This window comes from Priestia sp. 53B2 (assembly GCF_056099005.1).
Window position 1 is genome coordinate 801708 of the sequence record NZ_JBLZXA010000008.1, and the last position, 115343, is coordinate 917050.

The following is a 115343-nucleotide window of genomic DNA, read 5'->3' on the forward strand; positions in this document are numbered from 1 at the left end:
GATCATACAATTAAAAAGCTGAGATCCCAAGCGGCAAACTCCTTAACGATTGTTAATTTAAGTTTAGGAAGCTTTGCTATTTTATTTGTCATGAAAAATGAATTGAACTTAAGTTTATTACTAATTTTTTTAGCAGCGTTAGCAGACCGATTCGACGGCATGGTAGCCAGAAAGCTGCAAATTGAATCTGAACTTGGAAAACAACTGGACTCCATGTGCGATATTATATCATTTGGCATCGCTCCAGCTCTACTACTTTATCAAAGTATTTTGTCTCACTTTGGTGCTGCAGGTTCAATTGTTACCATCTGTTACATTGCTTGCGGAGCACTTCGTCTTGCCCGCTTTAACATCACAGAAAATACTGGGTATTTTACAGGGCTCCCTATTACCGCAGCAGGTTGTTTATTAACTCTTAGCTACTTGGGCGTCCCTTATTTGCCTTCACACTTTTATATGTTTTTAATTATCGTACTCGCTTGCTTGATGATTAGTACTTTCAAGCTAAAAAAAGTATAGAGCTCCATTTACTTTTGCAGAGGAATATTATCGTCTTGCTTCTTTCCTTAATTATAGAATAAATCATCTTCTTTAAGAAACAAAGCGAAAATTCCTTAAGAATTCTTAAGAATGAATGGTTCTATTCGGTAGGATATGTCACCTAAAAAAACTCATGCACATGCATGAGTTTTTTTTAACACCAGCAGCTAAAAAACCAATAGAAGCTTCCGAAAATTAATAACAGGACAAACAGAACAATCAACAATCCAAGTCCCCAGCCGAAGCCTCCTCCACATGGGTAAGCTGGATAATTAGGATAACAGCAGCCTCCGTAACCGTACATACTTTCCCTCCTTACACTATGAACTACTACTAGCGTATGTACATACTTTTTCCCTGTATAGGCTGGTAACTATCTATAAAGAAAAATCTGTGGACTTTTTCAAACTCTCTTGTCCCCGGGGGGAATTTTAAACGTACAGGCAAAGACATCCTTCTTTTTACATATAGTGTAATGTTAGTCTCTCACAGGTTGATATCCCCTTATGGAGGTGAAGAGATGTCTGCATTATTTACCGCACTAGGCTATTTCTTTAAAGAATTGGTTTTCCTTGTTTCCTACGTAAAAAACAATGCCTTTCCTCAACCCTTGTCTGCTGCTGAAGAAAAGAGATATTTATCTTTAATGGAACAAGGAGATCAAGAAGCGCGAAACCTTCTTATCGAACACAATCTCCGGCTCGTTGCGCATATTGTTAAAAAGTTTGAAAACACGGGAGAGGATGCGGAAGATTTAATTTCAATTGGGACAATCGGTTTAATTAAAGCAATCGAAAGTTATTCGCAAGGAAAAGGAACAAAATTAGCTACTTATGCCGCACGATGTATTGAAAATGAAATATTGATGCACTTGCGAGCGCTCAAAAAAACAAAAAAAGATGTGTCTCTACATGATCCAATTGGCCAGGATAAAGAAGGAAATGAAATCAGTTTGATTGATGTATTAAAATCAGAATCAGACGATGTAATTGATATGATTCAACTAAATATGGAATTAGAAAAAATAAAAGAATACATCGATATTCTCGATGATCGAGAAAAGGAAGTAATTGTTGGTCGCTTCGGTTTGGATCTGCAGGATGAAAAAACCCAGCGAGAAATTGCAAAAGAATTAAATATTTCAAGAAGTTATGTTTCGCGAATTGAAAAGCGAGCGCTGATGAAAATGTTTCACGAATTTTACAGAGCCGAAAAAGAGAAAAAAAAGAGCGGAAAGAAGGAGAATTAATCCTTCTTTCCGCTCTTTTTTTAAAATAATTTCCAAATAATAATCCGTAGCAAACACATCATTACTCCCTCTACTAATCATTTAGGTGGAATCTTTCTCCACAAGCAGCCATACAACGATATATCCTTTTTGATTAATCATCATTCATCCACTCCTTTCCACTGTTCAAATTAGAAATGACGATAAAACTCATACTTGCGGTCTTTTATTTCTTCTTCTAATTGTCTTACATACTGTTCATGCTTAATTTCTGCCTCTGAGTATTGACGAGACTTTATGGTAATAGTTAAAAAGAAAATGTTCAGTGTCATTACAATCACCTCCTTATACACAAAAAAGCCACAGTAATGCATAAGCATCCTGTGGCTGAAAAATAATAAAAACCACAGGGCTACTATTCGCACCTGTGGTGAATTAACGTGTTTTAATGATCAAAGTAAGAAAGTTACTTGATACAGGAACACGGCCGAATAGTATACGTATATAGACGATTTTTGAACATAGTTGAAACTGGATGACCCATAACTGATAAACGTCTTAACATATGACTCGACCTCCTTTTAATAAAGTATTTTCCTTACAATGGTAATTATATCCACAGACTCATAAAAAGTAAACTGTTTTTTTGAAAAATAGGGAATTTTTTTATTTTTTCAACCCTCATAAAAAAAAGACGATGTATGATCGCCTTTTTATATCTATTATTCTTTTTCTTTCATTAGTTCTTTTTTCAGTTTTTTAGTTTGATAACTAAAATAAAAGGCAAGGGCGGCAAAAAGAATAACGATGGCTTCCATTATTCCAAGCTGCATATCACTTTTTTCACCTTGGCCAATCATAACACCAATGTACAAGAATGTACTTACGGCTAGAAGGACGTAAATAAAGCGGCTGTAATCTTCAATTTTTGCTTTGATGTGTTGAGCTTTCATACAATCACCTTCTCAGTAGAATGTTATAACTCTACTCTATCACAGATCTATAGGTCTATAAAAATCCTATTTTTACCACCTTTATTTCAATGCCTCTTCTAAGTCTTCGATTAAATCTTCTACATCTTCAAGGCCTACAGAAATACGAATTAATCCATCTGTAATTCCTAGCTCTTTACGTCGGTCGCTCGGTATAGAAGCATGAGTCATTTTGGCAGGAATTGAAATGAGGCTTTCAATGGCTCCTAAACTTTCTGCTAATGTAAAATACTTCACTTTGCTCAGTACTTGTTCCGCTTTCTCTTCGCTTCCCACATCAAAAGAAACCATTCCTCCAAAACCTCTTGCTTGCTTTTTAGCAATAAGGTGGTTTGGGTGGGTTTTTAATCCTGGGTAATATACTTTTGTAACAGCAGGATGAGCAAGTAAAAATTCTACTATTTTCCCAGTGTTGAATTCATGTTCTTCCATTCGTATTCCTAATGTTTTAATCCCCCTCATCAAAAGCCAAGAATCTTGGGGTCCTAAAATGCCTCCAGTCGCATTTTGAATAAAATGAAGGTCTTCTGCCAATTTAGGCGAATTCACAACAGCTAGCCCTGCTACAACGTCACTGTGGCCGCCTAGATACTTAGTTGCACTGTGCAGAACGATATCCGCACCTTTTCCGATAGGGTTTTGCCAATACGGGGTACTGAATGTGTTATCAACGATGGTAAGTAAATGATGCTGTTTAGCTACTGAAGAAGCCTGCTGCAAGTCAGTAATTTTTAGGAGAGGATTCGTGGGAGTCTCGATATAAATAGCTTTTGTGTTGGGGCGAATTTCTTTCTTAATATTTTCGATGTCGCTTGTATCAATAAAAGTAGCTTCAATGCCAATACGGCTCAGCACTTTTGTAATCACTCGGTACGTTCCTCCGTATACGTCATCTGTAATTAGCACATGATCTCCGCTGTTAAACAGCATGAATACAGCAGTAGTAGCTGCCATACCAGATCCAAACGCAAACCCAGCATATCCTCCTTCAATTTCTTTGATAAGTTCTTCTAAGGCGTGTCGTGTAGGGTTACCGGTTCTCGAATATTCGTATCCCGTATGTTTTCCAGCTCCCTCTTGTTTATAAGTGCTCACTTGATAAATAGGAACAGAGACAGCACCCGTCTGTTCATCGCCAACAATTCCACCATGAATTAATTGTGTTTTACGTTTCATCTTATCTTCCTCCACTGTAAATATTTTTACTTAAGTACCGTTCGCTGCTATCGGGAAAAATGGTGACAATATGAGCGCCTTTTTCTGCAGTTTTTGCTTCGAGCAGGGCTGCTTCGAAGGCTGCTCCTGAAGAGCTGCCTACTAGTAACCCTTCTTTTAAAGCCAGCTCTTTCACTCTTTGAAAAGCATAAACATCTTCAACAGTATGAATAGCACTAAAATAAGACCGCTCCATATAATCAGGGACGAACTCCATTCCAATTCCTTCAGTTAAGTGAGGGCCGGATTTCCCTCCGTTTAAAATCGAACCTTCTGGCTCAACAATGACTGTTTTTAGAGAAGGATTTTTTTCTTTCAAAAATTTTGCTGTACCCATAAATGTTCCACCTGTACCTGCTCCAGCTACAAACACGTCGATTTTTCCATCAAGCTGTTCATATATTTCTGGCCCTAAGGTTTTGTAATAAGTCATAGGATTGGCCGGATTAGCAAACTGCTGAGGACAATAAGAACCAGGTATTTCACGCAGCAGCTCTTGAGCCTTGTTTATAGCACCTTTCATACCAGCTTCAGTAGGTGTTTGAACCACAGTTGCCCCCAAAGCCTTCATAAGCTGCTGTTTTTCAATACTGAATTTTTCTGGAACACATAGTATGACGTTTATTTCGTGCTGAAGAGCAGCTAAAGCCAGCCCAATCCCCGTATTTCCAGCAGTAGGCTCAACCACCGTTCCGCCTCGCTTCAGTCTTCCAGAGCTAAGAGCTTCTTGCAGCAGTTCTTTTCCTAAACGATCTTTTACACTTCCTCCTGGATTAACATATTCCAGTTTAGCAAATATCCTGATTTCTCTAGGTAAATCAAATTGTGTAATCTCAATCATAGGTGTGTTTCCAATCAATTCATGAATGTTTTTGGCTACCTTCATAATCTTGAACACCTCGCTATCAAATAATATAACTTAACCTATAAATAAAGTAGGAATTAAAACAAAAATATAGTCTACACCCCATGTTATGACAAACGATGCAGAGTGTAGACGAAAACAAACTCTATATTTTACGAACAGCTTATTTTAATTTTGTAATAAAATTCAATACTAATTTCGTTGAATTAACAGCTGCTTTTTCTAAAAATTGCTCAAAAGAAACATTTGATTCTTTGCCGGCGATGTCAGAAAGAGCACGAAGAATAACAAACGGTACGCCAAATTGATAGCATACTTGAGCAACAGCCGCCGCTTCCATTTCAGCTGCATACAGGTCTGGAAACTTAGAGCGAACAAACTCTACGCGCACAGGATCGTTCATGAACGAATCTCCTGTAGCAATTAGTCCTTTTACAATTTTCATATCCGTTACTTCAAGAGCGCTTTCTTCAGCAAGACGAACTAGTTTTTCATCTGCTTTAAAAGCTGCAGGCAAGTTTGGCACTTGACCGTATTCATAGTTGAATACCGTTACATCTACATCATGATGACGAACTTCTGTTGAAATAACCGCATCCCCTACGTTTAACTCTGGATGGAAGCCGCCTGCTGATCCTGTGTTAATAACGTAATCAGGTTTGAACTTCTCTAGTAAGATGGCCGTAGATAACGCAGCATTTACTTTTCCAATACCTGATTTTAATAATACAACCTCCACACCGCTGATTGTTCCTGTCGAGTATTCACATCCTGCGATTACTGTTTCTTGACGATTTTCAATTTTATCGCGTAAAATCGTCACTTCTTCTTCCATTGCTCCAATGATTGCTACTTTCATTTTAAAACCTCTTTCTACTATTGTTTCGTTGCCTCCAATACCCACACAAAGTGATTAAATTGTGTAAAGGTTATGTGAAAACCATTGCTTTCAAAGATTTGCTTTAAGACGGGAATCGTTGTATAGTATTCCCTCTCTAGATCTTCTGCTAGTTGCGTATACCCTTTTTGTTTTGCCTGAACAATGGTATCAGCAAATGAATCCGCTGTTTCAAACATTGTATCAGCAAACACTATTTTACCACCGGTTTGAAGTAACTTTCCATAGTTTATCACAGCTTCTTCTTTTTCTTTATCTGTTAAATGATGAAAAGCATACGTACTAACTAAGCTCTCTGCTGGAAACAATGATGTATCAAATTGTAAGAAGTCTCCTGGTGTGACTAAAACATCTGCCCCTAATTTCTGGTGTGCCAATTGTCTCATTGGTACTGAAGGTTCAATTCCTACTACAGTCAGTTCTTTTTCTAACAGTTTTTTTGTTAAGTTTCCAGTCCCTGTTCCAAATTCTATCACATGCCCTATTGAACGGTCTGCTACATACTCTAAGATTTTATTATAATTGCGAAACACTTCCCTATACTGTTCATCTTTCCCGCTTACCGATGCATCATATTCATTCGCCCACTTTTCAAAGATATCTAAAAACTCTAGACCCATAAAAACGCCTCCTTATAACTAATAATTCTTATGGATATAGTATGTTTTTAGCTATCGTTTGTTCTTCATTTACAAATATTTTAAGCTTTTAACTTTCTATTTGCTATACTATAGTAATGAGGTAAGGAGGTCGTAAGATGAATTTTGAATTTGAAATGATTGAAGATAAAATAGAATTTTTTGAAGCGCCTGACGTTAAAATGCTTGAAAAACAAATTGCGGAAAAAATAGACCAAAATAAAGCGATTTTGCTTGAGGTGCATAGCGTATCTCACCAAATGTCTGTGGATTATGAACAAGGTAAAAAGCTTTACTCTGCAGTTGTTCATTTCAAATTAAAAAAGCAGCGCTAGCGCGCTGCTTTTCTTATTGAAGCTTATCCACTACTGCGGGCTTCCAGCCTTCTCCATCTACCCATTCAATCTGAACGCGGTACTTTGTTGATGAGTTGCCTTTAGGACTAACCGTAGCTACGGCTTTACCTACGCCACCGTTATTCCCCAAACGCCATACTGTCATATTGCTTGGGCTAATGCCTGACCCTTCGCCTACAGCTTTTAGCATTTCGTTCCAATCCGTTGATCCTTTTTTATATGTTGCTGCAGGTGCATCTTGTGACGTACCTACTGAATCCCATGAAGGATCTACCTTGCGTTCTGCCACGCCAGGCTCTGGATTTTTCTCTACTTCAGCCTGTGAATCTGAGTCGTTTGATTCTTCATCTGTTGCTTGATCATCTTCAGAGCTTTGGTCATCTTCAGAACTTTGATCGTCCGTTGCTTGATCATCTGTCGCTTGATCATCTTTCGAAGAATCATCGTCTTTTTTAGCCGTCTTGTCCGTTTTTTGGTCATTTGTTTGCGGATTGTTTTGAGTTGTTTCCGCTTGGTTATCCGATTTATCCTTGTTTCCAAGAATCATCGTACCACCGACAAATACAATTAAAACTGCTACGACAGCAATTAACAGATTATATAATCGGTTTACTTTTTTTTCTTTGTTTTCGTGTCTTGAAGAACGATTGTTATTCATTGCTACAATTTCCTCCAACTTTTATAATGCTTTATTCTAACATGTGTTTTCTTATACATGAAGCATCAAAATTTATTTGAAGTATATTTGTAATATTTTTTACAAATTCTTCTTGTTCTAACGTGTATTTAAGTCATACATCCCTTTAACAATATCATAAAATACACTGTTTGTGGGAGATATCGCACTTTTTGTATTTAAATCCACTACTACCATTGCATATTTTGGATCATCTGCAGGAAAGTAACCCGCAAACCATTTATTGACGATATCGTCTTTCACATTGATTTCAGCAGTTCCTGACTTTCCTGCCACTTCATAAGGAAGCGTTTGAAATCTTCTTCCTGTTCCTTTTTCGCTCTGTACGACACCTTTTAAAAGCTGCTGCATAGAAGCAGCTGTGGCTTTATTAATGGTATCTCCTTTTAGCTCATGCTCTTTAAACGTATACAATGACGTGTTGTTTTTATACTCTAGCGCATCTACAGCTTTTACCTGTTTCTTTTCTCCTCCGCGTGCAATTGTCGCCATCATATTTGCTACTGCAAGCGGAGTCACTTTTACATCAAGCTGTCCAATTGCCGTTTGAGCTACAGCATTTGGTACTTTTTTTTCTCTTTCATTTGTCCAAACTCTTCCCGATTTTTCTCCTAAAAACTGCTTAAAATGTTCAAAGTGAAACACATCACCCGTCCATCCTACAGGCTGAATAAGCCCTAACTTATCGGCATATTGTTCAAGGATATTCGGATTAGATATTAGCATTTCTTTTGCTAGCTGTGCAAACGTTGCATTACAACTTTGCGCGAAGCTTTCTTCAAACGTCAGCTGCCCTTTTTGATGATCTTCTTCTACATTATTGCCATAAATACTTTTATCGCAGTTATAGGTAAAAGAAGGCTGAATTTTATTTTGTTCAAGCGCTGCAGCTGCTGTTACGGTTTTAAATATAGATCCAGGAGTTTGTGGCGTCAGCAAACGATTTTCTACGCTGTCTGAACCATTTTGCTTTTTAAATGGATCTTTCTTATTAATCGAAGGCCTGCTGGCCATCGCAATTACTTTATTGTTTTTTATATCAATTAAGACGGCTCCTCCGTCTTTTAACTTATAATGATTTAATGTATTCTCCACTAGCTCCTGAGCAGACAAATCAAGCGTCGTACGCACACTGACTGGATAATAAGGGTTAGCTGTGCCCGTGTATTTTACATCGATGCCAAACATAGGCCCACCTAGGCGATCAACATGATAAAGGAGCTTAGACTCCTGTTCAGGCAGCAAAAACTCGTCAAAAGCCCTCTGCATCCCTGAGATACCTACAGGCGTAGTTGATTTAATTGCTCCATTTTTCAATTTGTCACTATACTTCTCTTCAATTATTTGTTTGCTTTGTGCCTCTAGTCCGATTAAATGTTCAGCAAGAGGAACTGGACGCTCATCTTTTAGAGGAATTCCAAATACGCCAGGTACCTTTAATGCATTTATTTTTTCGACTTGTGCATGGGATAATTCTTTTGTAATAACAACCGGTGTTTTAGCATTCGCTAGTCTTTTCGTTAGTTCCTTTGGTTGCATTCCCACGATTTCACTTACTTGCTGAACAGGCCACTTCATTTTTTCTAAAAATGGAAACAGGACTAAGCGATTATGCGTGATAGATGTTAAAGACTGTCCATTTTTATCTTCAAATTTCCCTCGCCCGTCATCTACCACCATTTCCTGCGTACGCTGTTTTACGCTTCCTTCAATTAAGTTAATCTTTTTGTCAGTAAAAGATTCTGTGCTGACAAGCTGGAGTTGAACAAGCCGTGCTCCCAGTCCACTAATTAATAATAAAATAAAAATAAGAGTAATATAAATTCGCTTGTGAATTATTTTCATGACTACACCTCACTCTTTACAAGTGTCGACGTTGCCATTACTTTTAAAACCATTATCTTAAGAAATATTCATTCTTTTTTTCATTTCACAAAAAAACTTGCTGATTCAGCAAGTTTTTATTATTAATTTTCTGTTAAAAATTGTTGAGTTGTTCTTAGCTTTCCTATTTTCGGAAAGATGTAAGAAAGAGTTGCTTCATGCTCTTCTTTTGTAAATGTCGCCATGGCATCCGTGATAAAAATTTGGTTATACCCATACTGAAATGCTTCACGAGCTGTGCTTTCCACACCAATATTTGTTGCAATTCCGCAAAGGACAATTGTATCAATTCCTCTTCGGCGAAGCTGAAGGTCTAAATCTGTCCCAAAAAAGGCTCCCCACTGACGTTTTGTCACAATGTAATCATTCTCTTGAACATTAAGTCTTGGATCGAATTCCGCCCAGTCTGCAGGTCTTTCTTGAGGAGCAGATGGCTTTTGATCCGTTTCTGGCATCAACGCATCTTTTCCATCTTGAAAATCTACCTGTACAAAGCTAATAAATCCATTTTGTTCGCGGAAACGATTCACAAGCTGAACAGATTTCTCCACAATTTCGTCTCCTCCAATTGGAACAATCCCTTTTTGTAAATCAATTAAAACAAGCGCTGTTTTAGCAAAATCGATATCTTTCATTTTCATCTTTCCTTTCTTACATATCTTTTCTATTCTCTCCGCTTTTTAAAATCATATAAAAAAAGCTGACGCGTGTCAGCTTTTTTACTTACGAGCATTCAGTAGAACGCTTCCAACCATATGTTTTACTTAACAGATACAATTTTCACTGACATATCTCCACCAGGAGTTTGAACAGTTACTTGATCTCCAATTTGTTTGCCCATTAGACTTTTAGCAATTGGCGAATCATTTGAAATTTTCCCTTCAAACGGATCTGCTTCTGCACTACCTACAATTGTATACGTTTCTTCGTCACCATCTGGCAACTCTACAAATGTTACAGATTTACCTAATGATACAATAGAAGAGTTTTCTACATCTTCTTCAATAATTTTCGCATTGCGAATCATATTTTCAAGCGTTGTAATACGGCCTTCTACGAAAGCCTGCTCGTCTTTTGCAGAATCGTACTCAGAGTTCTCCGATAAATCTCCAAAACTGCGGGCGATTTTGATACGCTCTACAACTTCTTTACGTTTTACTGTTTTTAAATATTCTAGCTCTTGCTCTAGCTTTAGCTTTCCTTCTTCTGTCATTGGAAATACTTTTTCTTGTGCCATAATCCCTTCACTCCTTCTTGAACTCAAAATCTCTAGTGTATACAGTCCATTTCTGTATGTACAAAAAATTTTCCACTCTGTGGAAAAATCAGTTAATAGAGAAATGACAGCTTCAAAATAGAAGCTGCTCGTTTCTCTATTCTTTATAATGTTTGTGTTTAGTTAGCAGAATATGTCTGCATTGTCTTCAAAAAAATTCCTGCATCTATGCTATGTTATTATAAAATGGCATTTTGTTCAAGAATTGTTTGAATTTTAGTGACCATCAAGTCAATCGCTACGTGGTTTTGACCGCCTTCAGGAATGATAATATCTGCATAACGTTTTGTTGGTTCAACAAACTGATTATGCATCGGGCGAACGACAGATACGTATTGATCAACAACTGACTCAAGCGTACGCTCTCGTTCTTTAATATCACGAAGCATACGACGAATGATACGAAGATCCGCATCTGTATCTACGTATAGCTTGATATCCATTAAATTACGCAAGCGCTGATCTTCTAGTACAAGAATACCTTCTAAAATAATAACATCTTTTGGTTCTTCTCTAATTACCTTTTCAGAGCGCGTATGAATTGCGTAATCATATACCGGTTTGTCAATGCTCTCATAATTTAATAAGTTTTGCAAGTGTTCAATCAGCAAATCATTATCAAATGCTAAAGGATGATCGTAGTTTGTTTGCAAACGCTGTTCAAACGGTACATCGCTTTGATCTTTATAATAATAGTCTTGCTCAAGAAGCATAATAGAATGCCCTTTAAAATACTCATAAATAGCTTTGGTTACAGTTGTTTTACCAGAACCGGATCCACCAGCGATACCGATTACAACGGGCTTTTTCCCCATTTTATATTTAAATCCCCTTTCGCATCATATTATATGAAAATAGAGGTTGGTCCACTTTAAATTTCACAATTTGCAGCGGATGACGCGCAGCATCTAGTTCATTGCCATCTTCGTCCCAAATTTTATCTATTTTTTGCGTAAAGTTTTTAATTTCCGGGCCGAAAAATTCCACTTCTTCTCCCGGTTTAAAATAGTTACGCTGTTGCAATGTCACGATGCTTGTTTCTTCATCATAATTCAATACTAAACCAGCAAAATCAAATTTTGTTTTCTTGCCGTGTACGCCAAACATTTGCTCATCCACTCCAGGAACCCCTTCAAAAAAGGCAGGAGCCGTATCGCGGTTTGCACATTTGTCTAGCTCATCAAGCCATTCTTTTTGAATCACAAAATTCTCAGGATCTGCACAGTATGCGTCAATCACCTTGCGATATACGCTCACCACTGTTGCGATATAGTGAATCGACTTCATACGTCCTTCAATTTTTAAGCTATCAATACCCAGCTCAATCATTTGAGGGATAGATTGAATTAAATTTAAGTCTTTTGGACTCATTGCAAACGGATCGTCTTGCTCATCAAATAAAGCCGTTTCCGTTTTACCGTCTTCTACTTTAAATAAATCATAGTCCCAACGGCATGATTGACAGCAGCCTCCGCGGTTTGAATCACGTGCTGTCATATGGTTACTTAGCACGCAGCGGCCTGAATAAGCAATACACATCGCTCCGTGAATAAAAGCTTCAATTTCAATATCCACTTTTTCTTTCATTTCGCGCATTTCTTCAGCACCCGTTTCACGAGCAAGTACAACACGTTCTAATCCTTCTTCTTTCCAGAACTGAACGGCTTTCCAGTTTGAAAGTGATTGCTGCGTACTTAAATGTACTTCAAGCTTAGGTGCAACGCGTCGACAGGTTTCGATAATTAACGGATCAGCTACGATGATTCCAGAAACACCAGCGCGCTCTAATCCCATTAAATAATCTTCAAGTCCGTCCATATTTTCATTATGAGCAAAAATGTTTGTTGTAACATAAATACGTGCGCCGTATTTGTTTGCAAACTGAACACCTTCTGCCATTTCTTCAAATGTAAAGTTATCTGCATTTGAACGAAGGCCAAACTCTTTTCCTCCGATAAATACAGCATCTGCTCCATAGTGTACGGCAACTTTTAATTTTTCAAGGTTACCGGCTGGAGCTAACAACTCAGGCTTTTTAGTAATAACTCGTTTACCTTCTACTACAGTATCGATTTGAATAGCCATCGTTTGTACCTCCTTTGTTTATCTTTCTTTGCATGCTTTTTAATATACCGTTTCTTTAAAGAAAAACCCTGTGTCTAACGGACGGTTAATTGGCTGCAAGCTTTCAATTTCTTCTAACAAATCGTCTTTAACGTTTTCGTATTCTTCACGGTCATCTACACATAAATCAATCGCTTGACGATATTTTTTTGTTACTTCTAAAATATATTGCGGTGACTTTAATACGCCGTCAATTTTGAATACATCTACTTCAGCGTCAATCATTTCGGAAAGCTCATCGATAATGCACATATCATTTGGACTCATAATGTGCGTTCCATTTTCATCTTCGAAAATTGGATACTTATTGTTTCGCTCATTATCAAGTAAAAACATATTTTTTTCTACTTTACGATTTTCAATTTCCATGACTTTTCCTTGATACTCAAAGTAGTTGCCAAGAAGTGAACGTTTTGATTGGAACATACACGTCATGCCATGCACCTGAACTTCAATTTCTACTTCGGCTTTTTCTTTGATATCAATGATGCTATCCATGCTTAGCTCACGAGCAAGAACTGCGCGCTTAGCTCCTTTACGCCCCCAGTAGTTACATGAATACCAGTTTGTTCCCGTTGTTTCAGTACTCCAGTGCATCTTCATTTCTGGAGCGGTTTCACGCACTGCCATCAATACAGCAGGATCTCCAAATACAATCGCATCCACGCTTGCTTCTTTTAAGAATAAAATATATTCATTTAGTTCGGCGATTTTATCATTGTGAAATAATCCATTCATCGCTACGTAGACTTTTGCATTATGCTGATGAGCAATATTTACAGCTTCTACGATATCTTCACGTTTGAATTCACCTGCTAAACGCAAACCGTAGCGCTGTTCACCAACCATAACAGCTGTTGCTCCAGCTTGTAGTAATGATTCGATTTCCGAAACTGCAGTTGGTGTCACTAATAGTTCTGGTTTTTTCATTCTTGGTCACCTCTTTTAATACTAATCGCGATTCCGTCTCCAATAGGGAGAATAGTTGTATAATAATCGGGATGATTCATCAGCCACGTATTGTATGCCTGAATTTTTTTAATTAAGCTGCGGCGTCGACGTGTTTCTACTTCGGCCAAATCGGTCGCTACGTGACCTTTAAATAGTACGTTATCCGAAATAATCATTCCTTTAGAAGATAGCATCGGCTCATAATGTTCAAAAAAACGCTGATACTGACCTTTAGCTGCATCAATAAAAACTGCATCATAAGGACCATGACGTTCAATCTCATCTCTAAGCTCTAGTGCATCTCCAAACAACGACACAATTTTATCTTGTTTTCCCGCCCGTTCAATAAATTCTTGCGCTTTTTGGTAACGCTCTTCATTTCGTTCTACCGTAACCACTCGTGCCTCTGGAAGCGCATGGGTCATTCGAATAGACGAATATGCAATCGCTGTTCCAATTTCTAATATATGTTTTGGCTGATGAAGACGAAGAATTTGCAATAGCGTTTCAACACCAATCAATTCCATAATCGGAACGTGATGTTCTTTTGCATAAGCTTCCATTTCTTCAATAAGCTCCTGGCGCTTAGGAATAAGCTTTTCCACATACTGCTCTACGTTTTGTAAAAGCAAAACACTTCCTCCGTTCTCAGAAGTACATTTTACATTATGTTTTCATAACGTTTCATTACTGCAAAATAGTAAGACAACTAGTCTATTATAAGTTTTTTTCGTTTTTACGTAAACCCGATATATTTTAACATAAAAGATGGGGAATGCGAAGTATCGCGATTCCCCAATTTTAAATTTCCATTTATTTTTCGGTATTTTGCTTTTCTTTACCTGTAATATGCTTCGCTTTTTCTTTGTTATGTTCTTCTAACGTTTTGGTAAAAATAACTTTTCCTTCAGGTGTGGCCAAGAAGTATAAATAATCTGTATTGGCTGGATGTAACGCAGCTTTGATTGACATTAAACCAGAGCTGGCAATTGGTCCTGGAGGCAACCCTTTTACTTTATACGTATTGTAAGGAGAGTCCACTTCTAAATGCTTATAGAACACGCGGTCTTTATGCTCTCCTAAGGCATATAAGACGGTTGGATCCGTTTGAAGAGGCATGTTTTTTTCAAGGCGATTATAAAAGACGCTGGCAATTTTTTCTCGGTCGACTTTCGCAGTCGCTTCCTCTTCAATGAGAGAAGACATTGTTAACAATTTATGTGCACTGAATTTTTTCTTCTTCATTTGCCCACTGTACTGACCTAATACATTATTTGTTTTCCCTACCATTTTATCCAATATTTCATCTAACGACACATTTTTATCATAAAAATCATACGTAACGGGATATAAATAACCTTCTAGCGGATGTTTAATATCTTTTTGCATCACTTCATCCGTTACTAAATCTGGATATTTTTCTTTCATTTTATTGACGAATGCCTTATCGTCTAGCTTTTTCATGACTTCGTCTTTTGTAAACTTTGTATTTTTAGCAATGATATCAGCAATTTCGACAAGCTGGCGTCCTTCTGGAATGGTGACACGAATATCAGGTTGTTTTGAAACCTCGCCTTTTTCCATTTTTTCAACCATTTCCCCTAAGCTCATGGAAGGAGAAAATAAATACGTTCCAGCTTGAAATCCAGACACATGGGTTAATTTTACGTAATAGCGAAATGCACTTTTACTTTTAATTAAATTTTCTTTTTTCAATACCGTACCAATCGATTGGACGGAAGAACCTTGTGGAATGGTCACATTTACTTTTTTATTGCTGTTTCGATCCACGGGCGTTAAGCGGGATTGAGCATAGAAAAATGCACCGCCAACTAGTAAAAGAAGTACGATAATTGTAATAAAAATAACTCGTTTTTTTCTTGAACGATTAGGTGGTAAAAATGTTTGTTGCGACAAGCAGCTTCCTGGTTAAATCTACTTCTGTAAAAGAAGATACAACCAGTTTCACCTCTTTTCTTCTTGATTTTTTATAAGTATGAACAGAGAGGAGACATGAGATTGCGATTCATTCATATCGCCTATAGGTGTGAGATGGTATCGCTTCCTTAAACTCTCGCCTCTTCTAAAATTTTTCCATGATTTATGTTATTGTCTGCCCAAAGTCTAGTTTCATCCGTTCAAACAATGAATTCTTTTATTAAAATGCACTCTCACACGCAGGAATTATTATACTACAATTTATCTTATTTTTCGTCATTATCATACAATCTGCCCTAAGAATGCAAGGAAAAACCTTTTTATATCTAAAAAGAACAGCCGCTATGTAAAAAAAAGCTGATAACGATTGTCATCAGCTTTTTCACTATAATTATTCGCCTTCTTCGTCAAGGAATGTATTAACCATTTCCTCAACCATGTCCCACTCTTCTTCTGTTTCAATCGGTTGAAGCTCACCGTCTTGACCATCTTCACTTGGTGTGAAAGCAGATGCATGAATTTCAATTTCCTCTTCATCATCTTGGTCTGCTCCGATTGGATAGTAAATTACATATGATTTGTTATATTGATCAGAATCAAATGTGAATAAAATTTCGCATAGCTGCTCATTTCCATTCTCATCGACGATTGTAATTTTATTTTCTTCTACGCTCATGTTTGCACCTCATTTTATATTGTAAGCTCTTAGCTTAACTTTTTCTTCAGCGAAAAGCAAGCCGTTCAGTTATTTCACTTCCCTTTTACGTACAAAAGAATATGCAAAAGGGAAATTCATAACTTTTCAGCTGAGGCAAAGCCTGCTGCTTTTCTTACTGCTTGCTGTCTAAGTATCCTTGAAGAATCATAACAGCTGCCATTTTATCGATTACTTTTTTGCGTTTCTTGCGGCTTACATCGGCAGACAGCAGTACTCGCTCTGCTGCCATCGTCGACAAGCGCTCGTCCCACATCATCGTTTCAATGTTAAGTTTTTCTTTGACGTTGTCAGCAAACTCAATGCACGCTTCGCCTCGAGGGCCAATCGTACCATTCATATTTTTAGGAAGACCCACTACGATTTTCTCTACGGAATATTCGTCAATTAGCTGCTGTAAACGAGGATATGATTGCTCCATCTGCTCATCTGCAATTTTAATTGTTTCAATTCCTTGCGCTGTCCATCCCATTTCATCACTAACTGCCACACCAATTGTTTTGGTTCCTACATCTAATCCTAATACGCGCATTTATAAATCCTTTCGATGCTGTTGTAAATAAGATTTAACAAGTTCTTCAATGAGCTCGTCTCGCTCTAACTGGCGAATTGTGTTTCTCGCATCGTTATGACGAGGAATGTAAGCAGGGTCTCCTGATAACAAATACCCAACGATTTGGTTGATCGGGTTGTAGCCTTTTTCTTGCAGTGCGTCATAAACCGTAAACAATACTTCATGTACGTTTGTTTCAGCTGGCTCATCTTGAAAATTAAATTGCATGGTTTTATCAAATGAACTCACGGTCCCACCTCACTCTCTTAATTTGTGAACACATTGTGCACTATGCTAAGTCTTATTTATATTGTACACCAAGAAAGGGGAGAATTAAACGGATTTAACCCATTCTTCTACAGTGCCAAGTGCTTTTTCAATTTGGCTAGCGTCTCTTCCTCCAGCTTGCGCCATGTCAGGGCGTCCGCCTCCGCCTCCGCCGCAAATCGTCGCTACTTCTTTAACAAGTTTGCCAGCATGATGGCCTTTAGCAATTAAATCTTTTGTTACACCTGCAATAATATTTACCTTTTCACCTTGTGGAGAAGCTAATACGATCACAGCAGATTCTAATTTTTGTTTTAAATCGTCAACCATTGCGCGAAGGTTATTCATATCCGTTGCATTCACTTTCGCTGCTAGTACATTCACACCATTAATGTTTTGCACTCGGTCAACGAGATTGCCAGCTTCAATATTGCCAAGCTTTGTAGATAGTGAATCATTTTCACGCTGAAGATTACGAATTTCTTCTAGTAATCCTTCAACGCGCCCTACTAAATCACGCGGGTTGGATTTTACTTTTGCCGCAGCTTCTTTTAGTAAGCCTACTTGATCGTTCATTAACTGATAGGCAGCTTTTCCAGTTACAGCTTCAATGCGTCGAGTACCTGCACCGATTCCCGATTCTGATACAATTTTAAATAAACCGATAACAGACGTATTTGGCACGTGACATCCACCACATAATTCTAAGCTGTAGTCGCCTACTTGTACTACGCGCACGATATCTCCGTATTTCTCACCAAATAGCGCCATTGCACCCATTGCTTTTGCTTCGTCAATTGCTTTGTTTTCAATTTGTACAGAGATGCTGTCCCAAATCTTTTCATTAACGATTTCTTCAATTTTCTCAAGCTCTTCTTGTGTCACTTGACCGAAGTGAGAGAAGTCAAAGCGCAAGCGATCCGCTGTTACTAAAGAACCTGCTTGATTAACGTGCGTTCCTAACGTGTCCTTTAATGCTTGATGCAATAAATGCGTTGCCGTATGGTTTTTCACAATCGCACTGCGGTTTTCTTCATCAAGCGTCGCCGTATATGTTTCACCTTTTACAAGCTCACCGTTTGTTACAGCTACCGTTTGGACATTTTGGCCGTTTGGCGCTTTTTGAACGTCTTTTACTTCCGCTGTTCCTGCAGCACTTTGGATCGTACCTTGGTCCGCAATTTGACCGCCGCTTTCTGCATAGAATGGCGTGTGGCTTAAGATGACTTGCGCTTCTGTTCCAGCTTCAGCGCGGTCAACAAGCTCACCGTCTACAATAATTGCTTCAACAACTGTTTCTACTTCATTTTTATCATAGCCAACAAACTCACTTGCAACCGTTACTTCACCAAGTACGCCGCCTTGAACTTGCATAGAACTAGAATCTTGACGAGCAGCACGCGCACGCTCACGCTGTGCTTCCATTTCACGTTCAAAGCCTGCATGATCAATTTTCATGTTCTCATCTTCTGCATATTCTTCCGTTAATTCAACAGGGAATCCATACGTGTCATATAAACGGAAAACATCTTCGCCTTGTACCGTATCACTGTTTTGCGATTTTTCTTTTTTAATAACGGTTGCCAAAATAGCTAGTCCGTCATTTAACGTTTCGTGAAAACGCTCTTCTTCATTTTTTACTACGCGCTGGATAAAATCCGTTTTTCCCTTTACTTCCGGATAGAAATCAACCATGATTTCACCTACTACCGGCACTAGCTCGTACATGAACGGACGATTAATGTTTAACTTTTTAGCATAGCGAACTGCTCGGCGTAACAAACGGCGCAGCACATACCCACGGCCTTCATTTGAAGGAAGCGCGCCATCACCTACAGCAAATGTTACCGTACGAATATGGTCAGCAATGACTTTAAATGCCGTATCTTGCTCATCATTTGTACGATATTTAGCGCCTGAAATGTTTTCTGTTGCTTCAATAATTGGCATAAACAAATCTGTATCAAAGTTTGTTTGCACGTCTTGGATAACAGAAACCATACGCTCTAAGCCCATTCCCGTATCGATGTTTTTCTTTGGAAGCGGCGTGTACGTGCCATCAGGATTGTGATTAAATTGAGAAAATACAAGGTTCCAAATTTCTAAATAACGCTCATTTTCTCCACCTGGATATAATTCCGGATCAGTTAGGTCATTTCCATATGCTTCTCCGCGATCATAAAAGATCTCTGTATTTGGACCACTCGGACCTTCTCCGATATCCCAGAAATTACCTTCTAAACGAATGATGCGTTCTTTAGGCACGCCCATTTTTTCATTCCAAATCTTAAATGCTTCTTCATCTTCAGGGTGAACTGTTACAGATAGCTTATCTGCGTCGAATCCAATCCATTTATCGCTCGTTAAGAATTCCCATGCCCATTGGATGGCTTCTTCTTTGAAATAATCACCGATAGAGAAATTACCAAGCATTTCAAAAAACGTATGATGGCGAGCCGTTTTACCTACGTTTTCGATATCGTTTGTACGAATGGATTTTTGTGCGTTACAAATACGCGGATTTTGAGGAATAACACGACCATCAAAATATTTTTTTAATGTAGCTACTCCACTGTTAATCCATAATAAAGATGGATCTTCATGCGGAACTAAAGATGCGCTTGGTTCTACATCATGGCCTTTTTCTTTAAAGAAATCTAAATACATTTGACGAACTTGTGCTGACGTCAGTTTTTTCATGATTGGTCCTCCTTTAATACTCTTCTTATTTATAGACAAAAAAATGATGACATAAAAGCATCTATTTTCTCTGTGTACAAAAGCAATTGCTAGTTATTTGCACACAAAAAAACTCTCATCCCTGTAGCAGGGACGAGAGTTGAACTCGCGGTACCACCCTGATTATAAATGCCAAAAGCATTTATCACCTTCATAGCGTTAACGTTGCTGACACGGCAGGTTTTAGCCTGCACTCTGGACTAGCGTTCAGCTGCTCTTTGTTTAGCGCTTCTTTCAGCCAAGGAAGCCCTTCTCTAAAAACCAGTGTGCAACGTACTCGATCCATCATTGTGTTTAAAATATGTAGCGTTTTCTTATGGCGATATTATGACAAATTAACCGCTCTTTGTCAATGTTTGAGCGTATAAGAGCGGATATGCAAAATAGATATTTTAATGACTGCTAAAATTGGCACAGCCAAAATGAGACCCAATACTCCTCCAAATTCTCCTCCTAAAAGGAGCGCAAGCATGATAAACAAAGGATGAATATGAAGACTCTTTCCTACGATAAGCGGAGACAGCACATTTCCCTCTAGAAACTGCAGCACAAAGATTATAATGACAATGGTAATAACCAACTTTATCGAGATTGTGGCTGCAATAATAGCCGCTGGAACCGCACCAATAATCGGGCCAAAATAAGGAATGATATTCGTTACGCCAATAATGAAGCCTAAAAGAAGTGCATAAGGTACATGAAAGAACCACAGGGCTGCTGTGGCAATCACACCAATAATGAGACAAACAAAAAATTGCCCTCTAATGTAATTGCCGAGCGATTCATTCACATCCGATAAAAAACGTTCGCCTGGTTTGTGCCACTTTTTAGGTGTGACATAAGCTGTTGCTTTCTTAATAGAGGAAAAATCCTTCAGCATATAAAAAACAATAAATGGAATAATGATTAAAATCAAAAAAGAGGTAATCAATGACTTTAATCCTTCTGCCACTTTTGTAAGCCACACGTTGAGCGTAGCCTCTACATCATCAATGCTGCCTTCAATTTTCTCATGTACACCGTTTGGAAGTGAAGTTGTACGATCATGAATCGATTCTACCCAATGTCTATATGTATTCGTAAAATGAGGCAGCTGTTCGTTTAAATCTTTTACTTGTTCCACAAAAATAGGGTACGACTTATAGGCTCCAAACCCAATTCCTCCAAAAAAGATGATGTAGATCAGTAAAATAGCTAGAGGACGAGGCACGCCTTTATCATGCGTTTTTTCAATAAGCGGATGAAGTAAATATGTAATGAATGCTGCAATAAAAAAAGGCAGCAGTGCTTTTAAAAACATGTAAATAACAGGAAGCCATAAAAACTGGACTTTAAAAAAGACTAATATGCACAGCAGCGCTAATAACAGCAGTCCGAATCTATAGAACCATTTAAATGAACTATCTTTCAACGTAAACTCCTCCTCTCTTCTATTTTTTGATAAAGAAAGGAGTTTATACATACAGTTGTCTCTTCTGCCTGCAAAAAAGCACTATTGCAGCTAAGTGCAATAGTGCTTTTTTTATTAGTAAATAGCTTTCATCATACGTTTACGCATTTTTTTCATATTTCTTTTTGTAAACATCTCTCGATCATCTGCCATTTTAAATGCATAAGCTCCAAGACCGAAAGCGACTACTGACGGAATGATTCTGCCCATTGCTCTTCCTCCCGGTAAAAAAGAATTAGAAATTGATTGTGCGCTCGTCGTCTGAGAACAAATCATCAAGCGAGCTCAATGTTCCATCTTCTTCTACTTGGTGAGTATTAATTTGTCCTTTTGAAATAGTCATTTCAATAAAACAATTCCAGCAGTAATACTGATTTACACCAATTTTGCCAACGTCAATACTTTTACAGTTTGGACATTTAAACAAAGTCGACACCTCTTTATACGTTCTACTTATATAAACGCATTATGTCCACTTCTTTCCATGTCCATACTTTATTTTCTGACAATTAGCAAAGAAGGATGGCAACAAAGGAGTTTATTTAACTCTTTGTTAGCATGCGAAAGGTTACATGAAATCATACGGCGTAACGTTTTCCATCCCAATATTTGCATCTTTCATAAATGGAATTTCGGGATCTTCTATGTCGTTATCCAAGCTTTCTCGAAGCAAGGGCTGTAAATTCGTTTGTCGGACGCTGTCTTCATTTCGGCTGACTCCAAGCTGAAACGCTTCGTCTTCGCCGCATAAAATTAAAAACTGTTTGCTTCGCGTAACGGCGGTATAAAGTAAATTGCGTCGCAGCATCCGGTAATAGCTTTTAACAATTGGAAGCACAACAATGGGAAATTCACTTCCCTGTGATTTATGAATGGAACAGCAGTATGCATGAGTTATTTGATTAAAGTCTTGCTTTGTGTAAGTTACTTCATTTCCTTCGTATGAAATAACCAGCATATCCTGTTTTTCCGTATTTTCTTTGGCAAAGAAAACCGAGACGATTTCTCCCATATCTCCGTTAAATACGTTGCTATCCGGCTGATTTACAAGCTGCAGCACTTTATCTCCGACTCGGTACGTAATATCTCCGTGCTTAAGCTCTCTTCTTTGCTCAGAAGCCGGGTTGAATAATTCCTGAAGAACTTCATTCAGCTTATCAATACCTGCAGGACCTTTATACATAGGAGCTAGAACTTGAATATCTTTAGCCGTATAGCCTTTTTTTAACGCATTCCCGCAAACTTGTTGCACGACGTTCGTGATGTGCTGTCCTTGACAACGAATAAAAGAACGATCTCCTTGCTGCCTTGATAAGTCTTCCGGAAGCTTTCCTTTTTTTATTTCATGAGCCAAATCAATAATTGAAGATCCTTCCGCTTGCCGGTATACATCTGTCAGACGGACGGTAGGAACTACTTCTGAACTCAGTAAATCTTTTAACACCTGTCCCGGACCTACTGAAGGAAGCTGGTCTTCGTCTCCAACTAAAATAACCTGTAAATTAGCAGGAAGAGATTTAAACAGCTGATGAGCAAGCCACAAATCTACCATTGATACTTCATCCACAATCAGTAATTTTCCGTCAATTGGATTTTCTTCATTATGATCAAATCCTTCTTGTCCGTTCCATTTTAATAATCTGTGAATTGTAACTGCCGGAAGTCCCGTCGCTTCACTCATTCGTTTAGCAGCGCGTCCAGTAGGTGCCACAAGTAAAACAGGAAAAGCTTCATCTTTTTTATAATCCCCTGGATTTAACGAACATCCGTGAAGTTCTGCATAGAGTTCGACTATTCCTTTAATAACCGTTGTTTTCCCCGTACCTGGTCCACCTGTTAAAAGAAGCATCGGAGACATTAAAGCGGTTTGTATGCCCTTGCGCTGAGAAGGTGCATATTGCACGTCTAATCGCTCTTCTAGTTTACCCAGAGCCAATAAGAATTCTGATTCTGGAAACTGCTCTTCGTACTGCATTTGAGCCATAATTTTTTGAATAGCTTTAACCAGCCCTTTTTCAGCATAGAAAAGGGGAGGAAAATAAATTTTTTCGTCTTGAATGATAAGCTTTTTGTCTGCTTTTAATGCGTCCACTTCTCTTGTAAGATCCATTTCAGACAGATTCTCATGCCTGCTTTTTCGAAGAAGCTCTGCTGTTTTTCTATACAGCTGATCTGCCGTGACGTATACATGCCCCATTTGATTGCATTCTTGCTCAATGACGTATAAAATACCTGCACGCAAACGATCAGGATGATTGGTTGCCATACCAAGCCTCTTTCCAAGTTCATCGGCCCTGCTAAAGCCAATACCTTGAATATCTTCTACGAGCTGATAAGGATTATTTTGAACAATTTCAAGCGCTTCTTGTTTGTACGCTTGGAAAATCTTCATCGAAAGCTGCGGTCCAAACCCGAGGTCTGTCAGCTTTACCATTACTTCTTCTAACCCTTGATGTTCACGAAGCTGCGTGACTAAAGCTTCTGCCTTGTCGGCTGAAAGCCTCGGAACCTCTTTTAGCACAGACTCATTTTGCAAAATACGAAAAATAGCGCGTTCTCCTAGGGCGTCCACAATGTTTTCAGCAGTTTTTTTACCGATTCCGTGAAATAAATCGCTAGACAGGTACTGAACAACCCCTTGCCTTGATTGCGGAAGTTCTTTTTTAAACTGTTCAACATGAAACTGCAGACCAAACTTTGGATGCTCTTTGAAGTCTCCGTAAAACGTGTATACTTCATCTTCATTCAGCTTAGGAAAATAGCCTGTAACGACCGTTTCTTTATCTTCAATCTCTAAATTTGTTTTTTTGATCCGTATCCGCGTAACGTTATATAAGTTTTCTTCGTTATGAAAGACCGTTACAATCGACGTGCCGCTTATATAATGACGTTCTGGCTGTGAAGGGTTCACTTGTTCTTCGTTCATGTTATCCTTCCTTTACCCGCTTTCTTAATGTTCTAATGTAGACAGAACTTGTTTGGCATTTGCTGCCATTACGTGATCTGGCTGCACGTTTAAAGCTTCATCTAACATCTCAATCGCCTTGTCTTTGTCATCTTTCATGGCATACGCTACGCCTAAATTATAAAAAGCATCGGCGTGTTCTGGCTCTTGATTGACTACCTTAAGAAATTCAGCAATCGCTTCATCTACCATTTCGAGTTGTGCTAAACAAAGACCGTACTGAAATTTTGCTTCTACATCATGCTCGTTTAGTTCTACCGCCCGCTGAAGATAAGGCATCGCAAAACGAATTTCTTCCATATGAAACAGCGTTAAACCAAGCATAAAGTACGCATCGGATGAATCTAAGCCTTTTTTGATTGCTAAATCAAAGTAGTGCTTTGCCTGCTCAAGCTGCTCTGCATTAAAATAAATATTTCCTGCTCCGTAATACGCTGTTGCCGTTTCTTCATCTAATTCAATCGCACGTTCATAAAATTTCAAAGCACGATCCATCTCACTAACAGCCGCTAACAAATTGCCAAAATTCACATACACAATTGGATCTTTTGGATTATCTTCAATTGCTTCTGAAAATGTTTTAGCAGCCTCTTCAAATTTCCCTTCCTGCATATACTGAATTCCTAGCTGATTTTTATCTGTCATTTTTTCGTTCACTCCACTGTTTTAGTTATGATTTAAAAGATTTTCACATCATGAAAATCTAGAATATGTAAGTTATTAGTTTACCCAATAAGTAAAGTATATCATAGAAAAACCTCAGCTATATACGGCCGAGGTTTTTCGTTCTTGCTTATATGAATTATACGTACCAGATTTGCTCTTCTTCTTGAAATACTTTGTCAATTGTTGCTCCGCCAAGACATTCATCATCTTTGTAAAACACAACTGCTTGACCTGGCGTAATTGCGCGAACAGGTTCAGCAAAAATAACTTTAATTGTATCATCATCGACTTTTTCAACGGTTACTGCTGAATCGGTTTGACGATAGCGGAATTTTGCTGTGCACGTCATTGGTGACGACCAGTCACGGTCGCTTACCCAGCTGACATTGGTTGCTGTAAGAGATGTAGAATAAAGAAGATCATTGTGAAAGCCTTGATCGACGTACAAAACATTTTTTTCTAAATCTTTTCCGACTACAAACCAAGGTTCACCGCTGCCTCCAATACCTAAACCATGGCGTTGGCCAATCGTGTAGTACATAAGACCGTCGTGCTTGCCTTTCACTTCGCCGTCAAGCGTTTGCATTACACCTGGCTGAGCAGGAAGATACTGACTTAAAAATTCTTTGAAGTTGCGTTCACCAATAAAACAAATACCTGTGCTGTCTTTTTTCGTTGCTGTAGCAAGGCCTGCTTCTTTCGCAATTTCACGCACTTTTGATTTCTCAATTTCACCAATCGGGAACATTACTTTGGAAAGCTGATCTTGTCCTAATTGATTTAAGAAATACGTTTGATCTTTATTTCCATCTACGCCTCGAAGCATTTTATACTCCCCGTCGCGGTACGCAACGCGTGCATAATGTCCTGTCGCTAGATAATCTGCTCCTAGCGTCACTGCATGCTCCAAAAAGGCTTTGAATTTAATTTCTTTATTACACATTACATCAGGATTCGGCGTACGACCTGCTTTATATTCATCTAAAAAGTAGGTAAATACTTTATCCCAATATTGTTTTTCAAAGTTGACTGCATAGTAAGGAATACCAATTTGATTACATACGCGAATAACATCGTTATAATCTTCAGTCGCAGTACAAACGCCGTTTTCATCCGTATCGTCCCAGTTTTTCATAAAGATTCCGATCACATCGTATCCTTGTTGTTTTAATAAAAGAGCTGCTACAGATGAATCAACGCCTCCGCTCATTCCGACTACTACACGTGTATCTTTAGGTGATTTTGTCAACTTCGCCACCTCCGTTTTCTTCATTTTAATTAAATTGTTCGCTAAAAAGCGAAAGAAACGACACAAACCATCAGTGAGGGATGAAGACCCTACTGATGGCTGCTATTTACATCGTTAGTCGCTTAACGATGTTTGCTGTTTGACGTGCGGTTTTTTCAATTTGCTCAGCTGAGTTTCCTAAGCCAAAGCTAAATCGAATAGAAGTTGTTAAACGTTCAGACCTTTTTCCAAACATAGCAACAAGCACATGAGAAGGATCGATTGCTCCCGCTGTGCAAGCTGAACCGCTCGATGCCGCAATTCCTGCTAAGTCTAAATTTACGAGCATCGATTCAACATTTGTTTTTGGAAATGATAAATTTAACACATGTGGCAGAGAATTTTCAAGATGTCCGTTAATTTCAAATGAAATACCTTCTTCTTTCAACACAGCTACCATTATTTCTTTGTATCTTCTATATTCATCTGCACGTGTTTGCAGCGTTTGTTGCGAAATTTTCACAGCTTCTTCAAACCCGACAATACTTGTCATGTTCTCAGTTCCAGCTCGTCGTTTGCGCTCTTGTTCTCCTCCAAATAGCAAAGGAGACAGTGAAACGTGAGCAGCTGCATATAAAAAGCCCATCCCTTTTGGTCCGTTAATTTTATGAGCCGAAACGGATAAAAGATCGACACCTAATTGTTGCACATTTAACGGAATTAATCCATAAGCTTGCACTGCATCCGTGTGGAAATATGCTCCATGCTCTTTTAATAGAACTCCAATTTCTCCAATTGGCTGAATAGCACCTACTTCATTATTTCCAAACATCACCGACACAAGAATTGTTTGATCGGTTAGGGCTGATTTTATTTCATCCACAGATACTTGTCCGTACTCATTAACTGGTAAGTAAGTCACTTCAAAGCCCTGTGTTTCTAAATATTCACACGTATGAAGCACAGCGTGGTGTTCAATTTGCGTGGTAATAATATGATTTCCTTTATGGCGGTTTGCAAGAGCTACTCCGATCAGTGCCATATTATCTGCTTCTGTCCCACCACTTGTAAAAATCAGTTCATTTTCGTGTGCTCCAATACTTGCTGCAATCGTTTGGCGAGCTTCGTCTAAATAGCGTCGACTTTCCCGCCCGTAGTGATGAATACTAGACGGATTCCCAAAGTACTCATGCATAAAAGTCGTCATTTTCTCAACGACTGCTGGATGTATTGGAGACGTTGCTGCATGATCAATATAAATACGTTCCAAAATAAACGCCTCCTAGCTCATTATTAAATATAAAACATATAAGACGCTTGATCATCATCAGAATGATTTGCTAAATCTTCAAGCGTTGTACTATCTAGCACTTCTTTAACCGCATCTCGAATACGAATCCACAGCTCGCGTTTTGCAGGCTCTTCATCTTCAATTCCTTCTACAGGACTAATAGGACCTTCTAAAACAGAAATAATATCGCCAGAAGTAATGTTAGCAGGTTCATGTGCTAAGATGTAACCTCCATAAGCTCCGCGCACGCTTTTTACAAGCCCAGCGTTACGCAGCGGTGAAATAAGCTGCTCTAAATAATGTTCAGATAAGTCATGCGTTTGAGCAATAGTTTTAAGCGAGATAGGCCCTTCGCCAAAGCGCTTCGCAAGCTCAATCATAATCGTTAAACCGTAGCGTCCTTTTGTTGAAATTTTCATACGATACACTCCTTCAATACACTTTTTTTATTTATGAAAAAAATAAGACCCTCACGTTGTCACTGAATGCTGTGATGAGTCGTTTTTTACTAAGCTATATGAACTTCTCTATACGCGTTTCTTGCAAATGTAACTGTTGATATTATAACATACTATGCCTATAAGATAAATTTCCACCACCTATTCACCTCTTGTGATACAGTGAAAGAAAAGAAAGGAGAAAAACATGGCTACAAAACCTCTCGCATTTCGAATGCGTCCGACTCATTTAGATGACGTTATCGGGCAGCAGCATTTAGTTGGCAAAGATAAAATGATTTATCGAATGGTAAAAGCAAATCACTTAAGCTCGATGATTTTATATGGGCCTCCAGGCGTTGGAAAAACAACAATTGCCACAGCTATTGCAAAAACAACCAACACGGCGTTTCGTCAGTTAAATGCCGTTGTAAACAATAAAAAAGATATGGAAATTGTCGCCGAAGAAGCCAAAATGTCAGGCAAAGTAATTCTGCTGTTAGATGAAGTTCATCGCCTTGACAAAGCCAAGCAAGACTTTTTGCTTCCTTATTTAGAAAACGGCATGATCATTCTAATCGGAGCGACAACAAGCAATCCTTATCACGCGATTAATCCTGCTATTCGAAGCAGATGCCAAATCTTCGAATTAAAATCTCTTACGCCAGATGATATCAAAATGGCGCTAACAAGAGCACTCAACGACTCATCCAACGGATTTGGGGATAGAAAAATTATCGTTGAAGATGACGCCATGAACCACTTTGCTAACAGCTGCAACGGTGACGTGCGCTCGGCTTTGAATGCTCTGGAACTGGCTGTTTTATCAACAGGTGAAAGCGACGGTAAAATCGTTATTACCTTACAAACGGCAGAAGAATGTCTGCAGCAAAAATATTTTTCACATGATAAAAATGGTGACGCTCACTATGATGTATTATCGGCTTTTCAAAAATCGATTCGCGGCAGCGACGTAAATGCCGCTCTTCATTATTTGGGACGGCTAATTGAAGCAGGAGACTTGATCAGCATCAATCGTCGCCTTTTAGTCATTGCCTATGAAGACATTGGACTAGCTGATCCGGATGCCGGCATGAGAACTCTCGCAGCTATTCAAGCAACTGAGCGATTAGGGCTCCCAGAAGCACGTATCCCACTTGCAAACGCCGTTATTGAGCTTTGCCTATCACCGAAGTCCAACGCTGCTTACAAAGCATTAGATGAAGCGATAAGTGATATTAAAAAAGGGCTGTCCGGCGACGTTCCCCCTCATTTGAAGGATGCTCATTACAAAGGAGCAGAGAACCTTGGCCGAGGCGTTGAATATCAATACCCGCATGACTTTGATAACGGATGGGTCCTTCAACAGTATTTACCGGATCGCATCAAAAACAAACAATATTTTCATCCTAAACAAAATGGACAAGAAAAATACTTTTCAAAAGTTTTCAATCGTTTAGAGATATTAAAAAAAGAAAATGGCTGAAACTGATGCTCAGTTTCAAAGCCATTTTCTTTTTTGTCTTTATCTATTAAGCTGCACTTTTAACCTCTTTTTGCTTTTTCGTTTTTGTTGAACCTTTGAAATAGCTGTCTAAAAGTTTAGCGACTAAACGAGCGATAATGTTAAACAACAGAACCATAATGATCAGAATAGCAGCTGACTTTGTTGCAATCAATCTTGCATCAGGTACGATTCCTTCAGAGTTTAATTTCCAAATGTGGACGGCAAGCGTCTCTGCTGGTCGAAAAATATTAAACGGATTTACAGGACTCGTTAAGTCAGCATTTGAATTTAACATCGGCGTCGTTAAGCCAGCCGTATAAATCAACGCAGCTGCCTCTCCAAAGATTCGTCCCGCTGTTAAAATAACACCTGTGATAATTTGTTGAATCGCTGATGGAATGACGACTTTAACAATTGTCTGCCATTTAGTCGCACCTAAACCTAAACTCGCTTCTTTTACACTCGCAGGAACAGATGCAATCGCACTTTCACATACGCGCGTTAAACCCGGTAAATTCAAAATTGTAATCACAAGTGCTCCGCCGATAAGCGTATAGCCCCAGCCGGAAAATGTGACGAAAATTAATAATCCAAATAACCCAACTACAATGGACGGCAATGACGCCATTGTCTCAATACATAAGCGAACGAAATTTAAGAAACGACCTTGCTTCGCGTACTCCGCTAAATAAATTCCGGCTCCTAAACCAAGAGGAATAGAAATGATCAGCGTTAAAACAAGCATGTAGAACGAGTTAAACAGCTGCGGTCCGATACCGCCTCCTGCCATCGTATTGCTTGGCTTTCCAAATAAAAAGTTCGGATCCCAAAATCCCCAGCCCTTGGCGATTATTTCAACAACTAAATACACTAATAGCGCAACTACTAGAGCGGCAATGACATAAAAAACACCTGTCCATATATTATTTACTGTGCGTGCATTTTTGTTTCTCATTGATGAGCACCTCGTTTCCCAATTGCTCGGATAATTAAAATGAACACGAAAGAAATAAGCAGTAAAATCATGGCTAACGTCCACAGTGCGTTATTCCATGCCGTTCCGTTTAACGTATTAGACATATCCATTGTTAAAATACCCGTTAATGTTGCCGTTGGGCTATATAAGCTTTCAGGAAGCTTAACCGTATTTCCGATAACCATTTGAACAGCTAGCGCTTCTCCAAAGGCGCGGGCAAGCCCTAACACAATACCTGTTAAAATACCTGTTTTAGCAGATGGAATAATGACTCGGCTAATTGCCTGCCATCTCGTTGAACCTAATCCATAAGAAGCTTCTAAATATTCAGGTGCTACGCTTCGAATGGCATCGTCAGCAATACTTGCAATTGTCGGAAGAATCATGACGCTTAAGACAATAATTCCGGCAATCAAACTAAAGCCCACTCCACCGAAATTATCGCGAAGAAGCGGCAATAAAATGGTAACCCCTAAAAGACCGTATACCACTGAAGGAACGCCGACTAACAGTTCTAACACTGGTCTTAAAACCGTTGAACCAAATTTAGGCGAAATATAGTTGTTAAAAATGGCAATAGCAATTCCAATTGGAGCGCTTATAATAACGGCTCCGATTGATACAAGCATGGAACCCAGAATAAACACAAGTGCACCGTATTCTTTATTGTTTGGACTCCATTTTGTTGAAGTCAACATTTCACCGATTGATATATTACTTTGTAAAAATGACTGTATGCCTTTTTCACAAATAAATACGATAATAGCTAACGTAACAAGTACAATTAAAATACCGCAAAATGTAGAAAGCGTACGGCCAATGTATTCGCTTTTTACATAATTAATGGATTTTTTCCCCTTCATCGCTCTGTCTCCTTACATATTCAGTATATATTCGCTTTTCTTTTTATTCGCTATATACTTTATTAACATTCAAATAGAATAAGACTGACTGTGTTAGTCAGCCCTATTCTTTTTAAAAACACTCTTATTTTTTGAACTCAGTCATTGGGATATATCCCATATCTTCTACTTGCTTAGCAAAGTCTTTACCAGCTACGTAGTCAATATACTCTTTTGCACCATCTTTTGGCTCACCGTTTGTAATCATGTACTCATAAGACCAAAACGGATATTTTTTAGAAACAATGTTTTCTGTTGTTGGCTCTACACCATCAATATTAAGCATTTTTAAACTTTCTTTTTTATCGCCAATTAAATACGACATAGCAAGGTAACTTACTGCTCCTGGCGTTGAGTTCACTGATTGCTCAACCGCTCCGTTTGAATCTTGAGCTGTACCAACGCTGTCATTTACTTTTGCGTCACCCATTAATGTTTTCTCGAATGTAGCACGTGTACCAGATGATGCTGGACGGTTGATTACGTTAATTTTTTCGTCGTTTCCGCCAACTTCTTTCCAGTTTTTAATTTCACCAGAGAAAATCTTTTGAATTTGCTCTTTTGTTAACGATTCTACTTTTACATCTTTATTTACAACAAGTGCGAACCCAATGCCCGCTACTTTCGTATCTACAAGTTTATCTGCTTTTGATTTATCTTCGATTTTATCGGCTGCTGGAACGTCAGAGTTTCCAATGTCAACTGCTCCTGATGCTACTTGGTTAACACCAGTTCCACTACCTCCACCTTGTACCGTTACTGAAAGGTTTGGATATTTTTCAGTAATTCCATTCGCTGCTTCTTCTGCAAGTGGTTGTAAAGCTGTAGATCCCGCCGCTGTTAACGTACCTGACACTTCTTCTTTGCTGCCCGAACCACTGTCGTTGCTTGCTCCGTCTTTACCACATGCTGCTAGTGCTCCTACCATTAAAAAAGCTGCTAATGTTACTTTAAAACCCTTTGTTTTCATTACATTACCCTCCAATAAATATATGTGTAATTAGTACTAGTCCTTTGTACTCGAACAACAGGTACAAGACACATTATACGAGTAGATTGTTGTCTTTATATGAAGTGAATTTTAAGTTACTGTAAACTTACTTATTTGGGGTTTATTTTTTCTTATTTCTATCAAAACCCTTGATATATAAGACTTTCTGAATATTGCTGTAGAAGATACAAAAGAAAGAAAGCGAAAACGTAAATTTTATGTAAATAAAGCGTTAAATAAATTTACATAAATCTCTTTTTTTAATACAGTGTAAATTCACCATCAAGCCATATTTTTCAATTTATTAGTACTTTTTATACATATCAAACAGAAGATTCCATCCAAAGCATAAATAGAACAGATATTTCCATAAAAAAAAGAAGGCTGCGATAGCCTTCTTTTTATTCATCACCTACGCGGCGAATCTTAATATCACTTAATAATTCATTAATAACATGACCGCCCATAATTAATCCTGCTACAGATGGAACAAAAGCATTAGAAGATGGGGGCATTTTCGCTTTGCGAATTTGCGCTTGATCGTTTCCTACTTCTTTGCGAACTTCTTCGCGAATAACGATTGGACGTTCATCAGAAAAAACGACGTTAATTCCTTTGCGAATTCCTTCTTTGCGCAGACGAGTACGAACTACTTTTGCAATTGGATCTGTATGTGTCTTTGAAATGTCTGCAATTTTGAAACGTGTTGGATCCATTTTATTCGCAGCACCCATACTTGAAATAATTGGAATATCACGTTTTAAACATTCTTTCATTAAATGAATTTTATACGAAATCGTATCGGATGCATCCACTACGAAGTCCGGTTTGTAACTAAAGAACTCTTCATATGTTTCTTCCGTATAAAACATTTGAAGAGAAACGACGTCACAGTCTGGGTTAATATCTAAAATACGCTTTTTCATTAATTCTGTCTTGGGCTGACCTACCGTAGAAAGCAGCGCATGAATTTGACGATTTACGTTTGTAATATCAACATCGTCTTTATCTACAAGAATTAAACGCCCTACTCCTGACCTAGCCAAAGCCTCAGCAGAAAATGACCCTACTCCTCCTATCCCTAAAATAGCAACTGTGCTGCCTTTTAAAGTAGCTAGCCCTTCTTTTCCTATCGCCAGTTCATTACGCGAAAACTGATGCAACATGTTAAAACACTCCTCTATTAAATACACCAACGTGTATGAATAATTCAAATAAACAACGAAATTGACTATACCATATTTTTAGCAAAACGAACATGAGCATTCGTTATTTATCCATAAAAAAACTCTATGCAAATAATTACATAGAGGATTTCTTATATGTATGCTAGTCCCGATCGTGCCGTCTCGAGTGCCTTCGTTTTGAACCCGCTCTCGGCAGGTGGGTGCTCTGCTTTAACCATTGTAAGTCCTCGAGATGAGGCATGTACGCTCGTTAAAAACTCCGAGCTCCCAAGCAAAAAATTGTTCGGTCAAAACTGGATTAAGGACGAACACATCAGGACTATTTAGTTCTTGAAAGTATCTTATCACAGAAAAAATCACTTTGCAATTAATAAGTAAAACAAAAAAAATCGAGCCTGTCACGTTCCAGTGACAGGCTCGATTTAACGGACGGTTCAATCGATTACGCTTCTGTTTTTTGCTTTTTCACCTGCAAATGCAGCTCGTCTAATTGCGCTTCACTTACTTCACCAGGTGCGTTTGTTAATAGACAGCTTGCACTTGCTGTTTTAGGGAAGGCAATTGTATCACGCAAGTTTGTGCGTCCTGCTAGAAGCATAACCAAACGGTCAAGACCTAACGCAATTCCGCCGTGAGGAGGAGTACCGTATTCAAATGCTTCAAGTAAGAAACCGAACTGCTCATATGCTTCTTCTAATGTAAATCCAAGCGTTTTAAACATTTTTTCTTGAATATCACGCTCGTAAATACGTAAAGATCCTCCGCCAAGTTCGTAACCATTCAATACTAAGTCATATGCTTGTGCACGGACTTGTCCAGGATCGCTTTCTAACATTGGTAAATCTTCACGAACTGGCATTGTGAATGGATGATGAGCCGCGTAGTAACGGTTGTCTTCTTCGTCATGCTCAAGAAGAGGCCAATCTGTTACCCATAGGAAGTTAAATTTCGTTTCATCAATAATTCCTTGTTCTTTTGCAAGCTTTAGACGAAGAGCGCCAAGTGCATCTGCTACAACTGACTTTTTATCAGCTACAAATAAAAGTAAATCTCCTTCTTCCGTTTGAAGAGCTTCAGCAAATTGCTTTTGCTCATCTTCATTGAAGAATTTTGCAATCGGTCCTTTTAAGCCGTCAGCTTCAACTTTCAGCCATGCTAACCCTTTAGCACCGTAAATTTTCACGAACTCTGTTAGAGCATCGATATCTTTACGTGAATAGCTAGAAGCGGCACCTTTTACGTTAATTGCTTTTACTTCTCCGCCGTTTTCAACTGCTGCGCTAAATACTTTGAACCCGCAGTCTTTCACAAGCTCTGATAAGTTGACTAGCTCCATTTCAAAACGTGTATCCGGCTTATCTGAACCGTAGCGACTCATCGCTTCATCATATGACATGCGCGGGAAAGGCGTCGTTACATCTAAATCTTTTACGCGCTTCATTACTTTAGACATCATTTCTTCCGTCATTGTCATGATGTCCTCTTGAGATAAAAATGATGTTTCAATATCGATTTGAGTAAATTCAGGCTGACGATCTGCACGCAAGTCTTCATCACGGAAGCAGCGAGCAATTTGATAATAACGCTCAACTCCGCTTACCATTAGCAGCTGCTTAAAGATTTGCGGTGATTGAGGAAGAGCATAAAACTCCCCTTCGTGCACGCGGCTTGGCACAAGATAATCACGCGCGCCTTCTGGCGTACTTTTCGTTAGAATAGGTGTTTCAACATCTAAAAAGTCATTTTGATCTAAGAAGTCACGAATTGTTTTTGTAATGTCATTGCGCATTTTAAGCGTGTTAAACATCTCAGAACGTCGAAGGTCTAAATAACGATATTTTAATCGAACATCTTCTGATACTTCCGTTTGATCCGCAATAGCAAAAGGAGGTGTTTTGGCTTTGTTTAATACCGTAATCTGTTCAGCGTGAACTTCAATTTTACCTGTTTTTAAGTTCGGGTTAACGGTTCCCTTTTCACGAGCCACAACAGTTCCTTGCACTTCCAGTACGAATTCATTACGTACATCTTCAGCAATTTTTAGCGCTTCAGCAGATTTTTCAGGATTAAATACAACCTGTACAACTCCGCCGCGGTCGCGTAAATCAATAAAGATTAATCCCCCTAAATCACGGCGTTTTTGAACCCATCCTTTTAATAGAACTGTTTCGCCAGTTGCTTGTTCTGTTACATCTCCACAGTAGTATGAACGTTTTGTCATCATGGTTCCCCCTTATACTTGTTTTTGCAAATAGCTGACCAATTGATCAATTGATACTTCTTGCTGTTCGCCAGATTCCATATTCTTTACGTTTACAACTTGTTTTGCTAGCTCATCTTCACCTAGAACAACAACAAATTTTGCTTGTACACGATCAGCTGCTTTGAACTGAGCTTTCATTTTTTTATCTTGATAATCTTTATCGGCTACAAAGCCTGCGCGTCGAAGCGTATTTACAATTGAAACGGATTTTTCTTTTGCTTCATCGCCCATGGTTACTACATAGCAATCTACGCCTGTTTCTACCGGAAGCTCAATTCCTTCTGCTTCCAATGCAGATAATAAGCGTTCGATACTTAAAGCAAATCCAATACCCGGTGTTTCAGGTCCGCCGATTTCTTGAATCAGCCCATTATAACGGCCTCCGCCACAAAGAGTTGTAATGGCGCCAAATCCTTCTGCTTCACTCATTAGTTCAAATGCTGTGTGATTATAATAATCTAACCCGCGTACTAGGGTCGGATCTACAACATAGTCAATGTCTAAATCGGTTAAGTACTGCTGTACTTTTTCAAAATATTCTTTTGAATAGTCGTTTAAATAATCAAGAATAGACGGCGCTGTAGCCATCAGCTCATGGTCCCGATCTTTTTTACAGTCTAAAATACGAAGAGGATTTTTCTCCAATCTGCTTTGGCAGTCGCTGCAAAACTCTCCAATGCGAGGTGCAAAGTGGTCAATAAGCGCTTGACGGTGAGCTTGACGACTTTCTGTATCTCCTAAACTGTTAACAACCAACTTTAATTTTTTCAATCCAAGCGATTGGTAAAAGCTCATTAACAGGGCAAGAACTTCAGCATCAATAGCTGGATCATTTACCCCTAATGCTTCTACACCAAACTGAACGAATTGACGGAAACGTCCCGCTTGAGGTCGTTCATAGCGAAACATAGGGCCAATATAAAACAGCTTGGTTGGCTGCGTTGGATTTCCAAACATCTTATTTGAAACAAATGATCGTCCAACTGCAGCTGTTCCTTCTGGACGAAGCGTTAAGCTGCGGTCACCTCGATCTTTAAATGTGTACATTTCTTTTTGCACGATATCTGTTGTTTCTCCCACTCCGCGCAAAAATAATTCAGTGTGTTCAAACATTGGTGTACGAATTTCTTGATAGTTGAACGCACGGCAGATTTCTCTTGCTCGCTGTTCAACAAACTGCCAATATTCTACTTTGCCCGGTAAAATATCTTGTGTGCCTCTAGGTATTTGAACTGACATAACGTGATATGCCTCCTATATTTAAAATTTACAATACAAAAAAACTCTCGCCTCTACTATTTTTCCATAGTAGGGACGAGAGTTGATCTCACGTGGTACCACCCTAATTGAAACATATGACATGTTTCCACTCTTTTCGTTAACGCACGAACACGTTCATCTCCTACTAAGTTTTCCTTTTCAGAGTGAAGCCTCCTGAGTGTTCTTTCATAAAGTCATCATGTAGAAATGCTTTCAGCCTAAGACATTTCCTCTCTAGCCATGTGTCATCTTTACTACTTTTCTCGATCTTTGGCTTATCAATATAAAAATGTTATACATTCATTTTAATTTAGCAATTGCTTTCTATATTACGAATGAAATGAGCAGTTGTCAAGCACCTTTCATGTTAAGAGCGGTCTAATTGTTTTCTTAGTTTCTGAATATCTCGAAGCGTTAAACCAAATTCAGAAGCCAATTCAAGGGATGAAGCTTCACTTTCTCTGTCAATAAAATCATGAAAATGAATGCCAAATACCGGATTTACCTGCTGAAATGATTGTTCACCTTTTTCACTAAACTTCATCGTTTCTTCCTCCCTGCCTATACTTACTTATCCTTTTATTAGCATTGCCCAAAAAAGATGTTTTTACATAAGAGAAAGGATTTTTTTTATTTTCATCGAATACTCTATTTTGTTATAAAAAGGAGGTCTATCTATTCGCCATCTAAACATGAAGTCTGTATCTGTTTTGGCTGCAAGTATCCTTTTGTTACTGTGCTCTTCCTCATTTGAGCGCCCAAACGTACCGCTGCATCAACCCGTTATTGTGACAGCTGACTCTCTTCATGTACGGAGCGGTCCAGGACGTTCATTTTCAATTACAAATAAATTGACGAAGAATACAAGACTATCCGTTTCAGAGCGTCAAGGAGATTGGTATTATGTAGAAAGCTCCGATATTCAAGGCTGGGTGTTTAAAAAATTCACGAAAACCGTAGCGCTCCACAGCGTTCAGCCTAGCATGCAGGTAGCGCAGCGCCAGCCTGTTTATACGCTGATTAAAAGCTTGCGGCACCTAAAGGGCAAAACAATTATTATTGATGCAGGCCATGGAGGAAAAGACAAAGGAGCCATCGGCACACAGGGCACATATGAAAAAGACCTCACTCTCCGAACAGCACTTATTTTACAAAACAAACTTCAAAAAGAAGGCGCACACGTCATTTTAACCCGCACCCATGATGAGTACCTTCTACTTTCACAGCGCACGCTGCAATCGACTAAAGCAGATGCTTTTATAAGCATTCACTACAACAGTACGAACAGCTCACAGCTAACTGGCCTTATGACGTATTATTACCATCAGCATCAGGACAGTCCACTCACACATTCTATTCATCAGTCCCTTATTAATCATGCAAAATTGAAAGACAAAGGAGAACGTTTTGGAAACTATTATGTTCTTCGGGAAAATACACGTCCGAGTACATTAATTGAACTGGGCTTTTTAAGCAACGAACGGGAAGAAACGTATATTAATTCCATCAGTTATCAGCAAATGATTACGTCCGCTATCGCTGAAGGATTAGATCACTACTTTCAAGGCAAAGAAAAAACGCAGGCTCATCTGTGAGCCTGCGTTTTTTCTTTGCTTTCTACAATAAGCGTGACCGGTCCGTCATTTGTAAATGATACGTCCATCATTTCGCCAAATGCGCCGGTTTCTACTCGAATATTTTTTTCTGATAATACTTTATTAAAATAGTTGTAAAGCGTTACAGCATGATCTGGTCTAGCAGCTCCCATAAAGTTTGGTCTTCTGCCTTTTCGGCAATCTCCGTACAGCGTAAATTGAGATACCGATAAAATTTCTCCTTCTACATCTAGAAGCGACAAATTCATTTTGCCAGACTCATCATCAAACACTCGCAAATTCACAATTTTATCCGCTACATACTCTGCATCAGCTTCAGTATCGTCATGGGTAATACCCACTAAAAGCATATACCCGTGCTTAATCTCACCGACCGTTTCACCTGCAACAGTTACTTTTGCATTCTTTGCTCTTTGTACGACTACTCTCATGTATAACGACCTTTCTTAATGCATAATTCGGCGAACTGAATAAATGTCTCGAAGCTGTTTAATACGCTCAACCACTTTATGAAGATGACTGATGTTATGAATAGAAATTGACATATGAATCGTAGCCATTTTGTTTCGGTCCGATTTTCCTGAAACGGCTGAAATATTCGTTTTAGTCTCGTTTACAACCTGCAGAACTTCATTTAGTAAGCCTCTGCGGTCATAACCTGAAATTTCAATTTCCACGTTAAACTCTTTGCCTTCTTTAATATGTGTTTCCCACTCTACAGGAATAAGGCGGCTTTCAGCATCATCTGTGTGAACGTTTAAACAATCTGCTCTATGAACAGATACTCCCCGTCCCTTTGTAATAAAACCAACAATCTCATCTCCGGGAACTGGATTACAGCACTTAGACAAGCGAATCAGCATGTTCTCTACACCCGGTACGATAACCCCGGAATCTTTTCGTTTATGCTGGCGAACACGCTTGGCCGCAGTGTCTCGTGCAATATCATCAATTTGGATCTCTTGTTCTTGATCGCGCTGCTTTCTCCACTTCTCGGTTAAACGATTAGCTACTTGAGCCGCAGTTAATCCGTTATATCCAATAGCTGCATACATATCATCTTCGTTTGAAAAATTAAACTTCTCCGCTACTCGTTTGATATTATCAGCTGTTAATACTTCTTTTAAGTCAAACTCCATTTGACGAATTTCTTTTTCAACCAGCTCTTTGCCTTTTTCAATATTTTCATCGCGGCTTTGCTTTTTAAAGAATTGGCGAATTTTATTTTTAGCTTGAGACGTTTGAGCAAGCTTTAACCAGTCCTTGCTTGGACCATACGAATGCTTAGACGTCAAGATTTCGATAATGTCTCCGGTTTTTAAACGGTAATCAAGCGTGACCATCTTGCCGTTGACTTTTGCCCCAATGGTTTTGTTTCCGATTTCAGAGTGAATGCGATAAGAAAAATCAATTGGAACAGAACCGGAAGGAAGCTCAATGACGTCGCCTTTTGGCGTAAAGATGTAAACCATGTCAGAAAACAAATCAACTTTAAGAGATTCCATAAACTCTTCTGCATCGTTTGCATCATTTTGAAATTCTAAAATTTCTCTAAACCACGTCAACTTTTCTTCAAATGAAGCATGCTCAGCTGTTTTTCCCTCTTTGTAAGCCCAGTGAGCAGCAATTCCATACTCAGCAATTTGGTGCATGTCAAACGTTCGAATTTGAACTTCTAACGGATCACCTTTTGGCCCGATAACCGTCGTATGAAGAGACTGGTACATATTTTGTTTTGGCATTGCAATATAATCTTTGAAACGTCCTGGCATTGGCTTCCAGCACGTGTGAATAATTCCTAACACCGCATAGCAGTCTTTAATGCTATTTACAATAATGCGCACAGCTAGTAAATCGTAAATTTCATTAAACTGCTTGTTTTGCAGTGCCATTTTACGATAGATGGAATAAATATGTTTTGGACGTCCTGAAATTTCAACTTTAATCGACACTTCATCTACTTGCTCTCGAACTTCATCAATAACTTCAGCCAAATACTGCTCGCGTTCCGCACGCTTTTTCTTCATCAAATTTACAATGCGATAATATTGCTGAGGATTTAAGTAACGTAAAGCTGTATCTTCAAGCTCCCACTTAATTTTTGAAATACCAAGACGATGAGCAAGAGGAGCAAAAATTTCAAGCGTTTCATTTGAAATGCGTCGCTGTTTTTCCTGCGGTAAATGCTTTAGCGTACGCATGTTATGAAGACGATCCGCAAGTTTGATCAGTATGACTCGAATATCTTGAGCCATTGCTACAAACATCTTGCGGTGATTTTCAGCCTGCTGCTCTTCTTTAGACTTATATTTAATTTTTCCCAGTTTCGTTACGCCGTCTACTAACATTGCTACTTCTTCATTAAAAGCTTTTTCTAAATCTTTTAGTGTTATCTCTGTATCTTCAACCACATCATGTAGAAATCCAGCTGCAATTGTTGCTGGATCCATATCTAGATCAACTAAAATTCCTGCGACTTGAATCGGGTGGATAATATATGGTTCACCCGACTTGCGATATTGTTCTTTGTGAGCTTCTTTTGCAAAATCATATGCTTTTTGTACAAAATCCACGTCTTCTTCACTTAAATATCGCTTCGTATTGTCAATGACCTGTTCCGCTGTTAGGACTTGCTCATTTGCCATGAAATCACCTTTTATCAACTAGCATTTTTAATTCATATTGTAACTATTATCTTGAAAAAATCCAAGGATGTAAAGCCTTTGCGTTTAATTTATCAAATTTACATCATTTCCATTTTACGTATTAACGTTTTTTAACGAAAAAAGAGCACCTGTATCAGGTACTCTTTTTTATGTGATCGTTCTTCTTAATACGTCATTAATGTGAATACATCGTAACCGTCTAGTTTGTCACGGCCGTCAAGGTAAGAAAGTTCAATTAAGAACGCAGCTCCAACAACAATTCCGCCTAATTCTTCGACAAGCTTAATTGTCGCTTCAATTGTACCGCCTGTTGCTAATAAATCATCTGTAATCAACACGCGCTGACCTGGCTTAATTGCATCTTTGTGAATCGTTAATACGTCTTTACCGTATTCTAAACCGTAATCTACTTTGATTACTTCACGCGGTAATTTTCCTTCTTTACGAACAGGTGCAAAACCGATACCTAACGCATATGCTACTGGACAACCAACGATAAACCCGCGAGCTTCCGGTCCTACGATAATATCAACTTGTTTATCATTAGCATATTTTACAATCTCATCCGTTGCAGCACGGTATGCATCACCGTTATCCATTAATGTTGAGATATCTTTAAATGTAATACCTGGTTTTGGCCAGTCAGGTACAATTGTAATATAATCTTTAAAATTCATTCTAATGTTGCCTCCTCATTCAATCGAACGCTTAAAAATATCTTGAAATTGATTTTTAAGCTGTACATATGACGTATAAATAAAGTTTTTTTCTATTTCAATCTGCTGCTGCTTTTGGCGATAAGTCGCAGATTCTATTAAATCACGTTTCGCAGAATTTTTCACTAACGAAATTAAGCCATTGTTTATTGTAACAAATTCTAACTCAAAAAACACCTTTGCCATAAAATCAATCGTTTCTTTTGACCAGCCCTTATGAATCGCTAAATCTTCTTTGTAGCGTTTTAAATCAAATGGACCCTTTTTCGCTAAAAACCCGTAAAACCATTTAAAATGATCGCGAGTTGGGATTGTATCAAAATAATGGTCTTCTTCCGTTAAGAAAATAGCGTATATTCTAGAAGGGATACCTTGGACAAACAAACATTCAAGCCACTTCTGTGAAGGAGGCAAATCTAATAAAACGATCTGTTCCCCTGCAAACATACATGCTTTTGCCTGTTCTTCATTTTGAATAAGAACAACATGCTCCATCGGCAGCAGCGACTTGTATTTATCAATTGTTGAAGCGTGAAAAGCAACAACTTTCATTTGATCCGTAAATACTTGCTGAAAGAAACGTTTGACATCAACTGCACTGCGATAATCAAACATCTGCCATTCATCTACAGAAATATCTTCCACCATCAGCTGCGGCTTGCGCATATTGTTCCACTCATTAATAGATAGTTCACCTACTAATGATACTTTAGCTATAGGAGATACTTCATCTAATATATAGCCTAACCCAAATCCTACTGCATCAACCGATACACCGCTGTCTTCAAATACGAGTTTTAAATGATTTTTATTAGCACCAATTTTCCGCATAGATGTTGTATGAACATCTTTAATGAGAACTTTTGGCTTCGGGTTATGCATACCAAATGGAGCAAGCGCACTCATTTGTTCAATGTTTTCCAGCGTGATTTCCTCTGTTGTGCATACTCTATCAACTGATGTAATTGGAATAAAATCCTGTTCGGTTAACACGTTGCTTGCTTGTTCATTAAGACGTCTGCGCAGCTCTTCTACATCATCGCTGTTTAATGTCATGCCGGCTGCCATTGGATGCCCTCCAAAATGCGGCAGAATGTCACGGCATTTAGATAAGTTCGCGAATAAATCAAAGCCTTCGATACTTCTTGCTGAACCTTTGGCAACACGGTTTTCAGAGTCAATACTTAATACAATTGTTGGTCTGTAGAACTTTTCTACGAGCCTAGAAGCGACAATTCCAACAACGCCTGCATTCCATCCTTCTCCCTCTACAATAAGAACGCTGTTTTCATCCGGAGGATACATACCTTCAACAAATTCAACGGCTTCTTCTGTAATATCGTTTACGATTTGCTGCCTTTCCTTGTTTAACGCATCAATTTCTTTAGCTAAACCTTTTGCCTCTTCAGAATTTGTTGTCATAAGCAAATGAACAGCTGGATCGGCATCTTGGAGACGTCCTACTGCATTAATGCGAGGAGCCATCGCAAATCCGATTGTATCCTCATTAATTTCTTCACGTTTTACTCCACATACGCTCAGCAGCGCTTCAATTCCGGTGCGCTTCGTGAGCTTGAGATAGTCAAGACCTTTGCGAGCAATTAAGCGGTTTTCGTCGACTAAAGGAACCAAGTCAGCAATCGTCCCAATTACTGCTAGTTCTAACAAATGTTCCGGAAGCTCCCCTAACAGCGCATGAGCGAGTTTAAAAGCGACTCCTACACCTGCCAGTTCTTTAAATGGATATGTACTTCCCGGCAGCTTTGGATGAATAATTGCATAAGCATCCGGTAAAACCGGCCCGGGCTCGTGGTGATCAGTAATAATTAAATCAAAATTTAATTCACGTGCATACGCAGTTTCTTCGACTGCCGAAATACCTGTGTCTACCGTAATCACCAGCTGATAGCCGCCTGCGCTTATTTTATCAAATGCCGCCTTATTCGGCCCATAACCTTCTGTAAAGCGATTAGGAATATAAAAATCAACATCAGCGCCAAGCTGCTGTAAAGCAGATAACATAACAGAAGTGCTGCTGACGCCGTCAGCATCGTAATCTCCATAGATCATAATTTTTTCATTATGATCAATTGCTTGCTGAATACGAGCTACTGCTTTGTCCATATCGTGCAATAAAAACGGATCGTGGAACGTTTGTGCATCAACGTGTAAAAACTCACGTGCCGCTTCTACTGTTGTCATGCCTCTATTAAGTAATAACGAAGCTACTAGAGGTGTAATATTGAGGTTTTCTACAAATTCATTAACAAGATGTTCATCACATTCTTGAACATTCCAACGTTTTTTTGACTGTAACATGTCTCTTCACCCCTTAACCCACATTATTATACTAGAGTGGATGAAATGGAGCAACGAAAGAAAATAAGCATATTTTTCTGACAGTGCGTCTTGAATTTTCACACACAAAAAAACGTGCGAATACTTCGCACGTTTTTGAATTACTTGCTTTCTACTTCTTTTTGTTCCTCACGCTTCAACTGTTTTCCTTTCCACACAAGCCATAGCTGAGCAGCAATAAACACAGATGAATATGCACCAAGGATTAAACCTACTAACAGGGCAATTGAGAAGTTTTGAATTGATTCACTTCCGAATAGAAGAAGTGCTACAACTGCAATTACAACTGTTAACACGGTGTTCATTGAGCGAGTAAACGTTTCACGCAAACTTAGATTTACGATAAATGCCAAATCGTCAAACGTTTTGGATTTAAATTTCTGCATATTTTCACGAATGCGGTCAAACGTAACGATCGTATCGTTAATTGAGTAACCAACAATCGTCAAGACAGCAGCAATAAACGTTAAATCAACCTCTAACTTCGTTAAGCTGAAGACCGTAACGATAAAGAACGCATCATGCAACAGGGCAAGCACGGCTGCAAGTGCCATGTAAAACTCAAACCGTATCGTTACATAGATGATAATTCCAATTGAAGCAATGGCAATTGCCATCATTGCATTTTTCGCCAGTTCTTTTCCAACCGTCGGCGAAACGGTGCTTACATTTGGTTCAGAACCGTATTTATCTTTAAAATGATCTTTTAAATTGGCAATTTCTTTTTTATTCAAGACCCCAACTACACGTACGACACCCGTGTCATTACCTTTTCCTGTAATGACTACGTCATCCGTTTTGATATTAAGGGACTTCATTTCACGCTGTATCTCAGACTGTGTAACGGTATGATTTGCTGGAATCTCTATACGAGTTCCGCTCGTAAAGTCAATACCAAGGTTCAATCTGAACACAACAACCGAGATAATACCGATAATAACAAGCACACTTGAGAACGTGAAGAACGCTTTACGGTATTTAACAAAATCAAGTTTATCCCATGCTGTAGGCAAAACGGTTGTGCCGTCGTCTTTACTTAAATCGTGAATTTGTTCTTTCTTTACGCCAAAGTAGCCTGGTTTTTTATCAAACCAGCGGCTATTTACTAAAAGACTCATTAATAATCGCGTACCGTATACGGCCGTAATAAAGCTTAGTACAATCCCGATCATTAACGTTGTAGCAAATCCTTTTACTGAACTTTGACCATAAAAGAACAATACAAGAGCCGCTAGCATCGTTGTAATATTGGCATCAAAAATGGTGGCAAGAGAGCGACGATTTCCTGCCCGGTATGCCGATATAACAGACCTTCCTGTTTTAAGTTCATCTTTAATTCGTTCGTAGGTAATAATATTTGCATCTACTGCCATACCTACGCCGAGAATAAGAGCCGCGATACCTGGAAGCGTCATAACCACATGCATCAAGTCAAATACAACTAAGTTCAAGTAGATATAAAAACTGAGTGTAATAATGGCAATAAACCCCGGTAAGCGGTAGAAAAACAGCATGTAAAGGAAGATAATTCCGATGCCGATAATACCCGCTAATATAGTCGTATGAAGAGCTTCTTCTCCAAACTGTGCTCCAACGGATGTAGAGTATAGCTCATCTAATTTAACCGGCAGCGACCCGGCATTTAGCAATTCCGCCAGCTGCGTTGCGCTTTTCACGGTGAAGTTTCCACCTGAAATCTCAACATCTGGCTGTGTTAACACGCTGCTAACAGAGGCTGCAGATAGATACTTCGGATTTTGTTTTGTCGCTTCTTTTTGGTACGAGTCTTTTCCTTCTTCATAATCCAGCCAAATGACAATTAAATTGTTAGGTGCTGGTTTTTGAGAAAGCTCTCGCGTGATCTTTTCAAATTTTTTCGCATTTTTTAACTTTAGTGAGACGCTAGGCTGATTGCTTTGGTCAAACGATTGCTTTGCTCCGCCTTGCGCTAAGTCTGTACCATCCATCAGCACCTTATCGTTCACGTCACGGAACGTTAAGTTTGCTTGAGTTGATAACAGATCCCTGGCTTGCTTTTGATTCGTGACACCAGCTAACTGAACGCGGATGCGGTCGTTTCCTTCAATTTGAATGCTGGGCTCACTAACTCCCAATACATCGACACGTTGACGGAGCGCTTCAACCGTGCTGTTAAGTGCCTTTTTGTCAATGACATCGCCTTTTTTAGCTGGACTGACTTTATATAAAATTTCAAATCCACCTTGAAGGTCGAGGCCAAGTTTAATATCTTTTGTAATTCCAGTCATCGTTGTTCCGATTGTACTAAACACAAGCAGTACTAAGAGGAAAAAGGCAACGATACGTCCTCTTTTAACCATCGACAGAAAATCCTCCTTCTTATGTAAAAAACATGAAATGATAACAATAGATAAATGACCAATCTAATTATCATTCATAACCTAATGTCTGTCAAATAAAGACCTTATCAAATTTTGATACATGTATTTTACAAGCTCTACTTTAATAATTCTTTCCAGTCTTCTCCATTATTAACACTTGAGAACATATCAGATTTATAAGATTCAATTGTTACATAACTCATCACCTGCGTGATCTTAACAGATAAAATATCATTTACAACTTGATGGAGAGATAGCTCCTTTTCTTTTTTCCATTTTTTCATTTCTAAATAACTCAATAAATCGTTCTCCGTTACTTCTTCATATCCAAGCATATGAAATTCTTCCATTTTGCTGGATAAGACAGGCTGTATAAGTTCTTTTGAAGCTGAAATAAATGGATGTGTCATATCGATCCTCCTTTCCGTTTGACATTTTGCGTAAAATTTCTTTCTCGTGTGAGGAATACTTGTCATGCTTGGACACCGGGGGCGCATATATTCACTGTATAAACCTCAAGAAAGCAGTGAGTATATGTCTAAATTTTTACAGGGAACTATTATTTTAATAATTGCTGGCTTAATTACACGTGTACTCGGGTTTGTCAATCGAATTGTGGTGGCTCGAATGATTGGAGACGAAGGTGTGGGACTTTATATGATGGCCGTCCCCACGCTGGTATTAGTAATCACCTTAACACAGCTTGGGCTACCGGTTGCCATATCCAAGTTAGTGGCAGAAGCAGAAGCTTTAGGTGACAGGCATAAAATAAAAAAAATACTTGTCGTCTCTTTAAGTATTACGTGTACGCTGAGCGTTTTATTTACGCTCGGACTAATATTATTCGCTCCCGTTGTAGCAAAAACCTTCTTTACAGATTCACGTACGATCTATCCGCTGCTTGCGATTATTCCAGTTATTCCAATCATCGCCGTCTCGTCTGTCATCCGCGGATATTTTCAAGGAAAGCAGCAAATGAAGCCTGCCGCTTATTCTCAAATTATCGAACAAGTGGTGCGCATTACGTTAATTGCCGTATGTACAAAAGCATTTTTGCCTTATGGAATTGAGTACGCTGCGGCTGGCGCTATGCTATCTTCCGTATTTGGAGAACTAGCTTCACTGTTTTATATGGTGTTTATGTTCAAGCGAAAGAAGAAAATAACGGTAAGACGAAAATTTTTTGCTTCTTTACATGCAGGCAAAGACACGTTCTTTGACTTAATGCGAATCGCTCTTCCCACGACAGGAAGCCGCATGATTGGGTCAATTTCTTGGTTTTTAGAACCGATTGTAGTAGCTCAAAGTTTAGCAATTGCAGGAGTAGCGACAGCGGTAGCAACGAAGCAGTACGGAGAATTAACAGGCTTTGCACTCCCTCTCCTGATGCTGCCTTCTTTTGTAACGGTGTCTCTATCCACTTCTTTGGTTCCCGCAATCAGTGAATCTCTTGCACAGAATCAAATGAAACAAATTGAATATCGGCTTCATCAAGCTCTCCGCTTGTCGTTTGTAACAGGCGGACTGGCGGTTGTTGTTCTTTATGTATTTGCTAATCCGGTAATGGAATTGATGTATGGTTCTGACAAAGCTGCTATTTTTGTCAAAGTCATGGCGCCTTTCTTTATCTTTTATTACTTTCAAGGGCCGCTTCAAGCTGTTCTGCAGGCGCTAGACCTTGCAAAAGCCGCCATGATTAACAGTTTTATAGGAGCAGCGGTCAAAACATCTCTTATCTTCTTACTGGCAACTCAGCCCAATCTAGGCATTATGGGGGCGGGCCTTGCAATTGTTGTGGGAATGATGCTTGTCACTCTTTTACACCTGTCTACCGTCATGAAAAAAATTACGTATAAGCTTCATGTGTTTGAGTATCTTCGCAGTTTTTCTGTAATGGGAATATCAGGTTTTACCGGACACTTCGCTTATATGAATCTTTTCACTTCCATCCCTTTGAGCTTACGAACCGTTTTATCAATTGCACTTACAAGCATTGTATACGTACTGTTTTTGCTGCTTTTTAGACTGATAACAAAAGAAGAATTAAATCGTTTTTCTGTTTTACGCTATTTTAAACGAAAATAAAACGCGGAGCAATCCGCGTTTTATTGTTTCACATCTACCAAATCTATAAAAAATTTTCCGTTGTCGTAGCTGCAATATGAAATCTTATCTAAGTTTGAATACCCTAGCTTTGCCAGCTCTGTCTTTAACCATTCCGTCGTTTTATGTTCATGCAGCAGATGCTCTTCTTGAATAATGCCGTCAATGATAAAAGGCAAATTCAAATTGCCTTTTTCACCTGATTGCTGATCTTTTTCAAACACGGATAGCCTTCCTGAAGATTCTAAAATAGCAAATTCAACATCAGCTACATTTTTTATATTTTTATCTCGCAGCTGCACGAGCAAATCATTGAAGTTATATCGCTGCCTTTTCATTTCATGTTCGTTTATTTTTCCATTCTCAATAATAATGCTAGGTTTGCCATCAATAAAATTTCGCATTCGATTGCTTTTAAGAGACCATATAGCTAAGCCGATTTGAATAATAAGAAGCGTTAACATCGGAAGAATTGAATGCAGCAAAGGATCTTTTGGATTTTCAATAGCCATTACTGCCATTTCAGCAATCATAATAAAGACCACTAAATCCAATATGCTCAGCTCTCCTATTTCCCTCTTACCCATAACTCGAAAAATAATTAAAACTACTACATATAAAAGAACGGTTCGCGCAACCATGATCAACAACTCCACCGCAAAGACCTCCTTTATGTATTCCCTTGTAGTTTGTACCATTTATTTTAAAATAGCCTTACTTTTATGCGTCTATTTTGAAGTCATCACGAATATGCTCGTACTAAGGGTTCACCTATCTTTTTATTTCATGAGGGGGAAACAAGTTGGGTGCAAAACGAATGAGCAACGCTGTATTTGCAGGAGTAGCAACAATCTTAGTGATGGCTTTAGCGATTAGCATTATCTTTTCGCTTATTTTAAAATTTACATCGCTTGAAGAACAGTCCGTGCGTTTATTTTTACTTATTCTCTCATTTATTACACTGTTTATCGGAGGATTTATCGCGGGAGGACGAAACGGTTCAAAGGGACTTCTTGTTGGAGGAGCCACTGGTGTTTCTTATTCTTTTTTAATGTTTTTACTACAATTCCTCGGCTATAGTCACCTGTTTTCTGCCCAGCAGCTTTTATTTCATGCTGGATTTATTGGAGTCGCTATTCTCGGGGGAATTGTTGGCGTAAACATTGCCGGTTCACGAGAAGCATAAAAAAACGTCACGTACATGTACGTGACGTTTTTTTATTAATCTACGCTTCTTACTTCACGAATAGCATTGCGGTCAAACGTTAATTTTGAACCGTCAGTGCTGCGAACCACAACTTGTGACTCATCAATTGCGTCTACCAAACCGTGCATTCCGCCAATTGTAACAACCTTATCACCTTTTTTAAGTGCTGATTGCATTTGCTGTACGTTTTTTTGACGTTTTTGCTGTGGACGGATTAACAAGAAATAGAAAATGACAAACATTAAAAGTAATGGCCAAATATTTTGTAAAACACCCATGAAAACTCCTCCTTTTATTTATATTATCAACAGGGACTCATTCATAAATTTGATGAAAATTCCTGTAGTGACCTAGAAATTCTTTGCGTCCGGGCCGTTAAACCCATATTTTTCAAAGAACTCATCGCGGAAATCGCCAAGTCGGTCTTCGCGAATGGCTTCACGGACTTGCTCCATTAAGTTTAGCAGAAAATATAAGTTATGGTAAGATGTTAAACGAATTCCAAACGTTTCATTACAACGAATTAAGTGGCGAATATACGCTCTTGAATAATTTTGACACGTGTAGCAGTCACAGTTTGGATCAATCGGACCGAAGTCTTCTGCATATTTTGCATTTTTAACAACAAGACGACCTTCGCTTGTCATAAGCGTTCCGTTACGTGCAATACGCGTTGGTAATACGCAATCAAACATATCGATCCCGCGAATCGCTCCATCAATTAACGAGTCAGGTGATCCTACTCCCATTAAATAACGTGGTTTGTCGGTTGGTAAGTATGGCGTCGTAAACTCAAGCACACGATTCATGACATCTTTTGGTTCTCCAACTGACAGCCCTCCCACAGCATAACCTGGGAAGTCCATTGAAACTAAATCAGCTGCACTTTGACGGCGTAAATCTTCAAACTCTCCACCTTGAACAATCCCAAAAAGACCTTGGTCTTGAGGGCGGCTGTGTGCCTCAAGGCATCGCTCTGCCCAGCGGCTTGTGCGTTCAACTGAACGTTTTAAGTAGTCATATTCTGCTGGATAAGGTGGGCATTCATCAAATGCCATCATAATATCAGACCCAAGCGCATTTTGAATGTCCATCGCTTTTTCTGGAGATAAGAAAAGCTTGTCTCCATTCAAATGGTTGCGGAAATGAACGCCTTCTTCTTCAATACGGCGCAAATCACTTAAGCTAAAAACTTGGAAGCCGCCTGAATCCGTTAAGATGGGACGATCCCAGTTCATAAATTTATGAAGGCCTCCCGCTTTTTTAACAATTTCATGACCTGGACGAAGCCATAAATGATACGTATTACTTAAAATAATGCCTGCTCCCATTGCTTTTAAATCTTCCGGAGACATTGTTTTTACTGTAGCTAATGTGCCTACTGGCATAAAAATAGGCGTTTCAAATGAGCCGTGAGGCGTATGGACAATCCCTAAACGCGCTCCTGTTTGTTTACAAGTTTTTATATGTTCGTAACGAATTGCTGTCATTGATGTATTCCTTTCATGTTAAATTACAAAATTAGCATCGCGTCGCCGAAGCTGAAAAAGCGATACTTCTCTGCTACAGCTTGTTCATAGGCAGAAATGACGTTTTCTCTTCCTGCTAAGGCACTTACAAGCATAATGAGCGTAGATTTTGGAAGGTGGAAATTTGTAATCATTCCATCAATTGCTTTAAATTCATACCCTGGGAAGATAAAAATATTGGTCCAGCCTGAAGAAGCAACAAATTTGCCGTTATGCTCAGTTGCAATCGTTTCAAGGGTACGGGTAGAAGTTGTGCCTACTGAAATAATGCGACCGCCTTTTTCGCGTACGCTGTTTAGTAAAGCAGCGGTTCCTTCACTCACTTGATAAAACTCTGAGTGCATATCGTGCTCTTCTAAGTCGTCAACGCTGACTGGACGGAATGTACCCAATCCGACATGAAGCGTTAAAAATGCAATATGCACACCTTTTTCTTTTAACTGTTCAAGCATCTCTTCTGTAAAGTGAAGACCTGCTGTTGGCGCTGCTGCAGAACCTTGTTCGCGAGCAAAAACCGTTTGGTAGCGCTCTTGATCATCCAAGCGTTCTTTAATATAAGGCGGCAGCGGCATTTCTCCCAGTTGTTCCAGAACCTCATAAAAGATGCCTTCATAGTTGAATTCTAACAAACGTCCGCCTTGGTCGCTCGTTTCTTTACATACAGCTGTCAGACGTCCGTCACCAAACGAAATAACCGTGCCTTCTTTTACTCGCTTAGCCGGTTTTACAAGCGTCTCCCACGTATCGCCTTGTGTTTGTTTTAAAAGCAATACTTCAATATTAGCACCCGTATCTTCTTTTGTCCCAAATAATCGTGCAGGAAGAACACGCGTGTCGTTTAACACTAAGCAATCTCCTTCTTCCACATAATCAAGAAGGTCATGAAACATATGATGCTTCACACTTCCTGTTTCCTTGTTTAATACCATGAGTCTTGACGCATCTCGCTGCTCAAGAGGCGTTTGGGCAATCAATTCTTCTGGTAAATGAAAATCAAATAAATCTACTTTCAAAATGTTCACCTGTTTCTACTTAATTATTTAAATTTGCCAATTACATAAAAAATAAGTGATAACACAACGCTTACTAGAATACATGTCACAATCGGGAAATAAAAGGTTGTATTTCCTTTTTTGATAAAAATATCGCCAGGAAGCTTGCCAACGAACTGCCATAACAGCCCAATGACGACTAAAATGCCCCCTAATGTGATAAGCATCTTAGGCATATCATTCACTGATCAGGCACCTCCAGCTGAAAATGATCATAAACCAAAGGCGTCACAATTCGTCCTCGCGGCGTTCGCTGCAAAAAGCCGATTTGCAATAGATACGGCTCGTATACGTCTTCAATTGTGTGAGACTCTTCACCAATAGTAGCCGATATGGTGTCTAACCCTACAGGTCCGCCCCTAAATTTTTCGATAATCCCTCTTAATAATTTATGGTCAATATGATCAAGACCTAAACGGTCCACCTGCAACATTTCTAATGCCTCGTTGGCAAGCCTTTCGGTTATGGCTCCGTCTCCTTTGACCTGAGCAAAATCTCTGACTCTTCGAAGCAAGCGATTCGCAATACGCGGGGTTCCCCTAGCACGCCTAGCCATCTCAAACGTAGCTTTCTCATCAATCTCTACATCTAAAATAGCGGCTGTCCTTTCTACTATCGAAGCAAGATCTTCTTCTTGGTAATATTCTAAACGGCTTAAAACGCCGAAGCGATCACGCAAAGGAGAAGATAAAAGCCCTGCTCTTGTCGTTGCACCTACTAGCGTAAACGGAGGTAAATCCAGACGGACGGAACGTGCACTCGGTCCTTTCCCAATAACAATATCTAAACAGAAATCTTCCATTGCTGGGTATAGTACTTCTTCAACCGAACGATTTAATCGATGAATTTCATCAATAAAAAGCACATCTCCAGGCTCTAAGCTGGTTAAAACTGCGGCTAAGTCGCCTGGACGCTCAATAGCTGGTCCTGAGGTCGTTCGGATTTGCACGCCCATTTCATTGGCGATAATAGTAGCAAGAGTTGTTTTCCCCAATCCTGGAGGACCATATAAAAGCACGTGATCTAACGTTTCGCTTCGCATTTTGGCAGCTTTAATAAAAATGTCAAGATGGGATTTTACTTTATGCTGACCAATGTACTGCTGTAAGGTTTGCGGCCGCAAACTTTGCTCGATGATTTCTTCTTCACCAAGAACATCTCCCGTTACAATACGATCGTCCATTTTACTCCTCCCTTACTTATTGTTTCAATAATCGTTTTAACGCTTCTTTAATATACTGATCTGTTGTCATAGTTTCCTTCATTAAAGCCGGAACAATTTTTTTGATTTCTCTTTCTGCATAACCTAATACTTTAAGTGCTTCAATCGCTTCATCGAGTGCTTCTGAACTTTGAGATTTGACTTCTTGTGCGTCCAAATCTGCAAATAAAGAAGGAACGGCATCTGGTACAATATCATGCAGCTTTCCTTTTAAATCTAGAATCATCTGTCGAGCTGTTTTTTTACCTACTCCTGGAAACTTAACTAAAAACTTCTCGTCTTCCTCTTCCACAGCTTGGACAACCTGTGCTGGATTACCTGACGCTAAAATAGCTAAACCGCCTTTTGGGCCGATTCCTGACACGCTAATTAACTTCATAAATAAATCCTTTTGTTCTCGGGAAGCAAACCCGTAAAGTGCAATTACGTCTTCTCTTACATATTGATAGGTGTAAACCGTCTTGGGTTGTTCATCAATTGAAAATACATATGGATTCGGCGTAAAGACTTGATAGCCTATCCCGTTGTTTTCGATTACTACATACTCAGGATTTATATATGTAACAGTGCCTTTGATATAATCAAACAATAAGCTCTCTCCTTAATCACGTACGCGCGGGCAGTAATCTTCAACTTTGCCTACGAAGAATCCTGCCCGCATCGTTCTCTATTTTCCTTTAAAGCTGCTTTTTAAAAAGACGTTCAAGAGAACGTTTGCCTCTTTTCATCTTTGTCAACCTATTTTTACAATAGCTGTAAAAAATAGAACCGCACACTTCTATTGATGAATGACCTTTTAAAATATATACAATACTAGACTGCTGAATACCATTTTAACATATCGCCAAAAGCAAATAGAAGCAATTTAGAATGTTGAATTCAATAATTATTTTACCATACTAAAAAACGGCTGCTTGATTGAAAGCGGCCGCTGCTGGAGCTGATAGATTTTATAGAAATTAATGAGGGAAAGATATTCATCTTTTGATTGAACGCGAATACCTTTCTTTAATTGTTCATGCTGATAGCTCTCAAGCCTTTTGATGTCAATTTGAAAAAACGATTGTATAATGTGCTGCGACGAAGCTGGTTTGCCTTCAAATACTGAGAGAATACCGTTAACAGAAAGCCCTACATAACCGTTTTCTTTTAAAATAGGTGAAATATCGTCTATGCTTGTTCTAAAAACTAGCTCTTGATCCGTTTCTTTAAGTAGTCGCCAATTTTTATATTTTTTCATTAATTGTTTTTTCGTCATAGAAGGGCTTTTGATCATCTCTTGACTTACGACTCCATCCACATACACGCGCTCAAGAAATAATGTCATCGGCTCCTTTTCATTCGCATCTGCACGGTATGGCATTATACAAAGCACAATACTTACTAGCATTAAAAAAGCTGCTTGATGAATGACTTTCTTCACTCACCTTCACCTCACACGTTAATCATACTCTTTTTAGTATTATCTAAAAAGGTTTTGTGAAAATCTACACTAATAGTTTGACCTACTTATTTTCTTTTATCCTCTTATTTTATGAAGCAAATCCCTTTTACGATATTATGTTAAGAAAACATGGAGTATTTGTTACATTTGCACACTATTTGTAAAATTTTCTCTTGAACGTTTTAATTAAATTTTCGCAGGGTATGTACATAGTGGAAGTAATTGTAAGGACTTCTATTATCTATTTTCATAAAAAAGGGAGCTGAAGTAATGAGAATGAATAAACGTGTAGTCGGAACTTTTTTTTCAGAGAAAGAAGCTTTAGATGTTATCCATAATTTAAAGCGTCAAGGTTATCGAGAAACAGACATTATGGTTATTTCTAACAGTAAAAGCAATACATTTCAAATAGGTCACGATACAAATGTAATTATTGAAGCTGGTTCACCTGCCGTAAGTTCATTAGCTGGCGTCATGATGGATAACTTTTTTACCATGATGACAGGCGGCATGGGGCTCAAACAAGGAAACGGCTTGAAATCAAAATTAATCCGCATGGGCATACCAGACTTCTCAGCCGTGCAGTGCGAGACAGATGTAGCTGCTGGTAAAATTCTAATCTTGATAGATGCCGTAAGCTCTGAACAAACTCCAGCGTACGGAACCTATATGGAACACAACGAGCATAGAGCCGTCCAACTACGTGAAGAAAAATTAGATGTCTTAAAAGAACGCGTCCAAGTCGGTGAAGTAAAACTCCACAAAAAAGTAATAGAGGAAGAAAGAACTGTACACGTTCCTGTTACGAGAGAAGAGTTTTATATTGAACGCCGCCCTGTAGTTGACGGAGACTATAACGCTGGGCCACTTACAGAAGATGAAATTATTCGTGTTCCAATCATGGAAGAACGAGTAGAAATAACCAAAAGACCAGTTATTGTTGAAGAAGTAATTATAGGAAAAAAACTTATTCAAGAAACAAAAGAATGGACTGAAACGATTAAGAAAGAAGAAGCAAGCGTAGAACCTGATGGACTCGCGAGCCCTGAAGTGTACGAAAATATGATGAACTATACAGACCATACTTACGCTCAAGTTTCTGCAGCTCTAGCAAGCGACGTGGAAGCTGAATACGATAATACTCAGACAACTAACAACGAAAAGCCAAACACACAAGCTAATGAGACAAGCTCTTCTGCAAAAAATGTAAAAAATACAAAGAGTGTCGCTACGGCACCAGCAGATACGAAAAAAAGAGAAGGTCGCCTCAAACAAAATGAAACTAACGATCAAAAGGAAGAAGCAGAATCCAAAACAACAAACAAATCTGCTTCTAACAAGAAAAATTAATAGTTACATGTTGGAGGAATAGCTGCCTGGCTTCAATGGCAGCTTTTTTATATGCCTTCTCATCAAAAAAAACAGCCGTCCTTCACAGACAGCTGCTTCTTCATTTAACGATGTTTATGATTGACATTCTCATCAACTGATTCAAATAGACCATTGAAATTAGTTTGAATCGTATTTCGGTCTTTTCCATTTCGAATATCGTCATCAAGAGAACGAGCGTTCATAAATACATCATGATCTACTTTTACTTGAACATTGTAGTCCTTTGCAATAGGCTTTACTTTATCGAGCACGTTTTGTTTTAAACGGCCGTTATTTATGTCTTTGGCCGGATCTACAGCAACTAATAGCTGATCTCCACGGACAACGGCGCGGCTATTTTCTACACCTTTAACGCTTGCAGCTCGATCAGCCACTTTTTCCGTAAAGTCTCTTGGATAATCTTCACCATAATACATATTAGCAACGCCATTTGTACGATCATTTGTATTATTGATGTTTCCATAAGGGTTTGTCGGATTGTCAAAACGTCCATCACTTACGTTTAACGGATAATTAGGTGTTCCATTCCCATCTAAAACTTCAGTCATTGGACCTTTCGGATTATCTACGCGATGTTCATTCGCTTTTTCATTTGTATGATACCCAACAGGCTGTGTCGTATCTGTATAGCGCTGTTCCATGCCTTGGTCTTTGTTATTGCAAGCGCCAAGTCCCATCATACATGCAAAAGCTAAAGAAGTTGCTACATACCTATTCAACATAATCGCCCCCTAATTTAAGCTCTATTTACTCTGAGCTTACTATTAGGATTAAAAGACGAGCCGTTTCTTATTCGATGAAGTGTTTATAAACTCTTTACATGTCATGTAGGTTTTGTAAGTGCTGGTAAATCACTCGATAAAAACGTGTACGCTGTGACCATTCTTCGACTGATTGCTGCATTAACCTTTGGCGGTTTGCCCATGATAAAGCAGAGGCATTTATATTCCAGTTTCTCATCAGCATCGATGGAAATAGTAAAGAAGCAAGAAAAAAACGCTGCTTGCTTAACTCTTTTATTTTCGAGTGTTGAAGTAGTTCTTTCATCGACCACTGGACGTAAGGCAAAAAGCGCTGGACAAGCTGAACATAGTCATAAAGAGCAGGAGCTTTAGCCGATAAGTCAAAATCAATCATAACAATACCCAAGTGGTTTGTTTTCAAGAAATTATGTGAAGCAACGTCACCGTGAATAATGGAACAGTTCAACCCACTATCTTTGAAACGCTCCATTAAGACTAAAGCTTTTTCTCCCCAAGTCACAATGTCTTTATATACATGAAATTGATTAAATTCCCTAAATATATTTGAGGTTTCTCGAAAAGAGGAAAGCCGCTTTTTCCATTTTAAAATAAGATCATACTCAGAAAGCTTTGTATACGCGGCTATTTTCTTTTTATGAACTTCTCCATGATAGCGGATCAATGCTTGTAATACTTCTTCGCGATCCTGAAAACTTTCATACGTTACCTCTTTTACTTGCTTAACAAAAGGCATCATCGCCCAATACAAATGACGGTCCTTTATATAAAGTTCACCTTCTGGGTAAGCTTCGAAATTAACAGCGTACCCTTGTTGAATCTGAGATAAAAAATGATAAACATGTTCAATTTTACCTTTGTCTCTGTATGCTTTTATTACTTTTTTTCCTTTATTCGTATCCGCTATGATGACATGAGGCTTTTTCATACGGTAGGTCTCAACGTGAATATCTCTTTTTTTCAAATAGAGAAAGAGACGATTTAAATTAAAATCGTCTCGTGTATAATAATCAATCTTCATCTTCATCGTACTCATCATATTCTGGAATACTAAATGCATTTGGATCAAACGCGGGATACGGAGGTACACCAATCATGCCATATGGGGCTGGATAGGGTGCCCTTGGGTCCTGAAAGCCATAAGGTACCTGCTGTTGGTACTGTGGATAAGGCTGCTGTGGTGCATAGTCGTCAGGTCTTGGTTCACCGCAGCCGCAGTCTGCTTGCTGCTGTGGCGCATAGTGCTGCCCATAATGGTAAGGCGCGTTTCCAAAACCATCGGAAGAACTTTCATAATGGCCACCTGTCATAGCTCCTTGCACTTGTGGATACATCGGTGCTTGATGATAGGCTGGATAAACGGGCTGCTGATATCCCCATGGAGGCGGACAAGGAGAACATTGTACCGGTCCATAGCAGCTGTGCGGCATCATTGGATACATTGGCATCGGTGCCATGTGAGCGCCCATTGCATGTTCTTCAAACGATTCGTTTTCATAACCGTGATGATACATTGGAGCCTGTTGATACATTGGCATTGGATATGGCTGCGGTGCATACATTGGCGGATGACACGGCATATAATTAAATCCATAGCCTGGCATCACAGGCGATATCGGCATGATTGGGTAACATGGCATTTGAGGAGGCATTTCTATACTCTCCATCTCAGGACTTTCTGGCGATTCATGCTTGGGTAGTTCTTTTGGTGCTTCTTTTTTGGGACCCTGCATCGCCATATTAACGGTGTAATAATTGTTAATATCAATCTCAGGTGCAATTGGCTTTAATTTAGGAAGCTTTGGCGCAACTGGCATTTCTTTTTTAGGCTGCGCAATTGGTGCTTCTTTTTTAGGCTGTGCGACCGGTGCTTCTTTCTTTGGCTGCGCAATCGGCGCTTCCTTTTTCGGTTGAGCAATCGGTGCTTCTTTCTTTGGCTGCGCAATTGGTGCTTCTTTTATCGGTTGCATAAACGGTGTTTGAGCAGGCTGATTAGCTGACTTTTTCTCATCTGGACTTTCATCAATTTCCGTTACTGGATAAGCTTTTGTGGATTGGTCACTATAAGGGTGTTGAACTTTAGGCATTTCTTTTATACCAGGTGAAGGAGCTCCTTCTTTTTGAACAGGCACTCCGCTTGTCGGCACTTTAATTTTCATTCCAGGCATGATCATGTCTGGATTGCTTAATTGAGAATTCGCTTTTTTTAACTCTTCAAAATTAACCCCATACTTTTCAGCGATTTTCCAAAGGGTATCCCCTTTTTGAACGATATGGATTTTCAACGTCATTCCCCTCCCGAGTAGAGTCTCTGCCATCTATATGTGCAAAATCAAAGTAAGTTCTGTTTGTTCATCACAAGATATGCCTTGAACCATTTTTTTATTCATTTTGCCCACAGTTTGGTTCAAGTTTTTACGATAAAGAAAAAAAGACTTATCAACACAAACAATATGTCAATAAGTCTTCTTTTAGACCTTCTCTTTTTAATTGTCTTAAAAATCTTTATGCTCGTTCTAACATATTCGTTAGCGCTTTGATCGCCCCTTGTGCTGTATGTTTATCCACCTTGATTTGATTCACTTCTGTTCCTTCTTCGATGCTTTCTAAAGCCCACAGCAAGTGAGGCAAATCAATTCGGTTCATCGTCAAACAAGGACACATATAGGGATTAAGCGAAACAATTTCTTTATCCGGATGACTGTTGATAATCCGTTTCACTAAGTTCATTTCCGTGCCAATGGCCCATTTAGAGCCTGAAGGAGCTTTTTCAATTGTATCAATAATATATTTTGTAGAACCTGCATAATCTGATTTTTGCACAACTTCATAAGAACACTCTGGATGAACAATAATATTCATCTCAGGCTGCTTCTCGCGTAAATAATTAATATTTTTAACCGTGAAATTTTCGTGCACAGAACAGTGACCTTTCCACAGAATCACCTTGATGTTGTTTATATCCCCTTCATATTCAAGCATTTCTTCAATAGGATTCCAAATGGCCATTTCATCTAGTCCAACACCTAAATCATAAGCAGTGTTTCTGCCTAAATGCTGATCTGGCAAAAAGAGAATGCGCTCTTTTTTAGAAAATGCCCACTCCACCATATTTTTTGCATTTGAAGATGTTACCGTTGCACCATCATGTTCGCCTACAAAAGATTTAATTGCAGCTGTAGAGTTCACATACGTAAGCGGAATAATCGTATCTCCGAAAAGATCCTGTAAGACAGGCCATGCCTTTTCTGTTTGCTGAATAGTAGCCATATCAGCCATTGAACAGCCAGCTCGCATATCGGGTAAAATGACTTTTTGATTTTCAGCTGTTAAAATATCAGCTGTTTCTGCCATGAAGTGAACGCCGCAAAACACAATATGCTCAGCTTCTCTATTTTCAGCTGCTATTTGAGCCAGCTGTAAGGAGTCTCCTACCGCATCTGCAAACTCGTACACTTCGTCTTTTTGATAATGATGGCCGAGCAGAAACAATTTGCTTCCGAGCTTTTTCTTAATTTCTAGTACTCTTCTTTTCATTTCATTTTCTGTGAGCTGCGTATATTTAGCGGGCAGCGTTTGCTGCTGAAGCGTTTGTAATAAACTCATCGTTTTCTGTTCCCCTTTCTGTTAATAAGTCCAAGCTGATATCGATAGACCCTGCTGAATGCGTTAAAGCTCCAAGTGAAATATAGTCCACTCCGCTGTCTCTAAAAGAATGGAGCGTGCCAAGCGTAATTCCACCGGATGCTTCTGTGACAATATGAGCCGGAACCAGTGGTATCCAATCTTTAATGACTTCTGGAGAACAGTTATCGAACATAATGACATCTGCTCCTGCCTCTATTGCTTCTAGCAATTGACTTTTGTTTTCAATTTCTACTTCCACCTTAACCATATGTCCAACCTGCTCTCTTACTTTCACAACAGCGTCTAGAATAGATCCTGCATGTGCAATATGGTTATCTTTTAACATGACGCCATCGTACAATCCAAAACGATGATTATAACCTCCTCCAGCACGAACGGCATACTTCTCTAACATTCGCATACCAGGCGTTGTTTTTCGCGTGTCACATATGCGCGTATGTGAGCTGCCAAGCAGCGCTACGGCATTGTGCGTCATCGTGGCAATGCCACTCATTCTTTGAAGTAAGTTTAAGATTACCCGTTCACCGGTCAAAATAGATCGCACGGGTCCTGAAACGGTAGCTATTTTATCTCCAGGCTTAAGAACATCTCCATCTTTTTTCTCGAAATTGACTTTCACGTCAGGGTCTATTAAATGAAACCCTTCTTTAATCAATTCCACTCCTGCGATAATACCTGATTGCTTTGCCGTGAACACAGCCTTCCCTTGGTCAGACGGAGAAAAAATAGCTTCACAGGTTATATCTCCATCTCCAATGTCTTCTATAAAAAAAGACTGCAATAGTTTTTGTAATTTTAACGTGTTCATTGTGCTACCTTCACCTTTCTTTTTAGATTTCCTTGCTTATAAAATCAATGATTGTTTTGTTGAAGCAGCAGACTGCTTAATAATTCGTTTATGCTCCCATTCTTGCTTTTCATGCGGAAAGTCACTTCGGTAATGACCTCCTCTACTTTCTTTTCTTGCAAGAGAGGACTCTGCAATAAGCAGACCCGCAGTTAGCATATTACAGATGGTCGCAGCTTCCCTCGAATATATAACTTCTTGATCAAGAGGTATTCCATCCAGATAATTTGTGAATTCATGCACAATAGTAGCCAATTCGTTTTCATGACGAATGATTCCTACACAATCCATCATTTTATGCTGAATTTGTCTTGTGGCAGGCAGTATTTTAGGCATATCTTTATAGACGTAACGGACGGGGGTATAACGAGATACCGTTCTCGCTTTATGTAAAATATGACGCCCTGTCCGTTTTCCAAATACAAGACACTCTAACAATGAATTGCTTGCTAGACGATTTGCTCCATGAACGCCTGTAGAAGAAACTTCCCCCACGGCATACAATCCTTCAACACTTGTTTGTCCGTAACCATCTACTTCAATTCCACCCATTAAAAAATGTGCGCCGGGAGTAACAGGTATTCGTTTTTTGTCCAGTTGAATTTTATACTTCCGACACAGTGCCGTAATCGTAGGAAATTTTTGTTGGAAATGAGCCACTTTTTCAATGTCTAAAAATACGGATCTTCCTTTTTTCATCTCATTAAAAATTGTCCTTGCTACAACATCTCGCGGTGCTAAATCCTTAAAGGGATGAACGCCTTCCATTATGCGTTCATTCCATTCATTTACCAGTACGCCACCTTCACCTCGAACCGCTTCGGATACTAGACCTTTCGCTTCCTTTTGATACAAAAGCGTCGGATGAAACTGAACAAATTCTAAGTCCGCTAATTTTGCTCCAGCCCTGTACGCTAGCGCTAGCCCATCTCCTGTCGCAAGCGGCTGGTTAGATGTATGCTTGTACAAAGCGCCGATTCCTCCGGTAGCAATAACCGTTTGACGAGCATGATATATAGTAATTTTGTTGTTTTCACCTTGTCCGATAGCACCTCTGCACGTTCCATCTACAGTTACTAAATGCTGAATCATTTCGTTTTCAATCACTGTAATATATGGAAGTACTTCTTTTTTCAAAAAAGCGAACAGCGCTTGTCCTGTTGCATCCCCACCTGCATGCAGAATACGCTTCATACGATGGGCTCCTTCTTTTCCAAAATGCAGCGTACCATCTGGATTTTTATCAAACTTCATTCCTTTATGAATCAATTCATTTACTACAGCCGCACCTTCTTCCACTAAAGTGCGTACCGCTTGTTCATTGCAATGCTTATTGCCCGCAACCAACGTATCATAGAGATGTTCACTCCAGTGATCGCTGCTTCCAATAGCAGCTGCTACTCCGCCTTGAGCAAGAACTGAGTTATTGCGGTCAAGTTTCCCTTTCGTTACCATTACAACTCTGTTATGACGACACAGTTCATAAGCTGCAGAAAACGCTGCTACTCCGCTTCCAATAATTAAAACATCCGTCTCTAACATTTTACACCTCTTTATTTACATGTGTCTTGACACCTATATTTACATATTATTAAATGAAAGACAAGAAGTTTTTTTATCGGAGGGAGAAAATGATTTATCTGGACTATGCAGCAACAACGCCAATGAGACAAGAAGCAATTGAGGTATATACTGAAGCGGCAACAAGCTATTATGGAAACTCCAGCAGTCTTCACACGCTTGGAACACAAGCAGAGAATTTACTTACGCTATGCAGAAAAAAATTAAGCCTGTTAGTAAATTGTCGAGAGGATGATCTTTTTTTTACAAGCGGGGGAACAGAAGCTAATTACTTAGCTATTCATTCTCTTTTAAAAGGAAAAAATGACGAAAGAAAACATGTAGTGACAACGAAGCTTGAACATTCTTCGGTTCTTCATACGTTGCAGCAGCTTGAAAAAGAAGGATTTTCCCTATCTTACGTACCTGTAGATCAAAACGGAGTTGTGTCTGTAGACGACTTAAAGAAGACTATTCGCCCTGACACTGTGCTAGTAGCCATTCAGCATATCAATCATGAGCTCGGTACAATTCAGCCCGTTGAGGATATTGGCCATTTTTTATCTGAAAAAGAAATTCTCTTTCACTGTGATTGTGTTCAATCTTTCGGTAAGCTTCCTATTGATGTTAAAAAGCTGAAAGCTGATAGCATCTCAGTCTCTAGTCATAAAATTTACGGACCAAAAGGTGTAGGAATGGTATACATGAATTCAAGTTCTTCTTGGAAGCCTATTTACCATAAAGCAACTCATGAAAAAGGCTTTCGCCCTGGGACTGTAAATACAGCGGGCATTGCTGCCTTTACTGCAGCAGCTGAATGCGCATATGCAGAAATGAAGACCGCCCGAAGCCATTATGAGCGCTTAAAATCGTACTTACTGGAAAACCTAGAGCCTCTTGCTCCTTTTATAGAAGTAGAAGGCCTTGGGAACTCTCATTTTCCAGGAATTATTGGACTGACGTTTTCAAACATACAGGGTCAATATGTTATGTTACAATGTAATCGTCACGGAATTGCTATCTCTACGGGAAGTGCCTGTCATGTAAATCAGCAGGAACCATTAGCTTCTCTACTTGCGATTGGCAAATCGACTGCGAATGCTAAGAACTTTGTCCGTATTTCATTCAGTCAACATTCAACGTTTAAGCATATTGATCGACTCATATCCGTTTTTCATTTATTACAGCAAGAATTTATGACAGTGTAAAAGGAGGGATTAAAGGTGCCAGGAACTCAAAAGAAAATTCTTGGAGAAGAAAGAAGAGAACTTATTCTACAATGGTTAAAAACAGAGAATAAACCAATGACAGGCAGTGAGCTTTCGAAACGAACAAACGTTAGTCGCCAAGTCATTGTACAAGATATTTCGCTGCTTAAAGCTAAAAATGAGCCCATTATCGCAACAAGCCAAGGATATATTTATATTCAAAACCCATCTCAAACTACCGTGCATCAGCGAATTATTGCCTGTCAGCATACGCCAGAAGATGCTGAAAAGGAGCTTCTCCTGCTTGTTGACCACGGCGTTCTCGTAAAAGATGTAACCGTTGAACACCCTGTGTATGGGGAATTAACGGCTTCCGTTATGATTCAAACCCGAAAAGAAGTAGAAATGTTCATAGAAAAAATTCAAGAAACAAACGCAACTTATTTATCTCAGCTAACAGATGGGATTCACCTTCATACGATTGAAGCAGATACAATTGAAAAACTGAATGCTGCCTGCTTAGCTCTTGAAGCGGAAGGCTATTTAGTTTCGAATGAATAAAAAGGTGTTATAACAAAAAAAATCCCGCTTTAAAGCGGGATTTCTGTTTCAAGTAGTGTATGGGAATAGCTTCCTAAAAGCTCTACGCTACAGCCTAGTGCCTCAAGTTCAGCCATAGCCCCAGGGATTAATACTTCATCCATTTTTTGTTCAATATCAACGATAAAGAAATAGTTTCCAAGCCCTGTTTTCATAGGACGGGATTCAATTTTAGACAGATTTAGCTTACGCCAGGAGAAAGCTGAAAGCACTTGATGAAGCGTTCCTGCCTGATCAGATGGAAGTGTGATCATTAACGTTGTCTTGCATCCGTTTCCAGCTAAAAATGGCACCTCTTGCGCCCCATCTTTATGCAAAATAACAAACCTTGTTGTATTATGATCATAATCATGAATGTTCGGGCGGGCAATATGTAGTCCATATTCATGGGCTGCTAATCCATTCGCAATAGCTCCAATATTAAGCTCAGGGTGTTCGCTTACATACTTAGCAGCAAACGCCGTTGATGTCATCTCTTCTACTGCAGTTGACGTACATTCTCCGTGTAAAAATTTATGACACTGCGCAATTGCATGAGGATGAGAATAAATCGTTTCAATGTTTTTCCACTGTTCTGCACGAGATGGATGAACCATTAAATGCTGACGAATTGGAAGCACAATTTCTCCAACAATCGGCAGACGACTTTCATGAATAAGATAATCAAGTGTTAAATTTACAGATCCTTCAAGTGCATTTTCTAACGGTACAATTCCATACTCAATTTCTCCGTTATACACTGCATCAATGCATGCTGGAATTGTTTTGTATGGGATATGGTCGTGCTGTTTAAATACGCCTTGGACGGCTACGTGTGTAAATGTTGCCTTTGGTCCTAAATATCCTACTTTCCCCACAATCATGCCTCTCCTTATCTATATCTGTTTACCATTATGCCCCTGAACCAAGCACGTCCACTTTGTCTACAAACTCTAAGCTTTTCAGTCTACGCAGCATTTCATTTAATTCAACATTCATGCTTGCTGTATCTAATGAAAGAGTTACGTTGGCACGCCCTTGCAAAGGGATGGTTTGGTGAATCGTTAACACATTGCATCCCGATGATGCAACGGTGCTCAATAAATGTGATAAAGTTCCTGATCGATCTTCAATATGAAAAAATAGTGAAATAATTCGCTGTTTGACAACCGTCTGAAACGGAAAGACCGTGTCGCGGTACTTATAAAAAGCACTGCGACTCAAGTCTACGGCTTGTACAGCATCTGCTACCGATTCAGCTTTTCCCCGTTCAATTAACAGCTTCGCATCCAATGTTTTTTTCATCGCTTCTGGTAATACATCTTCGCGAACTAAATAAAACTGCTTATCGCTCTTATGCAAGTAAAGCCCCTCCCCTTATCCTATGAACAACAATTAGTCAATAAATTCAAATTCATATTCAAACAGCTTTACAATATCGCCATCTTTTGCTCCTCGTTCACGAAGGGCTTCATCGACGCCCATGCCTCGAAGCTGACGCGCAAATCGACGAACTGATTCTTCACGTGAGAAGTCAGTCATCTTGAATAATTTTTCGATTTTTTCACCGCTTAATACGTATGAGCCATCGCTATCACGCGTAATAACAAATTCCACTTCTTTCTTTTCATGCTTGTACAATACGCGGTGCATAGATAGATCTTCCTCTTCTTGCATTGGGAATTCCGGCGTAGTTTCTACAAGATCAGCTACTGTAAATAACAGTTCGCGGATTCCATCACGCGTTGCTGCAGAAATTGGAAAGACTTTCACTTCGTCTCCTACTTTTTCTTTGAATGCAGCTAGATTCTCTTCAGCTTGCGGGATATCCATTTTATTTGCTACCACTACTTGCGGACGTTCTGTTAAACGCATATTATATTGACGCAGCTCTTCATTAATGGTTAAGTAATCTTCATATGGATCACGGCCTTCTAAACCTGACATATCGATTACATGGACAATAACGCGGGTACGTTCAATGTGACGTAAAAACTGATGACCTAATCCTACACCTTCATGTGCACCTTCGATTAGCCCTGGTAAATCTGCCATCACAAAACTGCGATTATCTTCTGTTTCAACTACTCCTAAATTCGGATTAATTGTTGTAAAATGATATTCAGCAATTTTTGGCTTTGCAGCAGACGTTACGGATAATAACGTTGACTTTCCAACACTTGGGAAACCAACTAATCCTACATCCGCTAATACTTTTAATTCAAGAATTACATTTCTCTCTTTACCTGGCTCTCCATTTTCTGAAAGCTCCGGTGCTGGATTTGCAGGTGTAGCAAAACGGGTATTCCCACGCCCTCCGCGTCCACCTTTAGCAATCACTGCGCGCTGGCCGTGCTCAACTAAATCAGCAATCGTTTCGTTCGTATCTTCATCTAACACAACCGTACCTGGTGGAACTTTTACAACCATCGGCTCAGCGTTACGTCCGTGCTGTCCTTTTGACATTCCATGTTCACCGCGGCTTGCTTTAAAGTGACGCTTATAGCGGAAATCCATCAGCGTACGTAATCCTTCTTCTACTTCAAAGATGACATCTGCACCGTGACCACCGTCACCACCTGCAGGACCTCCTTTTGGTACGTACTTTTCGCGACGAAAGGCAACCATTCCATTTCCTCCGTCGCCACCTTTTACATATACCTTGACCTGATCTACAAACATTTCTTTTTCACTCCGTTCTATATCTTAGCTCCTGCAATAGCAAAAGCGCTGTTAACTTAATGTGAGCATAAGGCTAAATTCATCTTCAGACATATGCTGTTCAACCAATGCAACTCCTTGAGCGCACTCATAACATTGTAGCTTGTTTTGTAGCTTCTGTATATCTGTTAGTATTCCACTAAAGTCAAAAAAGAAACGAATTCTCTGTTCTTCAATGCATACTGAAATACTCAAATAGTTTTCTGCATGATAATCAACATATTTTTCGAGTGCTTCTGTCAAATAGCAACACCAGTTGTATACGAACTCATCGTATTGTGATAAATCCTTCAATTCTCCGAGCACTTCCACATCTATGCGAACAGCATGGTTATTCCAATGATAGGTCATAACAAAGCCCGCAAACAGTCGCATATTGATGTTTGTTAACTTGGATTCATGTTTGGATTCATTTACAATTTCTTCAATGATTTCATTCGCTCGATCAAGCCGATTCAACGCTAGATTGCCTTTGATTAATTGCAGCTTATTTAACCAATCATGCCGCGCGTATCTTAATACCTCTACGACATCCCATTCTTTTTCCATCTTAGCACTCCTAACTTTGACTCGAGCATAAGTATTTCACAACGCTGACAAACATCTCGTATCAATCTTCTTAGATATGTTCGATTATAACAAATTCCAATGGGTAATAGGTGAAATATTCTACAAAAAGAAAACTCTAACCTACTTGGGTTAGAGTTTTCTTTTTGTATCTTATGCTTCTTGAGCAACAGGGTATACAGATACTTTTTTACGGTCACGACCGAAACGTTCAAATTTAACGATACCGTCGATTTGAGCGAATAAAGTATCATCTCCACCACGACCTACGTTTGCACCTGGGTAAATTTTAGTACCGCGTTGACGGTATAAAATTGAACCACCAGATACGAATTGGCCATCAGCACGTTTAGCACCAAGACGTTTCGAGATTGAATCACGACCGTTTTTAGTACTACCTACTCCTTTTTTAGAAGCGAAGAATTGAAGGTCTAATCTTACTAACATGACATCCACCTCCTGTTTAGTTGTCGTTAATTTTTATATAATTACTGTAATCTAATTCGATCGTTTTCAGTGAAACAACCATACCTTCTAATAGCAATTGAATCTGTTCCAATGTGAACGAATCCACATCTTTTGGGATCTCACAACGGAGATACCCACCATCTCCACCTTGCTCTAAGTGCGGTTCAACCCCACTTATTGAAAAGATAGCATTAATTGTCCCAAATGAAACTGCAGATGCTCCCGCACAAACAAGATCTTTTCCGTGTTCGGAAAAGTCAGCATGTCCACTCATCGTGAACCCGTCAACTTTCTTATTTGCATCACGAGAAATCGTCACCTTAATCATTTGTTATAATTACGCGTTGATAGCGTCGATTACAACTTTTGTGTAAGGTTGACGGTGACCTTGCTTACGACGATAGTTTTTCTTTGCTTTGTATTTAAATACAGTGATCTTTTTAGCGCGACCTTGTTTTTCAACTTTAGCCGTAACTGTTGCACCTTCTACGAAAGGAACACCAACTTTCACGCTGTCGCCACCTACAAATAATACTTTGTCAAAAGTAACTGTTTCGCCTTGTTCACCAGCAAGTTTTTCAACGTAGATTGCTTGACCAGCCTCTACTTTAATTTGCTTACCACCAGTTTCAATAATTGCGTACATTCTCTGCACCTCCTCTAAAAACTAAGACTCGCCATCACAGGTGTTCAAGTGAACTTAAAACCTGTTCTGAGCGGTTGTAGCACGGGTGCTACAAACCAACATATTAAATCTTACTACAAATCAAAGGTTAGTGTCAATTGGAATTCATGTTTTCTTCTAAAATTTTATATAGAAGCAGAGACCCTTTTTTGGATCTGCTCATTCGACCCCAATTGACGCAAAACAAATGCGTTTGTATAATCATCGCTTGGCGTAAGATATACGGTTTTTTTTACCATTTTCTCTAAAGCGGTGAGAAATCCTTGAGCCTTCATTTCATTTATAACATCACTTCGCGTCTCAATCCAGATAGCCTCTTCTTCCGCGCCGCGATGTTCCCAAATTACACGTTCAATTTGAAAAGCAGCCGTTTTGGAATCAATCATTTTACCGGTTCCTTCACATACTTCACAAGGCATAGTTAATGTTGATCCAATACTATTGCGCACTTTCTTCCGCGTTAATTGCAATATGCCAAGCTCTGTAAAGCCAACTACATTCGTCCGCACTTCATCTTGTTCACATAGCTTTTTCATGTATCTTTCTACTTCTGTCCGATCTTCTTTATGAGGCATATTTATAAAATCAATTAAGATCATGCCGCCTAAGTGACGTAATTGCATCTGTTTGGACAGTTCATACGCAGCTTCCATATTTGTTTGAAGCATTGTCTTTCGAATATTATCTTTTCCTGAAAACTTCCCCGTGTTCACGTCCACGACCGTCATCGCTTCCGTTTCGTCAATAACGATATAGCCTCCGCTTTTGAGCCACACGATTCGCTTTAAAAGCTTCTCTATTTGCCGTTCCACATCGTAAAAAGAGAAAATATTTTCATTTCCTTTATAGTACTCTATTGACGAGTTAGGGTAGGTAGTTTGAAGATGCTGATATAGGTCGAAGTCATCTACTACTATCCCATCAATTCCTTGTTGAAGTGCAGCTTGCACTCTTGTTTCGAGAAAATCTTGTCCTTTGCTGACTAGGGCAGGAGCTTTCATTCCCTGTGTCTGTCGTTCAAGGCTCTCATATTTTTTCTGTAGCTCTTTTATTTTATGTTGGACCGCGGCTTCTGATTTTTCTGCAATCGCTGTTCGAAATAAAAAGCCTTCCATCCCTTGCTTTAATCGCTCACCAAGCTGCTTCCACTGTTGTCGTTTTGGCTCAGCTATTTTTTTGGATACAGCGACATAGTTTCCGTGCGGTAAATATACAAGCTCATCAGAAGAAAATTCAATGATACCCGTCAGCTTGGGACCTTTTGTCCCAATGCCTTCTTTTACAACTTGAACCAATACTTTTTCTCCTTCACGAATAAAAGCAGATATCGGCTGCTGATCTTTATGAGGATTCTCTGACTGCTGATAGGATACAAGTTCATTTCGATGAATAAATCCGTTCATTGATAAACCGATATCGATAAAGGCTGCTTGCATATGCGGCAGTACTTTTACTACTTTACCCCAATATATATCACCAATAATTTGATTCTCGCTTTGTTCTTGTAAATAGATTTTTTCTAGTGCTTTATCGTTTATCACGGCTATACGTTTTGAAGAAGTAGCCGCGTTAATAATACATGCCTTCACATACATTGCCTCACTTTAATCTAAATTCATAGGAAAAAGTTCGGTCAGTCCAACCGAACTTTTTTCATTCTATTCTATGTTACTAGAAATCAGTAAACTGTTACAAGTTCGTCTAGTTGGCTATTTGTTCTTTTTTCTACAAAGTAAGCGTGTAAAAGTTCATTTTCATCAATTTGTACATGCTCGCCTGTTTGAGATGTAGCAATAATCATATGCTTACAACCTCTTTGGAATTTTTGCAGGACTTGATGGAGCGTCTCACTGGTTGATACACTTAGCGTTTTTAAAGCTCCAATTGGATGCTCTTTGCCATGATATCTCTCCAACAAAAAGCGCATGTAGACAAATTGCCTGCTCTTCCATTCCAAATATCCGGATATAATTAAAAATGAAATAACAATCCATAAGTGCAGCTGAAAAGGATGCATAATGACGGCGTAGATAATACCGACAGCTAAAAAAAACGTTGATAACCGGAGCGCAAGCTTATGCGCTTCTAAAAATGGTAAAGACCGACTGCAAATTAAAAAAAGCAGCTTCCCTCCGTCCAATGGCCAAATGGGCAAAAGGTTAAACAGTAAAAGCACCGTGCATTGAAACATAAATTGCTCATACGTTTCCAAAGACAGCACATTTATTTTCATTAATAAGAAAGCAGCTCCAAACATCCAGAGATGCTGAAGAGGTCCACTTATTGTCACAATAAACTCTTCTCGAAATGGACGGTTCCCATGTTCATCTACTTCTGCTACTCCCCCAAAAGGTAAGAGCATAATTCTGCGAATCCGCCAAGAAAAACACTGAGCCGCTACGGCGTGGCCCAGTTCATGAATAATTACAATAATAAATAACAAAAAAAGCTGCTTTACCGTAGCCGTTAAGATACCAATTACGAAAATCCCCCAAAACAATGGATGAATGTGAATTTTCATCAATAACGAAAAAGCACTATTCAAATTGAATCACCTGACTAGGATCCACAAACTTATCGCCTTTTTTAATAGCAAAATAGAATGTTCCAGCATCGCCTTTTTTACTGTTTTCCACAATTCCTACTTCTTTGCCTTTATTCACAAAATCATACATACTAACATTGATTTTTTTGAGCTGTCCATACCAAGTTTCGGTTCCATCGGCATGTTGAATAATAACGGTATTCCCAGTATCATCACGTTTTCCTACATACCTTACGATACCTTCACTCATTGCTTCTACAACCGAATCCACTCCTGTTTGAACTGTCACGCCTTGCTTACTTTGAGCAAATGTTTCCGTTACTTTCCCTGAAGCTGGAGTAGCATATTCTCCGCTTACACTTTGCTCCGTTTTGCTAGACTCTTTATTTGGCAATAGCGTTAACGGCTTCCCAAACTTATCTTCGTACCAGGAGGAAACAGCTGCAAACTGAAATTCTTTATCCATTGTTTGTTGAACCACCACTCTGGCCTGTTCAAAAGTAGGAGAAGCGTTCTTGAACATAATCCCTACAATTAACACTAAGCAGGCTGAAGCTAAAATTTTAAATAAAAAGCGTTCTTTTCGAAATAACGGGTGATATTCCTTTGCTGATGGTGTGTATTCAACCGCAGAATAATCCATCGATCCATATTTTTCTTCTTCACTCATTAAGGACGTATGAAGAGGTTCTTGAGGAAGACGCTTCGTTGTATTTAATTGTTTTCGCTTACGCTCAGCAATTCGTTTACGGATTTCATCAGCACGTCGATTCATGATTCATCATTCTCCTTGTTCTTATCGTATAATCAACTATATGACTTGTCCGTGGAGCTTATGACAGCTTGACTCTACAAAATCACACAAATAAAAAAAGCTTCCTCTATCGGAAGCTTTTTAAGAACGAACACCAAAGAATCGTTTAATACGTGCAAACATTCCCTTATCTTCTTCATCTAACGATTGAAGAGGAACCGTTTCACCTAGAATACGTCTTGCAATATTACGATATGCAATTGATGCTTTGCTTGATGGGTCCATGACAATTGGTTCACCGTTGTTAGAAGCACGAATAACATTTTCATCGTCAGCAACGATTCCAATTAAATCAACAGCCAGAAGCTGAGAAATTTCTTCCACGTCCAGCATGTCTCCATTTTTCATCATATGACTACGGATTCGGTTAATAACCAGTTTTGGAGACTCGATATCCTCTTGCTCCAATAATCCAATAATACGGTCAGCATCACGAACAGCTGAAACTTCCGGTGTTGTCACAACGAGTGCCTTATCAGCGCCAGCTACGGCATTCTTATAGCCTTGTTCAATACCAGCTGGGCAATCAATAACCACATAGTCATAGTCTTGCTTTAACTGAAGAACTAACTCTCGCATTTGTTCTGGTTGAACAGCTGTTTTGTCACTCGTTTGAGCAGCAGGAAGTAAGTACAAACATTCAAAACGTTTGTCCTTAATCAAGGCTTTTTGCGGTTGGCATCGACCTTCTACCACGTCTACAAGATCATAAATAATACGATTTTCAAGCCCCATTACAACATCCAAGTTGCGTAAGCCGATATCAGTGTCTACTAGACACACGCGCTTTCCAGCTAATGCTAGAGCAGTACCTAAATTGGCTGATGTCGTTGTTTTTCCAACTCCACCTTTACCAGACGTAACAACAATAGCCTCTCCCACTGTCAAATTCTCCTTTCTCCCCTGGTCAAATTCGGTCTTAGATGCGGTAAAGTTTGCACGCGATCTATCACCATTTGATCATTATCATCTAAGTATGCACATTCCATTATATTCTCTTCCTTCTCACTGCGCTCTTCTTCTGATCGGGTAATGATATCAGCAATGCGCAGCTGTGAAGGTTTCATTAACGATGCAGCAATAACGGCGTTTTTATTGCCGCGATATCCTGCATGAGCAATCCCTTTTAAAGCACCTAATACAAATAAATTTCCTCCAGCTACAACGGTTCCTCCGGGATTTACGTCTCCGACTAGAAGCAAATCGCCTTCTACATGGAGAACCTGTCCTGAACGAACTACCTTTGTAACAGATACTAATTCACTTTCTTCTCTTACTCGGACTGCATCTTGCTTTAAAATAACGTTACTATCAATTTGTTTAACTACTAAATACTGATTTTCTTCTATGAGCGCCTTCAATTCGGTTTCCTGCTCTGTAGTTAAATAACGATTTCCGATTTTGACATACACTGTGACGATCTGATCGGCATCGCCATGCTTATTTGTCAAAAGCTTCGTCTTAAGTTCCGTCAAAAGCTCTGCAAATGAACATGTATCATTGAGATGCAACGTTAATCCATCTTTTGTTCCTTTAATTGTCACATTTTGTTGCTTTTGTTTATTCAAGACGCTCACCTCAACGAATATATAATTTCGACAGAGACTTACTCAATTCCTTTTTTTCGTTTCTTCAATCAGCATTTTTATCCTATCATGAACGAGAAGCGTAATATATGTTCCGATCAGCGTTCATCGATAAATTTAGCGAAATATTGAAAACATCTTTGAAGCGGAAATGCAAAAATGAGTGCAAATATGGCATTTAAAATGATGGTTGCGTAAAATCGCTCTTGCAAGAAGCGACCAATGGTCATATCGGATATATTAATAATGCTATTAATTCCATATACATAAAACTCAATAATGGCTACAGCTAATAGCGACATGCAGATTACGATAAGCGTATTTTGCTGAAAAATCTTCATTAGTTTTGATACGATATAGCATACGGCCGGTAACCCAAGCGCGTATACTCCCAAGACATCCGTAAAGGCAATATCGTACATGAATCCAAGGATTAGCCCATATAGCATCGCTTGCTTTGGGTGATAATACACTGACATAAAAGCCAGTACCACTACAACAAAGTGAGGCGATAGAATCCAGTCTCGCCATGGTGATGCCATGGCGACAAAATTAACAAAGATACTTTCAAACATAAAAACGACAAGCACGAGAATAGGAAGGACAAACCGCTTCATCAGTTAGCCTCCTCCGCCCCTAAATCGTCTTCAGCAGCGGGCGCACTTCTTTTAGCTACAACTACGTTATCTAAGTCATACAAATCAGCAGCAGGTTTGATATAAGCTTTTTTCGTTAATCCATATTCATCAGGCTCAATTTTTGTGATAACGCCAATTGGAAGATTGCTAGGGAAAATGCCGTCTTCTTGTCCTAGACCTGACGTTACTACTTTTTGCTTTTCTTTAATATCAGCATCAAATGGAATACGACGCATAACAAGCGCCTGTTCTTTATCATCATAGCCTTCAATTAAACCAAACACTTCTTTTTTAGCCTGAATTTTAGCAGATACACGGTTTGTACGATCTGATGAACTAATTAACTGCACAGTAGATGTGAACTTAGATGCATGCTTCACTTTACCAATCAGCCCTTCAGGAGTCATAACAGCCATATTTTCCTGCACATTATGAACCGTCCCTTTATCAATGGCAATTACCTCGTGCCAACGGTCTGGATTACGAGCAATAACTGTTGCTTCGATTGGGTTGTATTGACTTAAATCCGTTTTTTTGTCGAGCTGTGCTCTTAATTTTTTATTTTCTTGCTGCAAAGCGTTGGCTTTCGTTTCTAATTGCATGCGTTCGTCTAAACGGGCTTTTAATACCTCGTTTTCTTCGTATGTACGCTTTAAGTCACCTACATTCTGAAAGAAACCCGCTACAAATTGTGCGGGTTCATTAAAGGTAGCCTGAACAAGACCAACCGTATCTTTGACAAACTGTTCAGGCCACGTTACATTTTTACGACCATTTAACGAAAAACCAATCAATGCCACTAATACAATAATACTGACTAATAAAATAACTAAACGTTTATTTAAGAAAAATTGTGGCACGATCTACACCTCTTAATATTTAGCGATATGAATCGCTTGTACGATTTTTAAATAAATCAATGTGTTCTAACGCTTTACCAGTTCCAATTGCAACACAGTCAAGCGGATCTTCTGCGATGACAACCGGCATATTTGTTTCCTCACTAATAACTTTATCTAAATTACGTAGCAATGCGCCACCGCCTGTTAATACAATACCGCGATCCATAATATCTGCCGCAAGTTCAGGTGGTGTTTTTTCTAATGTACTTTTTACTGAATCTACAATAGAAGCCACTGTATCTTTTAGCGCTTCTGCAATTTCTTCTGCTGAAATTTCGATTGTTTTCGGTAGACCTGTTAGTAAGTCACGTCCGCGAATTTCCATGTTTTCAATACCTTCTGGAATTCCGGCAGAACCGACTTCTACTTTTAATGCTTCTGACGTACGCTCACCGATCATTAAATTGTAATTCTTGCGAATATATTGAATAATCGCTTCATCCATCTCGTCCCCAGCGATACGGATTGACTGACATGTTACGATTCCTCCTAAAGAAATAATCGCAACTTCTGTTGTTCCTCCGCCAATATCTACTACCATACTTCCCGTTGGCTCCCAAACCGGTAAATTGGCGCCGATTGCTGCAGCAAACGGTTCTTCAATTGTATACGCATCACGCGCGCCAGCCTGACGAGTCGCATCAATAACGGCACGTTTCTCAACAGCTGTAATGCCAGAAGGTACACAAACCATTACATACGGCTTACCCGCAAACAAACTTTTTGTTTTTTGAGCTTGATTGATGTAATATTTCATCATCGTCGCAGTTGTTTCGTAATCTGCAATAACTCCATCTTTCATTGGACGAAGGGCTACTACGTTCCCAGGTGTACGACCAATCATATTTTTTGCATCGTTACCTACCGCAACGATTTGTTTTGTATCAGTTTGCAAAGCCACAACAGACGGCTCACGCACAACAATTCCTTTTCCTTTTACATAAACGAGCGTATTTGCAGTACCCAAATCTATTCCAAGGTCTCTAGTACCGATTCCAAACATGTGTCTCTTCCTTTCTCTTACCAAAATGCAAAGGTAAAAATTCCATAATTCAATTTCTTCATTTCATAAGTAACATTTTTTATTTTCTATACTTTTTTCATAGATGTCAACGCCAAATATTGTATGATAAAAAGTCATACTTTGTCTATTAATAACGAATGATTGTAAAGAACTTGTCATTTAAAATCATGACTACTATTATAACCCAAGGATTTTAAAAAGCATAGCCTTACATGTATCCTTTTTCTTTTAAACTAATATATTTTCGATCTCCGATAATTAAATGATCTAACAATTCAATTCCTATGATAAATCCGCACTCTTTTAAGCGCTTCGTTACCTCTATATCTTCTCTGCTGGGAGTAGGGTCGCCGGAGGGATGATTATGAATACAAATAAGGGATGCAGCTGAACGACGAAAGGCTTCTTTAAATACTTCTCTTGGATGGACAATAGATGAATTGAGGCTTCCGATAAAAATGGTTTGCTTGTGGAGAACTTGATTTTTCGTGTTGAGGTATAAACAGACGAAATGCTCTTGAGACAGCACGCGCATTTCTTCCATCACATAATTAGCTCCGTCTTCAGGGCCATGAATGGTATATCGCTGACTAGATTTCCGCTGTACAATCCTCTTACCTATTTCAATAGCCGCTATAATTTGAATTGCTTTTGCAGGTCCGATACCTTTAATATTCATCATTTCATCAAGCGATGCATGCTGCAAAAGTTGAAGACCTTCAAAATGCGTTAATATGCGATTGGACAGCTGAAGAACAGATTCATCTTTGGTTCCAGTGCGCAGCAAAATAGCAATAAGCTCGTGGTTAGAAAGACTAGAAGCACCCATTGAAACAAGGCGCTCTCGAGGTCTTTCATCTTGAGGGAAATCTTTAATTAACAATGATTGATCCAATTTCGCCACTCCTTTTTAGTAGACGAAACCGTATTGTTTTAGCTCACGTATTGTTCGGGAGAGCGGCAAGCCCACCACGGAGAAATAGTCTCCTTCAATTTTTTTAACTAGCGCAGCACCGAGACCTTGAATTCCATAAGAACCAGCCTTATCCATAGGCTCTCCTGACTCTACGTACTGTACGATTTCATCTTGTTCAATCGGCCAAAACTCTACATCTGTTTGTTCATAAAACGTATGAACTTTTGCATTTGATACGAACGCTACTCCAGTTAATACCTGATGTTTTTGACCTGACAGCATCGTAAGTGTTTCAATCGCTTCTTGTTTCGTTTTTGGCTTTCCTAAAATACGATTGCCATATACGACAACTGTATCGGCACCTAGGACAATATCCTCTTTATGATGCGAAGCGACGTCCACTGCTTTTTGCCTAGCTAAATCCATTACTACCTCGGACGGAGTGTATGATGGATTGACGATTTCTTCAATTGTACTAACGTGAACGGTAAAGGGAATGTGAAGTTGCTGAAGTAATTCTTTTCGACGAGGAGAGCCTGAGGCTAAAATTAATGTTTGTTTCATACATCTCACCTTTGCATTTTGATTTAAAAAAGAAGGACACACCGTTATTTTAGCAATTTCATCTCCAAATGACAATAAACAAGTGAGGCAGCATTACACTGCCTCACTTGTTAAGACGTTACAAGGCTTTCATACTGCTGAAGAGCTTTTAACACGTATCGCTGAGCAAGCCAAGCATCTTTACTGCTTTTATTGTCTTCATATGAAGAAAGAGAAGCAGCTGCTTTTTGAAGGGTGCTCACCATGGTTTTAATGTCTTCATTTGACGCTTCTTTCTGAACTTTTGTCAGCTCTTTTTTCAGAGATTTGATATCGGCTACCCGCTGTCCTTCAATCGCTTTAACAGATTGATCTAAGAGATTAGCCATAAACGGCTGCGCTGTTGTTATAACCGTTTGATCTTTTTTCCCTAATTCGCTAGTGGGCTTAATTTCATAAGACTTTACATATACATCTTTACCTTGTTGTTTATACGTTTTACTAAGTGCGTTCGCTTTTTCTTCTCCAGTGGCAGCACCAACGACAAGAGAATAGGTTTTAGGTGAAAAGATCTCGCCTGCTTCGTTCTCTTCTTTCCATTTATCCATTGCTTTATTTGCAGCAGTTTTTGATGAAAAAGCACCTGCTTGTACAATGTAAAAGGAAAAAGGTTCTAAAGTAGAAGCAGCAGCTGATACCCCCTTCGATTCCTGTTCGCTTTTCTTTTCAGCTTTACCAACACTTTCAGTGGTAGACGCTGTTTGAGCAGCTTTTTCTTCTTTCGTTTGCTCACTTGTTTGTGCTTTGCTTACAGGCTGTTCGCTTCCTGTCATCATTTTCACACCAACCATACCGATGCCGATGCCTATTCCGACTGCTAGTAGTACAATCACAGCTGTTCGTTTGATCACACCGCCGTTTACCGTTTTAATCGAAACATTTTTAGGATGTAATCGCGGCTTTTTCTTTTTTTCATTTCTTACCTCTTCAATAAACACCACTTTATTTTCTTCCATATGAGAATCTGTGGATGCCGGTTCCGGAAGAACCCAAGTAAATTCGTCTTTTTCTGGCGCCTGTTCTTCCTTGGATTGACCGTTGATTTTAATTGAAATTTTTCGTTCCTGCTTGTCCACTGCCCCACCGCCTTTAGTTAACGTAGTCTTAATACCGGTTGCAAGCTGAGGTAAACCGACATAAAACATACACTTTTTTCCATGCTATCATAGAAGAAAAAAAAAATAACAAGACATTTGTCGTCTTGTTACAAAAGGTTTTCGCTATTTAGTTACAGAAATTTTAAATTTGTCGAAGACTTGAAGCTCAATAAAAATAGTTGCTAACATACCAATCTATCAATTCGCTTCCATGAAAATAAGCAGCGATTGTGCCTATAAAAATAAATGGAACGAAAGGAATTGGTACACCTACCTTTGCCTTTTTCATTAATAACGCTCCTATACTAACGGTTCCGCCTATTAATATAGCTAAAAAAAGCGATAGCAAAACAAGCTTTACTCCAAGCACAATACCAATCAAACTATACAATTTAATATCTCCTTCTCCAAGCCCTCCTCTGCTGAGAAATGCTATTAGAAAGAGGAGAAAAAATGCTATTCCTCCTCCCATTAAGGAATCACTCCACGAAGTTAATGGAATGAAAAAACGCTCAAGTAGAAAGATAGGCAAAAAGAAAAGCAGCACCTTATTTGGGACAATCATATAGGCTATATCTGAGACAACTATAATTGTTAAAAAAGAAACAAAGGTTAATATGACAATCAGTTCTAACGTCATATTCAATCTAAAAAAAGCATATACAAATAAACTTCCTGTCGAAAATTCTATGAATGGGTAGATGAAGGAGATTTTTTTGCGACACATACTACATTTTCCTGCATTTTTAATGTAGGAGACTATCGGAATTAATTGTTGTGGAGAAAGAACGTATAAACAGTGTGGACAATGAGATCTTGGAGATAAAATAGATTTTTTCTGAGGAATTCTAAGGCCCGCTACGTTATAAAATGAACCTAACGTGATACCTGAAACAAATGCATAGAGGTAAATTAAACTCATGCTATTTCTTCCATATCAGGCGTCTTGTTTACTAATTGTAGGTGTTCTTTTGAGTGAAAGAATGTATCTTTTCCCCTTAAATAGCTGCCAATAAACGGAATGAGAAAAGCTGCTAGAAGACCTATTACGATAACCAGTATGATCACTTTCATTAGAGAAATTCCTTTATTCCTCGTTGACAGTTTATTCATTTCAATATCTCCCCTTTATTGATTAGTATCAAACAGCTCCTTTAATAATAAACTGAATCATAATACCCATAAAAGTCAAATTCTGTATGCCTCCTTCCTTAAAACACACTCTTTATAGGTAATAAGGATTATACCATTAAAAAACAAAAACAGCATAAAAAAACGTCTGCAAAAGCAGACGTCTTTTAATAGTAAGGAGCCATAAATAAGTAGACAATTACACCTGTAAGACTTACATAAAGCCAGATTGGCATTGTCCATCGCACAATTTTTTTATGTTTTTCAACTTGCATTGTCCAGCCCCACACAAGTGCAAACAGTGCCAGCGGAACAATAATCGCTGCTAGGAAACTGTGTGTGATCAAAATGAAGAAGTAAATGGGACGAACGATTCCTTCTCCACCAAACGTAGCTGTTTCTGTGGAAATGTAATGGAATGTTAAATATGAAACTAAAAAGAGCAGTGTGGAAGTGAATGCTGCTAAAATAAAACCTTTATGAGCATTAATATTTTTCCTGAAAATTGAAATCAACGCTGCAACTAAAAAAATAAACGTAAAACTATTCAAAATAGCATTTAACCGTGGAAAGATAGTCAAATCAAAACTTACTTTTCCTTGATAGCCAATATTCGAAAAGAATAGCAGTAAAATAATGACATTCGCTATCACTGAAAAGGTAAGAATAATACCGGTAAAGTTTTTATTACTTTTCGGTACAATTTTTTCATTATTCTTACTCATGTTAACAATCTCCTTATTTAGTGATGTACATGTTTATTATATATCACTTACCTAGGGGGTTAAAGTGACAATACTTTGAACTTAATGCTTCCTTATTATCCGTATCCTTTCCTCACATTATGTTAAAAGCAGCAAGATTTCACTTGCTGCTTTTGCTCATTTTAGAAGAAAAGCCCGCACTTCTGATATAAAATACAGAGACCCTGTAATCACGACCATGTCTTGTTCACCTGTAGCCTTTTCCTTTACGTAAGCAATTGCTTTTTTCCACTCCTCGTCCATATGCTTGTTATGATGAGTACTCATCTCATAAAGCTCTTGAGCTGCGCGAGCACGAGGAAAGTCAAACGACGTAAATGTAATACTTGCAGCGATTGTTTCAAGTTCTTGGACCATTCGATCAGCGCTTTTATCATTTAAGCAGCTGAAAACTAAATGAATGTTTCGATCTTCATAATGAAGGCGTAAAGTAGATAACAAGCTATCAATGCCTTCTGCATTATGAGCCCCATCAATAATCGTTAAAGGATGCTCATTTACTATCTCAAAGCGGCCGTTCCACTTTGTATGCTGAATCCCTTTTATCACTTGCTCATTGGAGATAGAAAGCTTTTTCTTTTCTTTTAAATAACAAACGGCCATGAGAGCCAAAGCTGCATTTTTCACTTGATGATAGCCAAGCATATTTAATTTCAAGTCTTCAAATATGCCATACGGCGTGTTTAACGCAAAGCTTTCCCCATTTGCTAAGGGCTCATAGTTTTTAATGTCAAAATCTTTTCCTAACACAAATAACGAAGCCTGCTTTGACTGTGCTTCTTCAGTAATGACATCAAGCGCCTTTACTTGCTCTGCACCAGTAATAATAGGGACTTCTCTTTTAATAATCCCCGCTTTTTCTGCTGCAATTTCTTCTACCGTATCACCTAGTATTGCCATGTGATCAAATCCAATGTTTGTAATAATACTCACCATAGGATTCACAACGTTTGTTGAGTCATACCGTCCTCCAAGACCTGTTTCAAACACAGCATAGTCAACTGACTCATGATAGCCGAAATAAAGAAAAGCCATGACTGTAATCACTTCAAATTCCGTTGCTGATCCTAAGCTTGTATGTTCTAGTCGCTCCGCAACAGGCTTTATTTCCTGAACAAGAGCGGTCATTGCTTCATTTGAAATAGGCTCTCCATTCACGCTAATCCGCTCATTAAATGTTTCGATATATGGAGAAGTAAACGTTCCAACTTTATACCCTGCTTCTTCTAACATGTTTCGCAAATAAGAAACGGTAGAACCTTTACCATTCGTCCCGGCAACATGAATAGCATTTAGATTTTGCTGCGGAAAATCAAGCTGCTCTAGCATCCATTCCATTCGTTCTAACCCCGGCTTGATTCCAAAGCGAAGTCTGTTATGAATCCAATCAAGCGCTTCTTCATATGTCGTTATCATCTTTTATTCACCTTTCTTTTCCATCGCTATTATTATGTAAAGAAAAAGCGTTGCTATACAAGCCACGCTTTTTCTGTTGGTTCATTAACCCATTGATTATCCGCGTAATTCAGCAATACGAGACTGAACAGCTTCGCGTTTTTCAACATAATCCTGCTCTTTTGCACGCTCTTCTTCTACTACTTTAGCAGGCGCTTTGGCAATAAAGCCTTGGTTATTTAATTTCTTTTGTACACGTTCTACTTCTTTGTTTAACTTGTCGTATTCTTTTTCTAAACGCGCGATTTCTTCTTCGATATTAATTAAACCTTCAAGAGGTAAAATTAATTCTGCGCCTGTTACAACAGCAGTCATCGCTTTTTCATCTAATGAAACATCTGTTGAAATCACAAGCTCACTTGGATTACAGAAACGTTCTACATACGCACGGTTCTTTTCGAGCTGGCTTTGAATATTTTCATCTTTAGCTTTGATAAATAATTTTACTTGTTTGCTCATCGGCGTGTTTACTTCAGCACGAATGTTACGAACAGCGCGGATAATATCTACAAGTAAACGCATATCGTTAGCAGCTTCTTTATCAGAAAGCTCAGGGCGTACTTCCGGCCATTTAGCTACTGTAATCGATTCGCCTTCATGCGGCAAGCTTTGCCAAATTTCTTCGGTAATAAACGGCATGAATGGATGTAAAAGTCGCATTGTATTATCAAGTACATAAGCTAAAATTGAGCGAGTTGTCTTTTTAGCTGCTTCATCTTCTCCGTAAAGAGGAAGTTTAGCCATTTCAATGTACCAATCGCAGAAATCATCCCAAATAAAGTTATAAAGAATACGTCCAACTTCACCGAATTCATATTTGTCAGCTAATTTTGTTACGTGCTCAATCGTTTCATTTAAGCGCGTTAAAATCCATTTATCAGCAACTGACTTTTCGCCTGATAAATCAAGCTCTTCAAATGTGATGCCGTCCATGTTCATTAATGCAAAACGAGAAGCATTCCAAATTTTATTTGCAAAGTTCCATGTCGCTTCGACTTTTTCAAAGCTGAAGCGTAAATCTTGTCCTGGTGAGCTTCCTGTAGATAAGAAGTAGCGAAGAGAATCTGCACCGTATTTCTCGATTACTTCCATTGGATCTACACCGTTACCAAGTGATTTACTCATTTTACGACCTTCAGCATCTCGTACAAGACCGTGAATGAGTACATCGTCAAACGGACGTTTACCCGTAAATTCAAGACCTTGGAAAATCATACGAGATACCCAGAAGAAAATAATATCGTAGCCTGTTACAAGCACGTTTGTTGGGTAGTAGCGTTTGAAATCAGCTGCATCCACATCGGGCCAGCCCATTGTTGAGAATGGCCATAGCGCTGAACTGAACCATGTGTCTAATACATCTGAATCTTGTTCCCAGTTTTCGATATCTGCTGGAGCCTCATGATCTACGTATACTTCTCCAGTTTCTTTATGATACCAAGCTGGAATTCGATGTCCCCACCAAAGCTGACGCGAAATACACCAGTCGCGAATATTTTCCATCCAGTGTAAGTATGTCTTTTCAAAACGATCAGGCACAAAGTTTACTTTTTCTTCTTGTTTTTGAAGATCTACTGCTTTATCTGCTAACGGCTGCATTTTTACAAACCATTGAGTTGATAAATAAGGTTCAACAACGGCACCGCTTCGTTCACTGTGACCTACTGAATGCATGTGGTCTTCAATGTTGAACAATACACCGTCTTCTTGAAGGTCTTTAACAATTTGCTTACGGCAAGCAAAACGATCCATTCCTTCATATTTACCTGCTTTGTCATTCATCGTACCGTCTTGATTCATCACTAAAATACGCTCTAAATTATGGCGGTTCCCAATTTCAAAATCGTTCGGGTCATGAGCAGGCGTAATTTTCACCGCACCAGAACCGAATTCCATATCTACATAATCATCGCCTACGATGGGAATTTCACGACCTACAATCGGAAGGACAACCTTTTTGCCGATTAAGTGCTTATAACGATCATCTTCAGGGTGAACAGCTACAGCCGTATCTCCTAGCATTGTTTCAGGACGAGTTGTTGCGATTTCAATATGTCCAGAACCATCTGCCAACGGATAGCGCATATGATAAAACGCACCTTGTACATCTTTGTAAATAACCTCGATGTCTGAAAGAGCTGTTTTTGTAGCTGGATCCCAGTTAATAATATATTCTCCGCGATAGATTAACCCTTTTTTGTAAAGCGTTACGAATACTTCGCGCACTGCTTTAGAAAGGCCTTCATCAAGCGTGAAGCGCTCGCGTGAATAGTCTAAGCCAAGTCCTAGCTTCGACCACTGCTGGCGAATAAAGTTTGCATATTCTTCTTTCCATTTCCACGTTTCGGCTACAAAATTTTCGCGGCCTAGATCGTAGCGGCTTTTCCCTTCGCTGCGAAGCTTTTCTTCTACTTTTGCCTGCGTTGCAATCCCTGCATGGTCCATACCAGGAAGCCATAAAACGTCATAGCCTTGCATGCGCTTCATACGCGTTAAAATGTCTTGTAACGTTGTATCCCAAGCGTGGCCTAAATGCAGCTTGCCCGTTACGTTTGGGGGTGGAATTACAATTGTATATGGCTCTTTTTCAGGGTCATTTGTTGCTTCAAAAAACTTCCCGTCTAACCAATACTGATAACGATTTTCTTCAACGGCTTTTGGATCATACTTCGTTGGAAGAGTCACTTCTTTTTCAGACATAATGTATACCTCCATAATATAAAGTTTCAGTCTTCAGAAACTGTGTAAAGCTTTTATAAACATAAAAAAACTCCTTTCCTAATAAAAGGACGAAAGGAGTTGATTTCGCGGTACCACCTTTTTTTATAGACGTATCCCGTTTGATAAGCCTATACACTTCATTTCATAACGGTTGATTAACCGGCTTTTTCTACTGAGCTATGCAGCTGTTCAAAAAAGCTACTCATAGGCGACATTCCGAGTGCACATTCTTAAGAAATCTCACAGCAACTGATTTCTCTCTCTGAAAGACGAACATCCCGTACTCTTCCTATTCACTGTATTTATGTATGAATTTCTCTTAATTATACTATATGAAAAAATGTTGAATCGTCAATAATCTTCTCCACTTTTTTATGATTATATTCATAATTTTTTTGTTCTGCTCTTTATTTTTTCATTCACTCGCTAATTTTGGAAATAAAATGAAGAGCCCACTCAAAAAAATGGCACCATTTCTTTATTTTTTCATATACTGACTTTAACCTGGGCACGTGGATTGAAAGGGGCATGTACAAATGAAGAAACGAATAAATGTAAATTCGTATCAGCTGCAGCGGTGGCTCAAAACAGCAGGAGCGGCTTGTGGACAGTTTATTGTTCCTTTAACAATTTTTCAAGGTATACGTACACTATTTTTCCCTACAACCTTTGATGTACTGTTGTTGGCACTGCTTGCCATACTAGCGGTTGCTTTATATTCCGACTGGATTTAAAAACCCAAGCGCTATTCGTTCGCTTGGGCTTGTGCAGCTGCTTCCGCTGCCATTTTTTTTTGCTGATCTACTTCAAATATTTTAATATTGAGCTGTTCAATGTTTTTCGTCAGCCAGTATGCTCGAATAAATGACTGCATATGTTCAAGCTCTGTTTTACTTTCTTTATGCTGCCTATATTGAACAATACACTGATACAGGGGTTCTGGAAACGCCAAATAACTGTGTAAAAGCAGCCGTTCCTCTTCTCTGAGAGCAAAATGTTTTTCATACGTACTAAACCACTCATAGCTGTCATAGGTAGTTACTGGGTATGTGCGAAGAGTACGGAAATAAAATGAGACCAAATCATAAATCGGTGAAGCATCTCTTGCATGTTCAAAATTAATAAAAAAACCATTTCCCCGTTCGTCATAGATAAAATGTTTAGCCGATAGCTTTCCATGAGACGTAACCAGCCGGATCTTTTCCTTTTCTTCCATTTCATCGTTCCACTGATCGAGCTTTCCAAAACCAAATTCAAGCGCTCTTGTCATTTCATAATAAAATGTACAGTAATGCAATTCAAACGGGGACATATAAACTTTCTTCTCGCATTCTACTACATACTGCTTCATCTCTTCCTGACGTTTTTCCCACGTTTCTTTCATCGATGTATAATGATTTTCTATATCTTCTTTTTTCACTTCTACTTCCTGCGCCGAAGCGCCGTGAAGCTTAGCAAGCTCTTGAAATAATTTATGATATCGAATATCACGCTCTTCGGTCGGGTTATTTGGGAGCCACGGCATTAAGTAATACGAGCCGCTTTCATCTGAAACAATGGGCTGAGAACGCTTCGTTTGATAAATAGGGACAAATCCCATCCATCCTTTTTGATACACGTTCTGCAGCTTTTGAATGAAGTTTTGATTTCGCTCTTGATGATTCGCCATTTCTTTAAGCGCAAACACGCCGGTTTTCGTATAGACTTTTTTTACTTTTCCGTAGTCTTCGATAAAGTCAACATCTAAGTCATATTCTTTTAACAATACTTTGTAGTCTGCTACTGTCCGCTGCATCTATATTCTCCTTCCTCGTAAAAAATAAAGAAAACAGTTAAGACATTATATGCGTCAAAACTGTTTTCTTTCCGACTTTAACGAACGGGGATATTTAAGATGCTTCCTTCTTCCAGCTCATATTCATCTTCTAAATTATTCACTCGTAAAATGCTTTGTACATTCGTATTATAGCGGTTTGCTATCGTATCAAGCGAATCTCCGTCTTGAACAATACAAAGCTTCCACGTTGAAAAAGCTTCTTCTTCCCGCGAAAAGAGCTTTGTTAAATAAAGGGCGTTTTCATTTCGGCCGCTTTCATTTTCTTCTTTCCGAAATTCAACAATAATCTTTTCCTCTTCTTGCTCAGCTTCTTCTTGCTCATTCTCTTGTTGAACGTCAGCATACGTATTCAATTCACTAGCTTGCGATTCTTCGAAGTTTTCTTGCTCTTGACGAAGCTGAAAGAGCTCAATCACGTTGTCTTCTCTTTCTTCCTCGATTTGCGCTTCTTTTTTCACTTCAACTTCAAATGGTTCATATGCTTCCTCTTCATATTCCACGACCTGCTCAGCACGAGATTCTTTTTTAAATACAGATGAAAAATAACTAGGGGGCTCTTCTGAATGATCTTCTTCAATAGCCTCTGCCTCTAAAAGTGCGGGAGCTTCACGATAGCTTACGTCAAACTCTTGTTCCTCTTGTTTCTCTTGTTCCTCTTGTTTCTCTTGTTCCTCTTGTTTTTCTTGTTCCTCTTGTTCCTCTTGTTCTTGAGCAAAGTTTTCAGTATATACCTCTTCAGCATCGTCCACTTCTTCATAGGAGACGATGTGCTGCTCCTCCGAAAACTCTTCCTCTTCTTCTCGTTCTTCATGCTGTTCTCCGTACAATCCTGTGATGGACAAGTCAGCCATCAGCTGCAGCTGATTTGTGCCTGGCAATTCATAATCAAATAAATCAATAGATACATATACGTCTTCAATACTTTGAATACGATTTTTAGGAATGGTAATATCAACAGGAAATTGATGTGATAATTCAGCCGTTCCGTCTTCACGGACAGAGATAGATTGCACTTGATTCTCATTTGTATATTCGCGTAACGAGTGCTCTCCCTCGTACGTTTCGTATTCACCTGTTAATTGTAATGCTCCTCGAATAGACACGTATTGGTCATATTCTTGAATAGATACTTGAGGCTCTAAGGAGATAGACAAAAGTTGTGAGACTTCCTGTCCTTTTTGAAACCATACTGATTCTTCTACGGAAAAACGCAGACATGATAAATTATCCTGCGACAAATTGTTCTCCCCCTTCCAACACCCGCCAGGTAATAGCGCGGTCATTAAAGATGTATGAACAAATAAATTAAAATATGTCTTTAAAACTAAAAAAGCTTACGGAATCCTCCGTAAGCTTTGATATAAAAGTCAATCTTATTTATCTGTTTATCCACGTAACTTCGAAAAAGCTTTTTCAGCTGCTGCAATTGTATGTTCAATGTCTGCATCTGTATGAGAAGTTGATAAAAACATTCCTTCGAATTGAGAAGGAGGTAAAAACACGCCTTCATTAGCCATTTCACGATAGTAAGCTGCAAAATAATCTAAATTCGATGTTTTCGCTGTTTCGTAATTTATTACCTGTTCGTTGGTAAAGAAGAAACCGATCATTGAACCAGCTCGGTTTACCGTAAACGGCACATCATATTTTTCAGCTGCTGCCATCAATCCTTCTTCTAATCGATCTGCTTTACGAATGAACTCATCGTAGGATTGAGGTGTCAGCTGCGTTAACGTCTCGTATCCAGCTGTCATCGCAAGCGGATTACCTGATAATGTACCTGCTTGATAAATCGGACCGCTTGGTGCAACTCGCTCCATAATTTCAGCTTTACCACCGTAAGCACCTACTGGTAAACCACCACCGATTACTTTTCCTAAGCAAGTTAAGTCAGGCGTAATGTTGTAGTAGCCCTGTGCACAGTTGAATGCTACGCGGAACCCTGTCATTACTTCATCAAAAATGAGCAGTGAGCCATATTCTGATGTGATATCACGAAGCCCTTGTAAGAAACCTGGCTGAGGCGGTACCACACCCATATTTCCTGCTACCGGTTCAACGATTACTCCGGCAATGTCATCTCCGAATTCTTTAAAAGCATATTGTACGCTTTCTAAATCATTGTACGGGACTGTAATCGTGTTTTTAGCGATTCCTTCAGGCACTCCCGGGCTATCTGGTAGGCCTAACGTTGCAACGCCTGAGCCAGCTTTAATTAGAAGAGAATCACCGTGTCCATGGTAACAGCCTTCAAATTTTAAAATTTTGTTGCGGCCCGTATAGCCACGTGCTAAACGCAGTGCGCTCATCGTTGCTTCCGTACCTGAACTCACCATACGGACGATTTCGATTGAAGGAACGCGCTCAATAACAACCTTAGCAAGCTCATTTTCAATTAATGTTGGTGCACCAAAGCTTGTACCAGATTCTGTTACTTTTTTTACTGCTTCAACTACTTGATCGTTGGAATGTCCGTGAATTAAAGGTCCCCATGATAAGACGTAGTCAATATATTTGTTGCCGTCAATATCGTAAATCGTAGCGCCTTTTCCTCGTTCCATAAAAATAGGATCCATATCTACTGATTTAAATGCACGAACAGGACTGTTTACTCCACCCGGCATTAATTGCTGCGCTTCTAAAAAAGCTGCTTTTGACTTTTCATAACTTCTCATGTATAAGCCTCCTTAATTACTTGTCAGATAACCAGCGTGCTGCGTCTTTAGCATGATACGTTACAATTAAATCCGCTCCTGCACGCTTCATGCTAATTAATTTTTCAAGAACAATCTCTTTTTCATTTACCCAGCCGTTTTGAGCTGCCGCTTTAATCATTGAATATTCACCGCTCACATTATAAGCCACTACCGGTAAATTAAACGTATTTTTTACATCGCGCATAATATCTAAATATGATAGAGCTGGTTTTACAATTAAGAAATCTGCTCCTTCTTCGACATCAGATTCCGCTTCTCGAAGTGCTTCTAAGCGATTGGCTGGGTCCATTTGATATGTTTTACGGTCTCCAAATTGAGGAGAAGAATGCGCTGCGTCGCGGAATGGTCCGTAAAAAGCAGATGCATATTTAACAGCATAAGACATCACAGGCACATCTTCAAATCCAGCTTCGTCTAGACCGTGGCGAATAGCTGCCACGAAACCGTCCATCATGTTTGAAGGCGCAATAATATCCGCTCCTGCTTTAGCTTGACTAACCGCTGTACGCGCTAATAAGTCAAGGCTAGGATCGTTTAAGATTTTTCCGTCTTCAATTACACCACAGTGGCCATGATCTGTGTATTGACACAAGCATGTATCTGCGATAACAACAAAGTCTGGAAAATTTTCTTTAATTTGACGAATACCTTTTTGGACAATTCCGTGGTCATGGTATGCCTGTGAGCCGACCGCATCTTTTTCAGCGGGAACACCAAATACCATAGCTGACTTGATTCCTAAATCGACTAACTCTTGGATTTCATCATTCAAGTAGTCTAAAGAAATTTGATCCACACCTGGCATTGATTTTACAGCATTTCTTTTTTGTTCACCTTCTACAATAAAAATAGGATATATAAAGTCTTCAGGATGTAAATGTGTTTCACGTACAAGCGCACGCATATTTACAGAATTACGAAGACGACGATGACGTGTAAATTGTAAATCTTTCATGTTAAAATCCTCCTTTATTATTCAAAACAACTAACCAACATATCTATCATACCATTTATTGTGTATGTGTTAGGAACAAGATGCTTAATTCCATATTCGCTCGCTGTCTGACTCGTAATAGGACCGATGCAAACAACTTTGGTTCTATTTATAAGCTCAAGCCAATTCGGAATATCTTTAACTGACTCGACAAAAAATCTCACTGTAGAAGAACTTGTAAAAGTAATGGCATCAATTCCTGTTTCTAACTGTTGCTTAACCAAGCGTTCAGAGTCTTGATTTCGAATGGTCTGATATACAACTAAATCCGTTACCTCACGCTCTTTTAACCCATCTTTTAAAACAGCGCGGGCTAATTGTCCTCGTACAAGGAGAACTCGCTCGTGATGTGACACATTTGCTTTTAACGACTCGAGAAGTGATTCCGCCACGTATTCTTTTGGAACAAGTTGCACATTAACATCGTGTTTTTCTAGCAAATTTGCGGTTTTTTCTCCAACCGCAGCTACTTTTAATCTTTTTAAAGCATCCCAACTGATATTTAACTCTTTTAGCCATTCAAAGAAAAAAGAAATGCCGTTTTGACTTGTAAAAACAATCCAATCAAAACAGTCAATCGACAGCAGGACATCTTCTACTTCTTTTTCATTGTTAGAACGTGCGAACGTGAGGACTGGTAAGCTTAAAGGTATGCCTCCAAGCTTTTTAATCTGTGCTGCAACTGAATGAGCCTGCTTCGCTTCTCTTGTAATCAAAACTTTTTTCAAAAAAAGAGGAGCCTCATGACTCATTATTTGTCCAGCTCCTCTTTTACACGGTCAATTAAAAGCTTAGCTCCTTGAGATGTTAAGCGCTCAGCAGCTTCTGAACCGATAGCAATGGGGTCTTTTCCCGTAATGTGCTCTTTGTAAATCGTTTTGCCATCAGGAGACGCGACTAGCGACGTTAGCTCAATGTTTCCGCCGTCCAATATACGCCCATAACCCGCAATCGGCACTTGGCATCCGCCTTCCATCTCTTTTAAAAATACGCGTTCAGCTCTAACAGCACGAGCCGTTTCATCATGATTTAAAGCTTGAAGAAGCGATAATAATTCATGGTCATTTTCTCGGCATTCGATAGCTAAAGCTCCTTGTCCTACAGCGGGAACGCTTATTTCCGGCTCTAGGTACTGAGTGACCGTATCTTTCGACCAGCCCATACGAGATAACCCTGCAGCAGCCAAGATAATCGCATCGTAATCTTCATTTTTTAATTTCTCTAGGCGTGTGTCAATATTTCCTCGAATCCATTTAATTTCGATATCTGAACGCATAGATAGAAGCTGTGCCCCTCGACGCAAGCTGCTTGTCCCAATCACAGCACCGCTTGGTAGCTCCTCAAATCGCTCACCATTTTTTGAAATAAGCGCATCACGATGATCTTCTCGTAAAGGAATACAACCAATCGTTAATCCTTCTGGCAAAACAGCCGGCATATCTTTCATACTATGAACGGCCATATCAATTTCTTTATCTAACATGGCTTGTTCAATTTCTTTTACAAAAAGACCTTTACCGCCTACTTTGGACAGCGTTACATTTAAAATTTGATCGCCTTTTGTAACCATTTCTTTAATTTCAAACTCAAAAGGAAGACCCTGTTTTTTTAACTGTTCAATGACCCAATTGGTCTGTGTTAACGCAAGTTTGCTTCGACGAGAGCCGACAATAATTTTTCGCATGTTGTCCTCCTAATTACGAACCCCAAAAGTGAAAATTCGATAAACTGCCAAATAAAAAGAAATTAATAAGTAAGACTAAGAACAATCCAATATTCCACATCGCGATTGCCTTTCCTTGAATACCTCTACGCAGTCTAGCATACAAGTAAGCGCTGTATGCAACAAACATTAAAAATGAACCTAACACTTTTGTATCGTACCAATGAAAATCTACGTATTTAATATAAGCCCATATGATTCCTAAGATTAACGAAAGCAATAACAGCGGTACACCAATTAAAATTAATACATAGGACATGTAATCTAGCTTTGTTAAATCTTCAATTCTTAGCAAGCGCTTGCCCCATTTCTTCTTTTTCAATAAATTATACTGAACAAGATACAGAGCGGAAAAAACAAAAGAGACTGAAAAAGCGCCGTAAGATAAAATAGCCATGGTAATGTGAATGATTAATAATTCTGACACAAGGCGCTCCGACTGGACAGCAGTGTATGTTTCAAGTGGAGCAAACGTATGAATAGCCATAATTAAGAAACCAATCACATTTGTAAAAAACACCATAAAATCAACGCGGAACAGACGATTAATCACAAGTGAAAGAGTAATTAACACCCACGCGTAAAAATACAGCCCTTCAGAAACTGTAAGAATAGGAAACCTTCCCGTCTCAAACATTCGTAAAATTAAAAAGGCTGTTTGCAAAACCCACACAATAGAAAGTAACCAGAAGGCTATCGAGTTTGCCTTCCGGTTATTTTGTACAAAATCAATAAAATATAATAAAACGCTCACCGCGTATAAAATCACAATCAATTCATAGATTCTGGTTAATTCCATATCAACCATTATTCAATCCTCACTTAAGACTGATAAGCTACTGAATGAGACGTAATCGATGTATGAAGCTGCTCTTCTTTTTCTTTTTGTAAAGCAACTTCCTGTTCAATATTAAAAATCTTCATGAACAGCTCTAAAGACTCTTCAGCATGTTTCTCTCCAGCCAATTCTTTCGCGTGTAAAATTGGATCGCGAAGAAGTTGATTAATTATACTTTTTGTATGTTTATTTAAAACTTTGCGCTCACGCTCAGATAAGTTCGGGAGCTTGCGGTCAATGCTCTTCATCGTTTCAGCTTGAATGGTAAGTGCTTTTTGACGAAGTGCAGAAATAACAGGCACAACGCCTAACGTGCCAAGCCAAGATTTGAAAGCAACAATTTCGCCTTCAAGCATAATTTCAATTTCATCCGCAGCTTTTTGACGCTCTTGCAAGTTGGATTCTACAATTCCATTTAAATCATCGATATCATATAAAAAGACCGTCTCTAGCTCGTCTAGTTCTGGATCTAAATCACGTGGAACGGCGATGTCTACCATAAACAATGGACGACCTTTACGCGTACGCTCAGCTTCACTCATCATTTGTTTTGTTACTACATAGTCATTAGCTCCTGTTGAACTAATTAAGATATCCGCTTCGCTTAAAGCATATTGAAGATCAGCAAATGGTTTGGCTTCTCCAGAAAAACGGTTTGCTAGCTCTTGTGCCTTTTCAAATGTTCGATTCACTACCGTTACTTTTTTAGCTCCGCTGCCATATAAATTCTGTACGGCAAGCTGACCCATTTTTCCCGCACCAAGAATCAATACGTGTTTGGACGATAAGTCTCCAAAAATCTTTTTAGCAAGCTCTACGGCTGCATAGCTGACAGAAACTGCATTCGCACCAATTTCTGTTTCATGATGAGCTTTTTTGGCTAATGTCACCGCTTGTTTAAACAGCTGATTAAAAACCGTTCCAATTGTTTCTTCTTCTTGAGCAAGCAAAAAGCTTGAACGCACTTGTCCAAGAATTTGTGTTTCACCAATCACCATTGAATCTAATCCACATGCTACTCGGTATAAATGTTCGATGGCTCCATCATTTTCATAGATGGTTAAATAAGGCGAAAACTCTTCTTTATCTATTCCGAACCATTCAGCTAAAAATGCTTTTACATAATAACGGCCCGTGTGTAATTGATCAACAACAGCATAAATTTCCGTACGATTGCATGTTGAAACAATGATGTTTTCCAAAATACTTTTTTGGCCGCTTAACGTTTTCATGGCAGATGCTAGTTCTTGCTCATTAAAACTAAGCTTTTCTCTTATTTCAACAGGGGCTGTTCGAAAGTTTAAGCCGACTGCTATAATATGCATTTGTACATACCCCCTATAATTGAAATGTGCTTATTTATCCGAATTTGACGGGCAGTAACCCCTAAATTTCCAAAGAGCTACAGTGAGATAACTGCCCGTAAAATCCGGCGTTCTTCATTCTACTATTCGTAAAAAACGGCGGACATTACACAGATGTAAGCTTCGCCTTATCTCTAACTATTATAACATGTTCTATAAGTCATTCGAAAAAAAAATGTGAACAGTCTTTGAAAACATGTGTTAAGATATTAACTGTTATTCCGTAATAAATTGTATCAAAAAAGCAGCGTTTTATCACGTTTTCTGTTTTGAAACACCTGGAGGTTACTATGAAAAAGCAATCAATGTTTTTTGGTGTCTTACTAGTTGGATTTGGAATCTTTTTCTTACTGAATGAGCTACATATGAGCATTGCAGCAAAGGTATACACGTGGCCTGTACTGTTAATTTTAATAGGAGCAGCCCTGTTAACTGAGTCTGCTTTATCTCAAGATCATTCAAACTTGCTTGCAAGCTACATATTAATCACTTTAGGTATTCATTTCTATGTAAGTGAACAAATTCCCTTTTGGCCTACGAATATTAGCATGGTCGTTTTTATGGTGGCCATTAGCTTTTTACTCAGTGCTAGAAAAGCCAAATCAGGCTTTTTCCAAGGCGGCACCCTTTTAATTATTGCCATTTTAATGATGTTTTCAGACCGTCTTAAACTATTTTTGCCAAAAGTTGAAGACGGCGTAAATTATTTAACAACCTTCTGGCCTATTTTATTGTTACTAGTTGGGCTATATTTATTATTTTTCAAACGAAAGTAATCTATGTAAACAAGTTAAAAAAATGGAACGTTTGACTCACTTCCTGTTAGAGTGATGATAAACGTTCCATTTTTTTAGCTTCTATTCCTTTGTTTAGTGAGTCATGCGATACTGCAGAGATTTCCACGCTTTATCTTTTCCTTCACCTGTTTCAGATGAGAAATGAATTAATTCATCATTTGGATCCAAGTCCAGCGTTTCTCTCACTACTTTTAAGTGCTTTTGCCATTTTCCTTTAGGAATTTTATCAGCTTTCGTCGCAATAACCATAACGGGAAGGTCATGGTGCTTCAAAAACTCATACATCATAACGTCATCCTTTGAAGGGGCATGGCGTAGATCAACAATCATTAATACAGCTTTAAGCTGCTCACGATTTGTTAAATACGTTTCAATCATTTTCCCCCATGCTTCACGCTCTTTTTTAGACACTTTTGCAAATCCGTAGCCAGGTACGTCTACAAAGTGAAGGATTTCATTAATTAAAAAGAAGTTAAGCGTTTGAGTTTTTCCGGGCTTAGACGACGTACGCGCTAAGCTTTTGCGATTGAGCATCTTGTTAATAAAAGATGATTTTCCTACATTTGAACGGCCTGCTAACGCAAACTCTGGCAGGTTTTCTTTAGGATATTGTTCAGGGCGTACGGCACTGATGACAATATCGGCTTGAGTTACTTTCATTTTACCTCTCCTACTAGCGCATGTTCCAATACTTGGTCCACATGTGACACAAGAACGATGTCTAATTCCTCTTGTACACTGTCAGGGATATCTTCAATATCACGTTCATTATCATGAGGGATTAATATTTTAGTTAATCCGGCACGATGTGCACTAAGTGACTTTTCTTTTAAACCGCCGATTGGTAATACGCGACCTCTTAGTGTAATTTCTCCTGTCATTCCTACTTCTCTACGCACTGGTTTACCCGTTAGTGCTGATACTAGAGCAGTGGCAATGGTAATTCCTGCAGAAGGTCCATCCTTTGGTACAGCTCCTTCTGGAACATGGATATGAATATCATGTTTTTCATAAAACTTTTCATCAATTCCTAGTTTCTCTGCATTTGAACGCACGTAGCTAAATGCTGCCTGAGCTGATTCTTTCATCACGTCTCCAAGCTTTCCGGTTAGTACTAGTCTTCCTTTACCAGGGGACAAGCTTACTTCAATGGCTAGCGTGTCTCCTCCTACAGTTGTGTAAGCAAGACCTGTAGCAACGCCGACTTGATCTTCCGTCTCAGCCTGTCCGTAACGGAACCTAGGCTTACCAAGGAATTCTTCAAGCGTTTTGGCCGTCACCACCACGCGTTTTTTCTCGCCAGAGACTACGATACGAGCTGCTTTTCGACAAATGGAAGCAATTTCGCGTTCAAGGTTACGAACACCAGCTTCTCTCGTATATAAACGAATGATTGCTGTTAACGCGTCATCGCGAATCTGCAAATTGCCCTTTTGCAATCCGTGATTTTCTAACTGGCGCAGCAATAGGTGACGCTTCGCGATTTCAAGCTTTTCCAGCTCCGTGTAACCAGCAATTTGAATAATTTCCATTCGATCGCGCAGCGGCCCCGGAATCGTAGCTAAGTTATTAGCTGTAGCCACGAACATCACTTTTGATAAATCATACGTTTCTTCTATATAGTGATCGCTGAAATTATGGTTTTGTTCAGGATCCAATACTTCTAACAAAGCAGAAGACGGGTCTCCACGGAAATCATTTGACATTTTATCGATTTCATCAAGCAGAAATACTGGATTAATCGTTCCTGCTTTTTTCATTCCTTGAATAATGCGTCCAGGCATAGCTCCCACGTATGTGCGACGATGACCGCGGATTTCTGACTCATCTCTCACGCCGCCTAGAGATACTCGTACAAAATGACGGTCTAGAGACGTAGCAATTGAACGGGCTAGGGATGTTTTCCCTACGCCGGGAGGTCCTGCTAAACATAAAATAGGACCTTTAAGAGATTTTGTCAACTGCTGCACAGCTAGATATTCTAATACGCGTTCCTTCACTTTTTCAAGGCCATAATGCTCATCGTTCAGCACTTGTTCAGCATTATGAATATTGAGCGTATCTTCCGTTTCATTTGTCCAAGGTAGCGCAATTAACCACTCGATATAATTTCGAATGACTGAGCTTTCAGCGGAGGTAGCAGGAATTTTTTCATAGCGATCCAATTCTTTAAACGCCACTTGTTTGACATGGTCCGTCATCCCACTTGCTTCAATTTTTTCGCGAAGTGTTGCTACTTCTCCCGTCTTTCCTTCTTTGTCTCCAAGCTCTTTTTGAATCGCCTTCATTTGCTCACGAAGATAATACTCTTTCTGAGTGCGTTCCATTGATTTCTTTACACGCTGTCCAATTTTTTTCTCCAGCTGCAAAACTTCTTGCTCGTCTTGAATATGAGAAATGATCGTATTTAATCTTTCTTTCACATCAGTTATTTCTAAAATTTCTTGTTTAAGCTGAATTTTTATTGGTAAATGAGAGGCTACAATATCCGCTAATCTTCCTGGTTCTTCAATGTCACTTACGGTTGAAAGAGTTTCAACGGACACCTTTTTGGAAAGTTTTATGTATTGTTCGAAATAGTCTAAAAGCGTGCGCATCAGCGCTTTATCTTCTACATCAACCTGATGTTCTTCGTTTTGCTTTTCCACATGCACAACAAAATATTCTTCGCTGTCTTCAAATTCTGTAACGGTTACGCGATTTAGTCCTTCTACTAAGATGCGCATCGTCCCATTCGGCAGCTTTAGCATTTGTTTAATTTTTGCTAACGTACCGGTTCTATATAAATCCTCTTTTGTTGGTTCATCGATACCCATATCTTTTTGTGATACTAAACAAACTAAGTGATCATCCATCATTGCTTTTTCTAATGCTTGCACAGATTTATCTCGCCCAACATCTAAATGAAGCACCATTGTCGGATAGACGATCAAACCTCGTAAAGGCAATAGCGGCATTGTCAAATTTTCTTTTTCTGCCATGCAATGAACACCTCCAATGCTCGTCAATTAAAGTATGTAAAGTGTGAATTCTTTTAACAATTTTATCTCATTTGTATACACATGTCTAACAATAGTAATTACTAATTGTACCATGAGAAAGAATTAAAAGGCAAAATATATCTTTTTAAGCTCTTTTCATAAAAAAACGCCCTTTTCGTTGGCTGTGTATAAAGGTTTTATACGCGAAAAAGGCGATGAATATTCATCTGACCATTAATTTTTAATTATCATGATAGAATTAGCTAGATTCTCGATTTGAAATAGCTGAATCTACCGACAAATGTGCAACATGCTCATGTACAGACAATAGTGCTTGTTCGAACACCTCTGTTAAATGATGGACAGGAATAATATCGATACCTTTTACCTTTTCTACCATTGCATTCATATTTTCTTTTGGCACAATCACCGTCTGAACGCCTGCTTGTTTTGCTGCCTTGATTTTTGGAATTACACCACCAATTGGCTTTACGTTACCGTGCAGACCAATTTCTCCTGTCATTGCTACCGTATGTTTGATTGGAACTTCATAAATCGCTGAGTAGATACCTGTTGCCATCGCAATACCCGCAGAAGGTCCATCAATTGGCACGCCTCCCGGAAAGTTTACATGAATATCATACTCATCGGCTGGAACATCCATTGAACGAAGAACCGTTATGACATTTTCAATTGAGCTTTTAGCCATACTTTTACGGCGAATAGACTTCCCTTGAGTCCCTATACTTTCCTCTTCAACGATACCTGTAATAATAATGTTCCCTTTCTCTTTTGCAGGAATCGCTTTGACTTCAATTTCTAAAAGTGCTCCAGAGTTGGGCCCGTACACCGCTAATCCATTAATAAGTCCCACTTTTTCCTCATCTGCAATTTTCGGATCGTGTCTTGGAGACAGTTGACTAGAATGAACAATCCATTCAATATCTTCATTTTTAATGTCCGTTCGTTCCTCTGATATCGCTAATCCAGCCGCAATTTGCATCATATTAACCGTTTCACGTCCATTGCGTGCATATGTAGAAAACAGAGATAAACCTTCTTCTGATATATCCATTCTTACTTTATTTGCTGCTTTTTTTGCAACTGTAATAATTTCGTCGCGATCAAGCTCACGGAAAAATACCTCTACGCATCTGGAACGAATGGCAGGCGGAATTTCATTAGGCGTTCTAGTCGTCGCACCAATCAAACGAAAGTCTGCTGGCAACCCATTTTGAAAAATATCGTGAATATGTGTCGGGATTTGTGTGTTTTCTTCGCTGTAATAGGCGCTTTCCATAAACACTTTTCGATCTTCTAGAACCTTTAACAGCTTATTCATCTGAATAGGATGGAGCTCTCCAATTTCATCAATAAATAAAATTCCCCCGTGTGCATCTGTAACCGCTCCTTGTTTTGGCTGCGGAATTCCAGCTTGGCCCATGGCACCTGCTCCTTGGTAAATAGGATCATGAACAGACCCAATCAAAGGATCAGCAATGCCTCGCTCATCAAAACGCGCGGTAGTTGCATCTAACTCTACAAATACAGCCGATTGTTTGAAAGGTGATTTTTTATTTTTTTTTGCTTCTTCTAACACTAAACGTGCTGCTGCGGTTTTTCCTACTCCAGGCGGCCCGTATACAATCACGTGCTGTGGATTAGGACCGCAAAGGGCAGCCTTTAGTGACCGAATTCCATCCTCTTGTCCGACAATATCGGAGAAGCTAGACGGCCTTACACGTTCGGCAAGCGGCTCAGTTAAAGAGATGGCTCTCATTTTCTGCAATTGCTCCATTTCTTTCTTTGAATCCCGGTCAATTGAGACTTTTTGCGTACGCTGATTGCGTAATAAATTCCAAAAATATAAGCCAATGATGATACCAAAAAAGAGTTGGACCATTAAGGCAATATTCGTCCAGTTCATAGATAAACCTCCTGCGCAGTTTAGTAAGATAATTATCAGTTATTATCTCCCTGCAGCAGTAGGAATAAACAAGATTCTAGTAAAAAGTAAAATTTAGTTGTGCTTCATCAACAGAAAAAAGCCGGGTACTCAAATTGAGTACCCGGCTTTTTTATGCTGATGTTTTGCTGCCTTCTTGAATAGTAGATCCGTCTTCTAATACGAACTTAGGAGCCGCTTGATCACGAACAGTTTCACCTGTGATAATACATTTTGTAATATCATCACGTGAAGGAAGATCAAACATTACATCTAACATAATACCTTCAATGATTGAACGTAGACCACGAGCACCTGTTTTACGCTCGATTGCTTTTTTAGAAATTTCTACTAAAGCCTCGTCTTCGAACTCAAGTTCAACGTCATCAAGTTCAAGCATTTTTTGATATTGTTTCACTAGTGCATTTTTCGGTTTTGTTAAAATCTCAACTAGCGCTTCTTCATCAAGAGGCACTAAGCTAGCAGTAACCGGTAAACGACCAATAAACTCTGGAATTAAACCAAATTTTAATAAATCTTCCGGTAATACTTTTGCTAGTAACTCTTTTTCTGTAAAGTCTTGTTGTTTTGTTTCTGAACCGAAACCAATTACTTTTTTACCTAGACGGCGCTTAATAATAGGTTCGATTCCGTCAAATGCACCACCGCAAATAAATAAGATATTTGTTGTATCAATTTGAATAAATTCTTGATGAGGGTGTTTGCGTCCACCTTGAGGAGGAACACTTGCTACAGTACCTTCTAAGATTTTAAGAAGAGCCTGCTGCACACCTTCACCTGATACATCACGTGTAATAGATGGGTTTTCAGACTTACGCGCTACTTTATCAATTTCATCGATGTAGATGATACCTTTTTCAGCTTTCTCCACATCGTAATCAGCTGATTGAATTAATTTTAATAAGATGTTTTCAACATCTTCTCCTACATAACCCGCTTCTGTTAGAGATGTTGCGTCTGCAATCGCAAACGGTACGTTTAAAATACGAGCCAATGTTTGAGCTAGTAAAGTTTTACCGCTTCCTGTAGGTCCAATTAATGCAATATTACTTTTTGATAACTCAACGTCATCAATTTTACTGTTTGAATTGATTCGTTTGTAATGGTTGTATACCGCAACGGATAACGATTTTTTCGCATCCTCTTGACCAATTACATACTCATCTAAAATGTCACGAATTTCTTTTGGTTTTGGTACATCTTTAAATTCTACTTCTTCTTCTGTACCTAACTCTTCTTCTACGATTTCCGTGCAAAGTTCAATACATTCATCGCATATGTAAACACCTGGACCCGCAACTAACTTGCGTACTTGTTCTTGTGTTTTACCACAAAATGAGCATTTTAACTGCCCTTTTTCATCGTTAAATTTAAACATAATTTTCACCCCTTGTAGTATTTACTAAAGTGCTCGAAGCTGATTTCTATCCGCGCTATAGCCCAACAACATGAACAGCTCATCTATTTGTAGGTAAATGCCCCTCTTTATCACATAGTAAAAGCGCTATGAAAAGATTTGTATTGCATTTTACCATACATTTTCTTGAATAGATACTAAAACGTTTTATGTATATGTTGTTGATGAGCATAACAGAATGGAGATCTGCTATTATATAGTGTCCTCTTATTGGGCCTATTTCATAACCACGGATTTCAAACAATGGGTTAAAGCTGCTTCTACGGTGTTGGTTATGATATAAAAAAACTATTGAAGTTTATAAAACAAGGCACGATCAAGTCGCGCCTTGTTTCTTACTTACTATTATGCAACAGCTTTGCTGTTTTCTACAAGAAATTCAACTGCTTTACGTACTTTCATGTCTTCTTTAATGCTGTCAAGACTGCCAAGCACTTTCTTAATTTCTTCGACAGGCATGTTGTACATTCCTGCCATGTTTTCTAATTCTTTTTCTACTTCTTCTTCGCTTACTTCAAGATTTTCAGCTTTTGAAATAGCTTCTAGCGTTAAGTTGATTTTCACACGTTTTTCAGCATCCGGACGCATTTGGTCGCGAAGAGCTTTTTCATCTTGACCTGAGAATTGGAAGTAAAGTTCAAGGTTAAGACCTTGCATTTGTAAACGTTGTTCAAACTCTTGCATCATACGATCCATTTCAGTGTTGAACATTGCTTCTGGAATTTCTACTTCAGCATTTTCAGCAGCTTTTTCTACTAAAGTGTCGCGAAGAGCTGATTCCGCTTGATTCTCTTTATCGCTTTGTAATTTTTCTTTTGTTTTTGCTTTTAACGCTTCTAAAGTTTCTACTTCTTCATCTACGTCTTTTGCAAACTCATCGTCTAAAGCTGGAAGTTCTTTAGATTTGATTTCGTGTAATTTCACTTTGAATTTAGCAGCTTTACCAGCTAACTCTTCAGCGTGATACTCTTCAGGGAATGTTACTTCCACTTCTTTTTCAGCGCCTACTTCAAGACCAACTAGTTGCTCTTCAAAGCCAGGGATGAATGTGTTAGAACCGATTTCTAAAGAATAGTTTTCGCCTTTTCCGCCTTCGAATGCTTCTCCATCAACGAAACCTTCAAAGTCGATTACAGCTGTATCACCTTCAGCTACAGTTCCTTCTTCTTTAACAACTAGTTCAGCGTGACGCTCTTGAAGTGTTTTCAATTCAGCTTCAACATCTTCATCTGTTACAGTTGTATCTACTTTTTCTACTTCTAAGTTTTTGTATTCGCCTAATTTAACTTCAGGCTTAACAGTTACTTTAGCAGTGAAAACTAGAGGTTGTCCTTTTTCGATTGTTTCAACATCGATTTCTGGACGATCAACCGGCTCGATACCAGCTTCAACAATTGCATTGCTGTAAGCTTCAGGTAATAAGATATCTAGTGCATCTTGGTATAAAGATTCTACGCCAAAACGTTTTTCGAAAAGCGGACGAGGCATTTTACCTTTACGGAACCCTGGTACGTTTACTTGTTTTACAACTTTTGTGAATGCTTTATCTAAGGCTTTATCAAACTCAGCAGCTTCAACTTCTACTGTTAAAACGCCTTGATTTCCTTCTTGTTTTTCCCATTTTGCAGACATGAATGTTTCCCTCCAAAATCATTTTAAGTAGTGATTTCTAAATTAGATAATGCAGATAGCCTATCAGTTCAAACCTCAATCATTATCTATTTAACTCCCTATTACTTTAAAGTAAGTAGGAATGTAATGTAAAGATGAAATTCTACTATACGTATTTAAGTGCATTTTACAACCATTATATTATAACATACAACAATGACGTTTCAACTAAACACCACATTTTATATAAAAGAAATTTCTTCAATTTCTTTTAGCTCTTTAATTGCCTTTCTTAATTCAGCTGCGGAGAAACTTCCGTCTTCCTCTGCTACAGCTGCATCTGACTCTTCTCCTTGCATCATCAGACTAACAGCATACACCGCTTCTGTCCAAAGTTTTACATTATCACCCGGTAAAAACGGAAATGTAATAAACAAATGACGCTGCCATATCTCAACGGCAACCTGCAGCAATGTAGGATTTTCATGCTCCAGCTTTTCCGTCAGCTGCGCTTCTACTTGCTCAGCAAACAAATACGGTGTTGTTCGTTGAAGCTGAAGCGCATTTACTTTTTTCGTCTCTCCAAACTTAGTAATCATAAAATCAATATCTACTTCTTCTTCCATGACTGTTTTTAAAGCAACTGTTTTTACGATAGGGTGAACAGCTTCAGATGAAAATAGCTGTTCCAGAAAGAAGCGCTGCTTTTCAATTCTCTTTGTTTTTAATGAATGAACCCATTCAAGCTGATCTTGAATATTGTCTAGAGCTGTGAATGATTTAAACTGCTCTAGCTGTTCTTCTTCTGTTTGTTCTTCTATGACTTGTTCTTGATTCATTCTATTCTTGCAGAACTCCAATAGCTGATAAAGCTGTTCAGCATGTTCAGAAGGGAGTTTGTGTTCTTGAATAACTGCTTGTAGAGTGACATATCCTTCATGATAGTGACCAAGCTGAATTAACACCATGAGGTACATTTGCAAATTATGATAATAATCGCCAATATCTTCTTTCAGCATTTGCTCACATAATTCCTTAGCTATGCCTGCATCACCGAGCTCCACGTGACAAATAACAAGGCCAAGCAAAATTTCATGATGCTTATTATCAAGTTCGTAGGCCTGCTCAAATAAAGGAAGTGCTTCTTGAAATTGCTTGTGCTGCATATGCTCTGTAGCTTTTTCAACCAACCGTTCTTTTAATAGAGGAAAAGCTACAATTTTGTTTTGTTGTTCATTCGACATGTTTTCTCCCCACTTCGCGGTCCATTTGCTTTACAGTTTAGCAATTCGATTAACGGAACGCAAAAAAATCGAGCAAAATCATAGTTTTGCTCGATTTTTGGTTAATATCTTACCGTTTTTGCTTCATAAGCAGAAATGTCGTCTTCAAAAGAAAGCGTATAGCCAATTTCATCATATCCGTTAACAAGCATATATTTCCAATGGCCATTGATATCAAACGTACGTTCAAAACCTGCTGCATCGGTAATTTTTTGCTGATGAAGATCGATTGTACAGGCGTAAGAAGCACTTTGAGACTCTTTCATTAAATAGGAAATATCTTCTTTTGGTAAAACAATAGGTAAAATACCATTTTTCAGACAGTTTTGTTTAAAAATATCCGCAAATGAAGGTGCGATAATGGCACGAAACCCGTAATCTAAAAGCGCCCATGGAGCGTGTTCACGTGACGAACCACATCCGAAGTTCTCGTCAGCTACAAGGATTGTTGCTCCTTGATTTTGAGGCTGATTTAATTCAAACGTTTCATTTAACGTTTCATCTTCATTATATCGCCAATCAAAAAATAGAAATTGGCCAAAGCCAGTACGCTCAATTCTTTTCAAAAATTGCTTTGGGATAATTTGATCAGTATCTACGTTTGCTCGGTCGAGACCTGCTACTTTCCCTGTGTGGATTGTAAAAGCATTCATCTGTGTTCTCCTCCTTATCGCACCGCTTGTTCTTGTAGTTTGCGTACATCAACAAAATGTCCATATACCGCTGCCGCTGCTGCCATTACCGGGCTTACTAAATGCGTTCTGGCGCCTTTTCCTTGACGTCCTTCAAAATTGCGGTTAGAAGTGGACGCACAGTGTTCGCCTTGTGGAACTAAGTCAGAGTTCATGCCTAGACACATGCTGCAGCCTGAGTCTCTCCAATCAAAACCTGCTTCAATGAAAATAGCAGATAACCCTTCTTCTTCAGCCACTCGCTTTACTTTTTGAGAACCTGGTACAATTATCGCTCGCACATCTGGTGACACTTTCTTTCCTTTAATAAAGGCTGCCACGTCACGAAGATCAGACAAACGAGCATTTGTACATGAACCGATAAATACATGCTGAACTGGAATCTCTTCTATTGCCATGCCAGGCTGTAAGCCCATATACTCAAGTGCTCGTGACAAAGACTTTCTCTCAGCTTCTGTTTTACACTCTTCTAATGTAGGAACTTGCTTGCTAACATAAGAACTCATCGCCGGGTTTGTTCCCCATGTTACAACAGGTTCAATTGTATCTGCATCAATTTCCAGCGTTTCATCGTACGTTGCACCTTCATCTGTTGCTAAAGCTGTCCAAGCTTCCACTGCTTTTTCAAACTGTTCTCCTTTAGGAGCATACTGACGTCCTTTAATATAAGAGAACGTGACATCGTCTGGACTGATTAAACCAGCTTTTGCACCGGCTTCAATAGACATATTACAAATGGTCATGCGCTCTTCCATTGAAAGATCGCGAATACATTCGCCCGTAAATTCCACAATTGAACCCGTTCCAAAATTCACGCCGAATTTTTGAATTATTGCTAACACAATGTCCTTAGCATAAACGCCAGGCTGCTTTTTGCCATTTACTTTCACTTGTAGCGTTTTTGGTTTCGCTTGCCATAGCGTTTGTGTTGCTAAAACATGCTCTACCTCACTAGTTCCTATCCCAAAAGCAAGCGCTCCAAATGCACCGTGAGTAGATGTATGACTATCTCCGCACACAATGGTTTTTCCAGGCTGAGTTAACCCTAATTCCGGTCCAATGATATGCACAATTCCTTGTTCTTCACTTGTTAAATCTAAAAGCTTCACACCAAACTCATGACAGTTTTCGGATAGTTTGTCTACTTGTTTCTTTGCAATCGGATCTTTAATATTAAAACGGTCAACCGTTGGAATGTTGTGATCCATTGTAGCAAACGTTAAGTCTGGACGCTTCACTTGGCGATTTGCCACGCGAAGCCCTTCAAATGCTTGAGGGGACGTTACTTCATGAATAAGATGAAGATCGATATATAATAAGTCCGGCTTCCCCTCTTCTCGACGTACAACATGTTGTTCCCAAAGCTTATCAATAATTGTTTTTGGTTTCATACTGCTCCTCCTTTCTGATTATGAAAAACGTTTCTCACAAAACGTGAGAAACGCATGATTAACTGTAAGCTGTCATAATGCTTGAAATGGCAGAATCATTGGCAATTACCGCAGTTATCGCCTCCACCATTTTATCGGTACCTAAATAATGACTACCGTCTGCTAAGTCAGCTGTTCGATGACCTGCATGTAATACACTTTCAACCGCTTGTTCAATCACTGCTGCTTCTTTCTCTAATCCAAATGAGTGTCTAAGCAACATTGCTGCAGATAAAATAGCAGCAATCGGATTAGCTTTATTTTGACCAGCAATATCTGGTGCAGAACCGTGAACCGGTTCGTATAAAGATGGACCATCAGCCGTTAAGCTCGCAGATGGCAACATTCCTAACGATCCTGTCAGCATAGAAGCCTCATCACTCAAAATATCACCAAACATATTTTCAGTTACCACTACATCAAAATACTTCGGATTACGAATTAACTGCATAGCAGCTGAATCTACAAGCATATGCTCAAGCTCTACATCCGGGTAGTCTTTTGCTATTTCTTCAGCTACTTCACGCCACACTCTACTAGACTCAAGCACATTCGCTTTATCCACAGACGTTACTTTTTTACGTCGATTTACAGCCGTGTCAAATGCTTGGCGAATAATTCTTTCTATTTCTGTACGCTTATAAAATAATGTGTCGACAACTGTTTCTTCATTTCCTTCTGTTCGGCGCTCGCTAGGCTTACCGAAATATAAGCCTCCTGTTAGCTCGCGGACGATAATGAAGTCAACACCTTCAATGTATTCTTTTTTCAGAGGAGAGGCATCCGCTAAGCTATCATAAAACGTCACCGGACGAAGATTAGCATATAAATCCAGTTCTTTTCGAATAGCTAGCAAACCTTTTTCCGGTCGCAAATGCGAAGGGTTACGATCCCATTTTGGCCCTCCAACCGATCCAAGTAATACAGCATCCGCCTGCTTACAAGTCTCAATTGTACTTTCTGGAAGAGGTGTGCCCGCCTCATCAATTGCAGCTCCGCCAATTAGTCCATACGTAAACTCAAATTGATGATCAAAGCGCTCTCCAATTGCTTTTAAAACGGCAACAGCGCCTTTGGTTACTTCTGTTCCTACGCCGTCACCCGGTAATACAGCGACTTTTTTTGTCATGGTGGTCTCTCCCTTCAGTTCACATTACTTCTTGCTTTGTACGATGCTGCTGAATAGCGATTAAACGATTAATGGCGTTCAGATATGCTTTCGCTGACGATTCTAATACGTCAAATGCTACTCCGCGTCCGCTTGCTTCAGTTCCTTCACTTTCAACCTTCACAAATACTTCAGCCAGTGCATCCGGCCCACCGTTAATAGACTGAATACGATAGTCTAATAGTTCTACATCTTGTTCAACACAGCGCTGCAGCGTATTATAGATAGCTTCCACGCTTCCAGATCCCGTAGCTGCTTCTTGAATCTCTTCGCCGTTTTCTTTGTGAAGCGTAATCGTAGCCGTTGGAATATTGTTCGTACCATACTGAACTTGCAGACTTTCAAGCTTATATTCACTGTCTTTGCTAACTTGCTTTTGAATGACTAATGCCAATAAATCATCATCGGTAATGTCTTTTTTCTTATCTGCTAAGTCTTTAAACTTCTCAAAAAGCACGTTTGCTTCTGTATCTTCCAATGTGAATCCAAGCTCTACTAAGCGTGTACGGAACGCGTGACGGCCTGAGTGTTTACCAAGCACAATTGGATTTTGTTTAACACCCACAAGTTCTGGGGAAATAATCTCATATGTTAACGGATTTTTTAAGACTCCATCTTGGTGAATACCTGATTCATGAGCAAAAGCATTTTTTCCGACAATTGCTTTATTTGGTGCAATATTCATTCCGGTAAGCTTACTGATAATGTCACTCGTACGCTTGATTTCAGGCAAGATAAGACCTGTGCTCGCTTGATAGAAATCTTGACGGACATGAAGCGCAAGTGCTACTTCTTCAAGAGCTGCGTTACCCGCACGTTCTCCGATTCCGTTAATCGTTCCTTCAATTTGAGTAGCTCCTGCTTCAATCGCAGCCATTGAATTGGCCACAGCTAGCCCTAAGTCATCGTGACAGTGAGCTGACAAATCAACTTTATGAATATTTGACACATGTTCTTTTAAGTAATTAAATACTGATTGATAGTCACCAGGAGTGATAAATCCTACTGTATCTGGAATATTAACGACTTTTGCACCAGCATCAATAACTGCTTCTACAATTCTAGCTAAAAACGGTAAATCTGTTCGACATGCATCTTCAGCAGACCATTGAACAACCGGGAATTTTTTACTTGCGTACTTCACCATTTCCACTGCTGTTTCAAGTACTTCATCAGGTGTTTTTTTCAATTTATGCTGCATATGAATTTCGGAAGTAGCGATAAAAACATGCAGTCTTGGTTCTGCACTTTCTTTTAACGCTTCCCATGCAATGTCAATATCTTTTGTAACAGACCTTGCAAGGCCTGTTACAGAAGAATTTTTGACAATAGACGCAATTTCTTTTACGGATTGAAAATCACCTTTTGAAGAAGCGGGAAATCCGGCTTCAATGATGTCGATACCTAATCGCTCTAACTGCTTAGCAATTTCAAGCTTTTCTTGTAGGTTCAAATTGACTCCAGGTGACTGTTCACCATCGCGTAGCGTCGTGTCAAATAGTTTAATTTTTTGCACTAGCGATCACCGCTTCTTTCTTTTGTTTTTTAACAAATGGCATCATTTCACGTAATTGAGCGCCAACTTTTTCAATTAAATGTTCGTTTTCACGGTTATTGATAGCTGTAAATTCCGGACGATTTGCTTGGTTTTCTAGGATCCAGCCTTTTGCAAATTTACCTGTTTGGATATCTTCAAGCACTTTTTTCATTTGTTCTTTTGAACGCTCATCTACAACGCGTGGTCCTGAAACGAAGTCACCCCATTGAGCTGTATCAGAGATTGAATAACGCATGCCTTCCATTCCGCCTTCATACATAAGGTCAACAATTAATTTTAATTCGTGTAAACACTCAAAATATGCAACTTCCGGTTGGTAGCCAGCTTCTACAAGCGTTTCAAAACCAGCTTTAACTAATGAAGTTAAACCACCGCAAAGTACTGCTTGCTCACCGAAAAGATCTGTTTCTGTTTCTTCTTTAAATGTTGTTTCTAACACACCCGCACGAGCTGAACCGATTGCTTTAGCATAAGCTAACGCTACGTCTTTTGCTTCTCCAGTTACATCTTGGAATACTGCGAATAACGCCGGTACGCCAGCTCCTTCTTCATACGTTCTTCTTACAAGGTGACCAGGGCCTTTTGGAGCTACTAAGAATACATCAACGAATTCAGGTGCTACGATTTGGTTAAAGTGAATGTTGAAACCGTGAGCAAATACTAAAGATTTTCCTGGTTTTAGTCCTGGAAGAATTTCTTCGTTATAAACTTTTGGCTGATACTCATCTGGAAGTAATACCATTACTACTTCTGCTTGTTGAACTGCATCTTTTACAGATAATACAGTGAAACCGTCTTGCTCTGCTTGATCCCATGATTTACCTTTACGTAATCCTACTACCACGTTTACTCCGCTGTCGCGTAAGTTTTGTGCGTGAGCGTGACCTTGTGAACCATAACCTACGATTGCTACTGTTTTACCTTGTAATAATTGATCCTTTGCATCTCCGTTATAATATACCTTTGTCATAATAAATCTCTCCTCTTAGTTTATATAGTTTTATATAGTTTACTTTTTAGTAACTAGCTAGAATTAAATGATTGATGAAAGTTTGGCTGCTGCTTTTTGAGTACCGCGCGGAACAGCTACTGTTCCCGTGCGCGTTACTTCTTTTAATCCATAAGGCTGAAGTAGATCAATCATCGCTTCAATCTTGCTGGATTCACCTGTTACTTGAATAATTAGGCTGTCGCGACTTACATCAATGATGGTTGCACGGAAAGGTTCAATTACTGCATAAAGTTCGTTACGGCTCGCTGGTGTAGATGCTACTTTCATTAAAGCAAGCTCTCTTGACACCACAGCTTGATCCGTAATATCTTGAACTTTCAACACGTCGATCTGCTTATTTAACTGCTTGATCACTTGTTCAGCAGCGTTATCATGCTCTACGTTCACAACAAACGTCATGCGTGATACATCCTCAGATTCAGTGTGCCCTACGGAAATACTCTCAATATTGAAATTTCTTTTCGTAAATAATCCCGTTACGCGATTTAAAACCCCCGCACGGTTTAATACAGTTGCTGTAATAATTCGCTTCATGGTTTCACCCCTACCATTTCATGTAATCCTTTTCCAGGTGCAACCATTGGATATACGTTTTCTTTAGGTGCGACAAAGAAGTTTAGTAGAACCGGTCCATCTGTTTCCATTGCTTCTTTCAGAGCCGCATGCGCTTCTTCTTCAGTAGAAGCTTGTAAACCTTTGATATCATATGCCTCTGCAAGCTTCATTAAATTAGGCTGATTAGGAATTAAAGAGTGTGAGTAGCGTTCTTCATAGAAGATTTCCTGCCACTGACGAACCATACCAAGCGACTGATTGTTGAGTACAACCACTTTTACAGGTAAATTTAATTCTCTAATAACCCCTAATTCTTGAAGCGTCATTTGAAATCCACCGTCACCAACGACTGCTACAACTGTTTTATCTTTATTTGCCAGCTGAGCGCCGATTGCAGAAGGTAATCCAAAGCCCATGGTGCCAAGACCACCTGAAGTTACCCATCGATCTGGATTATTAAATGTGTAGTATTGAGCTACCCACATTTGATGTTGCCCAACGTCCGTTGTAACAACGGCATCTCCATTTGTATACTTGTGAAGCAACTCAACTACTTTTTGTGGTTTTAACACGTCCGCTGAGTTCTGATACCATAATGGATATTCTTGCTTCCACGCCGCTAATTTCTCATGCCATTTCGTATAATCTCCAACTTCTCCTTCTTGCAGAAGCAATTGCTTCAATACTTCTTTTGCATCTCCAACAATTGGAATCTTGGTTGGAACATTCTTTCCAATTTCCGCTGGGTCGATGTCAATGTGCGCAATTTTTGCATTTGGTGCAAAATGCTTTAAGTTACCTGTTACTCGGTCATCAAAGCGTGCACCGATACTAATGAGAAGATCACTCTCATAAATTGCCATGTTTGCTGTGTACGTTCCGTGCATGCCAGCCATTCCTAAATGAAGCGGATGATCTGCAGGAAAACAGCCCAACCCTAAAAGCGTATTAATAACCGGAATATTTTGACGCTGGGCATAATTTTTTAATTCTTCTGAACCTTTACTCAATAACACTCCCGCACCTGCTAGGATAACAGGTTGTTTTGCAGCTGCTACTGCGTCTGTTAATTTTTTAACCTGCAGCTGATTTGGAAAATAAGTTGGCTGATAGCCAGGTAAATCAATTTCTCCTTCGTAATTAAATGTTCCATCACCCTGTGCCATATCTTTTGGAATGTCGATTAAGACTGGACCAGGTCTTCCTGTTGTCGCAATATGAAATGCCTCTTTGATGATTCTCGGCATATCGCTGATATTGCGTACTTGATAGCTATGTTTTGTAATTGGCATTGTGATCCCTAATACATCTGCTTCTTGGAATGCGTCAGAACCAATTACACTTGAAGCTACTTGACCAGTAAAAACAACTAAAGGAAGTGAGTCAATCATCGCATCTGCCAAACCTGTTACGATATTTGTTGCACCAGGACCACTTGTTGCGATAACTACACCGGGTTTGCCTGAAATTCTTGCGTACCCTTCTGCTGCGTGAATTCCACCTTGTTCGTGACGAGCAAGTACGTGAAACATTCCTGAACCATATAGCTTATCGTAAATCGGTAAAACGGCTCCCCCTGGGTAACCGAAGATGACGTCAACATTTTCTCTTCTTAGAGATTCAATCAACATGTCAGCTCCATTCATTTGTGCCCCAGTGCTTACAGGTTCTTTCGTTTGCATATTGGCTCCCACTTTTCTCATCCTTTCGTTTTCTAGATAAAAGAAAAAAGACTTCTCACCCCTAAATAGACCCTATCAAATGATATAGGTCAAGGGGCGAAAAGTCTTTTGTACTTTACGCGGTACCACCCTCGTTTGTAATCGTAATGATTACCTTATGAATGTATACTGTACATTCTTTTTGATAACGAGTGCTTTGGAAGTACACTCGGTCGCCCTTACTGAATTTCAGGGTGACACTCTGAGGTGAGTTCATTTTGAGTTGGTAACGCCGGCTTCCAGCAACCCGACTCTCTGTTGATACCTAAACATCAAAACTACTTATCCTCTTCAACGTTTTAAAACGCTATATGCTTTTTGAACAATGCTTTACACATCATATTTTAAATTAATTACAATTAATTAAAATTTTTAGAAAACTTATATTTGAGGACTATCTTACGCCCATTTCTATGCATAGTCAACCACTTTTCAAGATTTTTTTAGACAATTTAGACTAAACAGAATATTTGAATGCGTTTTCATTATTGATGTAATAAGGGTTTACAGCAGTTCAAAAAGTTTTTCTGAAACGTTCATTTGTACACACTGAATGAACAAACATTCACTTTTAAGATAAATAAAAAAACCGGCTTTTACTAAAAAGTAAAAGCCGGTTTTTTTTGGACGTCCCAGGAGAGATTCGAACTCCCGACCGACGGCTTAGAAGGCCGTTGCTCTATCCTGCTGAGCTACTGGGACACAATGTTAAAGTGTATCAAAGACAATACTTATTATATTCAAATATAATTTAAAAGTCAACGTTTTTTTGAAATTTTATGAGAAGAGAGGTAAAAAACCTTCTCTTCTCCCTATATTTGGCTATATTATGCTGAAAGTGTACAGGTTAACTGCATGCTAGGAATATGTTTACCGCTTATATCGTAAAACTGCACGGTAGCTTCTGTACCATCCATTACTAGTATAGCATACGTACGTTCTTTTCTCATACGAGGAAGTAACATACTTCCTGGATTGATAAATAAAACTCCGTCCATGAGCTCAGCTCCCGCTATGTGAGAATGCCCAAAACAAACAACGTTTGCCCCGACTTCTCTCGCTTTGTAATGCAGATTCATCATAGACATTTTAACATTATATAAGTGACCGTGTGTAACTAGACACGTAGCTTCTCCAAGCGACTCTACTCGATCATTAACGTAAGATGCATCGTAGTCACAATTTCCTCGAACGCCTAAAAACGCAGACATTTCTTTGCTGTCTTGCGGCAACTCAGAGTCCCCACAATGGATCATCTTATCTACATCAGCATGTCTCTCTCTGATAGTGAGCAGCTCTTCTTGTAACCCGTGGCTATCGCTTACAATTAATAGTTTCACACGTCATCACTCCTTCTAAAATTGCGCATCAATTAGCGGTGCTAGTTTTTTTAACGCATTTGCTCGGTGACTAATCTGATTTTTTTGCTCTTTGGTCAATTCTGCCATGGAGCATCTCCATTTTTCTACAAAGAAAATGGGATCGTACCCAAAACCGTTCTCCCCTCTTTGTTCCTCCAAGATGTGCCCTTCACACGTGCCTTCTACAATTTCGGTTTTCTTTCCGGGCACTGCAATAGCAAGAGCACAATGAAAGCGTGCCGTGCGCTTTTCAAACGGCACGTCATTTAATTTTTGAAGTACTTTCTCTATATTAGCATTATCATCTTTATTTTCACCAGCATAACGCGCGGAATAAACGCCTGGCTCCCCGTTTAAGGCATCAATAGCAAGCCCGGAATCATCGGCAATGACCGGCTTATTTAATGCGGATGA

The 115343-nt window shown here is 39.1% G+C and carries 113 protein-coding genes, 1 tRNA gene, 1 other RNA gene and 4 other annotated features (2 of these 119 cut by a window edge); of the genes, 12 read left to right on the forward strand and 103 right to left on the reverse strand.

All coding sequences use genetic code 11. From position 1 onward, the window contains the following. Nucleotides 1-519: the 3' portion of a CDP-diacylglycerol--serine O-phosphatidyltransferase gene (pssA, locus tag ACN6NE_RS07535; RefSeq protein ID WP_013059266.1), read on the forward strand. The gene continues 21 nt to the left of window position 1, outside the view; 519 of the gene's 540 nt are visible here — the last part of the coding sequence; its start codon lies off the left edge, out of view; the stop codon is at nucleotides 517-519. 175 nt (nucleotides 520-694) lie between these two features. Here the strand turns inward: pssA and ACN6NE_RS07540 are convergent, their stop codons facing one another. Continuing rightward, the gene (locus ACN6NE_RS07540) at nucleotides 695-844 is read right to left on the reverse strand and encodes a hypothetical protein (RefSeq protein ID WP_014458166.1); all 150 of its coding nucleotides are present in this window, start codon (nucleotides 842-844) and stop codon (nucleotides 695-697) included. A gap of 216 nt (nucleotides 845-1060) precedes the next feature. On the opposite strand from ACN6NE_RS07540, the gene sigK reads away from it, so the two are divergent. Beyond that, complete coding sequence (gene sigK, locus ACN6NE_RS07545; protein WP_013059268.1) at nucleotides 1061-1789, forward strand: RNA polymerase sporulation sigma factor SigK; 729 nt, start codon at nucleotides 1061-1063, stop codon at nucleotides 1787-1789. Between the two features lie 170 nt (nucleotides 1790-1959). Here sigK and ACN6NE_RS07550 read toward each other — a convergent pair whose 3' ends face one another. The 6 genes from ACN6NE_RS07550 to ACN6NE_RS07575 form a co-directional block, all read right to left on the reverse strand. After that, nucleotides 1960-2100, reverse strand: a complete 141-nt coding sequence (locus tag ACN6NE_RS07550; RefSeq protein ID WP_013059269.1) for a YrzI family small protein — start codon at nucleotides 2098-2100, stop codon at nucleotides 1960-1962. A gap of 390 nt (nucleotides 2101-2490) precedes the next feature. After that, nucleotides 2491-2721 (reverse strand): YrhC family protein, encoded by a 231-nt coding sequence (locus tag ACN6NE_RS07555; RefSeq protein ID WP_013059270.1) that lies wholly within the window; start codon nucleotides 2719-2721, stop codon nucleotides 2491-2493. Nucleotides 2722-2802: 81 nt separating this feature from the next. Beyond that, nucleotides 2803-3936 carry a bifunctional cystathionine gamma-lyase/homocysteine desulfhydrase gene (locus ACN6NE_RS07560; protein WP_474325018.1) on the reverse strand — a complete coding sequence of 378 codons (1134 nt, stop codon included), beginning with the start codon at nucleotides 3934-3936 and terminating at the stop codon, nucleotides 2803-2805. 1 nt (nucleotide 3937) lies between these two features. Further along, nucleotides 3938-4861 (reverse strand): PLP-dependent cysteine synthase family protein, encoded by a 924-nt coding sequence (locus tag ACN6NE_RS07565; protein ID WP_474325020.1) that lies wholly within the window; start codon nucleotides 4859-4861, stop codon nucleotides 3938-3940. 142 nt (nucleotides 4862-5003) lie between these two features. Then, nucleotides 5004-5699: a 5'-methylthioadenosine/S-adenosylhomocysteine nucleosidase gene (mtnN, locus tag ACN6NE_RS07570; protein ID WP_028411671.1), complete on the reverse strand. Its 696-nt coding sequence runs from the start codon at nucleotides 5697-5699 to the stop codon at nucleotides 5004-5006. Between the two features lie 17 nt (nucleotides 5700-5716). Next, nucleotides 5717-6358, reverse strand: a complete 642-nt coding sequence (locus ACN6NE_RS07575) for a class I SAM-dependent methyltransferase (RefSeq protein WP_474325022.1) — start codon at nucleotides 6356-6358, stop codon at nucleotides 5717-5719. A gap of 137 nt (nucleotides 6359-6495) precedes the next feature. On the opposite strand from ACN6NE_RS07575, the gene ACN6NE_RS07580 reads away from it, so the two are divergent. Then, complete coding sequence (locus tag ACN6NE_RS07580; protein ID WP_013085082.1) at nucleotides 6496-6711, forward strand: DUF2536 family protein; 216 nt, start codon at nucleotides 6496-6498, stop codon at nucleotides 6709-6711. 13 nt (nucleotides 6712-6724) lie between these two features. On the opposite strand, the gene ACN6NE_RS07585 is transcribed toward ACN6NE_RS07580, so the two are convergent. The 21 genes from ACN6NE_RS07585 to cymR form a co-directional block, all read right to left on the reverse strand. Further along, the gene (locus ACN6NE_RS07585) at nucleotides 6725-7390 is read right to left on the reverse strand and encodes a YrrS family protein (RefSeq protein ID WP_013059276.1); all 666 of its coding nucleotides are present in this window, start codon (nucleotides 7388-7390) and stop codon (nucleotides 6725-6727) included. Nucleotides 7391-7507: 117 nt separating this feature from the next. Next, entirely contained in the window at nucleotides 7508-9274 is a 1767-nt protein-coding gene (locus ACN6NE_RS07590) for a peptidoglycan D,D-transpeptidase FtsI family protein (protein WP_474325024.1), read from the reverse strand. Between the two features lie 122 nt (nucleotides 9275-9396). Continuing rightward, nucleotides 9397-9954 carry an isochorismatase family protein gene (locus tag ACN6NE_RS07595; protein ID WP_438616507.1) on the reverse strand — a complete coding sequence of 186 codons (558 nt, stop codon included), beginning with the start codon at nucleotides 9952-9954 and terminating at the stop codon, nucleotides 9397-9399. Between the two features lie 119 nt (nucleotides 9955-10073). Next, entirely contained in the window at nucleotides 10074-10550 is a 477-nt protein-coding gene (greA, locus tag ACN6NE_RS07600; protein WP_013059279.1) for a transcription elongation factor GreA, read from the reverse strand. Between the two features lie 218 nt (nucleotides 10551-10768). Next, nucleotides 10769-11404 carry a uridine kinase gene (gene udk / locus ACN6NE_RS07605; protein WP_013059280.1) on the reverse strand — a complete coding sequence of 212 codons (636 nt, stop codon included), beginning with the start codon at nucleotides 11402-11404 and terminating at the stop codon, nucleotides 10769-10771. 7 nt (nucleotides 11405-11411) lie between these two features. Beyond that, nucleotides 11412-12674 carry a peptidase U32 family protein gene (locus ACN6NE_RS07610; RefSeq protein ID WP_474325028.1) on the reverse strand — a complete coding sequence of 421 codons (1263 nt, stop codon included), beginning with the start codon at nucleotides 12672-12674 and terminating at the stop codon, nucleotides 11412-11414. A 39-nt stretch (nucleotides 12675-12713) separates the two neighbouring features. Beyond that, nucleotides 12714-13643 carry a peptidase U32 family protein gene (locus tag ACN6NE_RS07615; RefSeq protein ID WP_474325030.1) on the reverse strand — a complete coding sequence of 310 codons (930 nt, stop codon included), beginning with the start codon at nucleotides 13641-13643 and terminating at the stop codon, nucleotides 12714-12716. After that, a complete protein-coding gene (locus ACN6NE_RS07620) occupies nucleotides 13640-14296 on the reverse strand; it encodes an O-methyltransferase (protein WP_013059283.1) in 657 nt (218 codons plus the stop codon). The genes ACN6NE_RS07615 and ACN6NE_RS07620 overlap by 4 nt, the downstream gene beginning before the upstream one ends. Nucleotides 14297-14477: 181 nt before the next feature. Further along, a complete protein-coding gene (gene mltG, locus ACN6NE_RS07625; RefSeq protein ID WP_474325032.1) occupies nucleotides 14478-15581 on the reverse strand; it encodes an endolytic transglycosylase MltG in 1104 nt (367 codons plus the stop codon). Nucleotides 15582-15993: 412 nt separating this feature from the next. Next, a complete protein-coding gene (locus ACN6NE_RS07630) occupies nucleotides 15994-16278 on the reverse strand; it encodes a DUF1292 domain-containing protein (protein WP_013059285.1) in 285 nt (94 codons plus the stop codon). Nucleotides 16279-16432: 154 nt separating this feature from the next. Continuing rightward, a complete protein-coding gene (gene ruvX, locus ACN6NE_RS07635) occupies nucleotides 16433-16849 on the reverse strand; it encodes a Holliday junction resolvase RuvX (protein WP_013059286.1) in 417 nt (138 codons plus the stop codon). Next, complete coding sequence (locus tag ACN6NE_RS07640; RefSeq protein ID WP_129704867.1) at nucleotides 16850-17119, reverse strand: IreB family regulatory phosphoprotein; 270 nt, start codon at nucleotides 17117-17119, stop codon at nucleotides 16850-16852. Nucleotides 17120-17203: 84 nt separating this feature from the next. Next, nucleotides 17204-19837 carry an alanine--tRNA ligase gene (gene alaS / locus ACN6NE_RS07645; protein WP_474325035.1) on the reverse strand — a complete coding sequence of 878 codons (2634 nt, stop codon included), beginning with the start codon at nucleotides 19835-19837 and terminating at the stop codon, nucleotides 17204-17206. 388 nt (nucleotides 19838-20225) lie between these two features. Beyond that, nucleotides 20226-21287, reverse strand: a complete 1062-nt coding sequence (locus ACN6NE_RS07650; protein WP_013059290.1) for an AI-2E family transporter — start codon at nucleotides 21285-21287, stop codon at nucleotides 20226-20228. Between the two features lie 114 nt (nucleotides 21288-21401). Next, the gene (locus tag ACN6NE_RS07655) at nucleotides 21402-21536 is read right to left on the reverse strand and encodes a YrzQ family protein (protein WP_129704869.1); all 135 of its coding nucleotides are present in this window, start codon (nucleotides 21534-21536) and stop codon (nucleotides 21402-21404) included. Between the two features lie 25 nt (nucleotides 21537-21561). Next, entirely contained in the window at nucleotides 21562-21753 is a 192-nt protein-coding gene (locus ACN6NE_RS07660; protein WP_013059292.1) for a hypothetical protein, read from the reverse strand. A gap of 141 nt (nucleotides 21754-21894) precedes the next feature. After that, on the reverse strand, nucleotides 21895-24252 hold the full coding sequence (gene recD2 / locus ACN6NE_RS07665) for an SF1B family DNA helicase RecD2 (RefSeq protein WP_474325037.1): 2358 nt from the start codon (nucleotides 24250-24252) through the stop codon (nucleotides 21895-21897). A gap of 24 nt (nucleotides 24253-24276) precedes the next feature. After that, nucleotides 24277-24936: a tetratricopeptide repeat protein gene (locus ACN6NE_RS07670; RefSeq protein ID WP_013085089.1), complete on the reverse strand. Its 660-nt coding sequence runs from the start codon at nucleotides 24934-24936 to the stop codon at nucleotides 24277-24279. 157 nt (nucleotides 24937-25093) lie between these two features. After that, complete coding sequence (gene mnmA, locus ACN6NE_RS07675; protein WP_474325038.1) at nucleotides 25094-26206, reverse strand: tRNA 2-thiouridine(34) synthase MnmA; 1113 nt, start codon at nucleotides 26204-26206, stop codon at nucleotides 25094-25096. Between the two features lie 106 nt (nucleotides 26207-26312). Then, on the reverse strand, nucleotides 26313-27455 hold the full coding sequence (locus tag ACN6NE_RS07680; RefSeq protein ID WP_474325040.1) for a cysteine desulfurase family protein: 1143 nt from the start codon (nucleotides 27453-27455) through the stop codon (nucleotides 26313-26315). Between the two features lie 23 nt (nucleotides 27456-27478). Then, nucleotides 27479-27895 carry a cysteine metabolism transcriptional regulator CymR gene (cymR, locus tag ACN6NE_RS07685; RefSeq protein ID WP_013059297.1) on the reverse strand — a complete coding sequence of 139 codons (417 nt, stop codon included), beginning with the start codon at nucleotides 27893-27895 and terminating at the stop codon, nucleotides 27479-27481. A 226-nt stretch (nucleotides 27896-28121) separates the two neighbouring features. Between cymR and ACN6NE_RS07690 the strand changes: the two genes are divergently transcribed. Beyond that, nucleotides 28122-29399 carry a replication-associated recombination protein A gene (locus tag ACN6NE_RS07690; protein WP_129704873.1) on the forward strand — a complete coding sequence of 426 codons (1278 nt, stop codon included), beginning with the start codon at nucleotides 28122-28124 and terminating at the stop codon, nucleotides 29397-29399. A gap of 46 nt (nucleotides 29400-29445) precedes the next feature. Here the strand turns inward: ACN6NE_RS07690 and pstA are convergent, their stop codons facing one another. From pstA to ACN6NE_RS07730, 8 genes are all read right to left on the reverse strand, one after another. Beyond that, nucleotides 29446-30375, reverse strand: a complete 930-nt coding sequence (gene pstA, locus ACN6NE_RS07695; RefSeq protein WP_129704874.1) for a phosphate ABC transporter permease PstA — start codon at nucleotides 30373-30375, stop codon at nucleotides 29446-29448. After that, entirely contained in the window at nucleotides 30372-31259 is an 888-nt protein-coding gene (gene pstC, locus ACN6NE_RS07700; RefSeq protein WP_129704876.1) for a phosphate ABC transporter permease subunit PstC, read from the reverse strand. The genes pstA and pstC overlap by 4 nt, the downstream gene beginning before the upstream one ends. A gap of 124 nt (nucleotides 31260-31383) precedes the next feature. Continuing rightward, a complete protein-coding gene (locus tag ACN6NE_RS07705) occupies nucleotides 31384-32268 on the reverse strand; it encodes a phosphate ABC transporter substrate-binding protein PstS family protein (protein ID WP_013059301.1) in 885 nt (294 codons plus the stop codon). A gap of 422 nt (nucleotides 32269-32690) precedes the next feature. Continuing rightward, nucleotides 32691-33455 (reverse strand): tRNA threonylcarbamoyladenosine dehydratase, encoded by a 765-nt coding sequence (locus tag ACN6NE_RS07710; protein WP_013059302.1) that lies wholly within the window; start codon nucleotides 33453-33455, stop codon nucleotides 32691-32693. 162 nt (nucleotides 33456-33617) lie between these two features. Then, nucleotides 33618-33799: non-coding RNA, 6S RNA (ssrS, locus tag ACN6NE_RS07715), on the reverse strand. 119 nt (nucleotides 33800-33918) lie between these two features. Further along, nucleotides 33919-35697 carry an aspartate--tRNA ligase gene (gene aspS, locus ACN6NE_RS07720; protein ID WP_474325042.1) on the reverse strand — a complete coding sequence of 593 codons (1779 nt, stop codon included), beginning with the start codon at nucleotides 35695-35697 and terminating at the stop codon, nucleotides 33919-33921. A gap of 12 nt (nucleotides 35698-35709) precedes the next feature. After that, nucleotides 35710-36978 carry a histidine--tRNA ligase gene (gene hisS / locus ACN6NE_RS07725; RefSeq protein ID WP_016765628.1) on the reverse strand — a complete coding sequence of 423 codons (1269 nt, stop codon included), beginning with the start codon at nucleotides 36976-36978 and terminating at the stop codon, nucleotides 35710-35712. A 68-nt stretch (nucleotides 36979-37046) separates the two neighbouring features. Further along, nucleotides 37047-37279 (reverse strand) — a binding site (T-box leader). 87 nt (nucleotides 37280-37366) lie between these two features. Continuing rightward, the gene (locus tag ACN6NE_RS07730) at nucleotides 37367-37543 is read right to left on the reverse strand and encodes a hypothetical protein (protein ID WP_013059305.1); all 177 of its coding nucleotides are present in this window, start codon (nucleotides 37541-37543) and stop codon (nucleotides 37367-37369) included. Nucleotides 37544-37709: 166 nt separating this feature from the next. Here ACN6NE_RS07730 and ACN6NE_RS07735 point away from each other — a divergent pair, with 166 nt between their 5' ends. Beyond that, nucleotides 37710-38594, forward strand: a complete 885-nt coding sequence (locus ACN6NE_RS07735) for an N-acetylmuramoyl-L-alanine amidase (protein ID WP_474325044.1) — start codon at nucleotides 37710-37712, stop codon at nucleotides 38592-38594. On the opposite strand, the gene dtd is transcribed toward ACN6NE_RS07735, so the two are convergent. The 6 genes from dtd to ACN6NE_RS07765 form a co-directional block, all read right to left on the reverse strand. Beyond that, the gene (dtd, locus tag ACN6NE_RS07740; protein WP_474325046.1) at nucleotides 38585-39046 is read right to left on the reverse strand and encodes a D-aminoacyl-tRNA deacylase; all 462 of its coding nucleotides are present in this window, start codon (nucleotides 39044-39046) and stop codon (nucleotides 38585-38587) included. The two genes, ACN6NE_RS07735 and dtd, sit on opposite strands and share 10 nt — an antisense overlap. Nucleotides 39047-39061: 15 nt before the next feature. Next, nucleotides 39062-41260, reverse strand: a complete 2199-nt coding sequence (locus tag ACN6NE_RS07745; RefSeq protein WP_474325048.1) for a RelA/SpoT family protein — start codon at nucleotides 41258-41260, stop codon at nucleotides 39062-39064. A 185-nt stretch (nucleotides 41261-41445) separates the two neighbouring features. After that, nucleotides 41446-41958, reverse strand: coding sequence for an adenine phosphoribosyltransferase (locus tag ACN6NE_RS07750; protein WP_013059309.1), 513 nt, complete (start codon nucleotides 41956-41958; stop codon nucleotides 41446-41448). Between the two features lie 15 nt (nucleotides 41959-41973). After that, on the reverse strand, nucleotides 41974-44316 hold the full coding sequence (gene recJ / locus ACN6NE_RS07755) for a single-stranded-DNA-specific exonuclease RecJ (protein ID WP_474325050.1): 2343 nt from the start codon (nucleotides 44314-44316) through the stop codon (nucleotides 41974-41976). A 140-nt stretch (nucleotides 44317-44456) separates the two neighbouring features. Continuing rightward, nucleotides 44457-46694, reverse strand: coding sequence for a protein translocase subunit SecDF (gene secDF / locus ACN6NE_RS07760; RefSeq protein WP_251386753.1), 2238 nt, complete (start codon nucleotides 46692-46694; stop codon nucleotides 44457-44459). A gap of 137 nt (nucleotides 46695-46831) precedes the next feature. Further along, complete coding sequence (locus tag ACN6NE_RS07765) at nucleotides 46832-47125, reverse strand: post-transcriptional regulator (RefSeq protein WP_025750585.1); 294 nt, start codon at nucleotides 47123-47125, stop codon at nucleotides 46832-46834. Between the two features lie 64 nt (nucleotides 47126-47189). Between ACN6NE_RS07765 and spoVB the strand changes: the two genes are divergently transcribed. Next, a complete protein-coding gene (spoVB, locus tag ACN6NE_RS07770; protein ID WP_129704890.1) occupies nucleotides 47190-48800 on the forward strand; it encodes a stage V sporulation protein B in 1611 nt (536 codons plus the stop codon). A 20-nt stretch (nucleotides 48801-48820) separates the two neighbouring features. On the opposite strand, the gene ACN6NE_RS07775 is transcribed toward spoVB, so the two are convergent. Then, nucleotides 48821-49474 carry a DUF421 domain-containing protein gene (locus ACN6NE_RS07775; RefSeq protein ID WP_438616508.1) on the reverse strand — a complete coding sequence of 218 codons (654 nt, stop codon included), beginning with the start codon at nucleotides 49472-49474 and terminating at the stop codon, nucleotides 48821-48823. Between the two features lie 146 nt (nucleotides 49475-49620). On the opposite strand from ACN6NE_RS07775, the gene ACN6NE_RS07780 reads away from it, so the two are divergent. Then, nucleotides 49621-50004, forward strand: coding sequence for a TIGR04086 family membrane protein (locus ACN6NE_RS07780; RefSeq protein ID WP_013085105.1), 384 nt, complete (start codon nucleotides 49621-49623; stop codon nucleotides 50002-50004). A 35-nt stretch (nucleotides 50005-50039) separates the two neighbouring features. On the opposite strand, the gene yajC is transcribed toward ACN6NE_RS07780, so the two are convergent. The 7 genes from yajC to ACN6NE_RS07815 all read right to left on the reverse strand — a co-directional run bounded on the left by yajC (nucleotide 50040) and on the right by ACN6NE_RS07815 (nucleotide 55251). After that, entirely contained in the window at nucleotides 50040-50303 is a 264-nt protein-coding gene (yajC, locus tag ACN6NE_RS07785) for a preprotein translocase subunit YajC (RefSeq protein WP_013059316.1), read from the reverse strand. A 72-nt stretch (nucleotides 50304-50375) separates the two neighbouring features. Continuing rightward, a complete protein-coding gene (gene tgt, locus ACN6NE_RS07790) occupies nucleotides 50376-51515 on the reverse strand; it encodes a tRNA guanosine(34) transglycosylase Tgt (protein WP_013059317.1) in 1140 nt (379 codons plus the stop codon). A gap of 23 nt (nucleotides 51516-51538) precedes the next feature. Next, entirely contained in the window at nucleotides 51539-52567 is a 1029-nt protein-coding gene (gene queA, locus ACN6NE_RS07795; RefSeq protein WP_474325052.1) for a tRNA preQ1(34) S-adenosylmethionine ribosyltransferase-isomerase QueA, read from the reverse strand. Between the two features lie 23 nt (nucleotides 52568-52590). After that, nucleotides 52591-52791, reverse strand: coding sequence for a DUF2905 domain-containing protein (locus tag ACN6NE_RS07800; RefSeq protein ID WP_013059319.1), 201 nt, complete (start codon nucleotides 52789-52791; stop codon nucleotides 52591-52593). Further along, nucleotides 52788-53789, reverse strand: a complete 1002-nt coding sequence (gene ruvB, locus ACN6NE_RS07805) for a Holliday junction branch migration DNA helicase RuvB (protein WP_013059320.1) — start codon at nucleotides 53787-53789, stop codon at nucleotides 52788-52790. Before ruvB ends, ACN6NE_RS07800 begins: the two co-directional genes overlap by 4 nt. A gap of 16 nt (nucleotides 53790-53805) precedes the next feature. Next, the gene (gene ruvA / locus ACN6NE_RS07810; RefSeq protein ID WP_013059321.1) at nucleotides 53806-54417 is read right to left on the reverse strand and encodes a Holliday junction branch migration protein RuvA; all 612 of its coding nucleotides are present in this window, start codon (nucleotides 54415-54417) and stop codon (nucleotides 53806-53808) included. Nucleotides 54418-54714: 297 nt separating this feature from the next. Beyond that, nucleotides 54715-55251 carry a BofC C-terminal domain-containing protein gene (locus tag ACN6NE_RS07815; protein ID WP_129704894.1) on the reverse strand — a complete coding sequence of 179 codons (537 nt, stop codon included), beginning with the start codon at nucleotides 55249-55251 and terminating at the stop codon, nucleotides 54715-54717. Nucleotides 55252-55542: 291 nt separating this feature from the next. On the opposite strand from ACN6NE_RS07815, the gene ACN6NE_RS07820 reads away from it, so the two are divergent. Then, nucleotides 55543-56622 (forward strand): YsnF/AvaK domain-containing protein, encoded by a 1080-nt coding sequence (locus tag ACN6NE_RS07820; protein ID WP_129704896.1) that lies wholly within the window; start codon nucleotides 55543-55545, stop codon nucleotides 56620-56622. A gap of 104 nt (nucleotides 56623-56726) precedes the next feature. On the opposite strand, the gene ACN6NE_RS07825 is transcribed toward ACN6NE_RS07820, so the two are convergent. The 6 genes from ACN6NE_RS07825 to nadB all read right to left on the reverse strand — a co-directional run bounded on the left by ACN6NE_RS07825 (nucleotide 56727) and on the right by nadB (nucleotide 63462). Continuing rightward, entirely contained in the window at nucleotides 56727-57386 is a 660-nt protein-coding gene (locus tag ACN6NE_RS07825; RefSeq protein ID WP_013059324.1) for a YhcN/YlaJ family sporulation lipoprotein, read from the reverse strand. Between the two features lie 94 nt (nucleotides 57387-57480). Next, on the reverse strand, nucleotides 57481-58446 hold the full coding sequence (locus tag ACN6NE_RS07830) for a phosphotransferase (RefSeq protein WP_240702510.1): 966 nt from the start codon (nucleotides 58444-58446) through the stop codon (nucleotides 57481-57483). After that, nucleotides 58436-59716: a SafA/ExsA family spore coat assembly protein gene (gene safA / locus ACN6NE_RS07835; RefSeq protein ID WP_129704898.1), complete on the reverse strand. Its 1281-nt coding sequence runs from the start codon at nucleotides 59714-59716 to the stop codon at nucleotides 58436-58438. The genes ACN6NE_RS07830 and safA overlap by 11 nt, the downstream gene beginning before the upstream one ends. Before the next feature lie 214 nt (nucleotides 59717-59930). Continuing rightward, nucleotides 59931-61031 carry a quinolinate synthase NadA gene (gene nadA / locus ACN6NE_RS07840; RefSeq protein WP_129704900.1) on the reverse strand — a complete coding sequence of 367 codons (1101 nt, stop codon included), beginning with the start codon at nucleotides 61029-61031 and terminating at the stop codon, nucleotides 59931-59933. Beyond that, the gene (gene nadC, locus ACN6NE_RS07845; RefSeq protein WP_474325055.1) at nucleotides 60988-61881 is read right to left on the reverse strand and encodes a carboxylating nicotinate-nucleotide diphosphorylase; all 894 of its coding nucleotides are present in this window, start codon (nucleotides 61879-61881) and stop codon (nucleotides 60988-60990) included. The genes nadA and nadC overlap by 44 nt, the downstream gene beginning before the upstream one ends. Before the next feature lie 36 nt (nucleotides 61882-61917). Beyond that, on the reverse strand, nucleotides 61918-63462 hold the full coding sequence (nadB, locus tag ACN6NE_RS07850; RefSeq protein WP_474325057.1) for an L-aspartate oxidase: 1545 nt from the start codon (nucleotides 63460-63462) through the stop codon (nucleotides 61918-61920). 89 nt (nucleotides 63463-63551) lie between these two features. Between nadB and ACN6NE_RS07855 the strand changes: the two genes are divergently transcribed. Together ACN6NE_RS07855 and ACN6NE_RS07860 are read left to right on the forward strand one after the other, a co-directional pair. Continuing rightward, nucleotides 63552-64688: an IscS subfamily cysteine desulfurase gene (locus ACN6NE_RS07855; protein ID WP_129704906.1), complete on the forward strand. Its 1137-nt coding sequence runs from the start codon at nucleotides 63552-63554 to the stop codon at nucleotides 64686-64688. 15 nt (nucleotides 64689-64703) lie between these two features. Further along, the gene (locus ACN6NE_RS07860) at nucleotides 64704-65249 is read left to right on the forward strand and encodes a transcription repressor NadR (protein ID WP_129704908.1); all 546 of its coding nucleotides are present in this window, start codon (nucleotides 64704-64706) and stop codon (nucleotides 65247-65249) included. 29 nt (nucleotides 65250-65278) lie between these two features. Here ACN6NE_RS07860 and pheA read toward each other — a convergent pair whose 3' ends face one another. The 23 genes from pheA to ACN6NE_RS07975 form a co-directional block, all read right to left on the reverse strand. Next, the gene (gene pheA / locus ACN6NE_RS07865) at nucleotides 65279-66151 is read right to left on the reverse strand and encodes a prephenate dehydratase (protein WP_474325059.1); all 873 of its coding nucleotides are present in this window, start codon (nucleotides 66149-66151) and stop codon (nucleotides 65279-65281) included. Nucleotides 66152-66179: 28 nt separating this feature from the next. Continuing rightward, nucleotides 66180-66629: an ACT domain-containing protein gene (locus tag ACN6NE_RS07870; protein WP_013059332.1), complete on the reverse strand. Its 450-nt coding sequence runs from the start codon at nucleotides 66627-66629 to the stop codon at nucleotides 66180-66182. Nucleotides 66630-66662: 33 nt separating this feature from the next. Then, nucleotides 66663-67949, reverse strand: a complete 1287-nt coding sequence (obgE, locus tag ACN6NE_RS07875; protein WP_013059333.1) for a GTPase ObgE — start codon at nucleotides 67947-67949, stop codon at nucleotides 66663-66665. A 51-nt stretch (nucleotides 67950-68000) separates the two neighbouring features. Beyond that, a complete protein-coding gene (locus ACN6NE_RS07880) occupies nucleotides 68001-68537 on the reverse strand; it encodes a Spo0B C-terminal domain-containing protein (RefSeq protein ID WP_474325060.1) in 537 nt (178 codons plus the stop codon). A 171-nt stretch (nucleotides 68538-68708) separates the two neighbouring features. Continuing rightward, nucleotides 68709-69002 (reverse strand): 50S ribosomal protein L27, encoded by a 294-nt coding sequence (rpmA, locus tag ACN6NE_RS07885; RefSeq protein ID WP_013059335.1) that lies wholly within the window; start codon nucleotides 69000-69002, stop codon nucleotides 68709-68711. A 16-nt stretch (nucleotides 69003-69018) separates the two neighbouring features. Next, the gene (locus ACN6NE_RS07890; protein ID WP_013059336.1) at nucleotides 69019-69351 is read right to left on the reverse strand and encodes a ribosomal-processing cysteine protease Prp; all 333 of its coding nucleotides are present in this window, start codon (nucleotides 69349-69351) and stop codon (nucleotides 69019-69021) included. 9 nt (nucleotides 69352-69360) lie between these two features. Beyond that, nucleotides 69361-69669, reverse strand: a complete 309-nt coding sequence (gene rplU, locus ACN6NE_RS07895) for a 50S ribosomal protein L21 (RefSeq protein ID WP_013059337.1) — start codon at nucleotides 69667-69669, stop codon at nucleotides 69361-69363. 14 nt (nucleotides 69670-69683) lie between these two features. Further along, nucleotides 69684-69755, reverse strand: a sequence feature (ribosomal protein L21 leader region). A 78-nt stretch (nucleotides 69756-69833) separates the two neighbouring features. Next, complete coding sequence (locus ACN6NE_RS07900) at nucleotides 69834-71303, reverse strand: Rne/Rng family ribonuclease (RefSeq protein WP_474325062.1); 1470 nt, start codon at nucleotides 71301-71303, stop codon at nucleotides 69834-69836. Between the two features lie 83 nt (nucleotides 71304-71386). Beyond that, nucleotides 71387-72253, reverse strand: a complete 867-nt coding sequence (locus ACN6NE_RS07905; RefSeq protein WP_129704916.1) for a M50 family metallopeptidase — start codon at nucleotides 72251-72253, stop codon at nucleotides 71387-71389. Further along, entirely contained in the window at nucleotides 72246-73028 is a 783-nt protein-coding gene (locus tag ACN6NE_RS07910; protein WP_029320096.1) for a M23 family metallopeptidase, read from the reverse strand. Before ACN6NE_RS07910 ends, ACN6NE_RS07905 begins: the two co-directional genes overlap by 8 nt. A 120-nt stretch (nucleotides 73029-73148) precedes the next feature. After that, the gene (minD, locus tag ACN6NE_RS07915; RefSeq protein ID WP_013059341.1) at nucleotides 73149-73949 is read right to left on the reverse strand and encodes a septum site-determining protein MinD; all 801 of its coding nucleotides are present in this window, start codon (nucleotides 73947-73949) and stop codon (nucleotides 73149-73151) included. Nucleotides 73950-73951: 2 nt separating this feature from the next. Further along, nucleotides 73952-74635, reverse strand: a complete 684-nt coding sequence (gene minC, locus ACN6NE_RS07920) for a septum site-determining protein MinC (RefSeq protein ID WP_129704917.1) — start codon at nucleotides 74633-74635, stop codon at nucleotides 73952-73954. Between the two features lie 116 nt (nucleotides 74636-74751). Next, nucleotides 74752-75270 carry a rod shape-determining protein MreD gene (gene mreD, locus ACN6NE_RS07925; protein ID WP_129704919.1) on the reverse strand — a complete coding sequence of 173 codons (519 nt, stop codon included), beginning with the start codon at nucleotides 75268-75270 and terminating at the stop codon, nucleotides 74752-74754. Further along, on the reverse strand, nucleotides 75270-76151 hold the full coding sequence (gene mreC, locus ACN6NE_RS07930; RefSeq protein ID WP_013059344.1) for a rod shape-determining protein MreC: 882 nt from the start codon (nucleotides 76149-76151) through the stop codon (nucleotides 75270-75272). Before mreC ends, mreD begins: the two co-directional genes overlap by 1 nt. A 19-nt stretch (nucleotides 76152-76170) precedes the next feature. Next, complete coding sequence (locus ACN6NE_RS07935) at nucleotides 76171-77196, reverse strand: rod shape-determining protein (RefSeq protein WP_013059345.1); 1026 nt, start codon at nucleotides 77194-77196, stop codon at nucleotides 76171-76173. Nucleotides 77197-77425: 229 nt separating this feature from the next. Next, the gene (gene radC, locus ACN6NE_RS07940) at nucleotides 77426-78112 is read right to left on the reverse strand and encodes a RadC family protein (protein ID WP_013059346.1); all 687 of its coding nucleotides are present in this window, start codon (nucleotides 78110-78112) and stop codon (nucleotides 77426-77428) included. Between the two features lie 15 nt (nucleotides 78113-78127). Beyond that, entirely contained in the window at nucleotides 78128-78697 is a 570-nt protein-coding gene (locus tag ACN6NE_RS07945) for a Maf family protein (protein ID WP_013059347.1), read from the reverse strand. Nucleotides 78698-78807: 110 nt separating this feature from the next. Further along, nucleotides 78808-79881: an SPOR domain-containing protein gene (locus tag ACN6NE_RS07950; protein ID WP_474325066.1), complete on the reverse strand. Its 1074-nt coding sequence runs from the start codon at nucleotides 79879-79881 to the stop codon at nucleotides 78808-78810. 118 nt (nucleotides 79882-79999) lie between these two features. Then, on the reverse strand, nucleotides 80000-80755 hold the full coding sequence (locus ACN6NE_RS07955; protein ID WP_474325067.1) for a prepilin peptidase: 756 nt from the start codon (nucleotides 80753-80755) through the stop codon (nucleotides 80000-80002). Then, a complete protein-coding gene (locus ACN6NE_RS07960) occupies nucleotides 80752-80946 on the reverse strand; it encodes a hypothetical protein (RefSeq protein ID WP_129704927.1) in 195 nt (64 codons plus the stop codon). The genes ACN6NE_RS07955 and ACN6NE_RS07960 overlap by 4 nt, the downstream gene beginning before the upstream one ends. A gap of 185 nt (nucleotides 80947-81131) precedes the next feature. Continuing rightward, on the reverse strand, nucleotides 81132-81689 hold the full coding sequence (locus ACN6NE_RS07965; protein WP_013059351.1) for a DUF420 domain-containing protein: 558 nt from the start codon (nucleotides 81687-81689) through the stop codon (nucleotides 81132-81134). 156 nt (nucleotides 81690-81845) lie between these two features. Beyond that, nucleotides 81846-83144 carry a bifunctional folylpolyglutamate synthase/dihydrofolate synthase gene (locus ACN6NE_RS07970; RefSeq protein WP_129704929.1) on the reverse strand — a complete coding sequence of 433 codons (1299 nt, stop codon included), beginning with the start codon at nucleotides 83142-83144 and terminating at the stop codon, nucleotides 81846-81848. A gap of 96 nt (nucleotides 83145-83240) precedes the next feature. Next, a complete protein-coding gene (locus ACN6NE_RS07975) occupies nucleotides 83241-85883 on the reverse strand; it encodes a valine--tRNA ligase (RefSeq protein ID WP_474325069.1) in 2643 nt (880 codons plus the stop codon). Nucleotides 85884-85965: 82 nt separating this feature from the next. Beyond that, nucleotides 85966-86210, reverse strand: a binding site (T-box leader). Between the two features lie 230 nt (nucleotides 86211-86440). On the opposite strand from ACN6NE_RS07975, the gene ACN6NE_RS07980 reads away from it, so the two are divergent. Continuing rightward, nucleotides 86441-86638 carry a hypothetical protein gene (locus ACN6NE_RS07980; RefSeq protein WP_013059354.1) on the forward strand — a complete coding sequence of 66 codons (198 nt, stop codon included), beginning with the start codon at nucleotides 86441-86443 and terminating at the stop codon, nucleotides 86636-86638. 11 nt (nucleotides 86639-86649) lie between these two features. Here ACN6NE_RS07980 and ysxE read toward each other — a convergent pair whose 3' ends face one another. The 8 genes from ysxE to hemA form a co-directional block, all read right to left on the reverse strand. Further along, entirely contained in the window at nucleotides 86650-87699 is a 1050-nt protein-coding gene (gene ysxE / locus ACN6NE_RS07985; protein ID WP_129704933.1) for a spore coat protein YsxE, read from the reverse strand. 77 nt (nucleotides 87700-87776) lie between these two features. Beyond that, nucleotides 87777-88979 (reverse strand): stage VI sporulation protein D, encoded by a 1203-nt coding sequence (gene spoVID, locus ACN6NE_RS07990; RefSeq protein ID WP_474325072.1) that lies wholly within the window; start codon nucleotides 88977-88979, stop codon nucleotides 87777-87779. Between the two features lie 147 nt (nucleotides 88980-89126). Next, a complete protein-coding gene (gene hemL, locus ACN6NE_RS07995; protein WP_057245032.1) occupies nucleotides 89127-90416 on the reverse strand; it encodes a glutamate-1-semialdehyde 2,1-aminomutase in 1290 nt (429 codons plus the stop codon). Between the two features lie 16 nt (nucleotides 90417-90432). Further along, a complete protein-coding gene (gene hemB, locus ACN6NE_RS08000; protein WP_014458109.1) occupies nucleotides 90433-91413 on the reverse strand; it encodes a porphobilinogen synthase in 981 nt (326 codons plus the stop codon). Nucleotides 91414-91430: 17 nt separating this feature from the next. Further along, nucleotides 91431-92204 (reverse strand): uroporphyrinogen-III synthase, encoded by a 774-nt coding sequence (locus ACN6NE_RS08005; protein ID WP_129704937.1) that lies wholly within the window; start codon nucleotides 92202-92204, stop codon nucleotides 91431-91433. After that, nucleotides 92204-93136 (reverse strand): hydroxymethylbilane synthase, encoded by a 933-nt coding sequence (hemC, locus tag ACN6NE_RS08010; RefSeq protein ID WP_129704939.1) that lies wholly within the window; start codon nucleotides 93134-93136, stop codon nucleotides 92204-92206. Before hemC ends, ACN6NE_RS08005 begins: the two co-directional genes overlap by 1 nt. 13 nt (nucleotides 93137-93149) lie before the next feature. Continuing rightward, nucleotides 93150-93983 (reverse strand): cytochrome C assembly family protein, encoded by an 834-nt coding sequence (locus ACN6NE_RS08015; RefSeq protein WP_013059361.1) that lies wholly within the window; start codon nucleotides 93981-93983, stop codon nucleotides 93150-93152. A 14-nt stretch (nucleotides 93984-93997) separates the two neighbouring features. Further along, complete coding sequence (hemA, locus tag ACN6NE_RS08020) at nucleotides 93998-95338, reverse strand: glutamyl-tRNA reductase (protein WP_474325075.1); 1341 nt, start codon at nucleotides 95336-95338, stop codon at nucleotides 93998-94000. Between the two features lie 329 nt (nucleotides 95339-95667). On the opposite strand from hemA, the gene ACN6NE_RS08025 reads away from it, so the two are divergent. Next, nucleotides 95668-96153, forward strand: a complete 486-nt coding sequence (locus ACN6NE_RS08025) for a LiaF transmembrane domain-containing protein (protein ID WP_013059363.1) — start codon at nucleotides 95668-95670, stop codon at nucleotides 96151-96153. A gap of 93 nt (nucleotides 96154-96246) precedes the next feature. On the opposite strand, the gene yihA is transcribed toward ACN6NE_RS08025, so the two are convergent. The 16 genes from yihA to ACN6NE_RS08105 all read right to left on the reverse strand — a co-directional run. Continuing rightward, complete coding sequence (yihA, locus tag ACN6NE_RS08030; protein WP_013059364.1) at nucleotides 96247-96834, reverse strand: ribosome biogenesis GTP-binding protein YihA/YsxC; 588 nt, start codon at nucleotides 96832-96834, stop codon at nucleotides 96247-96249. Continuing rightward, complete coding sequence (gene lon, locus ACN6NE_RS08035) at nucleotides 96831-99155, reverse strand: endopeptidase La (RefSeq protein ID WP_129704943.1); 2325 nt, start codon at nucleotides 99153-99155, stop codon at nucleotides 96831-96833. Before lon ends, yihA begins: the two co-directional genes overlap by 4 nt. Nucleotides 99156-99414: 259 nt before the next feature. Next, entirely contained in the window at nucleotides 99415-101082 is a 1668-nt protein-coding gene (lonB, locus tag ACN6NE_RS08040) for an ATP-dependent protease LonB (RefSeq protein WP_129704945.1), read from the reverse strand. Between the two features lie 151 nt (nucleotides 101083-101233). Beyond that, complete coding sequence (gene clpX, locus ACN6NE_RS08045; protein WP_013059367.1) at nucleotides 101234-102499, reverse strand: ATP-dependent protease ATP-binding subunit ClpX; 1266 nt, start codon at nucleotides 102497-102499, stop codon at nucleotides 101234-101236. Between the two features lie 384 nt (nucleotides 102500-102883). Continuing rightward, nucleotides 102884-104170: a trigger factor gene (gene tig / locus ACN6NE_RS08050; RefSeq protein WP_016765666.1), complete on the reverse strand. Its 1287-nt coding sequence runs from the start codon at nucleotides 104168-104170 to the stop codon at nucleotides 102884-102886. Nucleotides 104171-104391: 221 nt separating this feature from the next. Beyond that, nucleotides 104392-105393: a tetratricopeptide repeat protein gene (locus ACN6NE_RS08055; protein ID WP_474325079.1), complete on the reverse strand. Its 1002-nt coding sequence runs from the start codon at nucleotides 105391-105393 to the stop codon at nucleotides 104392-104394. A gap of 101 nt (nucleotides 105394-105494) precedes the next feature. Then, a complete protein-coding gene (gene leuD, locus ACN6NE_RS08060) occupies nucleotides 105495-106085 on the reverse strand; it encodes a 3-isopropylmalate dehydratase small subunit (RefSeq protein WP_129704949.1) in 591 nt (196 codons plus the stop codon). 14 nt (nucleotides 106086-106099) lie between these two features. After that, a complete protein-coding gene (gene leuC / locus ACN6NE_RS08065) occupies nucleotides 106100-107515 on the reverse strand; it encodes a 3-isopropylmalate dehydratase large subunit (RefSeq protein WP_129704951.1) in 1416 nt (471 codons plus the stop codon). A gap of 58 nt (nucleotides 107516-107573) precedes the next feature. Next, entirely contained in the window at nucleotides 107574-108683 is a 1110-nt protein-coding gene (leuB, locus tag ACN6NE_RS08070) for a 3-isopropylmalate dehydrogenase (RefSeq protein WP_474325082.1), read from the reverse strand. 19 nt (nucleotides 108684-108702) lie between these two features. Continuing rightward, nucleotides 108703-110238 carry a 2-isopropylmalate synthase gene (locus ACN6NE_RS08075; RefSeq protein WP_129704955.1) on the reverse strand — a complete coding sequence of 512 codons (1536 nt, stop codon included), beginning with the start codon at nucleotides 110236-110238 and terminating at the stop codon, nucleotides 108703-108705. Further along, nucleotides 110225-111250 (reverse strand): ketol-acid reductoisomerase, encoded by a 1026-nt coding sequence (gene ilvC / locus ACN6NE_RS08080; RefSeq protein WP_013085141.1) that lies wholly within the window; start codon nucleotides 111248-111250, stop codon nucleotides 110225-110227. The genes ACN6NE_RS08075 and ilvC overlap by 14 nt, the downstream gene beginning before the upstream one ends. Before the next feature lie 63 nt (nucleotides 111251-111313). Next, nucleotides 111314-111826, reverse strand: a complete 513-nt coding sequence (ilvN, locus tag ACN6NE_RS08085; protein ID WP_013059375.1) for an acetolactate synthase small subunit — start codon at nucleotides 111824-111826, stop codon at nucleotides 111314-111316. Next, nucleotides 111823-113550 carry an acetolactate synthase large subunit gene (gene ilvB / locus ACN6NE_RS08090; RefSeq protein ID WP_240702512.1) on the reverse strand — a complete coding sequence of 576 codons (1728 nt, stop codon included), beginning with the start codon at nucleotides 113548-113550 and terminating at the stop codon, nucleotides 111823-111825. The genes ilvN and ilvB overlap by 4 nt, the downstream gene beginning before the upstream one ends. Before the next feature lie 68 nt (nucleotides 113551-113618). Next, nucleotides 113619-113872: a binding site (T-box leader), on the reverse strand. Nucleotides 113873-114196: 324 nt separating this feature from the next. Continuing rightward, nucleotides 114197-114270 (reverse strand) — tRNA-Arg (locus tag ACN6NE_RS08095). 125 nt (nucleotides 114271-114395) lie between these two features. Continuing rightward, nucleotides 114396-114908 carry a metallophosphoesterase gene (locus ACN6NE_RS08100; RefSeq protein WP_013059377.1) on the reverse strand — a complete coding sequence of 171 codons (513 nt, stop codon included), beginning with the start codon at nucleotides 114906-114908 and terminating at the stop codon, nucleotides 114396-114398. Nucleotides 114909-114923: 15 nt separating this feature from the next. Next, nucleotides 114924-115343, reverse strand: the 3' portion of a protein-coding gene (locus ACN6NE_RS08105; RefSeq protein WP_474325086.1) for an XTP/dITP diphosphatase. The gene runs 174 nt beyond the window's last position; 420 of the gene's 594 nt are visible here — the last part of the coding sequence; its start codon lies off the right edge, out of view — the gene reads right to left on this strand; the stop codon is at nucleotides 114924-114926.

Bases quoted from the DNA above. Each gene is read 5' to 3' on its own strand.
- ACN6NE_RS07540 (WP_014458166.1), bottom strand. From the start codon at position 844: ATGTACGGTTACGGAGGCTGCTGTTATCCTAATTATCCAGCTTACCCA.
- sigK (WP_013059268.1), top strand. From the start codon at position 1,061: ATGTCTGCATTATTTACCGCACTAGGCTATTTCTTTAAAGAATTGGTT.
- ACN6NE_RS07550 (WP_013059269.1), bottom strand. From the start codon at position 2,100: ATGACACTGAACATTTTCTTTTTAACTATTACCATAAAGTCTCGTCAA.
- ACN6NE_RS07555 (WP_013059270.1), bottom strand. From the start codon at position 2,721: ATGAAAGCTCAACACATCAAAGCAAAAATTGAAGATTACAGCCGCTTT.
- ACN6NE_RS07560 (WP_474325018.1), bottom strand. From the start codon at position 3,936: ATGAAACGTAAAACACAATTAATTCATGGTGGAATTGTTGGCGATGAA.
- ACN6NE_RS07565 (WP_474325020.1), bottom strand. From the start codon at position 4,861: ATGAAGGTAGCCAAAAACATTCATGAATTGATTGGAAACACACCTATG.
- mtnN (WP_028411671.1), bottom strand. From the start codon at position 5,699: ATGAAAGTAGCAATCATTGGAGCAATGGAAGAAGAAGTGACGATTTTA.
- ACN6NE_RS07575 (WP_474325022.1), bottom strand. From the start codon at position 6,358: ATGGGTCTAGAGTTTTTAGATATCTTTGAAAAGTGGGCGAATGAATAT.
- ACN6NE_RS07580 (WP_013085082.1), top strand. From the start codon at position 6,496: ATGAATTTTGAATTTGAAATGATTGAAGATAAAATAGAATTTTTTGAA.
- ACN6NE_RS07585 (WP_013059276.1), bottom strand. From the start codon at position 7,390: ATGAATAACAATCGTTCTTCAAGACACGAAAACAAAGAAAAAAAAGTA.
- ACN6NE_RS07590 (WP_474325024.1), bottom strand. From the start codon at position 9,274: ATGAAAATAATTCACAAGCGAATTTATATTACTCTTATTTTTATTTTA.
- ACN6NE_RS07595 (WP_438616507.1), bottom strand. From the start codon at position 9,954: ATGAAAATGAAAGATATCGATTTTGCTAAAACAGCGCTTGTTTTAATT.
- greA (WP_013059279.1), bottom strand. From the start codon at position 10,550: ATGGCACAAGAAAAAGTATTTCCAATGACAGAAGAAGGAAAGCTAAAG.
- udk (WP_013059280.1), bottom strand. From the start codon at position 11,404: ATGGGGAAAAAGCCCGTTGTAATCGGTATCGCTGGTGGATCCGGTTCT.
- ACN6NE_RS07610 (WP_474325028.1), bottom strand. From the start codon at position 12,674: ATGGCTATTCAAATCGATACTGTAGTAGAAGGTAAACGAGTTATTACT.
- ACN6NE_RS07615 (WP_474325030.1), bottom strand. From the start codon at position 13,643: ATGAAAAAACCAGAACTATTAGTGACACCAACTGCAGTTTCGGAAATC.
- ACN6NE_RS07630 (WP_013059285.1), bottom strand. From the start codon at position 16,278: ATGAGCGTAGAAGAAAATAAAATTACAATCGTCGATGAGAATGGAAAT.
- ruvX (WP_013059286.1), bottom strand. From the start codon at position 16,849: ATGCGCGTATTAGGATTAGATGTAGGAACCAAAACAATTGGTGTGGCA.
- alaS (WP_474325035.1), bottom strand. From the start codon at position 19,837: ATGAAAAAACTGACGTCAGCACAAGTTCGTCAAATGTATTTAGATTTC.
- ACN6NE_RS07655 (WP_129704869.1), bottom strand. From the start codon at position 21,536: ATGGGCAGAATCATTCCGTCAGTAGTCGCTTTCGGTCTTGGAGCTTAT.
- recD2 (WP_474325037.1), bottom strand. From the start codon at position 24,252: ATGAACGAAGAACAAGTGAACCCTTCACAGCCAGAACGTCATTATATA.
- ACN6NE_RS07670 (WP_013085089.1), bottom strand. From the start codon at position 24,936: ATGACAGATAAAAATCAGCTAGGAATTCAGTATATGCAGGAAGGGAAA.
- cymR (WP_013059297.1), bottom strand. From the start codon at position 27,895: ATGAAAATTTCAACAAAAGGACGCTACGGTTTAACGATTATGATTGAG.
- ACN6NE_RS07690 (WP_129704873.1), top strand. From the start codon at position 28,122: ATGGCTACAAAACCTCTCGCATTTCGAATGCGTCCGACTCATTTAGAT.
- pstA (WP_129704874.1), bottom strand. From the start codon at position 30,375: ATGAGAAACAAAAATGCACGCACAGTAAATAATATATGGACAGGTGTT.
- pstC (WP_129704876.1), bottom strand. From the start codon at position 31,259: ATGAAGGGGAAAAAATCCATTAATTATGTAAAAAGCGAATACATTGGC.
- ACN6NE_RS07705 (WP_013059301.1), bottom strand. From the start codon at position 32,268: ATGAAAACAAAGGGTTTTAAAGTAACATTAGCAGCTTTTTTAATGGTA.
- ACN6NE_RS07710 (WP_013059302.1), bottom strand. From the start codon at position 33,455: ATGTTGCATCAGTTTTCGCGTAATGAACTGGCGATAGGAAAAGAAGGG.
- aspS (WP_474325042.1), bottom strand. From the start codon at position 35,697: ATGACAAAACGTTCATACTACTGTGGAGATGTAACAGAACAAGCAACT.
- hisS (WP_016765628.1), bottom strand. From the start codon at position 36,978: ATGTCAGTTCAAATACCTAGAGGCACACAAGATATTTTACCGGGCAAA.
- ACN6NE_RS07730 (WP_013059305.1), bottom strand. From the start codon at position 37,543: ATGAAGTTTAGTGAAAAAGGTGAACAATCATTTCAGCAGGTAAATCCG.
- dtd (WP_474325046.1), bottom strand. From the start codon at position 39,046: ATGAGAGTAGTCGTACAAAGAGCAAAGAATGCAAAAGTAACTGTTGCA.
- ACN6NE_RS07745 (WP_474325048.1), bottom strand. From the start codon at position 41,260: ATGGCAAATGAGCAAGTCCTAACAGCGGAACAGGTCATTGACAATACG.
- ACN6NE_RS07750 (WP_013059309.1), bottom strand. From the start codon at position 41,958: ATGAATTTTAAAGATTATATTACAATTGTACCTGACTGGCCAAAACCA.
- recJ (WP_474325050.1), bottom strand. From the start codon at position 44,316: ATGTTACAGTCAAAAAAACGTTGGAATGTTCAAGAATGTGATGAACAT.
- secDF (WP_251386753.1), bottom strand. From the start codon at position 46,694: ATGGTTAAAAGAGGACGTATCGTTGCCTTTTTCCTCTTAGTACTGCTT.
- ACN6NE_RS07765 (WP_025750585.1), bottom strand. From the start codon at position 47,125: ATGACACATCCATTTATTTCAGCTTCAAAAGAACTTATACAGCCTGTC.
- spoVB (WP_129704890.1), top strand. From the start codon at position 47,190: ATGCTTGGACACCGGGGGCGCATATATTCACTGTATAAACCTCAAGAA.
- yajC (WP_013059316.1), bottom strand. From the start codon at position 50,303: ATGGGTGTTTTACAAAATATTTGGCCATTACTTTTAATGTTTGTCATT.
- tgt (WP_013059317.1), bottom strand. From the start codon at position 51,515: ATGACAGCAATTCGTTACGAACATATAAAAACTTGTAAACAAACAGGA.
- ruvB (WP_013059320.1), bottom strand. From the start codon at position 53,789: ATGGACGATCGTATTGTAACGGGAGATGTTCTTGGTGAAGAAGAAATC.
- ACN6NE_RS07820 (WP_129704896.1), top strand. From the start codon at position 55,543: ATGAGAATGAATAAACGTGTAGTCGGAACTTTTTTTTCAGAGAAAGAA.
- ACN6NE_RS07825 (WP_013059324.1), bottom strand. From the start codon at position 57,386: ATGTTGAATAGGTATGTAGCAACTTCTTTAGCTTTTGCATGTATGATG.
- ACN6NE_RS07830 (WP_240702510.1), bottom strand. From the start codon at position 58,446: ATGAAGATTGATTATTATACACGAGACGATTTTAATTTAAATCGTCTC.
- safA (WP_129704898.1), bottom strand. From the start codon at position 59,716: ATGACGTTGAAAATCCATATCGTTCAAAAAGGGGATACCCTTTGGAAA.
- nadA (WP_129704900.1), bottom strand. From the start codon at position 61,031: ATGAGTTTATTACAAACGCTTCAGCAGCAAACGCTGCCCGCTAAATAT.
- nadC (WP_474325055.1), bottom strand. From the start codon at position 61,881: ATGAACACGTTAAAATTACAAAAACTATTGCAGTCTTTTTTTATAGAA.
- nadB (WP_474325057.1), bottom strand. From the start codon at position 63,462: ATGTTAGAGACGGATGTTTTAATTATTGGAAGCGGAGTAGCAGCGTTT.
- ACN6NE_RS07855 (WP_129704906.1), top strand. From the start codon at position 63,552: ATGATTTATCTGGACTATGCAGCAACAACGCCAATGAGACAAGAAGCA.
- pheA (WP_474325059.1), bottom strand. From the start codon at position 66,151: ATGATTGTGGGGAAAGTAGGATATTTAGGACCAAAGGCAACATTTACA.
- obgE (WP_013059333.1), bottom strand. From the start codon at position 67,949: ATGTTTGTAGATCAGGTCAAGGTATATGTAAAAGGTGGCGACGGAGGA.
- ACN6NE_RS07880 (WP_474325060.1), bottom strand. From the start codon at position 68,537: ATGGAAAAAGAATGGGATGTCGTAGAGGTATTAAGATACGCGCGGCAT.
- rpmA (WP_013059335.1), bottom strand. From the start codon at position 69,002: ATGTTAGTAAGATTAGACCTTCAATTCTTCGCTTCTAAAAAAGGAGTA.
- ACN6NE_RS07890 (WP_013059336.1), bottom strand. From the start codon at position 69,351: ATGATTAAGGTGACGATTTCTCGTGATGCAAATAAGAAAGTTGACGGG.
- rplU (WP_013059337.1), bottom strand. From the start codon at position 69,669: ATGTACGCAATTATTGAAACTGGTGGTAAGCAAATTAAAGTAGAGGCT.
- ACN6NE_RS07900 (WP_474325062.1), bottom strand. From the start codon at position 71,303: ATGTATGTGAAGGCATGTATTATTAACGCGGCTACTTCTTCAAAACGT.
- ACN6NE_RS07910 (WP_029320096.1), bottom strand. From the start codon at position 73,028: ATGAATCGACGTGCTGATGAAATCCGTAAACGAATTGCTGAGCGTAAG.
- mreD (WP_129704919.1), bottom strand. From the start codon at position 75,270: ATGAAGCGGTTTGTCCTTCCTATTCTCGTGCTTGTCGTTTTTATGTTT.
- ACN6NE_RS07935 (WP_013059345.1), bottom strand. From the start codon at position 77,196: ATGTTTGGAATCGGTACTAGAGACCTTGGAATAGATTTGGGTACTGCA.
- ACN6NE_RS07945 (WP_013059347.1), bottom strand. From the start codon at position 78,697: ATGAAACAAACATTAATTTTAGCCTCAGGCTCTCCTCGTCGAAAAGAA.
- ACN6NE_RS07950 (WP_474325066.1), bottom strand. From the start codon at position 79,881: ATGTTTTATGTCGGTTTACCTCAGCTTGCAACCGGTATTAAGACTACG.
- ACN6NE_RS07955 (WP_474325067.1), bottom strand. From the start codon at position 80,755: ATGAGTTTAATTTACCTCTATGCATTTGTTTCAGGTATCACGTTAGGT.
- ACN6NE_RS07960 (WP_129704927.1), bottom strand. From the start codon at position 80,946: ATGAATAAACTGTCAACGAGGAATAAAGGAATTTCTCTAATGAAAGTG.
- ACN6NE_RS07965 (WP_013059351.1), bottom strand. From the start codon at position 81,689: ATGAGTAAGAATAATGAAAAAATTGTACCGAAAAGTAATAAAAACTTT.
- ACN6NE_RS07970 (WP_129704929.1), bottom strand. From the start codon at position 83,144: ATGATAACGACATATGAAGAAGCGCTTGATTGGATTCATAACAGACTT.
- ACN6NE_RS07975 (WP_474325069.1), bottom strand. From the start codon at position 85,883: ATGTCTGAAAAAGAAGTGACTCTTCCAACGAAGTATGATCCAAAAGCC.
- ACN6NE_RS07980 (WP_013059354.1), top strand. From the start codon at position 86,441: ATGAAGAAACGAATAAATGTAAATTCGTATCAGCTGCAGCGGTGGCTC.
- ysxE (WP_129704933.1), bottom strand. From the start codon at position 87,699: ATGCAGCGGACAGTAGCAGACTACAAAGTATTGTTAAAAGAATATGAC.
- hemL (WP_057245032.1), bottom strand. From the start codon at position 90,416: ATGAGAAGTTATGAAAAGTCAAAAGCAGCTTTTTTAGAAGCGCAGCAA.
- hemB (WP_014458109.1), bottom strand. From the start codon at position 91,413: ATGAAAGATTTACAATTTACACGTCATCGTCGTCTTCGTAATTCTGTA.
- ACN6NE_RS08005 (WP_129704937.1), bottom strand. From the start codon at position 92,204: ATGAGTCATGAGGCTCCTCTTTTTTTGAAAAAAGTTTTGATTACAAGA.
- hemC (WP_129704939.1), bottom strand. From the start codon at position 93,136: ATGCGAAAAATTATTGTCGGCTCTCGTCGAAGCAAACTTGCGTTAACA.
- ACN6NE_RS08015 (WP_013059361.1), bottom strand. From the start codon at position 93,983: ATGGTTGATATGGAATTAACCAGAATCTATGAATTGATTGTGATTTTA.
- hemA (WP_474325075.1), bottom strand. From the start codon at position 95,338: ATGCATATTATAGCAGTCGGCTTAAACTTTCGAACAGCCCCTGTTGAA.
- ACN6NE_RS08025 (WP_013059363.1), top strand. From the start codon at position 95,668: ATGAAAAAGCAATCAATGTTTTTTGGTGTCTTACTAGTTGGATTTGGA.
- yihA (WP_013059364.1), bottom strand. From the start codon at position 96,834: ATGAAAGTAACTCAAGCCGATATTGTCATCAGTGCCGTACGCCCTGAA.
- lon (WP_129704943.1), bottom strand. From the start codon at position 99,155: ATGGCAGAAAAAGAAAATTTGACAATGCCGCTATTGCCTTTACGAGGT.
- lonB (WP_129704945.1), bottom strand. From the start codon at position 101,082: ATGAACTGGACGAATATTGCCTTAATGGTCCAACTCTTTTTTGGTATC.
- clpX (WP_013059367.1), bottom strand. From the start codon at position 102,499: ATGTTTAAATTTAACGATGAAAAAGGGCAGTTAAAATGCTCATTTTGT.
- tig (WP_016765666.1), bottom strand. From the start codon at position 104,170: ATGTCTGCAAAATGGGAAAAACAAGAAGGAAATCAAGGCGTTTTAACA.
- ACN6NE_RS08055 (WP_474325079.1), bottom strand. From the start codon at position 105,393: ATGTCGAATGAACAACAAAACAAAATTGTAGCTTTTCCTCTATTAAAA.
- leuD (WP_129704949.1), bottom strand. From the start codon at position 106,085: ATGAATGCTTTTACAATCCACACAGGGAAAGTAGCAGGTCTCGACCGA.
- leuC (WP_129704951.1), bottom strand. From the start codon at position 107,515: ATGAAACCAAAAACAATTATTGATAAGCTTTGGGAACAACATGTTGTA.
- leuB (WP_474325082.1), bottom strand. From the start codon at position 108,683: ATGACAAAAAAAGTCGCTGTATTACCGGGTGACGGCGTAGGAACAGAA.
- ilvC (WP_013085141.1), bottom strand. From the start codon at position 111,250: ATGACAAAGGTATATTATAACGGAGATGCAAAGGATCAATTATTACAA.
- ilvN (WP_013059375.1), bottom strand. From the start codon at position 111,826: ATGAAGCGAATTATTACAGCAACTGTATTAAACCGTGCGGGGGTTTTA.
- ilvB (WP_240702512.1), bottom strand. From the start codon at position 113,550: ATGAGAAAAGTGGGAGCCAATATGCAAACGAAAGAACCTGTAAGCACT.